The sequence below is a fragment of the Marinomonas primoryensis genome (assembly GCF_013372285.1).
GTDB classification, from domain to species: Bacteria; Pseudomonadota; Gammaproteobacteria; order Pseudomonadales; family Marinomonadaceae; genus Marinomonas; species Marinomonas primoryensis.
This window is the reverse complement of record NZ_CP054301.1, coordinates 2,892,501-3,007,843: the sequence shown is the minus strand read 5'-3', so window position 1 is coordinate 3,007,843 and position 115,343 is coordinate 2,892,501. Positions and strand designations below refer to the sequence as shown.

The 115,343-nt window shown below is 42.9% G+C and carries 109 protein-coding genes and 1 pseudogene (2 of these 110 cut by a window edge); 79 read left to right on the top strand and 31 right to left on the bottom strand.

Features of this window, described 5'->3' with window-relative positions:
• The 7 genes from MP3633_RS13940 to MP3633_RS13910 all read left to right on the top strand — a co-directional run.
• Nucleotides 1-186, top strand: the 3' portion of a protein-coding gene (locus MP3633_RS13940; RefSeq protein ID WP_176335991.1) for a type VI secretion system PAAR protein. The gene continues 102 nt to the left of window position 1, outside the view; the window shows 186 of its 288 coding nt (coding positions 103-288); its start codon lies off the left edge, out of view; it ends in the stop codon at nucleotides 184-186.
• A gap of 240 nt (nucleotides 187-426) precedes the next feature.
• A complete protein-coding gene (locus MP3633_RS13935) occupies nucleotides 427-945 on the top strand; it encodes an Hcp family type VI secretion system effector (RefSeq protein WP_176334764.1) in 519 nt (172 codons plus the stop codon).
• A 124-nt stretch (nucleotides 946-1,069) separates the two neighbouring features.
• A complete protein-coding gene (gene tssI, locus MP3633_RS13930) occupies nucleotides 1,070-4,258 on the top strand; it encodes a type VI secretion system tip protein TssI/VgrG (RefSeq protein WP_176335990.1) in 3,189 nt (1,062 codons plus the stop codon).
• Nucleotides 4,255-4,602, top strand: coding sequence for a hypothetical protein (locus MP3633_RS13925; protein ID WP_176335989.1), 348 nt, complete (start codon nucleotides 4,255-4,257; stop codon nucleotides 4,600-4,602). Before tssI ends, MP3633_RS13925 begins: the two co-directional genes overlap by 4 nt.
• A gap of 87 nt (nucleotides 4,603-4,689) precedes the next feature.
• Nucleotides 4,690-5,220, top strand: coding sequence for a hypothetical protein (locus MP3633_RS13920; protein WP_176335988.1), 531 nt, complete (start codon nucleotides 4,690-4,692; stop codon nucleotides 5,218-5,220).
• Nucleotides 5,221-5,449: 229 nt separating this feature from the next.
• On the top strand, nucleotides 5,450-6,868 hold the full coding sequence (locus tag MP3633_RS13915) for an esterase-like activity of phytase family protein (protein ID WP_176335987.1): 1,419 nt from the start codon (nucleotides 5,450-5,452) through the stop codon (nucleotides 6,866-6,868).
• Nucleotides 6,869-7,072: 204 nt separating this feature from the next.
• A complete protein-coding gene (locus MP3633_RS13910; protein ID WP_112137182.1) occupies nucleotides 7,073-7,552 on the top strand; it encodes an MgtC/SapB family protein in 480 nt (159 codons plus the stop codon).
• Between the two features lie 203 nt (nucleotides 7,553-7,755).
• Here MP3633_RS13910 and MP3633_RS13905 read toward each other — a convergent pair whose 3' ends face one another.
• A complete protein-coding gene (locus MP3633_RS13905) occupies nucleotides 7,756-8,793 on the bottom strand; it encodes a GGDEF domain-containing protein (RefSeq protein WP_176335986.1) in 1,038 nt (345 codons plus the stop codon).
• A gap of 273 nt (nucleotides 8,794-9,066) precedes the next feature.
• Between MP3633_RS13905 and MP3633_RS13900 the strand changes: the two genes are divergently transcribed.
• Nucleotides 9,067-9,786 carry a YccT family protein gene (locus MP3633_RS13900; RefSeq protein WP_244959656.1) on the top strand — a complete coding sequence of 240 codons (720 nt, stop codon included), beginning with the start codon at nucleotides 9,067-9,069 and terminating at the stop codon, nucleotides 9,784-9,786.
• An 82-nt stretch (nucleotides 9,787-9,868) separates the two neighbouring features.
• Here the strand turns inward: MP3633_RS13900 and MP3633_RS13895 are convergent, their stop codons facing one another.
• The gene (locus MP3633_RS13895; RefSeq protein ID WP_176335985.1) at nucleotides 9,869-10,750 is read right to left on the bottom strand and encodes a carboxylate/amino acid/amine transporter; all 882 of its coding nucleotides are present in this window, start codon (nucleotides 10,748-10,750) and stop codon (nucleotides 9,869-9,871) included.
• 288 nt (nucleotides 10,751-11,038) lie between these two features.
• On the opposite strand from MP3633_RS13895, the gene MP3633_RS13890 reads away from it, so the two are divergent.
• Both MP3633_RS13890 and MP3633_RS13885 read left to right on the top strand, forming a co-directional pair.
• Nucleotides 11,039-11,650: an OmpW family outer membrane protein gene (locus MP3633_RS13890; protein ID WP_176335984.1), complete on the top strand. Its 612-nt coding sequence runs from the start codon at nucleotides 11,039-11,041 to the stop codon at nucleotides 11,648-11,650.
• A 167-nt stretch (nucleotides 11,651-11,817) separates the two neighbouring features.
• Nucleotides 11,818-12,459, top strand: coding sequence for an HD domain-containing protein (locus MP3633_RS13885; protein WP_244959654.1), 642 nt, complete (start codon nucleotides 11,818-11,820; stop codon nucleotides 12,457-12,459).
• A gap of 3 nt (nucleotides 12,460-12,462) precedes the next feature.
• Here the strand turns inward: MP3633_RS13885 and MP3633_RS13880 are convergent, their stop codons facing one another.
• Complete coding sequence (locus MP3633_RS13880) at nucleotides 12,463-12,918, bottom strand: MarR family winged helix-turn-helix transcriptional regulator (RefSeq protein ID WP_176335983.1); 456 nt, start codon at nucleotides 12,916-12,918, stop codon at nucleotides 12,463-12,465.
• Nucleotides 12,919-13,024: 106 nt separating this feature from the next.
• On the opposite strand from MP3633_RS13880, the gene MP3633_RS13875 reads away from it, so the two are divergent.
• Entirely contained in the window at nucleotides 13,025-13,477 is a 453-nt protein-coding gene (locus MP3633_RS13875; RefSeq protein WP_176335982.1) for a DUF2798 domain-containing protein, read from the top strand.
• 21 nt (nucleotides 13,478-13,498) lie between these two features.
• Here MP3633_RS13875 and modC read toward each other — a convergent pair whose 3' ends face one another.
• The 4 genes from modC to MP3633_RS13855 are packed head-to-tail and all read right to left on the bottom strand — an operon-like array spanning nucleotide 13,499 to nucleotide 16,475.
• Entirely contained in the window at nucleotides 13,499-14,602 is a 1,104-nt protein-coding gene (gene modC / locus MP3633_RS13870; RefSeq protein ID WP_176335981.1) for a molybdenum ABC transporter ATP-binding protein, read from the bottom strand.
• Complete coding sequence (modB, locus tag MP3633_RS13865) at nucleotides 14,599-15,297, bottom strand: molybdate ABC transporter permease subunit (protein ID WP_112137194.1); 699 nt, start codon at nucleotides 15,295-15,297, stop codon at nucleotides 14,599-14,601. The genes modC and modB overlap by 4 nt, the downstream gene beginning before the upstream one ends.
• Nucleotides 15,298-15,320: 23 nt before the next feature.
• Nucleotides 15,321-16,109: a molybdate ABC transporter substrate-binding protein gene (gene modA, locus MP3633_RS13860; protein ID WP_176335980.1), complete on the bottom strand. Its 789-nt coding sequence runs from the start codon at nucleotides 16,107-16,109 to the stop codon at nucleotides 15,321-15,323.
• Nucleotides 16,110-16,145: 36 nt separating this feature from the next.
• Nucleotides 16,146-16,475: a Rieske (2Fe-2S) protein gene (locus MP3633_RS13855; RefSeq protein WP_176335979.1), complete on the bottom strand. Its 330-nt coding sequence runs from the start codon at nucleotides 16,473-16,475 to the stop codon at nucleotides 16,146-16,148.
• Nucleotides 16,476-16,762: 287 nt separating this feature from the next.
• On the opposite strand from MP3633_RS13855, the gene MP3633_RS13850 reads away from it, so the two are divergent.
• Nucleotides 16,763-19,063: a transglycosylase domain-containing protein gene (locus MP3633_RS13850; RefSeq protein WP_176335978.1), complete on the top strand. Its 2,301-nt coding sequence runs from the start codon at nucleotides 16,763-16,765 to the stop codon at nucleotides 19,061-19,063.
• Between the two features lie 254 nt (nucleotides 19,064-19,317).
• On the top strand, nucleotides 19,318-20,154 hold the full coding sequence (locus tag MP3633_RS13845) for a substrate-binding periplasmic protein (protein WP_176335977.1): 837 nt from the start codon (nucleotides 19,318-19,320) through the stop codon (nucleotides 20,152-20,154).
• 59 nt (nucleotides 20,155-20,213) lie between these two features.
• Here MP3633_RS13845 and glgA read toward each other — a convergent pair whose 3' ends face one another.
• Nucleotides 20,214-21,677 (bottom strand): glycogen synthase GlgA, encoded by a 1,464-nt coding sequence (gene glgA / locus MP3633_RS13840; protein ID WP_176335976.1) that lies wholly within the window; start codon nucleotides 21,675-21,677, stop codon nucleotides 20,214-20,216.
• A gap of 91 nt (nucleotides 21,678-21,768) precedes the next feature.
• On the opposite strand from glgA, the gene glgC reads away from it, so the two are divergent.
• The 8 genes from glgC (at nucleotide 21,769) to acpS (ending at nucleotide 29,706) form a co-directional block, all read left to right on the top strand.
• Nucleotides 21,769-23,022 (top strand): glucose-1-phosphate adenylyltransferase, encoded by a 1,254-nt coding sequence (glgC, locus tag MP3633_RS13835; RefSeq protein ID WP_176335975.1) that lies wholly within the window; start codon nucleotides 21,769-21,771, stop codon nucleotides 23,020-23,022.
• A gap of 361 nt (nucleotides 23,023-23,383) precedes the next feature.
• The gene (locus MP3633_RS13830) at nucleotides 23,384-24,016 is read left to right on the top strand and encodes a riboflavin synthase subunit alpha (RefSeq protein ID WP_176335974.1); all 633 of its coding nucleotides are present in this window, start codon (nucleotides 23,384-23,386) and stop codon (nucleotides 24,014-24,016) included.
• Nucleotides 24,017-24,263: 247 nt separating this feature from the next.
• On the top strand, nucleotides 24,264-26,069 hold the full coding sequence (gene lepA / locus MP3633_RS13825; protein ID WP_176335973.1) for a translation elongation factor 4: 1,806 nt from the start codon (nucleotides 24,264-24,266) through the stop codon (nucleotides 26,067-26,069).
• A 50-nt stretch (nucleotides 26,070-26,119) separates the two neighbouring features.
• A complete protein-coding gene (gene lepB, locus MP3633_RS13820; RefSeq protein ID WP_176335972.1) occupies nucleotides 26,120-26,944 on the top strand; it encodes a signal peptidase I in 825 nt (274 codons plus the stop codon).
• 18 nt (nucleotides 26,945-26,962) lie between these two features.
• Nucleotides 26,963-27,646 (top strand): ribonuclease III, encoded by a 684-nt coding sequence (gene rnc / locus MP3633_RS13815; RefSeq protein ID WP_176335971.1) that lies wholly within the window; start codon nucleotides 26,963-26,965, stop codon nucleotides 27,644-27,646.
• Nucleotides 27,639-28,547, top strand: coding sequence for a GTPase Era (gene era / locus MP3633_RS13810; protein ID WP_112137215.1), 909 nt, complete (start codon nucleotides 27,639-27,641; stop codon nucleotides 28,545-28,547). Before rnc ends, era begins: the two co-directional genes overlap by 8 nt.
• Nucleotides 28,548-28,553: 6 nt before the next feature.
• Entirely contained in the window at nucleotides 28,554-29,291 is a 738-nt protein-coding gene (gene recO, locus MP3633_RS13805; protein ID WP_176335970.1) for a DNA repair protein RecO, read from the top strand.
• A gap of 28 nt (nucleotides 29,292-29,319) precedes the next feature.
• On the top strand, nucleotides 29,320-29,706 hold the full coding sequence (gene acpS / locus MP3633_RS13800) for a holo-ACP synthase (protein WP_112137219.1): 387 nt from the start codon (nucleotides 29,320-29,322) through the stop codon (nucleotides 29,704-29,706).
• Here acpS and MP3633_RS13795 read toward each other — a convergent pair.
• Nucleotides 29,673-32,453: a response regulator gene (locus tag MP3633_RS13795; RefSeq protein WP_244959652.1), complete on the bottom strand. Its 2,781-nt coding sequence runs from the start codon at nucleotides 32,451-32,453 to the stop codon at nucleotides 29,673-29,675. The two genes, acpS and MP3633_RS13795, sit on opposite strands and share 34 nt — an antisense overlap.
• A 415-nt stretch (nucleotides 32,454-32,868) precedes the next feature.
• Between MP3633_RS13795 and cysM the strand changes: the two genes are divergently transcribed.
• The 9 genes from cysM (at nucleotide 32,869) to MP3633_RS13750 (ending at nucleotide 44,350) form a co-directional block, all read left to right on the top strand.
• Nucleotides 32,869-33,762 carry a cysteine synthase CysM gene (cysM, locus tag MP3633_RS13790; protein WP_112137223.1) on the top strand — a complete coding sequence of 298 codons (894 nt, stop codon included), beginning with the start codon at nucleotides 32,869-32,871 and terminating at the stop codon, nucleotides 33,760-33,762.
• A 106-nt stretch (nucleotides 33,763-33,868) separates the two neighbouring features.
• Nucleotides 33,869-35,185: a 23S rRNA (uracil(1939)-C(5))-methyltransferase RlmD gene (gene rlmD, locus MP3633_RS13785; RefSeq protein ID WP_176335968.1), complete on the top strand. Its 1,317-nt coding sequence runs from the start codon at nucleotides 33,869-33,871 to the stop codon at nucleotides 35,183-35,185.
• A 16-nt stretch (nucleotides 35,186-35,201) separates the two neighbouring features.
• Nucleotides 35,202-37,451, top strand: a complete 2,250-nt coding sequence (gene relA / locus MP3633_RS13780; RefSeq protein ID WP_112137227.1) for a GTP diphosphokinase — start codon at nucleotides 35,202-35,204, stop codon at nucleotides 37,449-37,451.
• Nucleotides 37,448-38,251 (top strand): nucleoside triphosphate pyrophosphohydrolase, encoded by an 804-nt coding sequence (gene mazG, locus MP3633_RS13775; protein ID WP_176335967.1) that lies wholly within the window; start codon nucleotides 37,448-37,450, stop codon nucleotides 38,249-38,251. Before relA ends, mazG begins: the two co-directional genes overlap by 4 nt.
• Nucleotides 38,252-38,322: 71 nt before the next feature.
• Nucleotides 38,323-40,953 (top strand): phosphoenolpyruvate carboxylase, encoded by a 2,631-nt coding sequence (gene ppc / locus MP3633_RS13770; protein ID WP_112137231.1) that lies wholly within the window; start codon nucleotides 38,323-38,325, stop codon nucleotides 40,951-40,953.
• 226 nt (nucleotides 40,954-41,179) lie between these two features.
• Nucleotides 41,180-41,836 carry an adenylate kinase gene (adk, locus tag MP3633_RS13765; RefSeq protein WP_112137233.1) on the top strand — a complete coding sequence of 219 codons (657 nt, stop codon included), beginning with the start codon at nucleotides 41,180-41,182 and terminating at the stop codon, nucleotides 41,834-41,836.
• A 7-nt stretch (nucleotides 41,837-41,843) separates the two neighbouring features.
• Nucleotides 41,844-42,551, top strand: coding sequence for a tRNA (adenosine(37)-N6)-threonylcarbamoyltransferase complex dimerization subunit type 1 TsaB (tsaB, locus tag MP3633_RS13760; RefSeq protein WP_112137235.1), 708 nt, complete (start codon nucleotides 41,844-41,846; stop codon nucleotides 42,549-42,551).
• Nucleotides 42,552-42,555: 4 nt separating this feature from the next.
• On the top strand, nucleotides 42,556-43,356 hold the full coding sequence (locus MP3633_RS13755; protein ID WP_176335966.1) for an undecaprenyl-diphosphate phosphatase: 801 nt from the start codon (nucleotides 42,556-42,558) through the stop codon (nucleotides 43,354-43,356).
• A 199-nt stretch (nucleotides 43,357-43,555) separates the two neighbouring features.
• The gene (locus tag MP3633_RS13750) at nucleotides 43,556-44,350 is read left to right on the top strand and encodes a class I SAM-dependent methyltransferase (protein ID WP_176335965.1); all 795 of its coding nucleotides are present in this window, start codon (nucleotides 43,556-43,558) and stop codon (nucleotides 44,348-44,350) included.
• A gap of 8 nt (nucleotides 44,351-44,358) precedes the next feature.
• On the opposite strand, the gene MP3633_RS13745 is transcribed toward MP3633_RS13750, so the two are convergent.
• A complete protein-coding gene (locus MP3633_RS13745; protein ID WP_112137239.1) occupies nucleotides 44,359-44,571 on the bottom strand; it encodes a SlyX family protein in 213 nt (70 codons plus the stop codon).
• Between the two features lie 288 nt (nucleotides 44,572-44,859).
• Here MP3633_RS13745 and MP3633_RS19040 point away from each other — a divergent pair, with 288 nt between their 5' ends.
• Entirely contained in the window at nucleotides 44,860-45,330 is a 471-nt protein-coding gene (locus MP3633_RS19040; protein WP_112137241.1) for a cold-shock protein, read from the top strand.
• A gap of 29 nt (nucleotides 45,331-45,359) precedes the next feature.
• Entirely contained in the window at nucleotides 45,360-45,857 is a 498-nt protein-coding gene (tpx, locus tag MP3633_RS13735) for a thiol peroxidase (protein ID WP_112137243.1), read from the top strand.
• Nucleotides 45,858-45,931: 74 nt separating this feature from the next.
• On the opposite strand, the gene panD is transcribed toward tpx, so the two are convergent.
• From panD to dapE, 3 genes are all read right to left on the bottom strand, one after another.
• Nucleotides 45,932-46,312, bottom strand: coding sequence for an aspartate 1-decarboxylase (gene panD, locus MP3633_RS13730; RefSeq protein ID WP_176335964.1), 381 nt, complete (start codon nucleotides 46,310-46,312; stop codon nucleotides 45,932-45,934).
• Nucleotides 46,313-46,363: 51 nt separating this feature from the next.
• On the bottom strand, nucleotides 46,364-46,738 hold the full coding sequence (locus tag MP3633_RS13725) for a hypothetical protein (RefSeq protein WP_176335963.1): 375 nt from the start codon (nucleotides 46,736-46,738) through the stop codon (nucleotides 46,364-46,366).
• A gap of 284 nt (nucleotides 46,739-47,022) precedes the next feature.
• Nucleotides 47,023-48,168: a succinyl-diaminopimelate desuccinylase gene (gene dapE / locus MP3633_RS13720; RefSeq protein ID WP_176335962.1), complete on the bottom strand. Its 1,146-nt coding sequence runs from the start codon at nucleotides 48,166-48,168 to the stop codon at nucleotides 47,023-47,025.
• Between the two features lie 79 nt (nucleotides 48,169-48,247).
• On the opposite strand from dapE, the gene MP3633_RS13715 reads away from it, so the two are divergent.
• Nucleotides 48,248-48,442, top strand: coding sequence for a hypothetical protein (locus tag MP3633_RS13715; protein ID WP_176335961.1), 195 nt, complete (start codon nucleotides 48,248-48,250; stop codon nucleotides 48,440-48,442).
• Here the strand turns inward: MP3633_RS13715 and MP3633_RS13710 are convergent.
• The 5 genes from MP3633_RS13710 to map all read right to left on the bottom strand — a co-directional run bounded on the left by MP3633_RS13710 (nucleotide 48,439) and on the right by map (nucleotide 54,773).
• The gene (locus tag MP3633_RS13710) at nucleotides 48,439-48,783 is read right to left on the bottom strand and encodes an ArsC family reductase (RefSeq protein WP_176335960.1); all 345 of its coding nucleotides are present in this window, start codon (nucleotides 48,781-48,783) and stop codon (nucleotides 48,439-48,441) included. The genes MP3633_RS13715 and MP3633_RS13710 overlap by 4 nt on opposite strands.
• 72 nt (nucleotides 48,784-48,855) lie before the next feature.
• Nucleotides 48,856-49,893, bottom strand: coding sequence for a 2,3,4,5-tetrahydropyridine-2,6-dicarboxylate N-succinyltransferase (gene dapD / locus MP3633_RS13705; RefSeq protein WP_176335959.1), 1,038 nt, complete (start codon nucleotides 49,891-49,893; stop codon nucleotides 48,856-48,858).
• A gap of 48 nt (nucleotides 49,894-49,941) precedes the next feature.
• Entirely contained in the window at nucleotides 49,942-51,129 is a 1,188-nt protein-coding gene (gene dapC / locus MP3633_RS13700; protein ID WP_176335958.1) for a succinyldiaminopimelate transaminase, read from the bottom strand.
• Nucleotides 51,130-51,135: 6 nt separating this feature from the next.
• Complete coding sequence (gene glnD, locus MP3633_RS13695) at nucleotides 51,136-53,829, bottom strand: [protein-PII] uridylyltransferase (protein WP_112137261.1); 2,694 nt, start codon at nucleotides 53,827-53,829, stop codon at nucleotides 51,136-51,138.
• 86 nt (nucleotides 53,830-53,915) lie between these two features.
• Nucleotides 53,916-54,773 (bottom strand): type I methionyl aminopeptidase, encoded by an 858-nt coding sequence (map, locus tag MP3633_RS13690; RefSeq protein WP_176335957.1) that lies wholly within the window; start codon nucleotides 54,771-54,773, stop codon nucleotides 53,916-53,918.
• A gap of 334 nt (nucleotides 54,774-55,107) precedes the next feature.
• Here map and rpsB point away from each other — a divergent pair, with 334 nt between their 5' ends.
• The 21 genes from rpsB to MP3633_RS13585 all read left to right on the top strand — a co-directional run bounded on the left by rpsB (nucleotide 55,108) and on the right by MP3633_RS13585 (nucleotide 78,423).
• The gene (gene rpsB / locus MP3633_RS13685; protein WP_112137267.1) at nucleotides 55,108-55,845 is read left to right on the top strand and encodes a 30S ribosomal protein S2; all 738 of its coding nucleotides are present in this window, start codon (nucleotides 55,108-55,110) and stop codon (nucleotides 55,843-55,845) included.
• Between the two features lie 85 nt (nucleotides 55,846-55,930).
• Nucleotides 55,931-56,791 carry a translation elongation factor Ts gene (tsf, locus tag MP3633_RS13680; protein WP_176335956.1) on the top strand — a complete coding sequence of 287 codons (861 nt, stop codon included), beginning with the start codon at nucleotides 55,931-55,933 and terminating at the stop codon, nucleotides 56,789-56,791.
• Between the two features lie 128 nt (nucleotides 56,792-56,919).
• Nucleotides 56,920-57,642 (top strand): UMP kinase, encoded by a 723-nt coding sequence (pyrH, locus tag MP3633_RS13675; protein ID WP_112137271.1) that lies wholly within the window; start codon nucleotides 56,920-56,922, stop codon nucleotides 57,640-57,642.
• 7 nt (nucleotides 57,643-57,649) lie between these two features.
• Nucleotides 57,650-58,207 carry a ribosome recycling factor gene (frr, locus tag MP3633_RS13670; protein WP_112137273.1) on the top strand — a complete coding sequence of 186 codons (558 nt, stop codon included), beginning with the start codon at nucleotides 57,650-57,652 and terminating at the stop codon, nucleotides 58,205-58,207.
• A 49-nt stretch (nucleotides 58,208-58,256) separates the two neighbouring features.
• A complete protein-coding gene (gene uppS / locus MP3633_RS13665) occupies nucleotides 58,257-58,988 on the top strand; it encodes a polyprenyl diphosphate synthase (protein WP_176335955.1) in 732 nt (243 codons plus the stop codon).
• A 2-nt stretch (nucleotides 58,989-58,990) separates the two neighbouring features.
• Nucleotides 58,991-59,794, top strand: coding sequence for a phosphatidate cytidylyltransferase (locus MP3633_RS13660; RefSeq protein WP_176335954.1), 804 nt, complete (start codon nucleotides 58,991-58,993; stop codon nucleotides 59,792-59,794).
• The gene (gene ispC / locus MP3633_RS13655) at nucleotides 59,794-60,969 is read left to right on the top strand and encodes a 1-deoxy-D-xylulose-5-phosphate reductoisomerase (RefSeq protein WP_176335953.1); all 1,176 of its coding nucleotides are present in this window, start codon (nucleotides 59,794-59,796) and stop codon (nucleotides 60,967-60,969) included. The genes MP3633_RS13660 and ispC overlap by 1 nt, the downstream gene beginning before the upstream one ends.
• Complete coding sequence (rseP, locus tag MP3633_RS13650) at nucleotides 60,966-62,312, top strand: RIP metalloprotease RseP (protein WP_176335952.1); 1,347 nt, start codon at nucleotides 60,966-60,968, stop codon at nucleotides 62,310-62,312. Before ispC ends, rseP begins: the two co-directional genes overlap by 4 nt.
• Nucleotides 62,313-62,322: 10 nt before the next feature.
• Nucleotides 62,323-64,638: an outer membrane protein assembly factor BamA gene (bamA, locus tag MP3633_RS13645; protein ID WP_244959651.1), complete on the top strand. Its 2,316-nt coding sequence runs from the start codon at nucleotides 62,323-62,325 to the stop codon at nucleotides 64,636-64,638.
• Between the two features lie 30 nt (nucleotides 64,639-64,668).
• Nucleotides 64,669-65,163, top strand: coding sequence for an OmpH/Skp family outer membrane protein (locus MP3633_RS13640; RefSeq protein ID WP_176335950.1), 495 nt, complete (start codon nucleotides 64,669-64,671; stop codon nucleotides 65,161-65,163).
• Nucleotides 65,164-65,166: 3 nt separating this feature from the next.
• Nucleotides 65,167-66,207, top strand: coding sequence for a UDP-3-O-(3-hydroxymyristoyl)glucosamine N-acyltransferase (lpxD, locus tag MP3633_RS13635; RefSeq protein WP_176335949.1), 1,041 nt, complete (start codon nucleotides 65,167-65,169; stop codon nucleotides 66,205-66,207).
• Nucleotides 66,204-66,641: a 3-hydroxyacyl-ACP dehydratase FabZ gene (gene fabZ, locus MP3633_RS13630; protein WP_176335948.1), complete on the top strand. Its 438-nt coding sequence runs from the start codon at nucleotides 66,204-66,206 to the stop codon at nucleotides 66,639-66,641. The genes lpxD and fabZ overlap by 4 nt, the downstream gene beginning before the upstream one ends.
• Complete coding sequence (gene lpxA / locus MP3633_RS13625; RefSeq protein ID WP_176335947.1) at nucleotides 66,641-67,417, top strand: acyl-ACP--UDP-N-acetylglucosamine O-acyltransferase; 777 nt, start codon at nucleotides 66,641-66,643, stop codon at nucleotides 67,415-67,417. The genes fabZ and lpxA overlap by 1 nt, the downstream gene beginning before the upstream one ends.
• A 63-nt stretch (nucleotides 67,418-67,480) precedes the next feature.
• Nucleotides 67,481-68,638: a lipid-A-disaccharide synthase gene (lpxB, locus tag MP3633_RS13620; RefSeq protein WP_176335946.1), complete on the top strand. Its 1,158-nt coding sequence runs from the start codon at nucleotides 67,481-67,483 to the stop codon at nucleotides 68,636-68,638.
• Nucleotides 68,638-69,237 (top strand): ribonuclease HII, encoded by a 600-nt coding sequence (gene rnhB / locus MP3633_RS13615; protein WP_112137292.1) that lies wholly within the window; start codon nucleotides 68,638-68,640, stop codon nucleotides 69,235-69,237. Before lpxB ends, rnhB begins: the two co-directional genes overlap by 1 nt.
• A 4-nt stretch (nucleotides 69,238-69,241) precedes the next feature.
• Nucleotides 69,242-72,718 carry a DNA polymerase III subunit alpha gene (gene dnaE / locus MP3633_RS13610; protein WP_176335945.1) on the top strand — a complete coding sequence of 1,159 codons (3,477 nt, stop codon included), beginning with the start codon at nucleotides 69,242-69,244 and terminating at the stop codon, nucleotides 72,716-72,718.
• Between the two features lie 84 nt (nucleotides 72,719-72,802).
• Nucleotides 72,803-73,750: an acetyl-CoA carboxylase carboxyl transferase subunit alpha gene (gene accA, locus MP3633_RS13605; RefSeq protein ID WP_112137296.1), complete on the top strand. Its 948-nt coding sequence runs from the start codon at nucleotides 72,803-72,805 to the stop codon at nucleotides 73,748-73,750.
• 85 nt (nucleotides 73,751-73,835) lie between these two features.
• Nucleotides 73,836-75,140 (top strand): tRNA lysidine(34) synthetase TilS, encoded by a 1,305-nt coding sequence (gene tilS, locus MP3633_RS13600; protein ID WP_176335944.1) that lies wholly within the window; start codon nucleotides 73,836-73,838, stop codon nucleotides 75,138-75,140.
• 155 nt (nucleotides 75,141-75,295) lie between these two features.
• Nucleotides 75,296-75,502 carry a DUF1656 domain-containing protein gene (locus MP3633_RS13595; RefSeq protein ID WP_239495710.1) on the top strand — a complete coding sequence of 69 codons (207 nt, stop codon included), beginning with the start codon at nucleotides 75,296-75,298 and terminating at the stop codon, nucleotides 75,500-75,502.
• 4 nt (nucleotides 75,503-75,506) lie between these two features.
• On the top strand, nucleotides 75,507-76,367 hold the full coding sequence (locus MP3633_RS13590) for an efflux RND transporter periplasmic adaptor subunit (protein WP_176335943.1): 861 nt from the start codon (nucleotides 75,507-75,509) through the stop codon (nucleotides 76,365-76,367).
• Nucleotides 76,368-76,377: 10 nt separating this feature from the next.
• Entirely contained in the window at nucleotides 76,378-78,423 is a 2,046-nt protein-coding gene (locus tag MP3633_RS13585) for an FUSC family protein (RefSeq protein ID WP_176335942.1), read from the top strand.
• Between the two features lie 20 nt (nucleotides 78,424-78,443).
• Here MP3633_RS13585 and MP3633_RS13580 read toward each other — a convergent pair whose 3' ends face one another.
• Entirely contained in the window at nucleotides 78,444-79,124 is a 681-nt protein-coding gene (locus MP3633_RS13580) for a nucleoside/nucleotide kinase family protein (RefSeq protein WP_176335941.1), read from the bottom strand.
• 74 nt (nucleotides 79,125-79,198) lie between these two features.
• A complete protein-coding gene (locus MP3633_RS13575) occupies nucleotides 79,199-79,912 on the bottom strand; it encodes a GntR family transcriptional regulator (protein WP_176335940.1) in 714 nt (237 codons plus the stop codon).
• Between the two features lie 238 nt (nucleotides 79,913-80,150).
• Here MP3633_RS13575 and MP3633_RS13570 point away from each other — a divergent pair, with 238 nt between their 5' ends.
• The 13 genes from MP3633_RS13570 (at nucleotide 80,151) to rpoS (ending at nucleotide 92,387) form a co-directional block, all read left to right on the top strand.
• Entirely contained in the window at nucleotides 80,151-81,257 is a 1,107-nt protein-coding gene (locus MP3633_RS13570; RefSeq protein ID WP_176335939.1) for an aromatic ring-hydroxylating oxygenase subunit alpha, read from the top strand.
• A 73-nt stretch (nucleotides 81,258-81,330) separates the two neighbouring features.
• Nucleotides 81,331-82,287 (top strand): PDR/VanB family oxidoreductase, encoded by a 957-nt coding sequence (locus tag MP3633_RS13565; protein ID WP_176335938.1) that lies wholly within the window; start codon nucleotides 81,331-81,333, stop codon nucleotides 82,285-82,287.
• Between the two features lie 176 nt (nucleotides 82,288-82,463).
• Nucleotides 82,464-84,098 (top strand): CTP synthase, encoded by a 1,635-nt coding sequence (locus tag MP3633_RS13560; protein WP_176335937.1) that lies wholly within the window; start codon nucleotides 82,464-82,466, stop codon nucleotides 84,096-84,098.
• Nucleotides 84,099-84,149: 51 nt separating this feature from the next.
• Complete coding sequence (gene eno / locus MP3633_RS13555) at nucleotides 84,150-85,451, top strand: phosphopyruvate hydratase (protein ID WP_176335936.1); 1,302 nt, start codon at nucleotides 84,150-84,152, stop codon at nucleotides 85,449-85,451.
• Between the two features lie 122 nt (nucleotides 85,452-85,573).
• Nucleotides 85,574-85,852 (top strand): septum formation initiator family protein, encoded by a 279-nt coding sequence (locus MP3633_RS13550; protein WP_112137310.1) that lies wholly within the window; start codon nucleotides 85,574-85,576, stop codon nucleotides 85,850-85,852.
• Nucleotides 85,849-86,583 (top strand): 2-C-methyl-D-erythritol 4-phosphate cytidylyltransferase, encoded by a 735-nt coding sequence (gene ispD / locus MP3633_RS13545; protein ID WP_176335935.1) that lies wholly within the window; start codon nucleotides 85,849-85,851, stop codon nucleotides 86,581-86,583. Before MP3633_RS13550 ends, ispD begins: the two co-directional genes overlap by 4 nt.
• Nucleotides 86,584-86,599: 16 nt before the next feature.
• Nucleotides 86,600-87,106 (top strand): 2-C-methyl-D-erythritol 2,4-cyclodiphosphate synthase, encoded by a 507-nt coding sequence (gene ispF / locus MP3633_RS13540; RefSeq protein WP_112137314.1) that lies wholly within the window; start codon nucleotides 86,600-86,602, stop codon nucleotides 87,104-87,106.
• Nucleotides 87,103-88,197 (top strand): tRNA pseudouridine(13) synthase TruD, encoded by a 1,095-nt coding sequence (truD, locus tag MP3633_RS13535; RefSeq protein ID WP_176335934.1) that lies wholly within the window; start codon nucleotides 87,103-87,105, stop codon nucleotides 88,195-88,197. Before ispF ends, truD begins: the two co-directional genes overlap by 4 nt.
• A complete protein-coding gene (gene surE / locus MP3633_RS13530; RefSeq protein WP_176335933.1) occupies nucleotides 88,175-88,921 on the top strand; it encodes a 5'/3'-nucleotidase SurE in 747 nt (248 codons plus the stop codon). Before truD ends, surE begins: the two co-directional genes overlap by 23 nt.
• A complete protein-coding gene (locus tag MP3633_RS13525; protein ID WP_176335932.1) occupies nucleotides 88,918-89,583 on the top strand; it encodes a protein-L-isoaspartate(D-aspartate) O-methyltransferase in 666 nt (221 codons plus the stop codon). Before surE ends, MP3633_RS13525 begins: the two co-directional genes overlap by 4 nt.
• Complete coding sequence (locus MP3633_RS13520; protein WP_176335931.1) at nucleotides 89,576-90,505, top strand: DUF368 domain-containing protein; 930 nt, start codon at nucleotides 89,576-89,578, stop codon at nucleotides 90,503-90,505. The genes MP3633_RS13525 and MP3633_RS13520 overlap by 8 nt, the downstream gene beginning before the upstream one ends.
• 130 nt (nucleotides 90,506-90,635) lie before the next feature.
• Nucleotides 90,636-91,370, top strand: a complete 735-nt coding sequence (locus tag MP3633_RS13515; protein ID WP_239495712.1) for a peptidoglycan DD-metalloendopeptidase family protein — start codon at nucleotides 90,636-90,638, stop codon at nucleotides 91,368-91,370.
• A 27-nt stretch (nucleotides 91,371-91,397) separates the two neighbouring features.
• Nucleotides 91,398-92,387, top strand: a complete 990-nt coding sequence (rpoS, locus tag MP3633_RS13510; RefSeq protein WP_112137326.1) for an RNA polymerase sigma factor RpoS — start codon at nucleotides 91,398-91,400, stop codon at nucleotides 92,385-92,387.
• Nucleotides 92,388-92,496: 109 nt separating this feature from the next.
• On the opposite strand, the gene MP3633_RS13505 is transcribed toward rpoS, so the two are convergent.
• Nucleotides 92,497-93,942, bottom strand: coding sequence for a YtjB family periplasmic protein (locus MP3633_RS13505; RefSeq protein ID WP_176335930.1), 1,446 nt, complete (start codon nucleotides 93,940-93,942; stop codon nucleotides 92,497-92,499).
• A 145-nt stretch (nucleotides 93,943-94,087) separates the two neighbouring features.
• On the opposite strand from MP3633_RS13505, the gene serB reads away from it, so the two are divergent.
• Entirely contained in the window at nucleotides 94,088-94,999 is a 912-nt protein-coding gene (gene serB / locus MP3633_RS13500) for a phosphoserine phosphatase SerB (protein WP_176335929.1), read from the top strand.
• A gap of 141 nt (nucleotides 95,000-95,140) precedes the next feature.
• Complete coding sequence (locus MP3633_RS13495) at nucleotides 95,141-96,061, top strand: LysR family transcriptional regulator (protein ID WP_244959649.1); 921 nt, start codon at nucleotides 95,141-95,143, stop codon at nucleotides 96,059-96,061.
• A 19-nt stretch (nucleotides 96,062-96,080) separates the two neighbouring features.
• On the opposite strand, the gene MP3633_RS13490 is transcribed toward MP3633_RS13495, so the two are convergent.
• From MP3633_RS13490 to moaA, 4 genes are all read right to left on the bottom strand, one after another.
• The gene (locus MP3633_RS13490; protein WP_176335927.1) at nucleotides 96,081-96,506 is read right to left on the bottom strand and encodes a hypothetical protein; all 426 of its coding nucleotides are present in this window, start codon (nucleotides 96,504-96,506) and stop codon (nucleotides 96,081-96,083) included.
• A gap of 89 nt (nucleotides 96,507-96,595) precedes the next feature.
• Entirely contained in the window at nucleotides 96,596-97,789 is a 1,194-nt protein-coding gene (locus tag MP3633_RS13485) for a molybdopterin molybdotransferase MoeA (RefSeq protein ID WP_176335926.1), read from the bottom strand.
• Between the two features lie 5 nt (nucleotides 97,790-97,794).
• Entirely contained in the window at nucleotides 97,795-98,334 is a 540-nt protein-coding gene (gene moaB, locus MP3633_RS13480; protein ID WP_176335925.1) for a molybdenum cofactor biosynthesis protein B, read from the bottom strand.
• An 11-nt stretch (nucleotides 98,335-98,345) separates the two neighbouring features.
• Complete coding sequence (gene moaA, locus MP3633_RS13475) at nucleotides 98,346-99,341, bottom strand: GTP 3',8-cyclase MoaA (RefSeq protein WP_112137340.1); 996 nt, start codon at nucleotides 99,339-99,341, stop codon at nucleotides 98,346-98,348.
• A 176-nt stretch (nucleotides 99,342-99,517) separates the two neighbouring features.
• On the opposite strand from moaA, the gene MP3633_RS13470 reads away from it, so the two are divergent.
• A complete protein-coding gene (locus MP3633_RS13470) occupies nucleotides 99,518-100,378 on the top strand; it encodes an acyl-CoA thioesterase (RefSeq protein WP_176336817.1) in 861 nt (286 codons plus the stop codon).
• Between the two features lie 24 nt (nucleotides 100,379-100,402).
• On the opposite strand, the gene queG is transcribed toward MP3633_RS13470, so the two are convergent.
• Both queG and MP3633_RS13460 read right to left on the bottom strand, forming a co-directional pair.
• Nucleotides 100,403-101,476 carry a tRNA epoxyqueuosine(34) reductase QueG gene (queG, locus tag MP3633_RS13465; RefSeq protein ID WP_176335924.1) on the bottom strand — a complete coding sequence of 358 codons (1,074 nt, stop codon included), beginning with the start codon at nucleotides 101,474-101,476 and terminating at the stop codon, nucleotides 100,403-100,405.
• Between the two features lie 61 nt (nucleotides 101,477-101,537).
• Nucleotides 101,538-101,798: a hypothetical protein gene (locus MP3633_RS13460; protein WP_112137344.1), complete on the bottom strand. Its 261-nt coding sequence runs from the start codon at nucleotides 101,796-101,798 to the stop codon at nucleotides 101,538-101,540.
• Between the two features lie 446 nt (nucleotides 101,799-102,244).
• Here MP3633_RS13460 and MP3633_RS13455 point away from each other — a divergent pair, with 446 nt between their 5' ends.
• From MP3633_RS13455 to MP3633_RS13445, 3 genes are all read left to right on the top strand, one after another.
• Entirely contained in the window at nucleotides 102,245-103,957 is a 1,713-nt protein-coding gene (locus MP3633_RS13455; RefSeq protein ID WP_112137345.1) for an acetolactate synthase 3 large subunit, read from the top strand.
• A gap of 2 nt (nucleotides 103,958-103,959) precedes the next feature.
• Nucleotides 103,960-104,451, top strand: coding sequence for an acetolactate synthase small subunit (gene ilvN, locus MP3633_RS13450; protein WP_112137347.1), 492 nt, complete (start codon nucleotides 103,960-103,962; stop codon nucleotides 104,449-104,451).
• A gap of 78 nt (nucleotides 104,452-104,529) precedes the next feature.
• Entirely contained in the window at nucleotides 104,530-104,991 is a 462-nt protein-coding gene (locus MP3633_RS13445) for an Lrp/AsnC family transcriptional regulator (RefSeq protein WP_176335923.1), read from the top strand.
• Between the two features lie 7 nt (nucleotides 104,992-104,998).
• Here MP3633_RS13445 and MP3633_RS13440 read toward each other — a convergent pair whose 3' ends face one another.
• Nucleotides 104,999-105,871, bottom strand: a complete 873-nt coding sequence (locus MP3633_RS13440; protein ID WP_176335922.1) for a DMT family transporter — start codon at nucleotides 105,869-105,871, stop codon at nucleotides 104,999-105,001.
• Between the two features lie 329 nt (nucleotides 105,872-106,200).
• Here MP3633_RS13440 and MP3633_RS13435 point away from each other — a divergent pair, with 329 nt between their 5' ends.
• Nucleotides 106,201-106,833 carry a LysE family translocator gene (locus MP3633_RS13435; RefSeq protein WP_176335921.1) on the top strand — a complete coding sequence of 211 codons (633 nt, stop codon included), beginning with the start codon at nucleotides 106,201-106,203 and terminating at the stop codon, nucleotides 106,831-106,833.
• Between the two features lie 49 nt (nucleotides 106,834-106,882).
• Here the strand turns inward: MP3633_RS13435 and MP3633_RS13430 are convergent.
• The 3 genes and pseudogenes from MP3633_RS13430 to yjeH form a co-directional block, all read right to left on the bottom strand.
• A pseudogene (locus tag MP3633_RS13430) lies at nucleotides 106,883-108,209 on the bottom strand (IS4 family transposase).
• A 127-nt stretch (nucleotides 108,210-108,336) separates the two neighbouring features.
• Nucleotides 108,337-108,849, bottom strand: a complete 513-nt coding sequence (gene luxS, locus MP3633_RS13425; protein WP_176335920.1) for an S-ribosylhomocysteine lyase — start codon at nucleotides 108,847-108,849, stop codon at nucleotides 108,337-108,339.
• A gap of 72 nt (nucleotides 108,850-108,921) precedes the next feature.
• Nucleotides 108,922-110,199, bottom strand: a complete 1,278-nt coding sequence (gene yjeH, locus MP3633_RS13420) for an L-methionine/branched-chain amino acid transporter (RefSeq protein ID WP_176335919.1) — start codon at nucleotides 110,197-110,199, stop codon at nucleotides 108,922-108,924.
• A gap of 147 nt (nucleotides 110,200-110,346) precedes the next feature.
• On the opposite strand from yjeH, the gene MP3633_RS13415 reads away from it, so the two are divergent.
• The 5 genes from MP3633_RS13415 to msrP form a co-directional block, all read left to right on the top strand.
• Nucleotides 110,347-110,775: an Lrp/AsnC family transcriptional regulator gene (locus MP3633_RS13415; RefSeq protein WP_112137358.1), complete on the top strand. Its 429-nt coding sequence runs from the start codon at nucleotides 110,347-110,349 to the stop codon at nucleotides 110,773-110,775.
• A gap of 158 nt (nucleotides 110,776-110,933) precedes the next feature.
• Entirely contained in the window at nucleotides 110,934-112,595 is a 1,662-nt protein-coding gene (locus MP3633_RS13410; RefSeq protein WP_244959647.1) for a chloride channel protein, read from the top strand.
• Nucleotides 112,596-112,738: 143 nt separating this feature from the next.
• Complete coding sequence (hemL, locus tag MP3633_RS13405; RefSeq protein ID WP_176335918.1) at nucleotides 112,739-114,022, top strand: glutamate-1-semialdehyde 2,1-aminomutase; 1,284 nt, start codon at nucleotides 112,739-112,741, stop codon at nucleotides 114,020-114,022.
• 30 nt (nucleotides 114,023-114,052) lie between these two features.
• Nucleotides 114,053-114,814 carry a CDP-diacylglycerol--serine O-phosphatidyltransferase gene (gene pssA, locus MP3633_RS13400; protein ID WP_112137364.1) on the top strand — a complete coding sequence of 254 codons (762 nt, stop codon included), beginning with the start codon at nucleotides 114,053-114,055 and terminating at the stop codon, nucleotides 114,812-114,814.
• A gap of 101 nt (nucleotides 114,815-114,915) precedes the next feature.
• Nucleotides 114,916-115,343: the 5' portion of a protein-methionine-sulfoxide reductase catalytic subunit MsrP gene (gene msrP / locus MP3633_RS13395; RefSeq protein WP_176335917.1), read on the top strand. The gene runs 565 nt beyond the window's last position; the window shows 428 of its 993 coding nt (coding positions 1-428); its start codon is at nucleotides 114,916-114,918; the stop codon falls past the right edge of the window.

Below are 115,343 nucleotides of genomic sequence, written 5' to 3'. Positions count from 1 at the left end.
CCTGCCGCTCGTGTAGGAGACCCATTAGAACCTCACGATAAACCAAAACACCCACCTCATCCAAGAGCCATCGCAGCAGGCTCTTCTTCTGTGTTTATTAACGGCAAGCCAGCGGCTTTGACAGGGGGAGCTATTGATTGCGGTGGCGTGACGCAAGGCACTGCTTCGGTCAATATCGGAAGCTAATCTAATGTCGTTTCACTTTTTATATTTCCTTTTATTAGTATTGCCTACCGAGCGGATTATTGCTCGCTGGGCAACTTTCCGCTCGATCTCAGGCGGATTGTTGCTCGATGATAGAATTATTATTTTCTAACTAATTGAAATCATTGATATTTTGTAGTTGGCACTCTTGTTGCTATTACCTTGGTTGTGTTTTATGAAAAACATCATCCATTTACAATGCGACGAATAAGGAATGTTACTATGCCAACACCATGTTATATCTCTCTCGAAGGAGAATCTCAGGGTTTGATCACCGCAGGCGCGATGTCGGTCGACTCTATCGGAGATGTGGGCTTGGAAGGCCACGATGATGAGATGCTTGTACAGCAATTTGATCACGTTGTGACCGTACCTACGAACCCTCAGTCAGGTAACCCATCAGGCCAGCGTGTTCATAAGCCGTTTGTGTTCACGGTGGCACTGAACAAAGCCGTTCCTCTTCTGTACAACGCTTTATCTTCTGGTGAGAAGTTGTCTAAAGTGGAACTAAAATGGTACCGCACCTCGTCAGAAGGCAAGCAAGAAAACTTCTTCGTGACGGCACTGGAAGGCGCGGTGATTGTTGACATCAAATGTGAAATGCCCCATTGCCAAGATCCGGCAAACGGCAACTTCACACAAAACATTGCGGTGTCACTTGCGTACCGCAAAATCACGTGGGACCACGTCAGCTCTGGCACGTCGGGTTCGGACGATTGGAGTAAACCCATCGAAGCGTAAGCGTCGATGGTAGAGGCTCTGATTGATAAAACCGCCTGTGTTCACAGGCGGTTTTTGTGTGTGTTAATATGCCTTCGTGTTTACGGAGAAAACAGAACACCCAGTCATCACAAAGGAAGGTAGTATGACGACATTGACGTTTACATTGGTCCTCGACGGAATCGAAGAAGACACCTTGGTCGTACGAGAGTACCAAGGGCATGAATCTTTATCGGACACCCTTCTACAAGATGGCTCTCCCTGTTATGGTTTTCGGTATCAACTGACGCTTGCCAGTCGACGCTCAGACCTCAGTGCCGATCAGATTGTCGATAAGCATGCCGAATTGCGTATTGTTCGTAATGGTCTGTTAGTACAGCGAGTTCATGGCATTGTCCGCCACTTTGAAAAAGGCGACACAGGTCACCACCATACTTACTATGCCTTAAGTCTTGTTCCTGCCCTTGAACGTCTTGCTTTGCGTCACAACAGTCGTATTTTCCAAAAGAAAAGCGCGCAAGAAATCATCGTCCAACTGCTCGAAGAAATGGGCATCACCGATTACCTTTTCACCCTACAGCGCCCACCACAGCAACGTGAATTCTGTGTGCAATACCGTGAAACGGATTTACATTTTTTACACCGCTTAGCCTCTGAAGAAGGTTGGGTCTATTACTTCACCAATGAAACCATGGCACTGTCCGAAGAAGGTACCTACCTCAAGGGAAAACATACCCTTAACGTCGTCGACAAAAGCCAGTCCATGTCCCTGCATGATCGTGCCATTCCCTACAACGTGTTGTCCGGTGGTGTAGACAATAGCCCTTATATCTCCACCTTGACCGAACACACCCAATCCTTTCCAAGCCAAAGTGTGCTCAAGGATTACAGCTTTAAAAAGCCCGATTACCGCTTCTTGCATCAACAAGAAGGCCACGACATGGATTACCAGCATCAAGCGTATGAATACTTTGATTCGCCAGGGCGGTTCAAAGACGACGAAACAGGCAAAGCCTTTGCGCGCATACGATTGGAATATCTACGTCGAACCGCTCACACCGTCGTCGGTAAAAGCAACGACGCCGCGATTCAGGCGGGGGCGAGAATCACCGTCACCGATCACATCGACGATAAAATGAACCAAGTGTGGGTGCCAGTGCAAGTGACCCATCAAGGCAATCAGCCTCAGGCACTAGAAGAAGAAGGTCACACCGGCGCAACGACCTACCACAACACCTTTACCCTGATTCCCACAGCCACCAACTGGCAGGCCACCCCACAGCCCAAACCCAACGTGGATGGCCCAATGATGGCCACCGTTGTCGGCCCCCAAGACGAAGAAATCTACTGCGACGACCATGGACGAGTCAAAATCCACTTTCCATGGGACCGATACAGCGCTGCCAACGACCAAAGTTCGTGCTGGATACGCGTCTCCCAAGGTTGGGCTGGGAACCAACATGGCATGATGGCGATCCCCCGTATTGGCAGTGAAGTGATCGTCAGCTTTTTAAACGGTGACCCAGATCAGCCCATCGTGACAGGAAGAACCTACCACGCCAAAAACACGCCCCCGTACGTCTTACCAGAACACAAAACCAAAACCGTCTGGCGAAGTGACACCCACCAAGGCAAAGGCTTCAACGAAATCAGTTTTGAAGACCAAGTTGATCATGAAAAAGTGTACCTACACGCACAAAAAGACCAACAAGAAGACATACTCAACGACCAACTCACCCAGATCGGTCACGACCAGCATGTCAACATCGGCAATGACCGTTTTACCGAGATCAAAAAAGACAGCCACTTAACCATCGAGGGCGAATGCCGCCTTAACGTCGTCAAAGACAAAACCGACATCATCGACGGTAACCTACAACAAAAAGTGGGTTCGAAAGCGATACTCGACGCCGCGCAAGAAATTCATCTTAAAAGCGGCAGCAAAGCAGTCCTCGAAGCCGCCTCAGAAATGACCATCAAAGTGGGCGGTAGCTTCATCAAAATAGACGCGGCCGGCGTTCACATCGTTGGCTTAGCGATTAACCTAAACACGGGCGGTAGCGCAGGATCCGGCAGTGGCTTTAGCGGGACATTGCCGGCGTTGCCATTGGGGGCTGAGTCTCCAGAGTACGATGCGGACCTTGAAGCGATTGAAGGCAATGACGCCCCTGATTCTCCATTGGCAGGTATGGCTGCTTCAGCCGTTCCTATTACTGTATTAGACAAGAAAAGCGATGAAGCAGAGGCAACGGAAGAAACCACCACAACGGTTTCCGACCCCACTCTTCAATCCTCCGTATTAAAGGCTTCCACTGCATTAGAACAACTGGCGAAGAATTCAGGACCAAGCTATCAAAAAGGTAGTACAGAAGCGGAAGACGTTAAACGCATACAACAAGCCCTGCTCAAAATGGACTTTAATTTAGGCCCAGCCAAAGACGACGGTGACTTCGGTTCAAAAACTGAAACAGCGGTTAAACTGTTTCAAGAAAACTACCAAGCCACCAATAATACTCACGCCGCTTATAGCCTAGACAACCAAAATGGCGTCATAGATCAATACACTTTATTGGGCTTGGATGAAGCGTTAATGGAGGGATGGAAGTATGTTGATGATGAAATGGACGAGAAATGGCTCACTGTTCCTAAAGGGTCATTGACGTTTGATTCGGAAGGAGATGATGACGAAGGAGGTAACTATTTTTCACGTATAGCGCATATCCCCAACCGTAATGGGGAGGTGATTGGTAACTCAGGGATTACGATAGGCCGTGGCTTGGATATTGGCAGTCGAACGGCGAGTGAAGTAGCTTCTATTTTTGATAGCGCGGCTCAGTACGCTAGACCAATATCAGATGCTTTATTAACTTGGCTAAAAGAAGGTGCTGGTAAGAAAAAACAGGCCGCGTATGAGCATTGGAAAACGCTGAATGCTCAAGTTCCAGCAGATGATCAGACAATTACTCGTAAAATGCAGCACTTTTTGTTTTTAGAAATATATGGCTTTTATGTGAAAGAAGCGAAACGACTTACAATAAAGGATGATGTGAGGACTGCCTATTTAGGTGGTGCAGTGCTTGATTGGGGTGCTTTGCCGCAGAACGTTATAGACGTATTAACTGACTTAACTTATCGAGGCGATTACACCGGTTCTAATGACGCACGAGGTAATACTAGGAAACTAATTGTACCAGCGGTTTATAAGGATTTGAGTGAGGGAATATTTGGTAAAACATCTAACCTATATAAAGTCATGTTTCGTCAAATAGAATGGAGAGAAATTTATGGAGTTGATGCTAATAGATTTAAAAGAAGATATGAGGAAATAAAATGAAAATCATATTTTTAATTTTTTTATCATTCCCATTTTTAATTTATGCAGATGATATTAGTGAATATGAATATTATGCTAAGAGTGGTTCATATGTTGCTTACATTAAAAGTGATGATCATTGTATATATGGTGGTGATATAGAAGAGAATGATATTAAAAAATATTGCGATATGGGTAGTAGCGGTATTAATTTAACCAGAGACCATCCATCAGTATATGCGGTTGAGCTTCATTTATCTGTAAGAGCTGTCTTATCGTTTATTGTTGCTGCTCCATGGAATGAGCAAAAGTGTAAAGCAGATCTTTATGAAAACTCGATAACTTGCGAACCTACAGGTAGGTAATTTTTTAAAGACGAGTATCCCCCTGTGTCAGGATAGTTGTCGCCTAAATTAATTTACAAATAAACAGGGAGCGGTAAGTTAAAGCAAGTGAACTATCAAAGGCATTCAGGTCAATTTAAAGAAGCAATATTAAACAAGTTTAGTGGTAGCTTCATCAAAATAGACGCAGCCGGCGTTCACATCGTTGGTTCTGCTATTAACCTAAATACGGGCGGTAGCGCAGGATCTGGCAGTGGGTTCAGTGGCCTCTCAGCAGCACGGCCACTGGGCGCCACATCACCAGAGTACGATGCGGACCTTGAAACGATTGAAGGCATTGAAGGCATTGAAGGCATTGAAGCCCCTGATTCGCCATTGGCAGATATGACTACTTCAGCCGTTCCTATTACTGTATCAGACAAGAAAAGCGATGAAGCAGAGGCAACGGAAGAAACCACGACAACGGTTTCCGACCCCATTCTTCAATCCTCAGTCTTAAAGGTTTCCGCCGCATTAGAACAACTGGCGAAGAATGCAGGACCAAGCTATCAAAAAGGTAGTACAGAAGCGGAAGACGTTAAACGCATACAACAACCCCTACTCAATATGGACTTTAATTTAGGCCCAGCCAAAGTGTGAATTTCACCATTCCGAGAATGAAAATTACTTGTTAACGCACTGGTAAATAATACCTTTATAGTTTTTTATCTATTAATTTTTTCATAGGTCAGCCGTTTTACGGCTGACCTTTTTTATTATTTGGGTTGTATGTTTTATTAAGAGGTCATCAAACCGTCATGGCCAGTCTTTATCTTATGGTGAAAATAATCAAAGCACGGCAGTGCTATCACATTAACAGGGGTAGAAAATGACGGGTAAGATTTGGTTGGTTAGTTTGTTTTCAATCAGTGTTCTATCGGGTTGCGCAAACAATGGAATGATACAAGCGGTAACTAGTTTTGTGGATAACGTTCCGAAGCAGGGGAGTGAATTGCCTTACTCTGTATTGCGTGGAGACCTTATTGATAGGAAAACCAATCAGCCCTTTGAAATTCGTAATGGTGGTTTTGGCTCTGCGATGACGGCGAATCCGAACCAAGCGAATCAGTTTTACGCATTAACCGATCGTGGTCCAAACGCGAATTACACGGGCGAATACGGTAAAGGGAAAAGCTTTCCTGTGGCTTCTTATACGCCACGTATTGGTTTGTTCGAAGTAGAATCTGATGGCTCGATTTCTATGGTAAAAAGCATTTTACTCAAACGTCCAGAAGGCAGTTTGATCTCTGGTTTGCCGAATACGTCTGCATTAGGTGGCACAGGTGAAACGCCGTATCATTCCAATGGACAACCCGTTTTAATGAATGACAGTAAGCCTTATAACAAGGACACGAATCCTATTAAATTGGATGATTACGGTTTAGATGGTGAAGGTTTAGTCGCGCTAAAAGATGGTACATTTTGGGTGAGTGATGAGTATGGCCCCCATATTGTTCACTTTGATAGAAATGGCGTAGAAATTGGCCGAATTAATGCGTTTAAAAATGATACTCGCAATATGTTCTATTTACCTGCCGTATTCCAACATCGTCGGGCGAATCGAGGAATGGAAGGCTTGGCCATTTCGCCAGATGAGACCACTTTGGTCGGTATTATGCAATCAACCATGCAGAACCCAGATAAAGCGGCTCAAAAGGGCAACTTGACTCGCATCGTCACGGTGAACTTAACGGATGGTAATACTGAGCAATACTTATACCGCCAAGAAAAAGCCGAAAATGCAAACTCTGAGATTTCTACGTTGACCGCTAATCAGTTTTTGGTGATTGAACGCGATGGCAGCTTCTTATTAGGTGGGCCAAATGGTGAGTCTAAAGCCAACCCGAATGCTCAGAAGCATGTGTATCGTATTGACTTAAGCACCGGTACACCGCTTTCTAGTGTTGCTTTGTCGAGTTCTATCACGCGAGATGCGAGTCATGGATTGATGATTGATGGCTTGACCTTAGAGCAATTCGCCAACACATATGGCTGGGACGCATTGGCAGAAAAAGGCATCAAACCGGTCAATAAAGCACTGGTGATCGACATGGTGAAAGCCGTTTCTTATCCACATGATAAAATGGAAGGCTTGTGGGTGATTGATGGTCATCATCTTGGTGTATTAAACGATGACGATTTCGCGACTTGGTCGACGAAAGGTAAGCTAGAGCAAAAGCATCTTGATAATCATACGATTGATTCGAATCGACTTTATATTATTAACGCCGACCTGATGGGCAATTAGTAACTTTAGATTGCGCTTTATTAAGTTGAGTAAAGTAAAAAGGAATGCCGCAGTGCATTCCTTTTTTTATGATGTGTAGTTTCTATTAATTTGATTTAGCTCATCACTCGACTCTGTACTAAGATTAAAAATTCAGTACAGTATCCGCCATGGTATTGTTCCTTTCATTCACCTTGTTGCGGCGTTTGCCCTAAGAAAGATAGTATGAGTTTAGATTCGTTATTTTCTATTGCTCCCTATAGTTGGGGGGCGATTTTTACCTCTGTTTTTTGTGGTGTTATTGTTGGTTTAGAACGGCAGCTGAGAGGTAAGCCAGTGGGTATTCGAACCTCGGCTTTAATCGTCTTGGGAACCTATGTATTTATTGCATCGTCAATGTTTGTTGCTGCTGACATTACAGATCCATCTAGGATAATAGGGCAGGTGATTACGGGGATTGGTTTCCTTGGTGCTGGGGTGATGCTTTCAAAAGACGGAGCCGTCATCGGAGTGACTTCTGCTGCGACTATTTGGTCGCTTGCTTCCGTCGGTGTGTGTATTGCCATTGTCGATTCTTATGTGGCTATCAAACTGTCTCTCATCTTGGTTGCTATTTTATATGGAGTGGATCTTTTGGAAGAATATTCGTCTGCTTTTACTCGAGGAGTGCATTCAAAGTACAGTAGCTGGCGTAAAAGAAACTAAGACGCACTATTGCTCTATCCTATTAGAAATAGAGGCCTAAGTGATGTCGTGATATGAGTCAGTGGTAATCAAGATAAAATGAATTTTGATGAGACTAATGCCAATTGGCCCAGCATTTATTGCGTGTTTGACCCTCCGATCAAAAGCACCCTTGTTTATATATTTATAACTATTAGGTTGTTCTTTTTTGGTTGAATTATGCTCTATTCGGACAGCTCTACGCAATTTCGTCCTTTGTCTTTGCCTCTATAAAGTGCTTTGTCCGCTCGTTTTATCATTTTAAGTGCATTGTCATGTTGGCCACGGCTATCGGTTACACCTAATGTGATGGTGATAGGAAGATTGAAATCACTGAATTTTTGTTTAGAGATCACATTTTTAAGATCATCAGCGATGAGTGCAGCCTGATTCTTTGTGGTATTTGGGAGAATGACAATAAACTCTTCACCACCAAACCGAGCAATGATGTCGCGCTTTCTCAGTGTGCTTGAAAGAACATTGGCGACTTCAATCAAACATATATCTCCAACGTCATGTCCGTATCTATCATTTATTTTTTTAAAGTAGTCAATATCAATTAGGATAAGACTTAAAGGTGAAGAGGTAATCTCTGTCTCTTCTAGCTCTTTGCTAAAGTGGGTGTTTAAGCCGCGTCTGTTAAGTAATCCAGTCAGTGGGTCTAGCGTGTTTTCTTCTTTGAGTTGCTTGGTTACTTCAGTGTAGCGTTGAAGAAAGAAGTGCCCAAAAAAAGCACTTAAAATAATGGAAATAGTAAGCCAAAAGCCACGAGCCGTGGACATCTCTTTGGAATAGACACCGCCAGTTAAGTCTACAATATACTCACTAAATATGGTCGCCAAAATAGTGCCTGCCACGAGGGTAACTGTAAGAGCTAAAGATTCTCGATGCCCACCGAGAAGCGCTGCCAAAATTGGATAAAGTGGCAAAAAGTAGACCATTTGGCTATTAACACCGCCGGAAATTGCAAGGGTAGGAAGAATGATAATAAGGGCGATCAGTAAGGAGAGCGTAATTTCCCATTTTGGTAATAAATTAAGCCGCACGATAAAATAAAACCCTGTCATTAAGAACAAATCTGCAATGCCAATCAACAAGAAGTAGATAGGTAAATCAATAAAGAAGGGCCTAAAAATTAGAGATAATACGATGGTAGTAAAGACGATTTCTATGATTCGCAGAGTGAACTTATGGCTGAGTTCGGCTTGGATGTTGTTAGGCATGATAGTGTGAAGTCGTTCCTGATACAGTTAATAGTAATGGTTATTATTTTTTCTATTTGATTGTTTAGTAAACATATTATTGATTGATCATACCCTAGATTCAAAAGCGTATTCGTATTTTTCTATTATTTCCGGCTCCTAATACAGGTGTTGTGACAGACGAAAGAAGACAACATTCAGCAAGCTCTTTGAAAGCAGAGAAGACTCAGTAAATTAGATAGAACAATATGCTAGATTTACCAACTACACTGTTTTTGTTGTAAGGAGTATATTGTGGGATTGAAAAATCGAATTGTCGCGAGTAGTTTTCTGTCTGTTTGTGTGATGGCATTACCAGCTCAGGCGGCGACGTTTGAAGTACCTAGATCGTTTGAAATTATGTACGTTGACCTTGAAGGCGCAAGGCAGTTCGGTAATGACTTTAAGGTCGAGGTTGATGAAGGTCAGCACCAAATTGTCGTACGATTTAATAAATTGTTGCACAGTGGTGGCGATACTCAAGCGTATCAATCTGAGCCTATTGTGCTGGACTTACAATTTGAAAAGAATGATTACTTCACGGTGAAAGCGCCTTATATTTCGACTCAAAAACAGGCAGAAGCTTACTCTAAGGCGCCTACGTTTACCCTTTTTGATGATCGCAGTGGCAAAGAAGTAGATTATCAACATCAAATACTACCGGTGAAGTCGGGGTTTCAAAATACGCGTGATTACGTTACCGAAATTGAACGTTTCACGGCAAAAAACCAACCAATTATAGATGATGCTCCTGTCTTAGCTCCGGTCATTTTGACTCAAAATGTTGCGCTAGAAATGATGCAGTTTTGGTATAACCGATCCGATGATGCGACTCGAAAAGAGATGCGTATCTGGGTTGCTGACGACTTATATAAGCCGTCAGTGTCTAATATCCAGCTGGAAATGTCGCAGTTTTGGTTTAATAAAGCCGATAGAGAGGCGAAAAAAGCATTTCAAGCTTGGCTGGTAGAATAATGTTTTTCTAGGCATCGTATTATAGAAACGCCCAGCCAATGCTGGGCGTTTCCATTTGGCTTAGATTTACCTAAGTTATCAATTAGCTTGCGTTAGCAGCTTTGGCCGCAGCGAGTCGTTGGTTGAATTTATCATTCAGCCAAAGTGCCAATAAGATAATACTGCCACCAATGGCCAGTCGAACGATGTCAGCATCGCGGTTCCAGAAAACCACGTTAACAATAATGCCAGCGGGAATCAGTAAATTATTTGCAACCGCTAATGTTCCTACGTTAACCATGGTTGCTCCTCTGTTCCAAGCAAAGTAACCAAGGCCCGAAGCCACAATACCTAGGTAAGTTAAAATACCCCATTGAAGAGTAGTGGTCGGTAATTTATCAGGGTTACCTAGCGCAAGGTAACAAGGAATAACCACCGCCAATGCACCTATGAAAAACCAGCCGAAAACCGTGCGTTGAGATAGGTCTGGGCGCTCTTTTGCAATGATGCGTTTATAACCTACTTGCCCTGCTGCGAAACAAATGTTGGCACCTTGAACAATCAGTAAGCCTTTAATGAAGCCTTCATCGATACCTTGGTAGCGAATGGCAACAGCGCCAAGAATAGCCACGAGCGCACTGACGGCAAAGCCAATATTGAAGCGTTTGTCTAACATGTCATTAATCAAAGTGACGTAAAGTGGTGTCATCACCGTGAATAGCAAGACTTCAGGAACTGACAGGTATAGGAAGGATTGATAATAAAAACCATACATGATGCCAAGCTGTAAAGCCCCGCATATCATAAGTTTGAGCGCTATTTTGGCTTCAATTTCACGAAGCTTTAAAAAAGGTAAAAATACGACAGTAGCCAGAGCGACTCGCATTAATACAGAGAACCAGGCATCGACTTGGCCGGCGAGATAAACGCCAATCAAGCTGAAGGAAAACGCCCATAAAAGGGTGACGGCAATAAGAATTGGCATGAGAATGGATTCCATTTGGATGATTTTGTCGTAAGTCTAACGATTTCCATACAGTAGGTAAATTAGTTTACTTTTTAAAATAATAAAGTTTACTGATTTTTTCAAAATGAGACTTTATATATGGCATGAGCCACGGTATGAATCGCTCTAAAATCAGACCTATGTCAATGGATTTGGTGGCTTGTTCGAAAGGGCAATAAAACCTTGATCTATATTAATAGTTTGATTCCTTATCCTGCTATTTTTTGTTCACAGACATGTTGTTTGATTAAAAAGAAGGATTTGATTATGAAAGCTTTACTTCCTATTGCCCTTATTTCAACACTTTGCTCTTCTGTGGTTTTGGCTCATGACGCCGGCGATTTATTCGTCCGAGCTGGCTTTGCAACGGTTATGCCGAATGAAAGCAGTGATAACGTATTGAACACCGGTGAATTGGAGTTGGATAATGACACTCAAGTCGGCGTAACACTCACGTATATGCTAACAGAGCAGTTTGGTGTGGAGTTGCTAGCCGCGACACCTTTTACTCATAAAGTTTCTACTAAAGGGCTTGGCGAAGTCGCTGAGGTATCGCACTTGCCACCTTCGGTAATGGCGCAGTATTACTTTGGCCAAGCCAATAGCCAAATTCGCTCTTATGTTGGTGCAGGTTTGAATTACACGGTTTTCTTTGATGAAAAAGGCAAAGGCACATTGGCGGGAACCGATGTGAGTTTGGATGATTCATTTGGCTTGGCCGCTCAATTGGGTGTGGATGTGAACTTCGCCGAAAACTGGTTTGCCAATGCGTCTATTTGGTACATGGATATTAATACCGACGTTCACACGACAGTCGGAACGATTGACGCCGATATTGATCCAATCACCTTTATGGCCAGTGTGGGTTATACCTTCTAATGAGACGATGGATTAAGTAGGTAGGAAAGCGTCTAAAGGGAAAAGGCTTTGATGATTGAATCAAAGCCTTTTTTGTTTTTACACACTTTTATTAATGTCACCATGGTGTGTTTTCATCATGGTATTTGATATAGGCTTGTCCGAATTATTCAATATGAATTGGAAACATGATGTTGTCAGCGTTAGAAAGCGAATTTGAAAACCATTGCCGAACGTTTTTAGAAGCACAAGGCGCTGCGGATGTGGCGCACGACGTGAGCCACATTTATCGAGTGGTAAAAGTGGCACAGCAATTGGCGCTGGATGAAGGTGCGGATATGTCAGTGGTAATGCCTGCGGCGTGGTTACACGACTGTGTTTCGTTACCAAAAAATCATCCGGACCGGCATCTTGCTTCGACGTTGGCCGCTGACAAAGCCATTGGTTTTTTACATTCTATTAAATATCCGGCCGATTATTTCCCCGCTATTCATCATGCTATTCGAGCTCACAGTTTTAGCGCCAATGTGCCACTTGAAAGCCTGGAGGCTAAAATTGTACAAGACGCCGATCGTTTGGATGCACTGGGGGCGATCGGTATTGCGCGTTGTATGCAAGTCAGCGGTACGTTAAATAGGGCGCTTTATTCACTCGATGATCCATTTTGTGAGGATCGTGAGCCGGATGATGCACAGTATTCTATCGACCATTTTTATAACAAGTTATTCCGTATAGCCGATAGCTTAAATACGGTATCTGCTCAAGCCGAAGGCAAGCGCCGCGAATCGGTTATGCGTGCTTTTTTGGCGCAATTGGCACTGGAGATCTAATGATTATCCGCGCTCTTTTTTGTGGTTGATGGCGTTTAGTTTTGTTAGCATTTTTGCGCCTACGGACAAAAATTGCTGTAATTCTTCATCGCTCACTTCTGATCTCATTTCTTTTAATACCGCCTTGTCGGCGTTTTCAAGCGCCATATAACAGGCCAGTCCGTTGTCTGTTAATTGCAAAAACTGGCTGCGTTTATCGTTTGGATTGGGACGTTTTATGACCAATCCTTCGGCAATCACTTCTTTGACCAATCTCGTAATTTGTCCTTTGTCCTTTTCTGTCACATCCGCAAGAAAGTTTGCCGTGCAATTTTCGGTGTTGTGAATGCGTTTCAGAATCATAAAGTACAAAGGCGATAAGGGAATGCCTTGTTCCTTCATGATGCTTTTCATGGATATTTTTAACCCATTGATTGTGCTGATTAATAGCGTTTGTAACTCAGATTCATGGTTATTCATTATTTTTTTATCCAATATAGTTGACCTTGTCAACATAATTTAATATAGTTGATCTTGTCAATTTGTTTTGCGTATTTTATCCAAACTATTCCTAGAGGGAAGACGTATGTCATTAAAAGTTCAGAAAATATCTATTGTTGCCAGTTTAGTGATTGCTATGGGAGGAACCTTAACCTTTTTAATGACGTGGCGAAATATTGGTTTTGCCGATCATTTTATGGGGGCGTGGTTATCTTCTTTTGCTTTGTGTGTACTGTGTATTGCGCCGATTGGTGGCATTCTTTCGTATTTGGTCCATCACCTTGTTAATGCTATTTTGTCTAGATTATCTTCCATGCAGCGTAATATTGTTTTTGGTTTGATTATGGCCATTATAATGGAATCTGTTATGGCGGTGGTTACGACGATAAACTTGCATGGCTTTTTAGAGCGAGGTGCTTTCCTGAATTCATGGACCACTACGCTGATGTCGGCTTTGCCTGCTGGTATTGTGTTTTCAATATTGATGTCGATTGTCATAAAACCAAAATTGACCGCTTTTTGGGCCAAAACCGCTTAGTTTGATGTGGTGGGTGGGGCTTTAGGATAAAACGGCAACCGATTTTATTTGAGCAATGATGGTTAGTCCTCGTTTTATAGACAATTTATGCGCTGATAAGGTGGTGATTCTCGCTAATATTGGTGTGCTGCCCGCGAGTAATCTGACCATCACCATGCTTGGGTCTTTTGAGTCGGTGATCATGTCATCAATGGTCACGGTTAAGCGATTCAATATGCTTGAATCGTCGTGATTACTGAGGGATAGACTCACGTCTTTCGATTGAATTCTTAGACGCAGAGTATCTCCTGTTTTTTCATTTCCTTGCTTAACGGCAATAACGTGGTTTTCAAAACTGATCCATGAAAGCCCCCATTCTGTTTCTTGTCGTGTGACTACACCTGATATCACAACACTGGCGTCATGGTACCGAGAAAATGAGGTACCGAGCTTGCCCAGTAACGTTTGTGTTTTCCCTTCTTCTATTACTCTACCTTTTTCTAAGACAACCATATAATCCGCTAACCGAATGACTTCATCTAATGAGTGACTGACGTAAATAATAGGGATTTTTGCACGCTGACAGAGTTGTTCTAGATAAGGGAGGATTTCTTGTTTTAAGGCATCGTCTAACGCGGCTAACGGCTCGTCCATCAGCAGCAGTTTAGGTTGAATGAGTAGCGCTCTGGCGATGGCGATTCGTTGGCGCTCACCACCGGAGAGTTGCGATGGGTATTGTGAAAGCACAGACTCAATATCCATTAGCTGAATGATCTCTGAATAGGATATAACGGATTGATTTTTATCGGCCCGTTTCATGGCAAATTGTAGGTTCTCTTGCGCGGTAAGGTGAGGAAATAAATTCGCGTCTTGGAATACGTAGCCTATTGGTCGCTTATGAGAAGGCAGTGACGATTTACTAGTTTGCCATGCTTCACCATTGAGGCTTATCTGGCCTTTTGAACTTTTTTCTAGTCCCGAAATACAGCGCAATAACGTCGTTTTACCTGATCCAGATGGGCCAAATAATGCGGTTACACCAACGCTTGGGATTTGTAAGTCGACATCCAGTATAAAACTAGACGTGCCTTCTCGCTGTTGTTTAATACGAAGGTGTAAAGTGTTAGCAGATGGGTCAAGCGTCATAATAAACCACCGGACATTGTGCTACTTTTCTGGCGTTTTTGGATGCTGTATAAAAAAACGAGGACAGTAAAAGCAAAGGCGATCATTAATAACGAAAGTGAGTGAGCTTGTCCGTATTCTAAGGCTTCAACATGATCGTAAATCTGTACTGAAATGACTCTGGTTTCATTGGGAATATTACCGCCAATCATCAACACGACACCAAACTCTCCAACAGTATGAGCAAAGCCTAAAATAGCAGCACTGATGTAACCGGGTTTTGCTAATGGAATGACGACATGAACAAACCTGTCCCATGGTGAGGCTCTTAATGTCGCTGCCGCTTCTAGCGGGCCTTCTCCAATAGATGCAAATGCGTTTTGAATAGGTTGAACGACGAATGGCAGTGAATACACCATGGAGGCAACAACCAGCCCAGTAAAGCTAAAGGGGAGTGGCGTGATCCCAAGTTGACCGAGCAGTTTTCCTATGGTGCCTTGCGGTCCTAATAAGAGTAACAGGTAAAATCCTAACACCGTTGGGGGCAATACAAGAGGCATAGCGACAATCGCGTTGATAGGACCTTTTAGCCAAGACTGAGTTCGAGTTAACCACCAAGCAATGGGGGTGCTGATTAAGATAAGCAGTAAAGTCACTAGGCTAGCAAGTTTTAGCGTTAACCATATTGCCCCGATATCTTCTGGACTTAATAGCATTCAGCGTTTACCCATGATTAGTTTTACTCTGTGGAATAACCAAACTGGAGGATTTCCTCTTGGACGTCGGCACGCATTATAAATGCCATAAAAGTCTTCGCTAATTCGGTATTATGTGTACGAGTCAGAATAACTGCAGCTTGATTAATTTTACCATGGAGCTCATTAGGGACGCTTATAAAATGGCCTTTTTTTTGCCCTGCAAATACCTGTGATAAAGCAACAAAACCTATTTCAGCATTTTGCGAATACACAAACTGATACGTCTGCCCTATATTTTCGCCTTGTACTATTTTGTTTTTAACGTCGTCCCAGATAGATAAATTACGTAGGCTTTCTTTCGCTGCTTTGCCATAAGGTGCCAATTTTGGGTTGGCGATGGCAATACGTTTTGCTCTTAAAATAGCGTCTTTCAAGGGGATTTCAGGAAGGGGATTTATTGACCAAAGTGCTAATTGTCCTTTAGCATAAATGATCAAGCTGTCTGGTAGCGCGAGTTGCTCTTTGATGAGGATTTGTGGTTTGGTTAAATCTGCAGAAAGAAAAATATCGTATGGTGCATTGTTTTTAATTTGTGCGAAAAATTTTCCTGAAGAACCGAACGACAATTGTAACGAATGTCCTGTTTCTCGCTCGAACTTTGTTGCAAGCTGCTTTATTGGTGAGATGAAGTTAGACGCAACGGCTAAGCGTAAGGTGTCTGCAAGAGAGTGAGAAGGGCTAAGTAATATACAAAAAAACATGGCAGATAGAACAATTTTCTTAGCATACATTTGAGTATATTGAGCAACTAAAAGCGTTTTGTCCGTCATGCTTTTTTATGTGATCCAAGTTGAAAGGCGATACTACTAAGCCAGTAATAAATAACAATTCCCTTGCTCTATACCGACCGTAGCCTTTTTCAAATGGCTGCCTATGCAAGGGCCAATAATGCAAGTGCCGTCTAGTGGAGAAAAAAGGGCGCCATGGTGATGGCATTTTAAATAATCTCCTTCTTCATCTAGCACAGAGTTAGAAGAACAATTTAAAGGTTTCTTTTGGTGCGGGCAAAGGTTTTCATAAACAATAATTTGCCCTTTTTGCTTCGTGACTAAGAAGTTATATTTTTCTACTGTGATATTCAGCGCTTTGCCTTCAGGAAGGCTTTGCGTATTAGGTATAAGATGCTTATTAAACACGTGATTACCGCACTTTTTTTATAATTAATGTTGTTTATTTCAACAGAATTGACGCTTTCCATAATGATGCGAGTTAGGGTGGTTTTTATAGTAACCGCGTTCTCGTGGTGTTTTCTTTCAATTCTAATGCCGACTTAATGAATATAATTAAGGAAAATGTCAGTTAAATAAACTTTCCGTGAGCAAAGACTCTAAAGCGCCGCGATAGATGAGTCAATATGTAAGAATTAAGTTAGTTCGTTTTTGATCGTTGCCTGCGTGCAACAAGCTCCCTATACTAGCCCGCTATGCCTAGAAAAACTCCAGTAAAATCTTCACGTAAGTCATTGACTCAAGCGAAAAAAACACCTAAATCTTCTTTTTTGAAGAGGATATTTCGTATCCTTTTTAAATGGGGGGTTATTTTTAGTTTGGTGGCCAGTATTCCTTTTGCTGGTTGGGTGTGGTGGTTAAACGGTCAGGTTGTTAGTCGTTTCGAAGGACAAAAATGGCAAGTTCCATCAGAAGTTTACAGTGCGCCTATCATTTTGATAAGCGGTGCACCTTGGAAAAAGCAGGACCTCGAAAACCTTTTGGAAGAAACTGGCTATCGATTTGGCCGAAACAGCCAGAAAGTAGGATGGGCCGCTCGCAGTCGGACAAAAGTCAGTGCGCATTTGCGTTCCTATGTTGACCACCTTGGCTTTCATGAAAGTGAAAGACGTATTTTTTCTTTTCAAGATGGACGTTTAGTCATTCAAGCCTTAAACGGTGATGAAATAGATGAGGCGCGAATTGAACCTCAGCGCATCGGCTTCTTGTACGGCGGCAACACCGAAAGCCGTCAAATCTTAACGTACGATGAAATCCCCAAGCCTTTAATAGCTATTTTGATCGCGGTAGAAGATCAGGAGTTTTACCATCATTGGGGGATTTCGTTGACGGGTATTGCTCGTGCGGTGGTGGTCAACTTTACACATGGTTCTCGTCGTCAAGGTGGCTCAACGCTGACCCAGCAACTCGTTAAAAATATGTATTTGAGTTCAGAGCGAACTTACACTCGAAAGCTGACCGAAGTCGTGATGAGTCTATTACTTGAATATCATTATTCGAAAGAAGCCATTATTACCGCTTATATGAACGAAGTGTATTTGGCTCAATTAGGCAGCAGTGCTTTGCACGGGTTTGCAGCGGCTAGCCAGCATTTCTTTGGCCGTCCAGTGAATGAGCTTAACCTTGATGAATTTGCTCTTTTAGTGGGCATGGTAAAAGGTCCATCTTTGTATAACCCTGAACGCTCTCCAAACCGAGCAAAAGCTCGGCGTAATACGGTATTGGCGGTATTAAAAGATCAAGGGCGCTTATCTGATTCAGACTACAAACGCTTAATAGAGCAACCTATTCGTCTTGCCAGTAAGCAAAAAGAGCGCTCTGTTTATGGTGATTATTTGGATTTGGTGGCGATGCAATTGTCACGAGATTTTGATGAAGCCACGTTGGCGACAAAAAATTTACGCATTTATACCGGTGTCGATATACGTGCTCAACGAGCGGCGAGTATTGCCATGCGACGTCAAGTGGCTGCGTTAGAGCAGCGGGACCCTAAGTTGAAGGGACTGCAAGGCGCTATGGTGGTTACCGACAGATTGTCAGGTCAAGTGCGTGCCGTTGTAGGGTCTAGTGGTCAGCACTATACAGGGTTTAACCGTGCTCTAGGGGCGGTCAGACCGATTGGTTCATTGGTTAAACCTCCGCTTTATTTATCTGCTTTAGCAACAGGACGCTACACTTGGTGGACAAAAATCGAAGACAAACGTCTACGTTTTAATGTTGGTGGTCAGATTTGGGAGCCAGAAAACTACGATAGAAAGACCCATGGTGTTGTGCACCTTTATGAGGCTATGGCGAAATCTTATAACTTGGCGACTGTTTCATTAGCACAACAAATTGGCTTTGATCGCGTGGGAGATACCTTACGTCAGTTAGGAGTAAAGCGTTCCTTTACGATGCATCCAGCGATGGCGTTAGGCGCGTTGGAGTTATCCCCATTTGAGGTGTCGCGCTTATATCAACCTATTGCTTCTCAGGGAAGGAGCAGTGAACTTGGTGTCGTGCTTGCCGTGATGGATCAAAATGATCAGTTGTTGAAACGCTTTGATCGTAAAAATGATGTGCCTTTTACGGATGCTTTATTGGCGGTAACGCTGGACGGTATGACAAAAACACCGAAAATTGGTACCGCCCGAGCGGCTCAAGCGGCTTTTCCAAATTTGAATTTCGCAGCGAAAACAGGCACGACTAATGAGCAAAAAGACAGTTGGTATGTAGGGATTACGGGTGATTATTCTTCTATAGTCTGGCTTGGTGACGATGATAACGTACCATTAAGTATTACTGGCAGTAGTGGCGCTCAGAAAGTATGGATTGATTTCACTAAAAATGTAAATCCTAGATCATTACCTGATGGCTTGCCCAATGGTGCAGCAAGATTCAATGTATTAGACAATAAGTTTGAGATGGCGGCTGATCGCTGTGAGAATAAGGTCTCGCTCGCTTTTATTTTAGGTACGGAACCAAAAGAAAGCAGCTCTTGCTTCTGGCCTTTTTAAATTTAGTCAGATGGAAAGCAAAAAGTTGATTGGTAATTGATTTTTCTTACATTGCCTCTTAGGTTATTGAAAATTAACAATTTAGTGGTTTTTATTTCCCTCATGCCTTTACGAGCATAGAGTTTAAGGTTACTTTGTAAAAGGTTGCAGTAAAGAGTTGGTCAGGTGCTCGTTGGAATCTAGCATTATTTTTATTTGCAAAAGAAAAAGTGTCACTTGTTGTTTTAATTTTACTTGTAAGGAAGTAGTGCTATATGCGACTGCATACATACATGATTAGCTGTTTGATGACGGTAACTTTTTTCTATACAGGCGTTGCTTCTGGGCAAGGGGTTCCATCTCAACCTTCGTCGTGTACCTCTCTTACCGCGTCGGGAAACTCAGAATACCCTCCTTTTTTGTGGCGGGAGAGCCCAACATCCATTGAGTTAAACGGCGTTAATCGTTTTATTATTGATGAGCTAAGTCAGCGTATTGATATTCCTATTAAACTTATCCATGCTGGTCCTTGGTCTCGCGCCCAAACCGAAGTAAAAAATGGTCGAATTGATTTAATGGCAGGCGCTTTTTATACCAATGAGCGTGCGGATTATATGGATTACTTTACGCCAGTGATGTTGCATACGACGAGTGTGGTTTGGCAGCGTAAAGATAAGATGTTTCTATTTAATAAAAAAGAAGATTTAGAAGGAAAATGGGGTGTCACCGTTATTAATAATAGCTTTGGTCAAGAGTTCGACCAGTATGCTCAGCGTAAACTTAATATATTAGCGGTAGCGAGTTTGTCGCAAGCTTTACGCATGCTAGAAGCGGATCGAGTAGATTATGTTTTGTATGAAAAAAACCCCGCTTACGCTTATGCCACTATGATGAATTTGTCGGAAACGATTGTTCCTGTGATGCCTAACATTAGCAGCGAAGGTTTGTATTTGACTATGTCTAAGAAGTCATCTTGTAATGACAGTAGTGTTAAGCGTCGTATTGCGATTGCTTTGCAGGAAATGAAGCAAGATGGTTTTACTGAAAAGGCGCTGGTTGATGGAGTGCAAACGTGGGAAGCTCGTAGCCGCGTAGATTTATCGTTAAAGTAGAATGGTAGAGAGGGCGTCGCCGCGGCCTCCCTACTTGTACTATTACTATATTGAGCAAGTTATTTATTGAGCAGGGATTGATATAGATTGATCCATTGATCTGTCACTACGTCCCAGCTGTAATCGTATCTCATCGCGTTTTTCTGCTTTTCCTGCCACTTCTCAGTGTCATTGAAGCATTCCATACAGCGTTCCATTGCTGATTTTAAAGACTCTGCATTGGCTTCTTTAAAGACGAAACCATTGGCGCGCTTTTCATTCCCAGGTACAGCATCCCCAAGTACCGCATCCTCAAATACAGTATCTGCTAATCCGCCAGTGTGTCTTACAACCGGTAATGTTCCGTATTTTAGAGCATAAAGCTGAGTTAATCCGCAGGGCTCGAATCGAGATGGAATGAGAAGGGCGTCGATACCGGCTTGAATTCGATGAGAGTAGTCTTCGAAGTATCCGATGCGAACCGCTACTTGTTCAGGGTAGGTTTTTTGTAGTGCTAAATACCCAGATTCTAAATGTTTATCTCCTGATCCAAGAACCACAAGCCGTGCGCCTTTATCCAATAGTGCTGGCATAACCTCTAAAACTAGGTCTAGCCCTTTTTGTTCTGTTAGTCGGCTTACGACACCAAAAACAGGTTTGCTGGTGTCTTCTGATAAGCCGTTCTCTTGTAATAAAGCGAGTTTGTTTGCTTGCTTTTGATCGAGGCTTTCTACGTCATAGTTATGTGGAATCAGCGTGTCTTTTTCTGGAGACCATTGGTCGTAATCGACACCATTTAAAATACCAGAGAGCTTCTCTTGCATCGCTCGTAGTGTGCCATCTAAACCATCGCCATATTCAGGTGTTAATATTTCTTGTGCGTAGGTTGGGCTCACTGTAGTGATGGCGTCGGCATACACTAGTCCTGCCTTTAGCCCAGAGAAGCGACCATAAAATTCCATTCCGTGGATACTGAGTAATTCAGGTGATAAATGTGTGTCGACAAATTTATCCATATCAAAGCTGCCGTTATAACGTAAATTATGAACGGTCGTGACAATGGGAAGGTGTTCTGTTTTCCACTCCTTTAAATAAGCCGCCGCAAAGCCTGTTTGCCAATCGTTTAGGTGGAGTATGTCGGCTTGCCAGTCCATTAGGTCGCCATGTAAGGCTAATGTAGCGGTGGCCCATGATAGCGCGGCAAAACGTATATGATTATCCGTAAAGTCTATGCCATGTTTATCGACATATGGGCCATCTTCTCTTTCGTAAAGCGCTTGGCATTGTAGCAGCCAGATAGGTGTATCGTTTTCTGGTATATGAGTCTCAAGAAGGAGCAAATCACCGACTCCAAAAGGATTTCCTAGGTTGATACTCTTTTGAATAGGCGCTACCTTTTCAAGTATGCCTCGGTAAGCTGGCATGATGAGTTTGACATCGTGACCTTTGTTTCTTAAAGCAACAGGGAGCGCGCCAGCAACATCGGCCAGTCCACCGGTTTTTATTAAGGGGTAAATTTCAGAGGCTGCAAATAGTATTTTCATTGTTGGGCATCTTATTGATTTGGAATAACGATCAGAGTATACCTAAATGAAACTTAATAGAGTGTGTTGATAAAAATTTTAAGGGCATCACATGGATTTAAATACGGCGCGTATGAAAACTTTGTCCATTATTTTAGCCGGTGGACGTGGCTCAAGATTAAAACAATTGACGGATAATCGTTCTAAACCCGCAGTGCCTATTGCTGGTAAGTATAAGATTATTGATTTTCCACTTTCTAACTGTATCAATTCAGGGATGCGGCGCATTGCTGTTCTGACTCAATATCGATCTCATACTCTGAATCAGCATGTGCAAAGAGGTTGGAACTTCTTACGTTCAGATTTTAATGAGTTCATTGAGCTTTGGCCTGCTCAGCAGCAAACAGGTAGTGATTGGTATCGAGGGACTGCGGACGCTGTTTATCAAAACTTGAGTATGATAGACGGGTTGGAAAGCGAATATATTTTGATCCTAGCGGGAGATCATGTTTATAAACAAGACTATAGTCTCATGTTACAGGATCATATTGAAAGTGGTGCGGATGTTACGGTTGCTTGTATAGAGGTGCCTCTGAAGGAAGCGGATCAATTTGGTATTATGCATGTCGATGAAAACGATAATATTATTGCTTTTGAAGAGAAACCTTCCAATCCCCCAACTATGCCAGGCAACCCCGATGTGTCTCTTGCTAGCATGGGGATTTATATTTTTAATACCAAATTTTTGTCGGAAAACCTGCGGTCCGACGCCCGTGATGAGGACTCCAGTCATGATTTTGGTAAAGATCTGATTCCGTTGTTTGTTGGGCGTAGTAAGATTAAAGCGCATCACTTTTCTCAGAGTGTCATCGATAACAAAAGCTATCCTGACACCCCTTATTGGCGTGACGTTGGTACCTTGACGGCGTACTGGGAAGCCAATATGGATTTGACCCGTTTGGTTCCTGAGTTGGATTTATACGATGAAGATTGGCCTATTCGAACCGCTCAATACCAACGACCAGCGGCCAAGTTCAACTACAATTACGAAGAACGTATTGGCACGGCGCTGAACTCGGTGGTGTCGGCGGGTTGTATTGTTTCAGGTTCAACGGTTGAACAATCCATTTTATTTAACAATGTGAGAGTAAATTCTTTTTCTCATGTGAATAAGTCTGTCGTGCTTCCTCGTTGTGACATAGGCCGCTATTGTCGTTTGACGAAAGTGGTCGTTGATTCGGATTGTTGCATTCCTGAAGGGACGGTTATCGGTGAAGATCCTATTGCTGATGCTGCTCGTTTTTATCGTAACTCCGATGGTATTACGTTAGTCACACAAGGCATGATTGAAGCCATGTCTAAGTGACTTAGGATTAGGTTTTATTCTTATTGAAAACCGCTCTTTTGAGCGGTTTTTTTGTTTCTGAGTTAACCTTGGAGGGGTAACTTTCGATGAGGTTGGACGACCTATATTAAGCTATTGTCTTGGTGCGGCTTGAAAAATCATAAATGAGTCGCATTAGTAGGGTTTGGTTTTATCATAGATTCACCAAGAGGGTTATCCCCGTAACCTGTGGATAACCCTCTTGGTGAATCTATGATAACTCACGTAAAGCCACTCGTTATGCCGCTTTCATCATAGGTGTTCATTTCTTCTTCAGTCTTTGATTTAGCGTACGTTATTTAGCTAGAATAGCTCATATATTACTTACCAATGAGGAGATTTCATGTTTACGGGTATTGTTCAGGGCACCGCGACGGTTCAAGCAGCCAGTCAAATTGGACGTAATAAGCGTCTAGACGTGGTATTTCCTACTGGGGTTATGTTGGGGCAGCAGCTTGGTGCAAGTGTTGCGATCAATGGTGTTTGTCTTACTGTGGCAGAAATTGGTCATGATGTGCTGACATTCGATGTGATTGATACCACGTTAGCGTTGACAAATATTGGTCTATTGCAAATTGGCGATATCGTGAATTTTGAGCGCGCGGCAAAAATGGGGGATGAAGTGGGTGGGCATATTATGTCTGGCCATATCATGACGTCCGTGTCTGTGTCGCGGATCGAAAAAATAGAAGAAAGTGTTCATATTCGCTTCACCACAGACCGTCAAAACGAGGTAGACGCAAGACGTTACTTATTTAATAAAGGCTACATCGGATTAAATGGTTCTAGTTTGACGATCAGCGACATTGGTAATGATTGGTTGGAAGTTTCTTTGATCCCAGAGACACTCAGATTGACGACGTTTGGTTCCTTGACGCTCGGCGATAGAGTGAACCTAGAAATCGATGCTCATACTCAGGCAACCGTGGATACTGTCGAGCGTATTCTAAAAGAGAGAGGCATTGTTTTACCGTAAAGATCGCGCTTGTATCAATGGTATCGACTCTAACGCGGTTGATCTTTGAAATAAATGGAGTCCTTGCTCGATTTTCGGTAGAATGCACGCCAATTTCTATCCTGAAAACGTGTTGATAACTCTTTTAATTAGGTCGATATCATGATGCGAACTAGTTTATGTCACATTTACATTGAAAAATGTGCATATCCGACCGATTTATCAACAGGTTATCATTCAAGTATCGCTTTTAAAGTGTGAGTAAATAGTGTCCTCTAATAATCTTAAGCACATACGTAACTTCAGTATCATCGCGCACATCGACCACGGAAAATCGACCTTAGCAGACCGTTTTATTCAAATCTGTGAAGGTTTGAGTGAGCGAGAAATGTCCGCTCAAGTTCTTGACTCAATGGATATTGAGCGTGAACGTGGTATTACCATTAAAGCCCAAAGTGTGACGTTAGACTACCATGCGAAAGACGGGAAAACGTATCTGCTGAACTTCATCGATACGCCTGGGCACGTGGATTTTTCCTATGAAGTTTCTCGGTCCCTTGCCGCCTGCGAAGGGGCTTTACTTGTGGTTGATGCCGCTCAAGGTGTAGAGGCTCAATCGGTTGCTAACTGCTACACCGCAATAGAGCAGGGCCTTGAAGTAATGCCTGTTCTGAATAAAATTGACTTGCCTCAAGCCGAGCCCGAACGTGTCTGTGCCGAAATCGAAGAGATTATTGGTATCGATGCTATGAATGCGGTGACTTGTTCCGCAAAAACAGGTGTGGGTGTAGACGATGTTCTAGAGCGCTTGATTGCGACAATTCCACCACCAGAAGGTGATGTAGATGCGCCGCTGCAAGCGTTGATTATTGACTCTTGGTTCGATAACTACTTAGGCGTTGTTTCCCTTGTTCGTATCAAGCAAGGTACGTTACGGAAAAAAGATAAGATTTTCATCAAATCGACCAAACAAGCTCACCCAGTTGACATGGCGGGTATTTTCACACCGAAACGCAAAGAAACGGGCGTCCTAAGAGCGGGTGAAGTGGGTTATGTTGTGGCCGGTATTAAAGACATTCACGGTGCTCCCGTTGGTGATACCATCACGCATGCTTCTACTCCAGATGTTGCCCAATTAAAAGGTTTTCAAAAAGTGAAGCCGCAGGTTTATGCGGGTGTTTTCCCGGTTAGCTCTGATGATTTTGAAGACTTCCGAGTTGCATTGAATAAACTGACATTGAACGATGCATCTTTATTTTTCGAACCAGAAAGTTCTGATGCCCTTGGGTTTGGTTTCCGTTGTGGTTTCTTAGGTATGCTACACATGGAGATCATCCAAGAGCGCCTAGAGCGTGAATACAATTTGGATTTGATCACCACAGCACCGACGGTAGTGTATGAAGTCGAATTGAATAATGGTGAGATTGTCAATGTAGATAGCCCATCAAAAATGCCTGATCCTGGCACTATCAAAGAAATGCGCGAACCAATAGTGGAAGCCAATATATTGGTACCACAAGAATACTTAGGCAATGTGATTACCTTGTGTATAGAGAAACGTGGCGTTCAGAAAGATATGTTATATGTTGGCCGACAAGTGCAACTGCGTTATGAATTGCCGATGAACGAAGTGGTGATGGATTTCTTTGATAAATTGAAATCTTGTAGCCGTGGTTTTGCGTCTTTGGATTACAGCTTTTCTCACTTTAATGCTGCTCCATTATGCCGTTTGGACATCATGATCAATGGCGAGCGAGTTGATGCATTGGCGCTCATTATGCACAAAGACAACGTGCAATATAAAGGGCGTGCTCTGTGTGAAAAAATGAAAGAACTGATTCCTCGTCAAATGTTTGATGTGGCGATTCAGGGTGCAGTCGGTGCAAAAATCATTTCTCGAACAACGGTTAAAGCATTGCGTAAAAACGTTATCGCCAAGTGTTACGGCGGTGATGTAAGTCGTAAGAAGAAACTCTTACAGAAACAAAAAGACGGCAAAAAGCGCATGAAGCAAGTGGGGAATGTGGAAGTACCTCAATCGGCTTTCCTTGCGGTTTTGCAACTGGATAGCTAGCCAGACAATCAACAGGTGTGCTAATGCGCACCTTGATGGAGAAATGAAGTATGGGTTTTGATTTCGAATTGATACTGGCCATAGCGTTTTTGGTGACTGGTGTCTTCTGGGTTTACGATCGCATTGTGTATTTTCCTAAACGAAAAGCAGTATTGGCTAATATGGCGCCGGAAACTCGAAGCGCTATCAACAAGGATGCGCAACAACGATTAGCAGAAACACCTAAATTTGTAGTGGAAGTGAAGTCTTACTTCATCATCATTGCGGTAATTTTTGGTCTTCGTTCACTCGTTGTAGAGCCTTTTCAAATTCCATCTGGCTCTATGTTGCCTACCTTGAAAATAGGCGACTTTATTCTCGTCAATAAGTTTGACTATGGCCTTCGTTTGCCTGTTTTGAATACCACTATTATTCCGACTACAGTGCCTGAACGTGGTGATGTGGTTGTTTTTAAGTATCCACGAGATCCTAGTCTAAACTACATTAAGCGCTTAGTTGGTCTTCCCGGTGACAAAGTGAGTTATCACGATAAAATATTGACGGTGAATGGGCAAAAAATCAGCAAAGAGTTTTTGGCTAAGTTACCGGTTTCTTTGAATCCAGATCAAGAGCCTGTTGAGCTGTTTAAAGAAAATCTAAGTGGTGTACAGCACAACATTTATAATAGTTTTCGATTTACGCCTCATGAAGGAGACTGGGTTGTTCCTGAAGGACATTACTTTGTGATGGGGGACAATCGAGACAATAGCGCAGATAGCCGATTTTGGGGTTTTGTGCCAGATGAAAATATGAAAGGCCGTGCTTTTTATGTGTGGCTGCATTGGGATGATTTTTTTAGTATCCCGAGCATTAAAAATAACGGTTTGATTGAATAAATATTTTTTGGAGAAATTTTGAGTTCATCGTATCAGAAGCTGAGTCGGCGAATTGGTTACTTTTTTGCTGACCTTGGACTGCTTGAGCTGGCGCTAACGCACCGTAGTTTTGGTGGGAAAAATAATGAGCGCCTTGAGTTTTTGGGCGATTCTATCCTTAACTACGTGATTGCTGAGGATCTTTTTCATCGTTTTCCAAAAGCCAAAGAGGGCGAATTAAGTCGTTTACGAGCATCACTGGTCAAGGGGGATACACTGGCTGAATTAGCACGTGAGTTCCAATTAGGTGACTATCTTAAATTGGGTGCAGGTGAATTAAAAAGCGGTGGTTTTAGGCGCGATTCTATTTTAGCAGACACCGTTGAAGGTATTATTGGCGCTATGTATTTGGATGCTGGTATGGACGTGTGTCGCCAGCATGTTCTGGAATGGTATAAGTCACGTTTGGATGCTATTTCCTTAAAGGGAGTGACTAAAGACTCGAAAACGCTCTTACAAGAGTATTTACAAGCGCGTAAGCACGCGCTGCCGCAATATGATGTGGTGAATATTGTGGGTGAACCACACGATCAGACTTTCTATGTACATTGTTTTATAGAACTCTGTGAAGAAGCCATTGAAGGTAAGGGCAATAGCCGCCGAATCGCAGAGCAAATTGCCGCTGCGAAAGCATTGAAAAAATTGGAAAAGAAAAATGTCTGACGTTGAAGTTGAAGTTACGCACTGTGGTTATATCGCCATTGTTGGTCGCCCAAATGTGGGTAAATCGACTTTGCTTAATCACATACTAGGTCAAAAACTATCCATTACTTCACGTAAACCGCAAACAACACGCGATCAGATTCTTGGTGTAAAAACCGAAGGTCATGTTCAGGCGATTTATGTTGATACCCCAGGTTTGCATTTGGGTGAGACAAAAGCTATTAACCGCATTATGAATAAAACGGCCTCGGCCGCATTAAAAGATGTCGATGTGGTGTTGTTTGTGATTGATGCAGATCGTTGGACTGAGGAAGATGAAGCGGTTCTTCAGAAGGTAAAACACGCACGCTGCCCAGTTATTTTGGTGGTGAATAAAGTAGACCAGCTTGATCAGAAAGAAGATTTATTACCACGCCTAGCGAATTTGTCTGATCGTATGAACTTTGCGCAGATTGTCCCTATTTCTGCACTGCGCAATAAAAATCTGGACCGGTTAGAGCGTTTAGTAGAAAGTTATATCCCAGAAGGGGTGCAATTTTATCCTGAAGATCAGATTACCAATCGCAGCTCTCGTTTTTTGGCCGCTGAAATTGTGCGTGAAAAAATCACTCGCCAACTGGGTCAAGAAGTGCCTTATGAAGTCGCGGTGCAGATTGAGGAGTTTGTTTACGAAGAGTCGGCAATTCACATCAGTGCGCTGATTTTAGTTGAACGTAATGGCCAAAAGCGGATCATTATCGGCGAACGTGGTGATAAGATTAAGCTTATTGGCAAAGAAGCACGTATTGATATGGAGAACTTGTTTCAACATAAAGTAATGTTGAATCTCTGGATTAAAGTCCGTTCTGGTTGGTCTGATGATGAGCGTGCGTTAGCCAGTTTAGGCTATCAGGAAGAGTAATTTCTAATGCGCGTTTCTGCGTATGTCATCCATACACGCCCTTTTCAGGACAGTAAGATTTTGCTCGATATGTTGACGCTCGAGCAAGGTTTGATTAGGGGGGTGTGGCGATTACCAAAAAAAGAGGCCCGGGTCATACCTGGGCCTTTTTTATGTTACGAGATGGAGTTTTCTGGTCGTAGTGACTTAAAAACAGTAAAGAGCTTGGAGTCGGTCAAGTCCGCTTCTTCATTAGAAGGGCTGCCTTTGTATGCGGCGTTCTATGCCCATGAATTACTTGAAAAACTGCTGCCAGCCAATTTACCGTTACCTGATGTTTACGTGCTGTATAAGTGGCTAATTGAAAGCTTATATTCAGGTGCGCCGATTGCGCCTCTGTTACGACGGTTTGAAGTGGGGCTATTTTCGGAATTAGGTGTGGGCATTAATATGGTGTCTACTGGTCGCGGTGACTCTATTGAGGCTCGTCAGCTTTATCAGTTTCACTACAAGTTTGGGCTGCGACCTTATTATGGTGAAATACCAAAGCAAATGCCGATGTTATTTGTTGAAGGGCAAGTTGCATTGAATTACCACAGTGGTAAATGGATGGACAAGCAGGTATTGAGTCTGGCTAAAGAGTTGCATCGTCACTGGTTGGACAGTTTATTGAGCGGTAAGCCAGTTGTGTCTAGACGACTATTGCCAAAACAACCTTTTCAAGGCGAGCGTCACTTGGGTGTGCCTATTTTTCGAGTCTTGTAATGGAATGATTGTATAAAGGAGAGAGCGTTTGATTATTGGTGTTGGAACGGACTTGGTAGATATTGCTCGTATTGCTCAGTCGATTGATCGTCTAGGAGAGCGTTTTATTGATCGTATTCTAACGGCGGACGAGAAGCAACGTTGGTCTGAAATTGGTAATTTAGATCAGGCAAACGCTTATGTTGCTAAACGTTTTGCGGCGAAAGAAGCTGCTGTAAAAGCGCTGGGTACAGGAATTGGTTTAGGTGTGAGTTTTCAGCACTTTAGTGTGAGTAACTTATCGACTGGACAGCCAGTGCTAACTGTCGATGCCAGCATATTGGCGCGTTATGATTTTCCATTAGCATGGCATTTAAGTTTGACGGATGAAAAGGCCTACGCTCAGGCTTTTGTTGTACTTGAATCAAAGGAATGAGGCCAAGGAATAAGCTGGCGGTGGCTGAGTAGCTCCTCTATGGCATCAATAAAGTCTTTCGCTACGCCGTCGACATCTTCGAATCCTAATTCCTTTAAATGTGTTTCTAAAAAGCCAGCATGGCGAGCAATATTGATTGTGCCTGTGTATTTTGAGGCACCATGTATTCTGTGTACGACTTCAATCATTTTTTCAGTGTCTTGATTTTCTAGGTGATGCTGAATCAACTTTTTCTCTGCATCCAACGAGTTTGCCAACATATCAAACATTTCTTTTGCTATGTCGGTTTTTCCATCGACGATGGCTAAGGCTTTTTCTAGGTCAAAAATTCCGATTAACTTGGCGTCAACTTGATCCTGAAATGTTTCTGTATTAGCGCGCCACGTCTCGATAGTACTCAGTAAAAGGTCTTCATCAATCGGTTTGGTTAAGTAAGCATTCATCCCACTGGCTAGAATTTGTTGTTGTTCTGTCCCCAAGGCGTGAGCGGTTAATGCAATAATAGGCGTATTCCTATAGAACTCCATTTGACGCAGCTGTCGAGTGGTTTCCATGCCATCCATTTCAGGCATTTGGATGTCCATAAAAATAAGGTCAAATTTATCATGATTTGCCATGTCAATGGCTTGCTGTCCACTGTAGGCCAAAGACACGTCTAAACCAATCGGTGTCAGCCAATGGTTTAATAGCTGCAAGTTGATTGGAGAGTCATCGACTGCCAGAATTTTGAGACCTTTTATTTTTTCGTTCAATGCACTTTTACCCACTTCCAGCTGTTGGCTAATGAGCGGCGTGGCGCTTTTATTAAGGTTTTGCAGGGCACTGTACAAGCGATCATGACTGATTGGCTTGAGAAGAATGTCGCTGCATAGGTTTTTTAAATCTGGGTAATGTGTGATTTGACCTGGTGGCTGAACCATAAGAATGCAAGGGATAGTAAACTGCTGTGCAGAGTAGGTAATCAGTTCACAGGCTTCGGCGACACTTTGGTCGTCGGGCATGACACTTAATAAAATAGCATCAATGCTACTGTGTTGTTTGTTCAAAATAGCGATCATTTGCTCTAAGTCGGAACACGCTATGCAGCTGACCCCAATACTCTTTAGATAGCTCTTTAGATAGCTCTTATAGGTGGTACTTGGTTCTAGTAAAATAACATGGCAATTAAGGTCGGGGTGGCTATTGTTCAGCTTCTGAGATGCTTTAAGGCTCAATGTGAAGCGGAAGGTAGAGCCAATACTAGGATCGCTGCTGACTTCAATTTTTCCATTCATCTGCTCAACAAGTTTTTTGGTGATAACCAATCCCAGACCGGTTCCGCCAAATTGTCTGGTAGTGCTGGTATCCACTTGAGAAAAAGGCTTAAACAAGCGATGGATTTTGTGTTCCGCTATGCCAATGCCGGTGTCTATAACCTGAAAAGATAAGGTGATTACTTGGGGGCTTTGAGAGTGAAGAGAGACTTTGGTGCGAACGGAGCCTTGGTGTGTGAACTTAATGGCGTTCCCAATAAGATTGGTTAAAATTTGGCGTACTCGTGTGCTGTCACCAATAAACCATTCAGGCACGTCTTGGCTAAACTCAGGAACCAAATCGATTTGCTTTTCTTTACTTAATAAGTTGATGCTCAGCGTTTGGTATACATCGTCGATAAGAGCTTTAAGGTTGAAGTGATTACTTTCCAGGCTTAATTTCCCAGCTTCGATTTTTGAAAAGTCTAAGATATCACCAATAATGGCAAGCAGGCTATTGGTGGATTGCTCGATGGTATCAACGTAAAAGCGGTGTTGGGTATCAGTAATGTCCTTTTGCAGGGTTTTTGTATAACCCAGAATAGCATTGAGAGGAGTGCGAACCTCATGACTGATATTGGCAAGAAACTGTGATTTTAAGCGGTTTGACTCCATGGCTTCACGGTTTGCTATATGTAGTTGGGCGCTTTTCTCTTCCATACTATCCATACTACGGCGGATATCTTCGGTAGACTGCTCAATGCCAGAATTCAGTTCTTCATTATGGTGTTCTAATCTTTCTGTCAGATCGAGTAGGTCTTTTTGGAGAGAAGCGTATTCGGGCGGTAACTTCATCAGCTTTACTGTTGAAAACTGACCTTTAACCAGTTTATTTAAGGAGCCTGCAAGCCTGTTTATAGGTTGTGTTAGGGCTTTGGAAATGTGGAATGCACCTATAATAGTTAACACATTAAAAATAATAAGTATGAAAGTGACTAGACCTGCATATTGATATTTATCTATCCGGATGGCTGATTTATTGGCTTCAATTTTTACCCAGCCTATGAGGTTGCGTTGGTCAAGTGGGATAAATAAGTCGGTTTGAGTGTTAAAAACACCGTCGAGTGAATTGCTTGAGTAGTGAATGGCGTTGATAGATTCTAGATAGTCATCGTATTCTTTTAGGTATATGTTATCAGGAAAAGGAGTGTCTACCGATGTCGGTGTTTTCCCTAATTCAGCAATGATTTTTTGCTCGCTGTTAAATAGTTGAACACCACTTATGTCTTTATTATTGAGTGCGTTTTGGAGTATTCGATACATCATGTTTTGATCAGAAAATACAATAGCATATTCACTTGTGGTAGCGACTTGTTCCGTTATATTTGATGTACGTTCGTAAAGGTTTTGGTTTAAATCGTTAAAGCGAGTAGATACTAGAAACACACTTGCGAGCAGAGAAACAGCAAAAACAGGAGCGAACAATGCCCAAAATAGTTTGTTGCTTAGGCTCATGGTAGGAAGGTTCTGGAATATTTTTTTTATCATGCTAGGGCTATATTTCACGAGTTAATAGCAGGCTAAGTTGCCGTTGTTTTTACGCTTTTCACATTCTATTTCATAGTGACTGCACATCTTTTTTTTAGTGTTGGATGGTGTCTGAATGTAGGCGCATTCACGCCATTTCGTTCTGAGTTCTATATTGTTTAGTTTAGTGATTTTTGTAGTGGGTTTTTCACAGCTACTCATCATTAGGGCTAAAAAAAATAGAGTGAAAAAACGTATTACTAACATACTATTTACCAAGAATGCGAAAATGAAACTAAGTTTATAACGCTTTCTTATTGTACTGTTTAGGGTAAGTGTTCTTAAATAGTCACAGAGCGTTAAGTTTCATTCCCTATGCCACCAATGTCAATGAAGTTTTTTTATGATCCAGTACCCTAGTATTGAGTCCTTAATCGGACAAACTCCCTTGGTTCGCTTACAGCGTATCAACCCAAATCTAAGCAATACTATTTTGCTAAAACTAGAAGGACAAAATCCGGCGGGATCTGTAAAAGATCGCCCAGCTTTAAATATGATATTGCAGGCTGAACGCCGTGGTGATATCAAACCTGGTGACAGCTTGATTGAAGCCACCAGTGGTAACACTGGGATTGCCTTGGCGATGGTTGCGGCTATTAAGGGCTACAAAATGCATTTGATTATGCCTGATAATATGAGCCAAGAGCGCAAATCTGCGATGGCCGCATATGGCGCCATTCTGCATTTGGTAACGCAAGCAGAAGGTGGCATGGAGAGAGCACGAGATCTTGCTCAAGAAATGCAAGAACAGGGTGTCGGTATTGTGCTTAACCAATTTTCTAATCAAGACAATCCTAATGCACATTACCTGACAACAGGTCCAGAAATTTGGCAGCAAACTCAAGGAACTGTAACGCATTTTGTTAGCTCAATGGGGACAACTGGAACCATTATGGGGGTTTCCCATTATCTGAAAGAGCAAAATACAGACATTCAAATAATTGGCCTTCAACCACAAGATGGGGCGAGTATTCCAGGGATTCGCCGTTGGTCAAAAGAGTATTTGCCTTCTATTTTTGATGAGACTCGTGTTGATACCGTTATGGATGTCTCGCAAGAGGCGGCGGAAGTGACCATGCGTCGTCTTGCAAAAGAAGAAGGTATTTTTTGTGGAGTATCTTCTGGTGGTTCTGTTGCGACGGCTTTGTCTTTATCAGAGCAGCTAAATAATGCCGTTATTGTGGCCATTGTGTGTGATAGGGGTGACCGTTATTTATCAACGGGCGTGTTTGATTGATGAGTGATCAATAGGGTATTAAGGTTCGCTAACGGGTGCAGATCCGCTGATAGATGCGATAGAATGCCCTTACGTTATCCTAGATTCAGGAACAAGAGAGCCACCTTTGAGAAAAAGAACCCCCATACGTCGACAATCTAAGCCTCAACCGATAGGTCCAGTGCAGACTTTTACAGTAGATGGGCTGACGCACGAAGCGAAAGGCGTTGCCCGTTTACAGGGTAAAGTAACCTTTATTGGTGGCGCTTTACCTGGTGAAACGGTCGCAGCACAAATCATCAAATCAGGTCGTCGTTTTGATGAAGCGGTCTTGAACTCGATTATTGAGCCAAGTGCTTATCGGGTCGAACCCTCTTGCCAACATTTTAACGTGTGCGGTGGCTGTAGTTTTCAGCATTTAGCGGATGAAAAGCAACTCTCTTCAAAAGCGGATTGGTTACAAGGACAATTGCGTAATCTAATCACCACTCAAGAGCTTGAATTGTTGTCTGATAACTTCACGCATTACCGTCGGCGAGCACGTATTGCCATTGATCGAAAAAAAGGCACATTGTTATTGGGCTTTCGTGGCAAAGCTTCTAGCGACATCGTCTCCATTGATCACTGTGTTGTTCTTACTGGTAATCTACAAAAAATATTTTCTTCTTTAAAGCTTGAACTATCAATAAATGGTTTGGCAGATTCGTTGGGCCATATCGAATTGTTAGAAGACACAAAAGGGGTTTCAGTATTGTTCCGATTGACCTCTTTTATATCTGATGAACTTAAAAGGGCATGGGAAAGCTGGGCGAAAAAAGAGCTAATATCGTTGTATTGGCAAGCACCAAATACGAGCAAGGCCGAGGTTTCGTCTGAAAATATGCGTCATTATGATCTGGGTGAATTGAGGTTGGAATATCACCCTCAAGATTTTATTCAGGTGAACGCCATTATGAATCAAAAAATGGTGGCTCAGGCGATGGACTGGCTAAGTCCAAACAAGCAAGATGTTATATTGGATTTATTCTGTGGCGTCGGGAATTTTTCTTTGCCACTCGCACAACATGCACAGTCGGTTATTGGTGTAGAAGTGCAGGAAAGCATGGTTGAGGCAGCGAGAAAAAACGCTAGCCTTAACGGCTTTGATAATCTTTCATTTGTAGCTTCTGATTTGACTCAACCCGTTGCAAATGAGTTTATGAAGCAGAAAATTACAAAGGTACTGCTTGATCCTCCACGTGCAGGCGCGTTTGAGTTTCTTGATACCATAATAAAAATTGGACCTAAGCAAATATTGTACGTTTCTTGCAATGCCTCTACGTTAGCAAGGGATGCCGAATATTTGGTCGCAAAGGGATATCGTGTATTGCGCGTGGGGCTGATGGATATGTTCCCTCAAACCTCTCATGTCGAAACGATGATGTTATTGCAAAAAAAGAAGTAAATTGAAGGGCGGATAGATGGTAACGGTAAGAAAAGATCACCCTGTGTTGGACGATGGTAGTGTCGATATTGATGGTTGGATGGGGCATTTTTCCCATTTAATTGATGACAGTGCGCGAGTACCTCTGCGTATGGCTTGTGAATTGGCTCGCCAAGCTGAATTACAGTGCGCCCGACCGTCCTATTGGGGTGCGCAAGCGAGTACTTTTCGTGCTGGACTGGAAATGGTTGAAATTTTGTCTGGTTTTCGAGCGGATCAAGACTCATTGGTTGCCGCCGCCTTATACCGTGCTGTTCGAGAAGATCAATTGCCTATTTCTCGAGTGACGGACATGTTTGGTCGTAAAGTGGCCTCTCTTATTGAGGGTGTCATTAGGATGGGTGAGGTGTCCAAAAATTTAACACCAGATAACGCCTCTGAAGTGCTTGGCAGCAGTGAAAACCAGCTTGAGTCTTTACGAAAGATGCTGGTGTCTATCATTGATGATGTGCGTGTTGTGCTAATTAAGTTAGCGGAACGAGCTTGTGCCATTAAAGAAGCCAAACATCAAGATGAAGAGCGTCGCATTACCGTAGCGTTAGAAGTGCAGAGTGTTTATGCACCATTAGCTCACCGTTTGGGCATCGGCCATATCAAATGGGAATTAGAAGACCTTTCTTTTCGCTATCTTTATCCTTCTGATTATAAACGTATTGCCACTTGGCTGGATGAGAAACGACTTGACCGTCAGCAATTTATTGACGATGTGATTGCCTTGTTAGATGAGCGTTTAAAAAGCATTAACATTCACGCGGATTTAATGGGAAGAGCAAAGCACATCTATAGTATTTGGCGCAAAATGAAGCGTAAGAATATTGGCTTTGATGAAGTCTACGATGTGCGTGCGGTACGTATTCTGGTTGATGAGTCGATGGAATGCTATGGCGTCCTCGGCGTCGTACACAATTTATGGCGTCCAATACCTCAAGAGTTTGATGATTACATCAGTAACCCAAAGTCGAATGGCTATCAATCATTGCACACGGCGGTCATTGGCCCTCAAGGCCGCGTGCTTGAAATCCAAATTCGAACTCATAAAATGCATGAAGATGCAGAACTCGGTGTTTGCGCGCACTGGAAATACAAGGGAACGGATTTAAGTTCGAATAGCACTAGCTATGAAGAGAAACTGCAGTGGTTAAGAACCATTTTAGATTTTCATGAAGTTCAAGGTGATTTGGAATCCTTATCTGAACAAGTACGTAGTGATATAGAACAAGATCGTATTTACGTATTCACGCCGGAGGGGCATGTCGTCGATTTACCGATCAATGCAACGCCGGTTGATTTTGCTTATCGTGTGCATACAGAAATTGGGCATCGCTGCCGTGGCGCGAAGGTCAATGGCAAAATCATCTCTCTTGTGACACACCTAAAAACCGGTGATAAAGTTGAAATATTAACGACTAAAGAAGGTGGGCCAAGTCGTGACTGGTTGCACCCTACGTTAGGTTATGTGCAAACCAGTCGTGCCCGTGCAAACATACAGAACTGGTTCAGAAAAGAAGATCGTGAGAAAAATCTAGACGCGGGTAAGCATTTATTAGATAAACAATTAAAACGTTTGGGTATTGAAGACAGTCGTATTGATTTCCAAAAAATTGCCTCTCGTTTTAGTTTCTCTAATGCGAGTGACGTGTTTGTTGCGTTAGGCGCTGGTGATATTCAGTTATCACGAGTACTACGTGTTATTGATGATTTATACAATATAGATGGCGACATAGCGCCGCCTCGCCCGATCCGCTTGAAAAAAAGTCGGCATAAATCGTCTGATAATGATATCCATATCATGGGTGTGGGTAAGTTACTGACTCAAATGGCTAAGTGTTGTACACCTATACCGGGTGACGATATCGTCGGTTTCATAACTCAGGGGCGAGGTGTGTCAGTACATCGTCAGGATTGTATTAATATCGTACAGCTGGGTTTGGATGAACCAGAACGGATTGTAGATGTAAATTGGGGTGAGGAGCTTGATAATCAATACCCAGTAAATATACAAGTTGAAGCTTATGATCGAACTGGCTTACTGAACGATATCACCGGGCTATTGGCCAATGAAAAAGTAAACTTGTTGTCTATGAATACGTTATCAGCAAAAGAAAATCATATGGCAACGATCCGTTTTACGATTGAAGTAGGTGAGTTAAGTATATTGAGTAAGTTGTTACATCGTATCAATCAGCTGCCTAATGTATCGAATGTATTTAGAGAGAGAGATTTTTGAGTAGCCCTATAGAGCAACTGCAATATCTAATGACGTGTCTAAGGGATGAGTCATTTGGTTGCGTTTGGGATAAAAAACAAACCTATAAAAGCATTGCGCCATACACTCTTGAAGAAGCGTATGAAGTAGTAGACGCAATTGAGCGTGAAGACTTTGACCATCTAAAAGAAGAGTTAGGAGATTTGCTTTTCCAAGTGATTTTTTACGCTCAAATGGCTGAGGAAGAACAGCATTTTAATTTTGATGATATTGCGAGGGGTATTGTTGAAAAAATGCTACGTCGTCACCCTCATGTTTTTCCGGATGGTGACATTGCTCGCTTTGGTGAGCCAAGCTTACTTACTGAAGAGCAAATAGCAGAGCAATGGCAACAAATTAAGGCTCAAGAAAAAGGTCAATCGAAGGAAGGGGTTTTATCTGATGTCCCTGTTTCTATGCCGGCTTTAATGCAGGCGGTAAAAATCCAGAAAAAAGTTTCTAAGGTCGGATTTGATTGGCCAGACGTCGCCCCAGTTTTTGATAAAATAAGAGAAGAACTAGACGAACTTGAAGAGGCAATGAAGGAAAAAAATGACCTTCATGTTGAAGAAGAAATGGGGGATGTGTTGTTCGCCGTCAGTAATTTGGCTCGTCATCTTGATGTTTCACCCGATGTGGCATTGAATAAAACAAATATAAAGTTTCGCCGTCGCTTTTCTAGAATAGAAAGCCTAGTGTCGGCACAGAATAAAAATCTAACTGATTGTTCTTTAGAGGAATTAGACCGTTATTGGGAGCAAGCTAAACGCGAAGGTTTATAGGCTTGATTATCGTAAAATGGGTTAAAAACGCTTTAATTAAGGGCGTTATTGGAACTGTTTAGGAGGGTGAAGTGAGTGATAGTCAGGCGTCATTACGCGAAAATGTTAGGTTGCTGGGAGATTGTCTCGGTGAAAGCATGAGTAACCACTTAGGGGAAGGTTTTCTTGAGAAAGTAGAAAACATCCGATTACTTTCAAAAGACGGACGCCAATCAGGCGATTCCGCAGCTCTTATTCAAGCGTTAGAGGCATTAGACGACAAAGAAATTGTGCCTGTCGCTAGAGCGTTTAACCAGTTTTTGAACCTGTCTAACATTGCTGAGCAATATCACCGAGTACACCGTCGACGAACCAACGAGAGTTTAGGTGTGTATCACAATCCGATTGGGGATTTATTAACTCGTCTCTCTAAGCAAAAATTCACATCTGAGCAAATGATTGAATCTTTGAAATCACAATCGATTGAATTGGTTCTTACGGCTCACCCAACAGAAGTTGTGCGCCGTTCGCTGATACGAAAATACGATAATATTTCCAGTGAGTTAGAAGCATTAGACAAAGATAATATCTTACCATTAGAAGAAACTAAGCACATTCGCCGCTTAAAAGAAATCATCACTCAAGCTTGGCATACGGATGAAATTCGAGAAGACCGCCCAACACCAGTGGATGAAGCGAAATGGGGTTTTGCGGTTATTGAGCAATCATTATGGCAAGCGGTTCCACGTTTTTTTCGTCAACTGGATGAGCAATTTACTCAATTTTCTAAAGAAGATCGCTTACCACTTGATTTGGCTCCTATCCGTTTTGCAACGTGGATGGGTGGGGACCGAGATGGTAATCCGAATGTGACTCACAAGGTCACAAAAGAGGTGACTTTACTGGCACGGTGGATGGCCGCAGATCTTTACATAAAAGACTTAAATGTATTGCGTTCTGAATTCTCTATGACGCAATGTAATGCTGCACTGCGTGCACGGGTGGGTGACAGTTCTCAACCATACCGTGAAGTATTGCGTTACTTAGAAAACAAAATGCTAGCGACCAAAAATTGGGCGAAAGCATGTTTAGACGGCAAGCCGACTTCTGATGAGGCTATTTTTCTTGATATTCAAGAGCTCACCGATGATCTTATTTTGTGTTATCAGTCTTTATTAGATTGTGGCATGAAAGTGATTGCTAATGGCTCGTTGCTTGATCTTATTCGTTGTGCCGCAACGTTTGGTTCTACCTTAGTTCGTTTAGATGTCCGTCAGGATGCATCTCGTCACATTGATGCCTTGTCTGCAATCACTCGTTTTTATGGACTGGGCGATTATGCTGAGTGGGACGAAGCGTCTCGACAAGCGTTCTTGCTTACGGAGTTGAATTCTAAACGGCCGTTATTGCCTATGGAATGGACGCCAACCGAAGAAGTAAAAGAAGTTCTCGATACGTTTACTATGATCTCGAATGGTCAGCAAAACTCGTTTGGGTCATACGTTATTTCAATGGCCAGTGCGCCATCAGATGTTTTGGCTGTCGCTCTTATGCTGAAAGAGTCTGGTGTTAGCTTTCCTATGCGAATTGTACCGTTATTCGAAACCTTAGCGGATTTGGATAATGCAGAACCTATTATAGAACAGTTGTTTTCTTTGCCTTGGTATAAGGCCTATATCAATGGTCGTCAAGAGGTGATGATTGGCTACTCAGATTCGGCTAAAGATGCAGGGCAAATAGCCGCGACGTGGGGGCAGTATCGAGCGCAAGAAGCATTAACTCGTCTTTGTAAAAAACATGGTATTCACCTTACGTTATTTCATGGTCGTGGCGGCACTGTTGGACGTGGCGGCGGCCCTGCTCATGTGGCGATCCTGTCACAGCCACCGGGTTCGGTGAATGGGTCGATTCGAGTGACTGAACAAGGTGAAATGATTCGTTTTAAATTTGGTATTCCTGATATAGCGGTGCGTTCACTTGAGCTCTATTGTTCGGCGGTTATGGAGGCGTCTTTGATTCCTGCTGAACCTCCAAAAGAAGAGTGGCGCGCCATTATGGATGAAATGGCGGAAGTGGGGATGAATCAGTATCGTTCTATTATTCGAGGTCATGAAGATTTCGTTCCTTATTTTAGAGCGACGACACCGGAGCAAGAGCTGGCGAAATTACCATTGGGCTCTCGGCCTGCTCGCCGACGTTCTGACGGCGGAGTAGAAAGTTTACGAGCGATCCCTTGGATCTTTGCTTGGATGCAGATTCGCCTTATGTTACCTGCTTGGCTGGGTGCTGAAAGTGCCCTGCAACAAGCGATTGAATCTGGTAATTTAGAAAAATTACGAGAAATGCATAAAAAATGGCCTTTCTTCGGTTCCTATTTGGACATGCTTGACATGGTTTTAGCGAAAGCAGAACCTGAAATCGCCGAGTACTACGAAAAACGCCTAGTGAGTGAAGATTTACAGGGATTAGGTCGTTTGCTACGTAGTAAATTAAAGCAAGTTAGTGAACTTGTCAGAACGCTGAAAAAACAAGAAAGGCTGATTGAGGATAACAAAACCATACGCCAATCTATTGATGTGCGAAATCCGTATATTGATCCATTGCATTATCTGCAAGCCGAACTTTTATATCGTAGCCGTAAGGATGAGGAGAACGCAGAAGTGAATAAAGCCTTGATGATTACCATGGCGGGTATTGCCAGCGGTATGCAAAATACAGGCTAACTTGTGTATATGACTAATAAATGCTCACTATTAGTAAGAAAATGACAAAAAAAGACACGTAAATTTGCATATAGAAGGGCTGCTTGGGTATGCTTGGCGGCCATTCAATTTTTTAGTATGCAAAAGGTCTGCTTGTACACTTGTTATTGAGCTTAGATAAGTATCAATAGTGCATTGTGTCGGCCACCCTTGCGAATCAGTTAACGCTGTCTTTTGGAGTTTTTTTATGCGAGTAATATTATTAGGTGCGCCAGGCGCTGGTAAAGGTACTCAGGCTCAATTCATCACGGAAGAGTTTGGCATCCCGCAAATTTCTACTGGGGATATGTTGCGTGCCGCAGTAAAAGCAGGAAGCGAGATGGGCTTAAAAGCCAAAGCGGTAATGGATGCTGGTCAGCTTGTTTCTGATGACATAATAATCGGGTTGGTTAAAGAGCGTTTGACGCAAGACGATTGCACTAACGGTGCTTTATTTGATGGTTTTCCTCGTACGATTCCTCAAGCGGATGCATTAAAAGACGCTGGCGTTAAAATCGACTATGTTGTTGAAATTGACGTGGCGGATGAAGAAATTGTAAAACGCATGAGTGGTCGTCGTGTTCATGAAGCTTCAGGTCGCACATATCACCTTGTGTATAATCCACCTAAAGTAGAAGGTAAAGACGACGAGACAGGGGATGACCTTGTTCAACGTGTTGATGATATAGAAGAAACCGTTCGTAAGCGTTTAGGTGTTTATCATGATCAAACGGCACCGCTGATCGGGTATTACCAAGATTGGTTAAAGGCAGAAGCGTCAACTGCGCCTAAGTTTGTGAAAGTGAATGGCGTTGGTGATTTGAATGAAATTAAACAAAGTTTATTAGCATCGTTAAAGGCTTAATGATTTCATGACCGTCATTTTAGCATTAGATACATCGACGCCTGCTTGTTCAGTAGCATTGAATATTGATGGTGTTGTGTTGGAAGATTTTCGCATTGCGCCTCGTCTCCATAATGATTTGATCCTGCCTATGGTGGATCAAATTCTGAGTCAAGCAGGATTGACGTTATCAAACCTTGATGCCATTGCATTTGGGCGAGGGCCAGGGTCTTTTACTGGTCTACGTATTAGTGCTGGTGTGGTTCAAGGACTGGCTTATGGTGCTGATTTACCCGTTATTCCTGTGTCTACACTTGCGGCCTTGTCTTTAGAAGGTTTTCAAAAAACGGGTAAAAACGACTGGTTGGCAGCGCTTGATGCCCGCATGGGTGAAATTTATCTAGGCGGCTACCATGTCAATAAAGTGAATGGTCTTTATGAGATTGCGTCATTACTTGATGAGCGAGTGATAAAGCCATCGGTTTTGGTGCCATTTACACACTGTTTTGAAGGTGTCGGGTCTGGTTGGTGTTATGAGGAGGAATTGACCTCTTTTCTTCCTAAGCCGCCAGAGTATGTTTTGACAGACTTAGCGCCTCGCGCAGCATGCGTTGCAGAGTTGGCATTATTACACTTCATTAAAGGCGAGACGGTGGCTTCTTATGAAGCAATGCCAACGTATTTAAGGGATGAAATCACCTGGGAAAAACAGGCTCCTCGCATAGGGAAACGTTAGTTACATGCTGTGGTATCAAATTGTATTTTTGGCCTTAATTCAAGGGCTGACCGAATTCTTACCTATTTCAAGTTCTGCTCATTTAATTCTTCCGGCTCAACTGTTTAATTGGCAGGATCAGGGATTGGCGTTTGATGTCGCCGTTCATGTTGGTACCTTAGTGGCTATTGTTGGTTACTTTAGAAAAGACATCGCGAACATTATTTTAGCATGGTGTGTTTCTTTAAAAGACAAAAAAGCGACGCCAGATAGTCGTCTGGCTTGGTGGATTTGCCTTGCGACCATACCGGCTTGTATTGCAGGTTTGTTGTTTGACGACTTTATTAGCACTCATTTACGCTCTGTAGAAGTCATTGCTTATACTACGATTGGTTTTGGTGTTTTGCTTTGGCTATCTGACCGTTTTGGTGCATCGGATAAAACGGAACAGGATTTTGGCTTTAAAAGTGTGCTTTATATTGGTTTTGCTCAAGCGCTTGCTTTGATTCCTGGAACGTCTCGTTCTGGTATTACGATGACGGCAGCACGATTTTTGGGCTTTGGTCGAGAAAGTGCAGCACGGTTTTCTTTCCTTTTATCAATCCCTCTTATCTTAGCTGCTGGTGGATTAAAGCTCGTTGAGCTTGTGTCGTCAAATGTTGCTGTTGATTGGATTAGTATCTTAGTCGGTGTTATTTTGTCAGCGCTGAGTGCTTATTTTTGTATTTATTTATTTTTAAAATGGCTTAATACCATTGGCTTCTTTCCTTTTTTTGTTTATAGATTAATTTTAGGATTGGCCCTCTTGCTCATAGTGTATATTTAAAGGGTTATCTTGAGGGCCTTGTAGACTGAAGTGAGCCTTGCTCAATGGTTAATTTTTTGGGTTCAGATAAAAAGCCTCTAGTTTTAGAGGCTTTTTTCTATTTTGACGTTGAGTAATTTGTTTGCGAAAACTTAATAAGTCGATGTTTACCTTAACTCTTTTGGGCTTTGTTTGATGATGTATTTTGGAGAAGATGCTTTTGCTTAATTCTATTGCTGTTGCAACTGCAGATAGGTTTTTGGAATCAGAATCTCGTTTATTGGCTCAGTCTCTAAATCTTGCTTTTATTTCACTGCGTGAGCCAATTAAATTTGTATCGCAATATGATTACCTTTTGTTAAAAACGCCAGATGGTGTCGCTATTGCCAAAACAGGAAAAGGGGCTCCTAAACCTGTGTATGTAGATTTTACATCAGGGGCAGTGGATCATAGGCGACGATTTGGTGGCGGAAAAGGACAGGATATTGCAAAGGCGGTTGGTTTAAATAAGCGTTCAAATTTATCGGTTCTAGACGCTACGGCAGGTTTGGGGAGAGATGCTTTTGTCTTGGCTTGTTTGGGGTGTTCAGTCTCGCTTTGTGAACGTGTTGGTTTTGTTAGAGCGATGTTGCAAGATGGATTATACCGCGCTTCCTTTCATCATGAAGTTGCGGAAATTGTGGCGAAAATGCCTTTGCTCGATACTGATATAACAGGCATAGACCCCAGTGTGACATTTGATGTGGTGTATTTAGATCCAATGTATCCACACACGGATAAGTCGTCAGCGGCGGCTAAAAAAGAAATGGCTTTTTTTAGGGATTTAGTGGGTAAAGATTTAGATGCTGATGATCTTTTGCATCAGGCTATGCAACTAGCGGAATATCGAGTGGTCGTGAAGCGCCCTAAAGGCGCTCCATTTTTAAATGATTCTGAGCCAACGTATCAACTGGAAGGTAAATCGGGAAGATTTGATATTTATGTTTTAAAGTCACTCGATTCACTTTCAGCCTAGTCTTCTTATTAATAATGCGGTGGCCTGTCGCTATCGTTAGTAGGTTGTTGTTGGCGATAAGAGTCGAGTTGTTTTCCTAGCATGACGAACTTTTCTTTCATTAAAAGCATGTCTTTTTGTTGGCTGATTAGGACCTGATTTAAACTATCAATCGTATCTTCTTGAAATTGTAGTTTGAATTCTAATTCGTCTATACGTTGGTTGATTTGTGAGGTGTTCATAGATACCTTCTGTGTGTTAACCTTACTAAGTTAAACTCGTATTTTATGAGCTGTTCTATACGAATATATGGCGCCAGTATTGGTCATGTAAAATGTAAGAGTGGCGTGAAAATTGCTCTCATAAAGACGTTAAGTATTTTACTACTATCTTCTTTAGCTTCACATGGTAATTTCAAAAAGAGTTTAGTAAAAATATTTATTTATTCACTTTTGTACTAACACGGAGTCTATTTTTAAAAATGGGCCTCGCTTCACAATAATATTTAATTTGATAAGAGATATACTTTTATGAATGATCATCAGGATAGTGTTTCGCATAATAAAGAGTCTTCTGCTGGTTCCGCTTTTTTTTCGTTACGCACGTTTATAGTTAGCCTTGTTATTGCTTTGATTGTACCTCTGCTAATTGCAGGGGTTTTGAAAGAGGAAGTAGGCGCGAATTTCCTAATATACTTTGGCTTTGTTCTAGTATCTGTTTATGTCGGTGCTATGGTTAGCAAGGTTAGTTCTGTCGGTTTCGACTCCGAGTCTGATGAAGATGAAGATGATGACCGTGAGCAGGGAACAGTAAAATGGTTTAATTCTTCAAAGGGGTTCGGCTTTTTAACAATGGAAAATGGCGATGACGTATTTGTTCATTACCGTGCTATACGAGGTCGTGGTCGCCGCTTTCTTGTTGAAGGTCAGTTAGTCCGTTTTTATGTCACTGAAGGTGAAAAAGGCAAGCAAGCTGAAAACGTTTCTATTATTCGCGGTTAATTTTCACTATTTTATTTTAGAGGTCTTGTATGACAACTGTGACACTTAAAGGTAATCCTTTTGAAACTGTTGGTACTCTTCCTGCTGTAGGCTCTGTGGCCCCAGCATTTGAATTGGTTAAAACGGATTTATCCGTTGCTACTTTAGCAGATTATCAAGGTGCCAAATTGGTGCTGAATATCTTTCCTTCAGTTGATACGCCAACGTGTGCAACATCGGTTCGTAAATTTAATGAATCGGCGTCGGCATTAAAAGGTGTAAACGTAGTGTGTGTGTCAGCGGATTTACCTTTTGCTGCCGCCCGTTTTTGCGGCGCGGAAGGTATTGATAATGTTGATACGGGATCTAGCTTCCGTTCAACGTTTGGTGCGGATTACGGTCTCACTTTTTCAACAGGCCCACTTACTGGTCTTTTGTCTCGTGCTGTTGTGGTATTGGATGAGAAAGGTTCTGTGATTTATACAGAGCAAGTAGCAGAAACGGCAGATGAGCCTAATTACGAAGCGGCTTTGGCTGTACTAGCGTAACGTTCATTAAAAAAGCTCGCTCTATCAATATATAGAGCGAGCTTTTTTTTGTCTTTTTACTGGGTTTTATGTCTCTAATTTTTTTGTACTGGAATTGTGTTGGTGGTTCGCTCAACACTGTTGTCTTTATTTAAATACACCAGCTTAGGTTTGAATTGATCGGCCTCTGCTTCGCCCATTTGTCCATAAGCGGCTATGATAACGCGATCACCTACCTGTACTTTTCTTGCAGCTGCACCATTCATTGAAATAGTACCTGAACCGGATTCTGCTAATATCACGTAGGTGTGAAAACGTTCGCCGTTATCCACATTGTATATGTCAATTTGTTCAAATTCTCTGAATCCAGCGAGCTCTACAAGGTCTTTATCGATGGCGCAGGAACCGTCATACCATAACTCAGCTTGCGTTACGCTGGCCATGTGAAGCTTGCCTTTAAGAAGTGTGATTTGCATGTATAAAGTCTCTATTAATATTTCTGTACCGCGTATTTTGTTACGGATAACCTAGTTCCAAATAAACGGACCTTCACCGTATGCGTTTATTTGCCACCATTGATCAGGGTCTTGGTCTCCTTCTTCTTCCCATGCTTCGAAATTACAGCGTACTTCGCAATTAAGAGACTTAAAAGCCTGTCTGGCGCAGTCGATGTCATTTTCCCAAGGGGTTTTATCCGAATCAAAAGAAATAGAGGTAAAGCGTTTACCTGCCGCTTGCTTCAAAATTGTCACGTCAATGTCGTTGCCATTCGAATTGATGGTGATTTTTGAACACAATTTTGATGGTTCGCTTTTATTGACTATAGTGAATGTTTCTTCAAGCCAAGCAATGATCTTTTCTGTTGGGCAGGATAATGTGTATATTTCGATGTCAGTTTGCATCCTATTAATCCTTCTTTTTAATCATGTGATAAATTCTGAGAATACTCATTGATAGGTAGCCAACGAGAGTCCATAGCACTCCGCATCCCGCAAGTATTAGTCCAAATAAGGCCATAATTTCTTGAGCAAGAGATTCTGCAATGACGCGATCTGCGACCATAAGTATGAGCACTCCAAAGACGAAAATTAACCCGCCTTGAATCATTTTTATAAGCGCTACTCTAGGGTTGTTTCCTAGCTTCATCGCTAATTTATGGATAGAGTCTCTCATTTGGATACTTGTTTTATACTTTGTCTGTAAATAAATTTTTGAGTATGCGAGTGTAGATTTCAGAGAGCTTATTTAGGCTGTCGGCATCGACGCATTCGTTAATCTGGTGAATGGTGGCATTGATTGGACCTAGCTCCACGACCTGTGTGCCCATTTTGGCAATGAATCGGCCATCAGAGGTACCACCAGAAGTGGATAGTTCAGGGGTGATATTGACCGTCGCTTGAACCGCGTCAACCATGGCATCAACGAGCTCTCCTGGTCGAGTTAGAAAAGGCAATCCGTTGTATGTCCATTCGATATCGTAGCGTAGTTCATGCCTGTCTAGGATGTCTATAACGCGGACTTTAAGTGCATCGAAGTCGAGTTCCGAAGAAAAGCGGAAATTAAACTGAGCATTGAGTTTGCCAGGAACAACATTAGTCGCTCCCGTTCCCGCTTGTATATTTGATATTTGGAAGCTGGTTGGTGGGAAAAAATCGTTACCGTCATCCCAATGCGCGCGCGCCATCTCATCAAGTGCGGGAGCTGCTAGGTGAATCGGGTTTTGCGCTAAATGTGGATAAGCAACGTGGCCTTGCTTCCCGTGCACAGTTAAATTACCACTAAATGAACCACGTCGACCATTTTTGATAATGTCGCCAAGCGTTTTAGTGCTTGACGGTTCACCTACAATACACCAATCGATCTTTTCATTGCGTGCCATAAGTGCATCCACGACACGTGTTGTACCATCGACAAATGGACCTTCTTCATCACTGGTGATCAAGAACGATATTTGGCCTTGATGATCAGGGTGCTCTCCAATAAAGCTTTCGACTGCTGTGATCATGGCGGCAAGACTACCTTTCATGTCAGCCGCGCCGCGTCCGTAGAGCATACCGTCGATAATGGCAGGAGAAAAAGGGGGAACTTTCCATTCAGCCTCTGGACCTGTTGGCACAACGTCAGTGTGTCCGGCAAAGCAAAGGTTTGGGCCGGTAGTACCGCGTTTTGCATAAAAGTTTTTTACTTCTCCAAAAGGCATGTATTCAATGTTAAACCCCACGTTTTTTAATCGTTCGATCATGAGGTCTTGGCAGCCTGCGTCTTCTGGGGTTACAGAAGGGCGAGAAATAAGATCTACGGCAAGTTTTAGTGTAGGTGACAAGTCAGACATTCTTTACCTTTGTGTTAGTTTTCGCTACCTTATGAATGATTCTGTTACTATAACAGGAGATTCATACAAAGGTGGGATTATGAAATTAGGTGTTGTTGTATTCTTAGGTTTGATTTCTGCTAGTTGTAGCCTTTTTCAGCAGCCAGTTATTCAGGAATCGTATTTCGTCCCGGTGATCCGTTCTGATAATCCATCTTCTGGTTATACGCCATCGGTGACGCCTATGTCGCAGAGAAAAGCAAACCCTCGTATTTATACTCCAGTCTTACGCTAACGTAACCTTTGGGTGTATTCATCAATACTGAAGCCTAAAATAATCGAATCATCGATTTTTAATAGGGGGCGTTTAATAATAGAGGATTGAGAAACCATGATGTGGACGGCGTTTTCATTGTCCATGGTGTTTTTCGTTTCTTCCTCAAGTTTTCGCCAAGTAGTTCCGCGTTTATTGATTATATTTTCCCAGCCGAGCTTGTCTACCCACGCTTTTGCAGTAGCTTCATCTAAGCCTTCTTTCTTATAGTCATGAAAGGTGTATGCAATGTTGTTTGCATCTAACCAGCGAAAGGCTTTTTTCATGGTATCGCAATTTTTGATGCCAAATACTTCAATCATTTATTTGTTCCGCAATGCGCCATTTAAAGTGCTCTCAAAATGGCGCTTCTTGGTTATTAGAGTTTTCTATTTTTAGTTATGAGCGTGAAGCGCTTCGTTTAGTGCGATGGCTGTCTTATTGGTTTTGCATTCAATCGCACCAGTTTCTGAGTTGCGACGAAATAAAAGATCCGATTGGCCCGATAATTCGCGTGCTTTGACAGTAGAAACGACTTGATTGTTTTCATCCAGAACGGCCACTTTAGAGCCAGCTGTGATATACAAACCAGACTCTACGATACAGCGATCACCAAGACCAATGCCAATGCCTGCATTAGCACCAATCAAGCATTTTTCGCCAACGCCAATGACAATGTTGCCACCGCCAGACAGTGTGCCCATTGTGGAGCAGCCACCACCTAGATCAGAACCATTACCGACGACCACGCCAGCAGAAATACGGCCTTCCACCATGCTAGAGCCAAGAGTACCAGCATTGAAGTTAACAAAACCTTCATGCATAACGGTTGTGCCTTCGGCTAGGTGGGCGCCTAAACGAACACGTGCAGCATCACCGACACGGATGCCAGTAGGAACAATGAAGTTCAGCATTTTAGGGAACTTATCAACGCTAAACACTTCAATAGTGCGGCCTTCCATGCGTGCGCTTAGTTGACGATCTGCTAGCTCTCGTACATCGATAGGGCCTTCGTTTGTCCATGCGGTATTGATCAGTAGGCCAAACATACCATCTAATATTGTATTGTGAGGTTTGACTAAGCGGTGCGAAATTAGTTGAAGTTTTAGGTACGCTTCTGCTGGGTTACTTGGTGCTTCATCAGCGGCTAATACGCACAAAATAATGGGCTTAGTAGACGCTTTTAAACGGGAAGCTAACTCTGCCTGTTCTATGTTTCCCGCTTTTAAAAGGTTCATGTGTAAGCGGTTTAGATCGCCTTCTTCCAGTACAAGTGTCGCGTTTCCACCTTCATAATTGGTGCTTTCTAAAAGTGCATCCAGCGTACTTTTTTCTGGATTCAGGCTTGGTGCTGAATAGAAAACTTCTAGCCAATTGCCTTCTTTGTTTTGTGTGCCGATACCGAGACCGAACGCGAAGATTGTGTTGCTCATGTGTGGTTTCTCCAACTGAGTTATCTTTATAAACAGATTGCTATGGTGTTATCTGCGACTGAGGAAGTCTTTAATTCTCTTTGCTGCCTCAACGCATTCAGATTCTTCGGCAACTAACGCCATACGAATGTGGCGGTCGCCAGGGTTTATACCATCCACTTCTCGACCTAAATAGCTTCCGGGTAAGACGACAACGGACTCTTCTTGATACAGTAAAGTGCAAAAATCTTCGTCTTTCATGTTCAGCTCAGGCCATAAGTAAAAGCCTGCTTCAGGTTTAGAGACGGACATAATAGGCGATAATATATCTAAAACAGAATCAAACTTACGGGTGTATATCTCGCGATTTTTAATGACATGTTCTTCATCATTCCAAGCGGCGATAGACGCGTCTTGGTGGTGAATTGGCATGGCGCATCCTTGGTAGGTTCTATAAAGTAAAAAGGGTTTCAATATAGATGCGTCGCCAGCAACAAAACCAGAGCGCAGTCCCGGTAGATTGGAGCGTTTTGAAAGAGACTGGAAAATCAAACAGTGATTATAATCTGTGTGTCCTAATATTTGGCATGCTTCAAGCAGTCCTAGAGGAGCTTGATCACCAAAGTATATTTCTGAATAACATTCATCGGCGACGATAGTAAAGTTGAAGGTATTGGCTTTCTCTATGAGATAAGCGTATTCGTCTAATGTGGTAATGGTGCCACTTGGGTTGTTGGGTGAGCAAACGAACAACACTTCGCAACGCTGCCAGATACTATCGTCAACGAGCTGGTAATCAACCTTGTAGTTCGTTTCGGCGCCACAAGGTAGAAAATGAAGTTCTGCTCCAGCTAGAATGCCAGCACCTTCATAAATTTGGTAAAAAGGATTTGGACTGACAACAAGCGAGTTCTGTTTTTCACCAACCAGTGTTTGAGTGATGGCGAAAAGCGCTTCCCGAGTCCCAGTTACTGGCAAGATCTCTGTGTCTGGATCGAGGTTATCAAGTTTAAAGCGACGTATTGTCCATTCGCTCATGGCATTTCTTAATGGTAGCTCACCTTTGGTGCTTGGGTATTTGCTAACACCACTTAAGCTTTTGGCAAGCGTATCGAGCACAATGGCTGGTGCTTCGTGTTGTGGCTCGCCAATGGTTAATTTGATAAGGGGCTTTTCGGGGTTTGGCGATAGCCCTTCTAGAAGCTCTGCAAGCTTTTGGAAAGGATATGGGTGCAAAGAGTGTATAAGAGGGTTCATTGGTTTTTAGTCCATCGCTTGAGAAAAACGGTCTATTTTCTCTTTTAAAAGAGTGCAAATTCTATTCATGTTTTCTGTATCGGTAATAAGGTCGCCATTTTCTTCTGTGATATAAAAAGTATCTTCTACACGTTCACCGAGTGTGGCAATTTTTGCTTTATGAAGCATGATGTTGTTGTTCATGAAAAACTGTCCTACTAGAGCCAGTAACCCAGGTCTATCTGGCGCGGTTATTTCTAGTGCAGACCACACTTCTTCGGGTTGGCTGACAAAATGTGCGGTCGCCGGAGAGTTGAATATTTTTAAAATTCTTGGTGTGTGGCGCTGAACGACGCTTTCATACATTGATGGTGTTTCAAGTTGTTCCATCAGTGTTTTACGAATAAGAGTGATACGCTCTTTGTCTAGATATAGATTGGTGTCGTTGTCATTACTGTCCATAACAACAAAACTGTCTAAAGTGAAGTTGTCTGTCGTGTGGCTTATTTTAGCGTCCAAAATGGTAAGGCCAAGCTGTTCAAAGGTTGCTGCAGTAACGGCAAAAAGGTGTTTGCTGATGGGCATGTAGATGAATATTTTGCTGGCGCCAGAAAAATTGCGTCCACCTAAAGGTGTAATTGCTATCAGAGGCTTTTCACTTGGGCGATGGCGTAAGATGGCTTCTGTATTCCAGGCTATTTCGTCACCATTTGAGCGAATAAAATACTCGTCTTCAATCGATCCCCAAATTTTTTCTGCTTCCATAATATCGACATTACGTTCGATAATAATTTCCAGTGCGCGTTGTTTATGTTCGTCGCTTATCATATCGGCATCGATAGGGAAGTCTAAGCCTCGACGCAGTGCGCGCTTTGTTTCTAAATATAGCTGACGCATAAGCGATGCTCGCCAACTGTTCCACATGGTCGGATTGGTCGCATTAATATCAGCCACGGTGAGAATAAATAGATAGTCTAAATGCTCTTGGTCTTTGACGTAGCTGGCGAATTCCCAAATTACTTCCGGATCTGAAATGTCTTTGCGCTGTGCTGTAACAGACATGTATAGGTGGTTTCTGACCAGCCAAACAACAAGTTCAGTGTCTTGCTTTGATAGTCCGTGACGTTCACAGAAGGCTTGGGCATCGATGCAACCTAATTCAGAATGGTCTCCACCACGGCCTTTTGCAATGTCATGATACAGGCCTGCAATGTACACTAATTCTACTTTTTGGATATGGCGTATGGCTTGGCTCGAGATAGGGAATTTTTGTTTGTACTCTGGCAGCCATAAGCGACGTAAATTTTCAACTACCTGTAGTGTGTGTGCATCAACCGTATAAATATGAAAAAGATCGTGTTGCATTTGACCGATGATTGCGCCAAATTCTGGTAAATATCGACCAAGCAAGCCTAGGTGTTTCATCGATCTTAAGATACTTGTGAGGTTGTGGCGACTTGATATGATGTCTAAAAAAAGATCGGTGTTTGTTTTATTGTTTCTGAAATTGTCGTCGACTAGTTCTAGGTTGTCACGCAGCTGTCTCATCGTGTTGGCGCGAATGCCTTTTATATTCTCATGAGTGCCCAGTAAAACATAAATTTCAAGCATGCTAGACGGATGATCTTGGAATAGTGTGGTGGAGCGAGCTTCCAATTGTCCGTTAGCAACCTGGAAATGATTGTTGATGATTTCTACAGGGGCGACAGCGTCTTTGGTCAAAAAGGATTCTTCAAAGTGCTGCAGGAGTAAGTCGTTAAGCTGTTGGATGGCGGCAACACTTTGGTAATAGCCTTGCATGAAGCGCTCAACATTGCGCTTCAGGTCGTCGTCGTCAAATCCAAACAGTTTTGCAAGTGTGCGCTGATGGTCAAAAAGGAGTCTGTCTTCTTTACGTCCTGCTACTATGTGCAAAGCCCAGCGTATTCTCCATAAATGGCTTACCGCACCTTTGAGTTGAATGTATTCATCTTCTGATAAGAAGTGTTTTTCTATGAGGGCGCTTAGTCTGTTTGTGTGTAAGTGGCGCTTCGCAACCCAGTCGATGACTTGCATGTCTCTTAGCCCACCTGGGCACTCTTTCAGATTGGGCTCTAAGTTGTAGGCTGTATTTTGGTATTTTGCGTGGCGTTGCTTTTGCTCTGCTAATTTAGCCTGATAAAAAGAGTGGCCATCCCACATTTGAGAAATATCGACGTGTAACTTTAATGTGGCTAGCAAGTCAGATGGGCCTGTTAGGGTTCTAGACTCAATCAAATTGGTAATAATGGTGATGTCTTTGGCTGCCATTTCGGTGCATTCGTCGATAGTCCGAACACTATGGCCAATGTCTAAATTGATGTCCCAAAGAAAGGTGATAAAGGCTTCGATTTTGTTTTTGGGCGCCGACGTTTCATTTTCAATAAGAATTAAAAGATCGATGTCAGATTTCGGGTGAAGTTCACCACGTCCATATCCACCAACGGCGACGAGGCTGACATGATTCTCATTGTTAAGCCCTTTTGCAATCCAGGCGGCTTGTAGTACTTCGTCATAAAACGAAGATAGCCCTTTGACGAGTTTTTCTATTGGGTAGAGGGAATGAAAAAGGTCGTTATATATTGCTGTTTTTTCTTCAATGATGGCTTTGTAGTGAGAAATAGAACAGCTAGGTTGAGCTAGTTCATTTTTTTCTTTCTCAGTAAGTAATGGCGGAGCGTCTGGAAAAGCAGGGAAGTCCATACAAGAGCCTCGAAGAATGAGTGATATTTTCTAAAATGATGAATCTGTAAGTTTTGTATCTTAGTGCTAATAAAGTAGCGCCTCTCTTATGAGAAGCGTGTTTCTTCTGGTCGACGAGTTAGTACTTCTACACCATCTGCGGTGACGAGCAAAGTGTGCTCGTATTGTGCGGATAGACGGCCGTCTTTAGTTTTAGCAATCCAGTTGTCTGGGCCTGTGTGTTTCACTTGTTTTTTTCCGGCATTGATCATTGGTTCGATGGTCAGAGTCATGCCTTCTTCTAGCATCACGCCTGTGCCTGCTACACCATAATGTGCAACTTGCGGTTCACCATGAAAAGTGGTGCCGACGCCATGGCCGCAATACTCTTCTACGACAGAGCAGTGGTTTTTGTGAGCATGAGCTGAAATAGCGGCACCGATATCACCAAGACGAATACCAGGTTTAACAAGATCAATCGCAAGATAAAGGCATTCTTGGGTGACTTTGGCGAGGCGTTCTGCATGAGGTAATGCCGGCCCCGCGAAAAACATTCTGCTGGTGTCGCCGTAATAGCCATCTTTGATGATAGTGATGTCGATATTAACTGTATCACCTTTTTTTAAGGCTTTATCATTTGGAATACCATGACAAATCACATCATTGACTGATGTACAACAAGACTTAGGGAAGCCGTGGTAGTTTAATGGAGCAGGAATGGCACCTTGCTCTTTTATGATGTAGTTATGAGCGATGATGTCTATTTGTTCTGTTGATACGCCTGGTACTACAAATTCTTCGAGCATGATTAAAACGTCTGCAGCCAGTTTTCCAGCCACTCTCATTCCTTCAATGTCGCTGATATCTGTGAAGCGAGTGGATGCTGGTCGAGGCGTCCAGCTAGGAGCGTCTACACGGCCATCTTTTGTTAGTTCTTCAACTTTTTGTAGGATTTCGTTGCTCATAATTAGCACATCTTTAAATAGTTTATGTCTATATTGACAGTATGTTGCGGGATATTCTACATGACTTGAGCGATAGAATCGCCTCTCAAATTGAAAAAAACACGCCCCAGAGTACGCGTAAAAAAAACCTTCAAGTCTTTTTGTTTTATGTCAAATGTGGTATAAAACGCCCGCCTGCCGTACTTTGGTTCGAAATAGGCGAAAAACTCAAAAAAACTAACGATCTTGCCGCAATAAAATAAAGTGTCTGGGGTGTCATTGGTTGCCTTAAACCTTGTTTGACTGACGCTTTTAGCTGGTAAGCATAAATAACCCAAATATAAAGGATAGTAAAATGCCTACAGTTTCTATGCGCGACCTTCTACAGGTTGGTTCACACTTTGGTCACCAAACTCGTTACTGGAACCCAAAAATGAAGCCTTTCATTTTTGGTGCTCGTAACAAGATTCATATCATTAACCTTGAGCATACAGTTCCTGCTCTTAATGACGCTCTTGAGCTTGTTAAGAAAATGGCTGAGAACAAAAACAAGGTTTTGTTTGTTGGTACTAAGCGTGCTGCATCTAAAACGATTAAAGAGCAAGCTGCTCGCTCTGGTATGCCATACGTTAACCACCGTTGGTTAGGTGGTATGTTGACTAACTACAAAACCATTCGTGCCTCTATCAAGCGTCTTCGTGAGCTTGAAGGTCAGGTGTCTGATGGTACTTTCGAAAAGCTGACTAAAAAAGAAGCTTTGATGCGTACTCGTGAGCTTGAAAAACTTGAGCTTTCTATGGGTGGTATTAAAGACATGGGCGGCCTTCCGGATGTTTTGTTTGTTGTAGACGTTGATCACGAACGTATTGCTATTAAAGAAGCAAACAAATTGGGCATTCCTGTTATTGGTATCGTTGATACTAACAGTAACCCAGATGGTGTTGATTACATTATTCCTGCTAACGATGACGCAATTCGCGCTGTTCAGCTTTATGTTGGCGCTTTTGCTGATGCTGTTCTAGAGGGTCGTTCTGCGACTGCTGGTACTGCTGATGAATTCGTTGAAGTAAGCGAAGCTACTACTGAAGCGTAAGCAAACTTTCTAGTTTGTTCTGGTTTCTAAAGGGAGGTTTCTTACCTCCTTTTTTAAATTTGAATTGGTAAAAAGAGGATTTAACATGGCCGCAGTATCTGCAGCATTGGTAAAAGAGCTACGTGAACGTACTGGCCTAGGCATGATGGAGTGTAAGAAAGCACTTGTCGCTGCTAACGCTGACGTTGAAGTAGCTATCGAAGAGCTACGTAAATCAAGTGGCATGAAGGCAGCTAAAAAAGCGGGCCGTACTGCAGCTGAAGGAACAATTGTTATGCGTGTCGCTGACGATTCTTCTTACGCTATCTTGGTTGAAGTAAACTCTGAAACTGATTTCGCGACTCGTGACGAAGGCTTTATTGCTTTCGCAAACAAAGTTGCTGACGTTGTTTTTGCAACGAAAGAAACGGATGTGGCGGTTTTGCTTGCGGGTGAAATTGGTCAGGCGCGCGAAGCATTGGTACAAAAAATCGGTGAGAATATTTCTCCTCGTCGTGCTGTCATTATCGAAGGCGGATTAGTGGGTGCTTACCTTCACGGTAACGGCCAAATCGCTGTGTTGACTCAGTTGGAAGGCGGTTCTGCTGAACTGGCTAAAGACGTGTCTATGCATATTGCTGCTGTTGCTCCTCGCGTAGTTCGCGGCGACGACATGCCAGCAGAAGTTCTAGCAAAAGAAGAAGAGATTGTTCGTGCTCAGCCAGACATGGCTGGCAAGCCTGCAGAAATCGTTGATAAAATGATTGTGGGTCGTATGAAGAAATTCTTGGCTGAAAACAGCTTGACTGAACAGCCTTTTGTTAAGAACCCAGAAATTAAAGTTGGCCAGCTTGTTAAAGACGCTGGTGCAACAGTAACTTCTTTCATTCGCCTTGAAGTTGGTGAAGGTATTGAAGTTGCTGAAGTAGACTTTGCAGCAGAAGTAGCAGCACAGCTTAGAGGTTAACTCTTAGTTGCGGTGTCTTCAACAAAAAGGGGCAGCTTGACTGCCCCTTTTTATGAAAGACAAATGCGAGAGTGTCGGATAAATAGACCTCAGTTATTAAAGAAATGAAACCATTGCCGGAGGTTGATATGCCAAAAGAAAAGAGTCCAAAATACAAACGAATTTTGCTTAAATTAAGTGGCGAAGCCCTAATGGGGGATGAGTCCTTTGGTATCGACCCTAAAGTGTTAAATCGTATTGCGCTTGAGATTGGCCAGCTACGAGGCATTGGTGTTGAAGTTGGTATCGTTATTGGTGGTGGTAACTTGTTTCGTGGTCAGGCGTTGAGTAAAGCCGGCATGGATCGCGTTACTGGTGACCATATGGGGATGCTGGCAACGGTGATGAACGCGTTGGCAATGCGAGATGCATTGGAACGTGCGAATATTGCGACCCGAGTGATGTCAGCCATCACAATGACGGGCATTGTTGAGCCTTACGATAGACGTCGTGCTATGCGATTGATGAAAGAGGGTGACGTGCTGATTTTCTCAGCGGGAACGGGTAATCCTTTCTTTACAACTGACTCTGCTGCTTGTTTACGCGGCATCGAGATTGATGCAGATGTTGTATTGAAAGCAACGAAGGTTGACGGCGTGTATTCTGCTGATCCTATGAAGGATCCGGCTGCCGTGAAATATGATACATTGGGCTACGATGAAGTCCTTGAAAAACAATTAGGGGTCATGGATTTAACTGCGATATGTTTGACCCGTGATCATGGCATGCCAATACGTGTGTTTAATATGAATAAGCCCGGAGCCTTGATAAATATCATGGTTGGTGGCAGTGAAGGTACACTGATTAAGTGAGGAAGTTATGATTAACGAAATTCTTAAAGATGCAGAAGATCGTATGAATAAAGCGGTTGCTTCTGTTGAATCTGCGTTTAAAAAAATTCGTACAGGTCGTGCGCACCCTAGTATATTGGACTCGGTTAAAGTGAACTATTATGGCACTGAAACGCCACTAAGTCAGATTGCTAATATAACGGTTGAAGATGCGCGTACCTTGGGTATTTCTCCTTGGGAAAATAACTTAGTACCTGAAATTGAAAAAGCCATTATGAAATCTGATCTTGGCTTGAACCCAGCAACAAACGGGAATTTGATTCGAATTCCTATGCCAGCTTTGACGGAAGAAACTCGTAAGAACTATTTTAAGCAGGCAAAGAGCGAAGCTGAAAACGGTCGTATTGCTATTCGTAATATTCGTCGTGATGCAAACAGTAGTCTTAAAGACCTAGTGAAAGAAAAAGAAATTTCTGAAGATGATGATCGTCGTGGTCAGGATCAAGTTCAAAAAATAACAGACAAGAGCGTGGCTTTGGTTGAAGAGCGTCTTGCTGCAAAAGAAAAAGACTTGATGCAAATCTAATAAAAAGGGCGAGCTTTGGCTCGCCCTTTTTATTGACTAGGGTAAAGTTATGTCTGAATTGGATGGCGCTGATTTTGATTCAGTGGTCGGACCAGCTCATGTTGCCATCATAATGGATGGTAATAATCGCTGGGCAAAGAAAAAACATCTTCCAAGCATTGCGGGCCATACGGCAGGTGCTACTGCTGTTCGCCGAGTGGTTGAGGCCGCGGCCAGATCTGGTGTTGAGGTATTAACGCTATTCGCCTTTTCTAGTGAGAACTGGAAACGACCTAAGTTAGAGGTTGATGGTTTGATGGCGCTGTTTATGCGCTCTCTCAAAAAAGAGCTAAAACGATTGAATGAGCATAAAATCCGGCTTCGGGTTATTGGCGATCTTTCGGGGTTTAGTTCTGGTTTGCAGAAACAAATCCAGAGTGTTGAAGACGCCACAAAAGATAATAACCAAATGACATTAGTGATTGCGGCGAATTATGGTGGTCGTTGGGATATTGCGCAGGCTGCGAAAAAAATAGCCGAGCTCGTTATGTCAGGAGCGTTGTCGCCAGAAGATGTCGATGAAGCGTTATTAGGGCAACATGTAGCCTTGGCTGACTTACCTCCGCCTGATTTGTTAATTAGAACATCTGGGGAAGAGCGTATTAGTAATTTCTTACTTTGGCAAACCGCTTATTCTGAGTTTGTGTTCCTTCCGGTGTTGTGGCCGGATTTTGATCAACAGCATTTTGATGACGCGATTCAGGTGTATCAAAATCGTCAACGTCGTTATGGTGGTCGATAGCCATGTTACTTCCTCGAATTTTAAGTGCCATAGTCATGGCTGTTTTGTTTATTTGTGCGGTTTTTGTGCTCGAAGAGTCACATTTTATTGTCGCCATGGCGGGTGTTGTGTTGCTGGCTGGCTGGGAATGGGCTCGTTTATCGGGCGTACGTAGTCAAATAGGCCGCATTGGATTTTCTGTTCTTATTGGTGTTGTGTGCTTTTGGGTTTTCAATTTCAATTTACAGAAAGCGTCACTTTATATTAGTCCTTTGTTATGGGGCTTAGCGCTTTATTGGGTGGTGCGTTATCCAGCGCCTTTATTGTGGCGTCATGTTGTTAGTCGCTTGTTATTTGGCATTTTTGTGTTGCTTACAACTTGGACTGCCTTGGTTGTTTTAAAGCAGTCAGATGATTTCGTCGTCTGGGTTTTGCTGTTGATGGGATTGATCTGGGGTGCTGACTCTGGTGCTTATTTTGCGGGTCGAGCTTTCGGGAAAAGAAAGTTAGCAAAATTTGTCAGTCCGGGTAAATCATGGGAAGGCGTTATCGGTGGTTTAGTGTTGACTCAGGTGGGTGTGGTTATATTTGCCATATTAAGTGGGTTCACGTTAACCCAGTGGAGTATTCTCACGGTTATTGCGTTATTAACTTCCTCGGTCTCGGTGTTGGGTGATTTAACGGAAAGTTTGTTTAAGCGACATGAGAAGCTAAAGGATTCGAGTCATTTGATTCCTGGACACGGCGGTGTAATGGATCGTGTCGATAGCTTAACGGCGGCAGCGCCTATTTACGTTTTATTGCTAAGTTTGGCTGGATGGCTTTGATGCAAGGTATTTGTTTATTGGGTGCAACAGGGTCAATTGGCCAAAGTACGCTAGATATTATTGCACAGCATCCGGACAAATTTGTTTTGATCAATGCATCAGCGAACGAAAGTGTGGACAAAATGGCAGAAATTTGTCGCCGTTTTAAGCCGCAGCGTGCGGTGATGGGATCCGAAAAAGCGTGTAATGAATTGGCTCAGCAGTGCCAAGGTTTGGCAACGTCATTTGAGTGGGGAGAGGCTGCTTTAGAAAGTATTGCTTCTGATTCTGCTGTTGATCAGGTGATGGCGGCCATTATGGGGTTCGCTGGCCTTAAGCCTACGTTAGCGGGCGTTCGTGCTGGCAAGCGTACATTGCTGGCGAATAAAGAATCTTTGGTCACGGCGGGAAGACTGTTCATGGATGAAGTGGCGCGTCATGATGTTACGCTTCTTCCAATAGACAGTGAGCACAATGCGATTTATCAAAGTTTGCCGCAGACTTCTTCCGGCGCTCATAAGCAGGATGTGTCAAAGATTATTCTGACTGCATCCGGCGGGCCCTTTAGGACGTGGTCTTTAGATGATATGAGCTCGGTGACACCAGCGCAGGCGTGTAAACATCCAAACTGGTCAATGGGGCAAAAGATATCTATTGACTCCGCTTCCTTGATGAATAAAGGGTTGGAGTTGATCGAAGCCTGTTGGTTATTTGATGTAACACCAAATGAGGTGGATGTGGTTGTTCACCCGGAAAGTATTATTCATTCTATGGTGTCATATCGCGATGGGTCGGTGATTGCTCAGATGGGAAACCCTGATATGAAGATCCCGATTGCGTATGGTATGAGTTGGCCAGACAGAGTCGAGACAAACGTGGCTCCGTTGAATTTAATTGATGTCGCGCGTTTGAATTTTGAGTCTCCTGATTTGTTGCGTTTCCCCAATTTGAAGTTGGCTGCTGATGCCTGGTTTATGGGAGGGACGGCCATGGCGGTATTGAATGCAGCGAATGAGATTGCCGTGGCAGCTTTTTTGAACCACCAGATTGGCTTTCTTGATATTGCAAAATTGAATGAACAGGTTTTGACTGTCGCAAATATTGTGGCGGTGAATACGCTTGATGATGTTTTTGAAGCGGATAGATATTCTCGCCACTTGGCACTGGATATGATTTCTCGCGGTAAGTTTTCATGATACTAAATATCCTTTCTATTGTTGTCGCCTTAGGTCTTCTGATTACCTTTCATGAATTTGGTCACTTTTTTGTGGCTCGACGTTGTGGTGTTAAAGTACTGCGTTTTTCGGTCGGTTTTGGGAAGCCTATCTATCGCTATGTAGGTAAGACCGGCACAGAATTTACATTAGCCATGATTCCGCTTGGCGGGTATGTGCGAATGCTGGATGAACGTGAAGGGAATGTTCCTGAGTCATTGAGAAGCCAAGCTTTTAATACAAAAACGGTTTGGCAGCGCATTGCTATTGTGGCGGCCGGTCCGATTGCTAATTTTATTTTGGCGGTTTTTATATATGCGTTGGTGGCGATACTGGGTGTTCAGTCTATTGCGCCAAAAGTGGGTCAGATTGAACAAGATACCCCGATGTCTCAAACGCAAATCCAAGCCGGAGATGAGCTTATTTCAATCGCTGGTGAATCGGTAGCATCGTGGGAAGATGTAAATTTAGTGTTAGCAGGCTTGATTGGTAAAACAGGAACCATTATCGTTCGGTACCAACCTGATGGATTGAGTTCGTTACAAGAAGATAGTGTGCGTCTTAATCGATGGCTTGTTGGTGATGAACCTAATAATTTGATTAAAGCGTTTGGTTTGGCACCATGGCAGCCGCTTATTTTACCCATTATCGCTCAGGTAGTGGAGGGCGGTGCGGCGGCTGAGGCAGGTTTTCTTACTGGAGATAAAGTTTTAACGGTAAATGATCAACCTGTGGCAAACTGGCAGCAGTTTGTTGGGTTAGTGCAGGCAAGTCCAAGCAAGGCGTTGGCCGTTGAAGTGCAGCGTGTACAAGGCTTGACTAAATTATCATTATTACCTAATTCTACCGAGCAAAATGGTAAAGTGATAGGGTATGCTGGGCTGGCTGTAGTTCCCCCTAAATGGGACGAAAGTCTTATCCGGGAGCAATATTATGGCCCATTTGATGCACTTTTTTATGGTGTTGCACAAACGTCTAAAATGGTATCTTTAACGGTTTCCTCTATCGGAAAAATGTTACAAGGACTGATTTCGGTCGATAATTTATCTGGACCGATAACGATTGCAAAAGTGGCGAGCGCATCAGCCGACTCTGGATTGCAATCTTTTTTAAAATTCATGGCTTACCTGAGTGTCAGTTTAGGGGTGCTTAATTTGTTGCCTATTCCAATGTTAGATGGTGGGCATTTGTTGTTTTTTGGCATTGAAGCTATTCGTCGTAAGCCTGTCTCTGAGAAAATTCAGAGTATGGCGTACCGTGTTGGTGCTTCTCTTTTATTTGCTCTAATGGCCATCGCCATTTTTAATGATATTGCCCGCTTGTAGAGAGGTATATGTGAAATTCGTTCCAGCGGTGTTGTTGGCTTTAATAAGCGTGCAAAGTTTTGCAAAAACAGTAGAAGATGTTCGAATCGATGGTTTAGTACAAATGCCATCAGCACGAGCGTTTGATGTCATAGGGTTCGATAAGAGTGAGTCCTATGATTCAGATAAAGTATATCAAGCTATTAGTTCTCTTTTTAACACCGGTTACTTTAGTGACATTGATGTGTATGAAGAAAGCAATGTCTTGATTTTTGATGTGGCTGAGCGACCTTCTATCGGTAATTTAACCATAGAAGGTAATGAGCTCATTAAAACAGAAGACTTAGAGAGAGGCTTGAAATTATCAGGCCTTGAAATTGGTGAAATTTACAAACCTGAAACCTTAAATCAGATCGTGCAGGAGCTTCAGCGCCAATATTACGCTCTTGGTCGTTATAGTGCCAAAGTGGATATAACTGTGGAGGATATGCCTCGTAACCGGACTGGTATTGTTATCAATATCGATGAAGGTGATACAGCGAAAATAGTCCATATAAACATTGTTGGTAATAAGGATTTCGACCAAGAAACGCTTACGAAAAACTTTGAGGCGGAAGAGACAGGGTCTTGGAATCCCTTTAGCTCTGCAGATGAATACGCAAAAGCGAAGATAGAGGGTGACATAAATACTTTAAAAAGCTTTTATTTAGACAAAGGCTATTTAGATTTTAGTGTCGTTTCTAGCCAGGTGAGTTTGTCTGCGGATAAACGTGACGTTTATATTGTTATTAATGTTGATGAGGGTAAACCTTATAATATTAATAAAGTGTCGTTAAGTGGCAGTTTACCGATTGCAGAAGATCGTGTGTGGAAGCAAATCTCTCAGAAACGTGGTGATGTTTTTTCTCGTAGTGAAGTAACTAAAATCATTGAGAAAATATCAACTGAATTGGGTGATGATGGTTATTTGTTTACTAACGTGAATGTGATTCCAGAAAAACTAGAGAACCATACCGTTAACCTTAGTTATCAAATTACTCCTGGTCCCAAAGTCTATGTTCGCCGCATCACGTTTAGTGGTAATAGTGAAACACAAGATGAAGTATTACGCCGTGAAATGACGCAATTTGAAGGGGCTTTGGCAACGCACTCTAAAATACAATCTTCCAAACGTCGTATCGAGCGCCTTGGTTTTTTCGGAAGTGTTGATTTAAGAACACGTCCTGTTGCTGGCACCTCTGATCAGGTTGATCTTGATGTCGTTGTACAAGAGCAAGCCTCCGGTAGTATCCAGGCGAGCATTGGCTATTCGCAAGAAGATGGTACTGTGCTTGGATTTGGTGTCTCTAAGCGTAACTTTTTAGGGACAGGGAATAAACTGTCTTTTAATGCAACACGTACAAATCAAACGCAAGATTACTCTATTAATTACGATAACCCATATTTTACTGTAGATGGTGTGAGTCGTGGTTTCCAAATTTTTTATCAAACCAGTGATCATGCTGATGATGATGTGGAAGATTATGACCTTGATGAAATTGGTGCTGGAGTAAGCTACGGTTATCCGATTTCTGATACACAGCGCCTGTCTTTTGGCATGACGGTGAAAGAAAGTACGGTAAAATTAGGGTATGACCCATCCAATGAAACTCAAGATTATGTCAATACGCATGGCGACAATTACGACGATTTAATTGGCAGCTTAACGTGGAGTGACAGCGATTTAGTGGGTGGTGTATTACCAACGGATGGTTACTCAACCAAAGCTTCTTTGGAAGTTGCGTTGCCTGTGGGCGATCAGCAATATGCCAAGCTTGGACTCACGTCGCAAAAATACTGGAATTTAAACAGTTCTGATCTGTGGTTGTTCCGGCTAAAAGGCCGTTTAGGTTATGGTACTGGCTACGGAGATACAGATAGTTTACCTTTCTTTGAAAACTATTTTGCTGGTGGGTCTTATTCTGTTCGTGGTTATGGGGCTTCTTCTTTAGGGCCAAAGAATTCGTATTCTAGTACTTCTACTAATACTAGTTCCGCCTTGGGTGGTAATATTTTGATGACAGGTACGGCGGAACTTATTTTTCCTTTACCGATGGTCGAAGATCATAAGTCTGTTAGAACGGCTTTCTTTTTAGATGGCGGTAATGTTTTTACTGACGCATGTTATTCCGGCAATACAGAGTGTAACGAAGGTATTGATCTATCAGAAATACGTTACAGTGTTGGTTTGAGTTGGACTTGGATCACACCCATTGCACCCTTGTCATTTAATTTTGCCAGGCCTTTAAATGCAAAAGATGGCGATAAAACAGACTTTTTCCAATTTCAGTTAGGAACCACTTTTTAACTTAGAGCATATCATTTAAGAGGATCGACAATGAAAAAAATCATAACTGCAATTTTTACTCTATGCTTCATGAGTAGTGTACAAGCAACAGAGGTGGCTGTTATCGATTTTAGAGCGGCGCTTCTCGCGAGTAATATCGGTCAAGAAGCCGCTAAAGAGCCTAAACAAAAAGTCGCAGAGATGGATGCTCGTTTAAAAAAAGAACAGGCTGATCTTGAGTTATTGGCTAAAGATTTGAAACGAGATGAGTTAACGCTTTCGGAAGGTGAATTTAAAAAACGTCGTCAAGCACTGGCAGAGCATGATAATAAGGTGCGAGCAATGGCGGCTAATATGCAACGCCAAGCGAAAGCGTTAGAGCAAAAGCTAATACAGTCTTTAACGCCTCAAGGCGAAGCTGCGTTGAAATCTTTAATCGAAGAGCGCAAGTTAGATTTAGTTTTGAACAGACAATTAAGTTTATACGCTGATGCTGACGCGGATCTTACCGATGAATTGGTGAAACGTATTAATAAGGACAACTAATCTATGAGCCACACGCTAGGGCAATTGGCTGCTAAGGTGCAAGGTGTTGTTAAGGGAGACAGTGATCTTCTGATTAAAAAATTAGGCACACTGAAAGACGCAACAGAATGCGAGCTCAGTTTTTTAGCAAATTCTAAGTACCAAAATCAGCTTGCCTCTTCGTCCGCAGGTGCTGTTCTGGTGAAGACTGAGGCGCTGGCTCAACTGGTTGAAAATGCCATTGTTGTATCAAACCCTTACCTAGCGTTTGCTCAGTTATCTCATTTGTTTGTGCCGCCCGTTCAATGCTGGTCAGGTGTTCATCCAAGCGCTGTTATTTCCCCTAAGGCGACCATTGCCGATGGTGTGGTTGTCGGCCCTAACGTTGTTATTGATGATGACGTAAATATCGCCGAAGGTTGTGCTATAGGTGCAGGGTGTGTCATTGGTCGTGGTGTTAAAATAGGTAAGGGCACACGTTTATACCCTAATGTCACCTTCTACCACGATGTCGTTGTCGGTGAAGCGTGTATTTTTCATAGCAGCGCGGTTATCGGAGCGGACGGTTTTGGTTTTGCTCCAAAAGAAGGGGGCTGGGAAAAAATTGATCAGCTAGGGTCGGTTGTCATTGGTGACAATGTTGAGATAGGGGCTAGTACAACAATTGACCGTGGTGCAATCGAGAATACCCTAATTGGGCACGGTGTAAAAATTGATAATCAAGTTCAAATTGCTCATAACGTGGTAATTGGTGATAATACAGCGATTGCCGCGAGTACCGCGATAGCCGGCAGTACAAAAATTGGTTCTTTTTGTACTGTTTCAGGAGGTGTTTGCATTGCAGGGCATTTAACGCTTGCTGATAACGTTCATATTACTGGTATGAGTATGATAAGTAATTCTATTGCAGAAGCTGGTTCTTACTCTTCTGGAATGGGAATGGAACCAACCGCAAAATGGCGTCGAACGGTTGCTAGAGTCAGAAGAATAGACGATATGGCAAAGCAGTTTTTACAATTGAAACAACAGGTTAATAAGTTTTTAGAGAAGGTTGATAATAAATGATGGACGTAAATGAAATTCGCCAATACTTACCTCATAGGTATCCGTTTCTATTGGTGGATCGTGTTATTGAACTGAACTTAAACGAGTCCATTATAGCGTATAAAAATGTCACCATTAATGAACCATTCTTTAATGGGCATTTTCCAAATCATCCAGTCATGCCTGGTGTTTTGATTATTGAGGCAATGGCTCAAGCGGCTGGTATTCTTGGTTTTAAAACCATGGATAAAAAACCAGAAGATGGTTCGATCTATTACTTTGTTGGCTCTGATAAAGCACGTTTTAAGCGTCCAGTTGTACCTGGTGATCGATTACAACTAGAAGCAAAAATTGTTACAGAAAAACGTGGTATTTGGAAATTTGAGTGTAGAGCAACGGTTGATGGTGAATTAGCGTGCTCTGCAACTATTCTGTGTGCAGACAGGAAGATATAGTGGCGATACATCCAACAACTTTAATCGATTCGAAAGCAGAGATTGACTCCGATGTGGAGATTGGTCCCTTTTGTGTGATTGGACCGAATGTAAAAATTGGTGCTGGTAGTATTATTAAATCGCATGTTGTCATCAATGGTCATACGACAATTGGATATAATAATGAAATTTATCAGTTTGCTTCTGTTGGAGAGGCGAACCAAGACAAAAAGTATAAAGGTGAACCAACACAGCTGGTTATTGGCGACAGTAATGTGATTCGTGAAAATGCGACGATTCACCGTGGTACTGTTCAAGATACTGGTATTACTGTGGTCGGTAATCACAACTTATTTATGGCTAGTACGCACATTGGTCACGATTGTATTGTTGGTGACCATAATATAATGGCTAACTTTGCAGCTTTGGCTGGTCATGTCAAAGTGGGTGATCATGTTATTCTTGGTGGTTATACTGGGATTCATCAGTTTTGTCAGGTGAACTCATTTAGTATGTGCGGTATGGGATCAATGGTTGCTAAAGATGTCCCTAGGTACATTATGGTTTCTGGAAACCCAGCCAAGGCTCATGGGATGAATTTTGAAGGAATGCGTCGAAGAGGTGTGGCTTCTGATGTTATCCGAGCTTTGCGTTCAGCCTACAAGAGAATATATCTCAAAGGATTAACGCTAAATTCCGCGCTAGAAGAATTGGAGAAGGGAGATATGTTTCATATTCCTGAGGTGGCTGAGTTCATCTTATCCATTCGGCAGTCTAAACGTGGAATAATACGATAGGCACTATGTTTAAAAGAAAACCCCGGACAGTTTCGGGGTTTTTTATTATTAGAGGTTGTATAAATGAAAGTGATGTCTCCGATACGTTATGTTGTAGTCGCAGGTGAGGCTTCAGGTGACATTTTAGGCGCTAATCTGATTGCTCATTTAAAAATATTGCAACCCAATGCTATTTTTGAAGGAATTGGTGGGCCGTTAATGGAGGCTCAAGGCTTCAAGACGGTTGTGCCAATGGATCGATTATCCGTAATGGGGCTGGTTGAAGTGTTGGCGCGTTTAATAGAGCTTCTTGGTATACGTAAACGTTTGTATCAGTCCTGCTTAGATAACCCACCAACGGCCTTTATAGGCATAGATTCCCCTGATTTTAATATGCCTTTAGCAAGGAAATTAAAAAAATCTGGTATTCCAACCGTGCACTATGTCAGTCCTTCTGTCTGGGCATGGCGTCAAAAACGCATTTTTAACATCAAAAAATCGGTTGATTTGATGTTGGCGCTATTCCCGTTCGAGCTGCCTATCTATCATGAACACAATATTCCTATTGTTTGTGTTGGTCATACGTTGGCCGATGAAATACCCCTAGATAGTGATGCTCTTGAAGCAAGAGATACGCTTAACTTAGGCCCAATTAATGGACCTGTGTTTGGTATTTTGCCTGGTTCTCGCGAAGGTGAAGTGTCTCGTTTAGCACCTCTTTTCGTAGAAACAATGAAGCGGATTAAGCAAAAAGAACCCGATGCTGTTTTCTTGATGCCAGCGGCTAATGCGGCAAGACGAGTGCAAATAGAGTCGATACTTGAGGGAGCTAATGCAGAAGCCATTCTTATTGACGGTCAATCGCGTACTGTTATGGCCGCATCTGACGCTATTTTATTGGCATCAGGGACGGCGGCTCTTGAAGCCATGCTGGTGAAACGTCCTATGGTCGTGTCTTATCGGGTCAATAAAGTGACTTATGCCATCATGTCTCGAATGATTAAGGTGCCTTATGTTTCTTTGCCTAATTTATTGGCGAATGAGGCCTTAGTTCCTGAGCTACTTCAAGATGCCGCGACGCCAGATAATTTAGCTACACGATTGCTGCAAACTTGGCGATCTTTTAATGGTGATAAAACCATTCAAGCTAAGTATCTTAATTTGCATAAAATGTTACGAAAAAATGCTGGAGAAACGGCGGCGAAAGCGATTATTTCTATGCTTGAAGAGAAAGCGAAATGATGGAGCCTTTTGTAAGTCAGGTATATTTTGGTGATTTATTGGCCGGGACTGACGAAGCTGGAAGAGGTCCTTTAGCGGGTGAGGTAGTTGCCGCTGCGGTGATTCTAGACCCAAACCGTCCAATTGCAGGTTTGGCTGATTCCAAAAAATTAAGTGAAAAAAAACGCGAAGCGTTGTTTGTTGAAATACAAGAAAAAGCCGTAGCCTATGGTGTTGCCAGTGCGACGATAGAAGAAATTGACGAGATAAATATTTTACACGCCAGTATGCTGGCAATGTCTCGAGCTGTCGCTTTATTGTCGGTTGCACCTGAACATGTATTGATAGACGGTAATCGTATTCCTCCCAACCTTCCTTGTCCCGCTGAGGCAGTGGTTAAAGGGGATGCTCGGCACGCGGCTATTTCTGCCGCGTCTATTTTAGCCAAAGTGACCCGTGATAGAGATATTGTGCAGGCGGCTAAAATTTATCCTCAGTATGGATTTGAAAAACATAAAGGGTACCCTACTGCCTTGCACCTTAAAGCCATTCAAGTGCATGGCATCACGCCGATTCATCGACGCAGTTTCGGCCCAGTTAAAAAGATTTTAGAGAGATAATATTTTGTCCGCATCGTTTATACACTTACGAGTACATACTGAGTTTTCCTTGGTTGATGGCTTGGTAAAAATTAAAGGGCTGCTTGGTACTGCCGAGTTATTATCCATGCCAGCCGTCGCCATTACTGACGAAAATAATCTGTGTGGTTTCGTGCGTTTTTATAAGGGTGCGATGGATAAAGGCATTAAGCCTATCTGTGGTGTTGATGTTGTTGTCGACGAAGATGATGAGATGGATTCTCGATACCGTCTTACCTTGTTAGCAACGTCAAATAAAGGCTACAAAAATATCATCGAAATTATTTCGAAAGGGTATCAACTTGGTCAAGTGGACGGTCGTCCAATTGTTCAGCGCGAGTGGATTGAAGCTTGTTGCGATGATGTTATTGCTTTATCTGGAGCGGGTTTTGGCGATATTGGTTTGTTGCTGCAAAAAGGTCGACAGGATCAGGCAAAAAGTCGTTTGGCTTATTGGATGTCGATATTTCCTGAGCGTTTTTATATTGAGTTACAGCGAACTAGCCGTCTTGGGGAAGAGGAGTATATACATGCTGTTGTTCCTCTTGCTAGCGAACTTGGATGTCCAGTCGTTGCGACGAATGATGTTCGTTTTTTAAAGCGTGAGAACTATGAAGCCCACGAAGCTCGTGTTTGTATACACGATGGTGTGACTTTGGATGATCCACGTCGTAAACGCCGTTATTCAGAAGAGCAGTATTTTAAGACGCCAGAAGAAATGGCTGCACTTTTTGAAGATATTCCTGAGGCGCTTGAAAATACCGTAGAGATTGCCAAACGCTGTAGTGTGGATGTGTTGCTGGGCAAATATTTTCTGCCTGACTATCCTGTGCCAGAAGGGATGACGATGGAGGCGTTTTTTAGTGAGTTGTCTTACGATGGCTTAACTGAACGCTTTAATTTTTTGACTAAAAAGTATGGTGAGCGAATTGAAAAACGACGTCAAGAATACTGGGACCGTTTGGACTTTGAATTAAACATTATCAATCAGATGGGGTTCCCTGGTTATTTCTTGATAGTAATGGACTTTATCCAGTGGGCAAAAGATAACGACATTCCCGTTGGCCCAGGACGAGGATCTGGTGCCGGCTCCTTAGTGGCTTATGCTCTGAAGATTACCGATCTTGATCCACTCGAGTATGATTTGCTATTCGAACGGTTTTTGAATCCTGAGCGGGTTTCCATGCCCGATTTCGATATCGACTTTTGCATGGAAAATCGTGACCGAGTAATCGACTATGTCTCGCGTACTTATGGTCGTGATGCGGTTTCTCAGATCATCACCTTTGGGGCGATGGCAGCTAAAGCGGTAGTGCGAGACGTGGCACGAGTGCAAGGTAAGCCCTACAGTCTTGGTGATAAGCTTTCTAAGTTGATTCCTTTTGAAATCGGTATGACCTTGAAAAAGGCCTTAGAAGAAGAGCCTGCATTACCTGAGTTTTTGGCTGGGGACGAAGACGCCGCTGAAGTCATGGAAATGGCTATTTCACTAGAAGGCGTGGTTCGTAACTTTGGTAAACATGCCGGCGGTGTGGTTATTGCCCCGACAAAATTAATAGATTTTGCGCCGTTATATTGTGAAGAAGATGGTTCAGGATTAGTTACTCAGTATGACAAAAATGACGTGGAAGAAGCGGGACTGGTGAAGTTTGACTTCCTCGGCTTGAAGACGCTTACCGTCGTAGATTGGGCGGTTAAAAACATTGACGCTATTAACGAGTTGGAAGGTAAGCCGCCGTTAGATATTGCACTGATTGATTTGGAAGACAAGTCCACCTATGACTTATTAAAGCGAGCCGAAACGACGGCGGTATTCCAGCTGGAATCTCGCGGTATGAAAGAGTTGATAAAGAAACTTTTGCCATCGCGCTTTGAAGATATTATCGCCTTGGTGGCCTTGTATCGACCTGGGCCACTAGGCTCCGGCATGGTAGATGACTTTATTAACCGTAAGCACGGGCGTGCCGAGCTGGCGTTCCCTCATTCTGATTATCAACATAACGATCTTATTCCTGTTCTAGAGCCAACGTACGGCATTATTTTGTACCAAGAACAAGTAATGCAGATTGCCCAGGTGCTGGCAAAATTCTCTCTAGGTGGTGCAGATTTACTTCGTCGTGCCATGGGTAAGAAGAAAGCAGAGGTAATGGCTGAGCAGCGTTTAATCTTCATGGAAGGTGCGCTAAAAAACAATGTTGATAAAGACCTGTCAGGTAATATTTTTGATCTGATGGAAAAGTTCGCAGGTTATGGTTTTAACAAATCTCACTCCGCGGCTTACGCATTGGTTTCTTACCAAACGGCTTGGTTAAAAAACCATTATCCTGCGCCATTTATGGCTGCAGTTTTGTCTGCCGATATGCAAAATACGGATAAGATTGTTATCTTCATTGAAGAATGCCGCTCAATGAAGTTGGTGTTAGAGCTGCCCAATGTGAATGAGTCTGTTTTCAAATTCACCGTCAATCCGAAAGGCGCTATTGTCTATGGTCTGGGAGCGATTAAAGGTGTGGGTGAAGGCCCAATCGAAGCCATTGTTGAAGCGCGAAAAGAAGGCACTTTTGAGCACATTTTTGATTTTTGCCAGCGTGTCGGGCGTAAAGTTAATAAGCGCGTTATGGAAGCGTTGGTTCGCTCGGGTGCTTTTGATACGATTGGACCGAATCGTGCCACGCTATTTGCTTGTATCGATGAAGCGCTGAAGCGGGCCGTGCAGGACGCGAAAAACCACGACGCTGGTATGACGGATTTGTTTGGCATTGCGGTAGAAGAAAATACGGAGGATGCTTATAAGGAAATAGGTACTCAGCATGAATGGCCGCCGCGTCAGCGACTTGATGGCGAGAAAGACACATTGGGTCTGTATGTGACAGGTCACCCGATTGATGAATATGAAAAAGAGATTCGTCGCTTTGTTCGTTCAAAAATTGTAGATCTCCAGCCTAAGCGTGGTGATACGCAAATTATGGCTGGCCTGATCGTGGACTTGCGGATTACCAAGAGCAAAAAAGGTGGTAATATTGCTTTTGTCACTCTAGATGACCGCTCTGCTCGTATTGAAGTAACGGTTTTCCCAGATAGCTACGAAACCTTTAAAAACGTTATTATTAAAGATGAAGTCGTGGTTGTTGAAGGCGAAATCTCGGTGGATGAGTTTCGTGGTGGACAAAAAGTTATTGCTCGAAATATCCTTGATATTGCTCAGGCTCGAGTTCGCTATGTTGAGGCTTTGCGTATTACTTGGACTTCAGAGACGGTAACACCAGCTGAAATCAAAACATTGGCAGGGTACATGGAGTCATATCGTGGGGACGGCTGTGATGTGGTGATCGGTTTTGATACCGCTGAAGCATGTGGTGATATCCGTTTGGGAACAAGTTGGAAAGTTCGTCCAGATGACGAATTAATTCATCAACTTCAGAAACAATACGGTAAACAAAATGTTCAGTTAGTGTATACTTAGTCTCATTTAATAGAGCTATAGGATAAAAGCTATTTGCTTTTTTTCCTTAAATTTTATGGCAACCAAACAGTAGTGTAATTAAATATGAATTTAGATTATCTCCCTTTTGAGCAGCCGATTGCTGAACTTGAACAAAAAATTGAAGAGTTACGTTTAGTCGGTAACGATGATGAAATCAACATAGGCGATGAAATTAGTCGTCTTGAAGATAAAAAAATAGCGCTGACCAAAAGCCTATTTAGTAATTTAGGGGCATGGGAAGTTTCTCAGTTAGCGCGTCACCCAAAGCGCCCATATACACTTGATTATATAAAACACGTTTTTACTGACTTTGAAGAAATGCATGGAGACCGTCATTATGCGGATGACCGTGCGATTGTTGGTGGTATTGCTCGTCTAGATGGCCGTCCGGTGATGGTAATTGGTCATCAAAAAGGTCGTGAAGTAAAAGAAAAAGTACTTCGTAACTTTGGTATGCCTCGTCCAGAAGGTTACCGCAAAGCGTTACGTTTAATGGAAACCGCTGAACGTTTTAAATTGCCAATTATTACCCTTATCGATACACCTGGAGCGTATCCAGGAATTGGTGCTGAAGAGCGTGGTCAAAGTGAAGCGATCGCTTTTAACTTGGCTGTTATGTCTCGCCTTAAAACACCAATTATCTCTACTGTGATCGGTGAAGGTGGTTCTGGTGGTGCGTTAGCAATTGGTGTTTGTGATGAGCTAATGATGCTGCAATACGGTACTTACTCTGTTATTTCTCCTGAAGGTTGTGCGTCTATTTTGTGGAAAAGCGCAGACCGTGCTTCTGATGCTGCTAAAGCGATGGGGATTACGGCTCAACGACTTCAAGAGCTGGGCTTTGTGGATACTATTATCCAAGAGCCGTTAGGTGGTGCGCATATTGCTCATGAGCAAATAGCAGAAAATTTGAAACAAAATGTTATTGCGGCCTTAGATCGAATGGAAGCATTAACGACAGATGAGCTATTGGCTCGTCGTTATAATCGTTTGATGTCATACGGCTTGTAATTATTTAGCTATGCTAAAAAGCCTCCTATATTAGGGGGCTTTTTTGTTTGTGTTCACTCTTAAGCGCTTTGCCGCTGAGGCTAGGATGAAGTATTCAACTCTAAAGCCAATGACGTTGTCGTCACCTCTTCGTTTCAGCCCTGAGTGGGTTGATGAGCTATTCATGCAGGCGAAAACAGTGTGGGTTGGTTTTAGTGGCGGAGTGGATTCTCACGTATTGCTTCACTCGTTGGTGAGTCAGCTCACGTCTGAGCAAAAGCAAAAACTGGTGGCGATTCATATCCATCATGGGCTGAGTACGAATGCGGACAATTGGCTTAAACATTGTGAATCCATCTGCAACGACCTTGGTGTAAATTTTGTTGTTGAACACGTACAGCTAGAAGTTCAAGCCTCTCTTGAAGACGCGGCTCGTAATGCCCGTTATCACGCTTTTCAAAAAAACATTGGTAATCATGGGGTTATATTGTTGGCCCATCACGCTGGGGATCAAGCCGAGACGGTTTTGTTTCGACTCCTTAGAGGTACTGGCGGAAAAGGATTAGTTGGTATCCCCGAAGAAAGATCTTTAGGTGAAGAGGGGGCTAAATTAATTCGACCCTTATTGTATGTATCCAAAGCAGAGATTGAGAGTTACGCTCAACACCAGCAACTTGATTGGATTCAAGATGAATCTAATTCAGATGAGCGTTTTACACGAAACTTCCTGCGCCAAAGAGTTGTCCCTATTCTTAAAGAACGATTCCCTAAAATGGAGCAAAATATCGCTTCCAGTGCGCAACGTATCGCCACTGATTACAGCATGCTAGCGCAATTCGCTAGCCAGCAATTAGACGTTTGGTGTAATGAGTTTGGTGGCTTAAAGTTATCTTTTATTGCGGATAAAGAACGAGAGGAACGACTGTTTTGGCTACGTCAATTTCTGCAACGAAAAGACACATCATTGACTCATTCTCAGCTAGAAAGTATTAATGATATGTTTGCAAGTGGAGAAGATAAGCAGCCTGAGTTTGTGTTTTCTACTGGGCGTCTTATGCGCCATCAAAATGTTATTTATCTATTACCCCTTGATCAAGTCGTCGTGCTAGCACCGCTTGCATCAGGTGAGGTACTTAAGCGTCCTTTTGATGAAATTCGTGTTCGCGGAAGTAATAACTGCGTACTGAAAGCGCGCCCCGAAGGCGCAACGCTTATCATGTCGAACGGCAAAACGCGAAAACTTAAAAAATGGCTTAATGATCAACAAGTACCAAACTGGTGGCGAGAGCATCTTCCGTATTTATATGAAAATGATACGCTGATCGCCATTGGAGGCCTTTGGTGTCATCCCGATCATTCTCATCTCGATATCGAGTGGCGGATCAATCTAAGTTTACCGCTGCCTAAATAGGGTTGGTACAGTAAATGCCTGTTATTGTATTTTTATTTGGCGGTTAAGTGCGCATTTCTTTGGTGTTATCTCTTTATAATTCTATCCTTTATTAGATGTGCGTTTTTTTTAATGCTTAGCGACACTGTCTAACGTCTTAATATGACAGGATACTCATGATGCTTCAGGCTGTTGTTTTTGGTGGGATGGAATTTAGTCCGCTGGTTGTTTATTTCCCGATTGCTTTTTTACTAGCCGCGTTAACGCGTTTTGCACTGCATCGTTTGAACTGGCATGACCGTATTTGGAAGGTGGCTTGGTTTGAAGTGTCTTTGTTCGTTTGTTACTTAGCGCTGACTGTTTATTTATTAGGTGGAAGATAAAACAATGGCTAACTATCTACGCATTTTTGTCACTGTATTCATTGTTGTGGCGGCTGTATTTGCCGGAAGGTGGGTGTGGAATGACTACATGCATTCACCTTGGACACGCGATGGGCGTGTTCGTGCAGATATCATTACTGTCGCTCCTGATGTGTCTGGTTGGGTGACGAACTTAAATATAGGCAATGATCAGCTTGTTGAAGAGGGTGAGTTGCTTTTCAGTGTTGACTCAAAGCGTTATCAGGCGGCATTAAATCAAAGTAAAGCGAATACAGAAAATGCTTTGTATTCTTGGCAATTGGCGAAGCACAAATATGAACTTCGTGTTGAGTTACGACATCAAAAAGCGATAAGCGCTGAAGACTTAGAGTCTGCTCGTATCAGTACCGCTATAGCAAAAGCCAATTATGATTTAGCGCAAGCACAGCAAGCAACAGCGCAGCTGAATTTGGATCGTACTCAGGTGTATGCGCCGGCGACAGGTCATATCATTAACTTGAATTTGCGTCAGGGTAACTATGTTGGACAAGGTGTATCTGTTTTGGCTATTGTTCGATCAGACTCGTTTTACGTGACAGGGTATTTTGAAGAAACAAAAATACCGCTGATTCATTTAAATCAAAAAGCCAAAATGCTCTTGTTGAGCGGGGGTAAGCCATTAACGGGTCATGTCGTGAGTGTTGGTAAAGCCATTGCCAATACGAATACACAAAGTAATGGTCAACTTTTGCCACAAATTCAGCAAAGTTTTAACTGGGTACGTTTATCACAGCGTATTCCAGTGGACATCAAATTTGACCCGCTCCCAGGGAATATGCAACTTAGCGCTGGCATGACCGCCACTGTTCATCTTACTAAGCAGTAAGGAGACTCTGTTGGGGATTGTATTTCGTAATCTGTTTTTTCCCGAAAAACAGGCCGTTATTTTTGCTCTAAAAGGCGTCATTGCCATGGCGATGTCGCTGGCAGTCGCTTTGTTTTTAAATCTTGATCGACCTTATTGGGCCTTAGTTTCCGCCATTTTTCTACAAATGCGCCCTGAAAGTGGCTTAGTGGTTGAAAAAGCTATTTGCCAAATCGTTGGTACGGTTGTTGGCGGTTTGTTTGGCATATTTTTACTAACTCAGTTTGTGTCTTACCCTTATGTAGCGTTGGGGGTATTGGCGTTATGGCTGGGGTTGAACTCCGCCTTGTCAGCGATGGTTCGTCAGGCCAATTTTGTTTATGCATTTGCAATGGCCGCAGTCACTGCGGTAATAATTGTGTTGCTAGTGATGGCAAGTCCCTCTACAGCTAGCAGTCAAGCCGTATTTGATGTTGCTCAGGCGCGAGTGAGCGAAATCATCATTGGCTCTATTTGTGCGGGCATTGTGAGTCATTTATTTTGGCCGGTAAAAGTAAAAGACAGCCTGCAAAAACAAGCGCAATCGGTAATTAATCAAACATTACAGTATCTGGTGACTGAGTTAGACACTGAAGGTTCCCACGAAGCACGTCATAAACAGCTTGACGGTATTATGACGACGTTAGGGGTGGTGAGTGAAGATTCCAGTGCAGTGAGTTATGAAGGGCCAAAGGGGCCGGGGCGCTCGCGTGCCGCGAATCAATTGGGTCAAAAAGTACTGTCTTTATTAGCGTTGGTGCAAATATTTGGTCGTTTACAGCGTCGCCATACCGAGCTGATGACGCCTGCCTTGACTCAATTACTCGATCAATTACGCGAGGCGTTTACTCGTATTGCCGAATCCAATGATTTCGATTATTGCTTAGAGCAGGTTAAAGTATTGCGTCGAGATCTTGCTGATTATCGAGCGAACAATGACACTGATGTTCCTTTTGAATCGCATATGCTGAACGTTGGTGCAGACATCACTGCAGACTTGACTGTTCTATTGCGTGCCTACAAAGCGTTAGAGGAGCGCGATAGCACCTTATTAAATGCGCCTAGTATGGTGACGTATCGAGATCCGTTGGCCGGATTGGCGATTGGACTACGTACCACTGTGGTGTTCTTAATCGGTGCGTGTATTTGGGTTAGCACAGGTTCTACGTCCGCGTTGATGATTATGATTTTACCCGTGATTTTTTCGATCATGTTAGCCAGGCTGCCTTTAGTGATGTTGAGAGTGGTGCTGAAACGTCTGTTAATTGGTGTAGTTGTTGCGACGTTCGTCGCCATTTTTTTCGCCTTAAATTTATTATCTCAAAGTACAGGGCAATTAGAGATTTTACTGCTTGTGTTAGTGGGGCCTTATTTTATCGGGTTGTTGCTGCTTTTCGACCGTCAAACGTTGCCCTATGGTTTGGGTTTTTGCATTCCATTTTCAATTCTCGTTAGCCCAAGTCGAGACATGAGCCGAGCTTTTTCTATTGACTACACACTGAGTACTGCCATGGCTATTTTTGCTGGAGTGTGTATTTTATTTTGGGTATTCCATTTAATTACGGGGCCAAGTGTTCAGTTATTGGTGCATCGAATTTTTAAAACGACGCATCAAGACTTATTGGATATTAATCAACAAGTAAGCCCTGCAGCTTGGTATAACCGCCGCATGGCCGACAGGCTACTACGCTTAACCAATTACGATCAAGGCTCTAAATCGCGAGCTATTACAGACCTTGCCTTAACTGCGTTGAATCTCGGTCATGTGTCTATTCGAGTGCGTTCAATTTGTGAAAGTTTGGCGGGAAAACAGCTCGCATCGTTGGCGATTTGGCAGACCGCGCTGGCGGACGCTTTTTTATTGGCGACAAAGGGTAAATATAACGATCACTTTGAACGCGCCAGCGATCAGCTTTACGATGAATTACAGGCGTTGGTCGAAGAGGCTAATCAACTTGAGGCGATTCAAGGTATGTTTTTGCGTATTAACCTAACGTTTGAAAGAAGTGCTGAGTCAATTTTTGATCAGAGGCGCTAGAGAATGAGTTTAGAAAAGCGCTAGACCTTTATTAGCCAATCGGCCTGATTTCTATAGCGTGCGACCAGTTCTGCATTCAATCCGTCGCTCTGATTAATTCTCTGCATAGCTTGTTCATGGCTGAAGCCCCATGCGTTCATGTGGCGTTGTGCTAAACGTTCAATAGCAACGTTTAAAGGGATATCCAAAAACCAATGCTCATTAAACAGTGACTGGGATGCTTGCCAGCCATCTTGTTGATGCAGCAAATACAAACCTTCCACTAATACGACTTTTACCTCTTTTTTTATTTTCAAATCGTCTTCAATTGGATCGCCGAGTGCATGATCAAAACTGGGCCATAGAATCTCTTCATGAAGATAACCTTGTTGAATCCTGATAACTCGTTCAACAAAGGCGGCGCTGTCAAATGTCCATGGTGCACCTCGTCTTGCCAGCGCTTCTTCTGCATTAGGTAATACCAGAAGTTGGGCCTTTGAAAGATGGAATCCGTCCATTGAAAGGCAAGTGACTTGTTCAGCTAATGGGGCTGAAAAATGCGATATTAAATGATTGGCTAGGGTGCTTTTCCCAGATCCGGGTCCGCCTGTTAAGCCAATAAGTGTGCGCTCGGGTTTGTCGAGAGCGGTTCGGATTTTGAGTAAAGCGTCTTTTACATCGGAAGAATAAGCGTAGAAATGATCAATCTGGGAAGCGGTCATAAGTTGTCCAGAGTTTGGTTGATGGGCCGAAAAATGTATTGAATGCTAATGGGCGAATGATGAGCGCTTTGGATTCATTTTGATTGAATAATATGCATTTTGTCACCACTTTTTTCCATCTGCGAAAACGTTTTAGCATAACCTAGCGTGGCGTTGGCGTGTTCGCGCATAATCGCTTCGGCACGACTGCCTTGACCTTTGCTAATGGCATCAAAAACGGCATGGTGTTGCATGTGAGCAAAATTAAAACGCCGATACTCTTGCTTCAAATTATTACGATCAAATGCCAATGCGCTAACGGAAGCAAAAGGCAAATGTTCATTGCGACTTAACGCTTCGACAATCGCTGGGTTTTGGCTGGCGGTGATTATGATTTGATGAAAGCGCTGGTTAATATCGTGGTATTTGGTTAGATCATTTTCGTTAATAGTGCCAATTTCAAATAGCGCATCACCTTGCTTTAATAGTTGAATCAGCTCTTCTGTTTCCGCCGCCGACAACGCATTTTCAGCGGCTTGTCTTGCTGCTAGACCTTCTAATACGCCTCGTACTTCAATGGAACCACTTATTTCGAGCTGAGTAACTTGGCGGACGATGTAGCCACGTCCTGATAATTTGGTCAGTAAGCCTTCTTGCTCTAGGTTTCGAAAGGCAATGCGTACTGGTGTACGGGAAACGCCAAGTTGTTCCGAGGTTGGGATTTCAGCTAGGCGCTGTCCTGATTCTAGCTCGCCAGACAAAATCATTTGTCGTAATCGACTGATTACTTGTTGTCCTGGTTTACTCATTGGGAAACGCCCATCGTTTTGCCTCAGCCTTGTTTGTAAAAAAATAATCATAACGTAAACATGGAGAAATGTAACAATTGGATCCAATAGGGGAAACTTTTATTTATCAACTATTTAGTTTGATGGCTATTATTCATTATGCGTCTATTGGATCCAATAAATGCACAGATATATTGTTTTATGATTTTTTTACTCTATATTGGATCCAATATATAAAAATAAAAGCAGGAGAACTCCAATGAGTCAACAAACTTACCCTAAAAATACTTGGTATGTCGCAGCCATGTCAGAGGAGGTTGCGGGTAGCCAACCTCTTGGTCGTAAAATCTGTGGTGAAAACATCGCTTTTTACCGTTCCCATGACAATGAAATTGCTGCGATATTGGATTTTTGTCCCCACCGTGGAGCGGCGTTGTCATTGGGTTATGTGGAAGAAGGGCTTTTGGTGTGTGGTTACCATGGTTTAAAAATGGGCGCAGATGGTAAGACCAAAGAAATGCCTCTGCAGCGTATAAAAGGCTTTCCCTGCATGAAATCCTACGCGGTTGAAGAACGCTATGGTTTTATTTGGGTGTGGCCGGGCGATCAATCTCAAGCTGATAAAGCCTTGATTCCTCACTTAGCATGGGCGGTAAGTCCTGAGTGGGCTTATGGCGGCGGCTTGTATCATATCAACTGCGATTATCGTTTGATGGTTGATAACCTGATGGATTTGACCCATGAGACTTATGTGCATGCTAGCAGTATTGGTCAAAAAGAAATTGATGAGTCGCCCGTTTCCACCACAGTGGAAGGTGATATGGTTTTGACCAGTCGATTTATGGAAAATATTATGGCACCGCCGTTCTGGCAGGCAGCGCTTCGCGGCAATGGATTGGCTGATGATGTGCTGGTTGATCGTTGGCAGATTTGTCGTTTTACTCCGCCTTCTCATGTGATGATTGATGTTGGTGTCGCACATGCTGGAAATGGCGGTTTTGATGCACCAGCGGATAAAAAAGCCAGCAGTACAGTGGTTGATTTCATTACACCAGAAACAGAAACCTCTATTTGGTATTTCTGGGGTATGGCGCGTAATTTCAAACCAGAAGACCAAACGTTAACGGACGCTATTCGTGAAGGACAGGGCAAAATCTTTTCTGAAGATTTAGAAGTACTGGAGCGTCAACAGCAAAACTTATTGGCTTTTCCAGACTATGATTTATTAAAACTGGATATTGATGCGGGTGGCGTACAGTCAAGACGAGTGATTGATCGACTTATTACTAAAGAACAGGAGGTCAAAGAAAAGTTGAAGGTGCCAGCACCTCAGGCGAGTGCACCGCTTCAGACCGCATCATTTTAACTTAATCTATGCCAGCTAGGGAGTGACATAAGTTACTTCCTAGCTTTAAAAAATAATAGGTCAGGAGAGCTAGATGATCCCGGTAGTGGTAAGAAATATTGTGACTGAAGCACAAGGTGTGGTGCGAGTTGTTTTAGGCAGTACGGATGGGGCAGCGTTGCCGGATTTTGAGGCGGGCGCCCATATAGATGTGCATTTGCCTGGCGGTTTGATTCGTCAGTATTCCTTATGTCGAATGCAAGCTGAGGCCCAGTATTACGAAATTGCCGTTTTAAAAGATCCGCAATCAAGAGGTGGTTCTGCAGCGATTCATCAATTAGCGATTGGTCATAGTTTGTTCATAAGCCCGCCGAAAAATCATTTTTCTTTGGTAAAAACCAAGCGCAATAGTTTGTTGGTTGCTGGTGGTATTGGCGTAACGCCTATGTTGCCGATGGCGCAGCAATTAGAGAAGATGGGTTTGCCCTTTGAGTTTCATTATTGTGCGAAATTGCCCGAAACGGCGGCGTTTTCAGCGGCACTGGAAAAAAGTTCATTTGCTACAAAAATGCATTTCCATTACAGCCAAGTGGCTGGTTCTGGTCGCATGGATGTGGTGAATGTATTGTCGTGCCATTCGAATGACTCTGAACTGTATGTTTGTGGTCCTGCTGAGTTTATTAATTATGTTTTGCTGCAGGCAAAAATGCTTGGTTGGCCAGAAGAGCGTTTACATCGTGAGTTTTTTTCGGCACCGATCGTAGACGAAGCAATGAGTGAAAACACAGCCTTTAAAGTCAAAATTCACAGCACGGGTGAGATGTTTGATGTCGAGGCCGATCAGAGTATTTTTGAGGTCTTGGATAATAATGGTGTTTTCCTTGCCGTTTCTTGTGAATCTGGCGTTTGCGGTAGCTGTCAAACGGGTGTGATCGATGGTATTCCAGATCATAGAGATGTTTTTTTAACAGATACAGAACATGCTCAAGGCAAGTTAGTGATGCCTTGCTGTTCTCGTTCTAGAACACCTGTCTTGGAGTTAGACTTATAATCTTATTTCAACGGGCATTATTTTTGTTGGTGTGAATCCTTCACTCAATGTAAAACAGCTGTGTTTTACATTGAGTGAAGGGGCTCACGATGTTATTATTTTCACCCGTCCTGAAGGCGCATTTATATGTGTCATCAAATCTCATTTTTTCACATTTTAAGGCGGGTTAAACACTCATGGCGACACGATATATTTTCGTTACAGGCGGTGTAGTTTCATCTCTTGGTAAAGGCTTGGCAGCAGCCTCTTTGGCGGCCATCCTTGAATCTCGTGGTCTAAAAGTCACCATGCTAAAGCTAGATCCTTACATCAATGTGGATCCTGGCACGATGAGTCCTTTCCAGCACGGCGAAGTGTATGTCACAGAAGACGGCGCTGAAACTGACCTAGATCTTGGCCATTACGAGCGTTTTATTTCCACTAAAATGGGCAAGCGCAATAACTTCACCAGTGGTCGTGTTTATCAACATGTTCTTAAAAAAGAACGCCGTGGTGAATACCTTGGTGGAACCGTTCAGGTTATTCCTCACATTACTGATGAAATCAAACGACGTATTATTTCTGGTGCTGAAGGCGCAGACGTAGCGTTAGTTGAAATTGGCGGTACTGTTGGTGATATCGAATCACAACCTTTCTTAGAAGCCATTCGTCAGTTAAGAGTAGAATTAGGGGCGCGTCGTGCATTGTTTATGCATTTGACATTGGTTCCTTACATTCGTACGGCGGGTGAAACAAAAACCAAGCCAACTCAGCATTCCGTGAAAGAGCTTCGTTCTATCGGTATTCAACCTGATATTCTTATTTGTCGTTCTGAGGTGTCTATTGAAGCGCCAGAGCGTAAGAAAATTGCGTTGTTTACTAGTGTTGAAGAGCGTGCGGTTATTTCTCTTCCAGATGCTGATACCATTTACCGTATTCCTCAAATGTTGAATGACCAAGGCTTGGATAGCTTGATTGTTGAATATTTTAATCTAGATTGCGATATGCCGAATCTGGATATTTGGAACAAGGTTACTCAAGCGAAACTGAACCCAGAGAAGCAAGTCAATATCGCCATGGTGGGAAAATACATGGAGTTGTTGGATGCTTATAAATCTTTGATTGAAGCCATGGATCATGCTGGTATTCATGCTCGTACCAAAGTCAAACTTCACTACATTGATTCTGAAAGCATCGAAGAAAAAGGTACAGAGTGCCTAAAAGGAATGGACGCAATTCTTGTTCCTGGTGGTTTTGGTGAGCGTGGTGTAGAAGGTAAGATATTGACAGCTCAGTATGCTCGTGAAAACAAAGTGCCTTACTTAGGTATTTGTTTGGGTATGCAAGTGGCGGTTATCGAATTTGCTCGTAATGTGGCAAATTTAGCCGGTGCTCACAGCACCGAGTTTAATTTAAAAGCAGAGAACCCAGTCGTTGGTCTGATTACAGAATGGACGAATGCAGAGGGTTCCAAAGAAATCCGGTCAGAGGAATCCGATCTAGGCGGTACGATGCGTCTTGGTGCGCAGAACTGTAATTTGACAGAGGGCACAAAAGCCTTTGATGCTTACGGTAAAGCAGTGATTAAAGAGCGCCATCGTCATCGTTATGAAGTGAATAACTTTTATGTAGCTGGGTTAGAGAAAGCAGGTCTGACGATTTCAGGTCGTTCAGAAGACAACTCTTTGGTTGAGATGATAGAAATTGCAGATCATCCTTGGTTTGTCGCTTGTCAGTTCCACCCAGAATTCACTTCTACGCCTAGATATGGACACGGCCTGTTCAGTGCCTTTGTACATGCGGCATTGAAATATGCAGGAAAAGAAAAATAAGTAGAGCAAACAAGCAGTTTGTGATTCTTCATTTATTTTAAGAGGTTTGTTATGAGTCAAATCGTTGATATCAAAGCCAGAGAAGTTTTAGATTCTCGTGGTAATCCTACCGTTGAAGCTGATGTTATTTTGGCAGACGGCTCCGTAGGTTCAGCGTGTGCACCGTCTGGTGCCTCTACCGGTTCTCGTGAAGCTTTGGAATTACGTGATGGCGACAAAAGCCGTTACTTAGGTAAAGGTGTATTAAAAGCGGTTGCCGCGGTAAACGGTCCAATCCGTGGAGCTTTGATCGGCAAAGATGCGCTTGCTCAAGCCGAACTTGATCAAGTCATGATTGATCTTGATGGCACTGAAAACAAATCCACTTTTGGTGCGAATGCTATTTTGGCGGTTTCTTTGGCAGCGGCGAAAGCTGCGGCGATTTCTAAGAAAGTACCATTGTATGCTCACATTGCAGATATTAACGGAACGCCAGGTGTTTACTCTATGCCTGTGCCAATGATGAACATCATCAATGGCGGCGAGCACGCAGACAACAACGTTGATATCCAAGAATTTATGATTCAGCCTGTTGGCGCGCCAAACTTCCGTGAAGCATTGCGTTACGGCGCTGAAATCTTTCATGCGCTGAAAAAAGTATTGAGCGATCGTGGTCTAAGCACAGCCGTTGGTGATGAAGGCGGTTTCGCGCCAAACCTTTCTTCTAATGCGGAAGCATTGGCTGTTATCAAAGAAGCGGTAGGCGTTGCTGGTTATGAGCTTGGTAAAGACATCACTTTAGCAATGGATTGTGCTGCGTCTGAGTTTTATGACAAAGAAGAAAATATTTATAATCTTAAGGGTGAAGGAAAAAAATTCACTTCTGAAGAATTTAATTTTTTCTTACAAGACCTTACTAAACAGTATCCAATTGTTTCTATCGAAGATGGTCTTGACGAATCTGACTGGGATGGTTTTGCGCATCAAACTAAACTAATGGGTGATAAAATCCAATTAGTAGGTGATGATCTGTTTGTAACAAACACTAAGATTCTAAAGCGTGGTATCGACAACGGTATTGCCAACTCAATCTTAATTAAGTTTAACCAAATCGGTAGTTTAACAGAGACGTTAGCAGCCATAAAAATGGCTAAAGACGCTGGTTTCACGGTTGTTATTTCTCACCGTTCTGGTGAAACAGAAGATGCGACAATCGCCGATTTGGCCGTCGGTACAGCCGCAGGTCAAATTAAGACTGGCTCACTATGCCGCTCTGATCGTGTTGCTAAGTACAACCAATTGTTGCGAATTGAAGAGCAACTGGGTGGTAAAGCGCCTTATAAAGGTCTTTCTGAGATCAAAGGTCAGGCGTAATCACGCTTTGATCTAAAAGGGGAGAACCAAGTTCTCCCCTTTTTTTATATTTTTTTGGTTCAATTCCTTTGCTTTTAATTTTATGGTAAGGGTAATGTTTTTCTTAGGTCGTAGAGGATGTTATGGCGCGTTTGTTACTTGTCTTTTTTGTCTGTGCCATCGGCTATCAATCCTACCATTTGTATTTTGGTGAGCAGGGCGTTAAGCGTCAAGAGGAGTTAGCAAAGCAAATTGCCTATCAAGAGCGCATTAACCTACGCCTGAAACATCGAAATCAAGCGCTTAGAGCACAAGTTCATGATCTGCGACTTGGAGAAGAGGCGGTAGAAGAGCATGTTCGCAGTGAACTTCAATATATAAAAGATGGCGAAGTCTTTTATCGCATGGTGAATAAAAAATGATGCCGCCATTGTGGGTTATCATTCCCGCCGCCGGCGTAGGTCAGCGTATGCAGGCCAACTGCCCGAAACAATATTTATTACTTGCTGGCCAAACCATTCTAGATCGCACTATCAATATTTTTATGTCACACCCTCGTATTGCCGGCGTGATTGTTGGTGTTAGCGCAGATGATGCTTATTGGTCAGACTCTAAATGGCATAATCATGATTTTGTGCACACGTTTGTAGGGGGAAGTGAGCGTAGCGATACTGTGCAAAAAGGCTTGCGTTACATGATGGATGTCACGGGTATCCAGCAACAAGATGTCTTGGTTCACGATGCGGCGCGACCTTTGTTAACGTATGCGGCACTGGATCGAATTATTGATCATTCCTCCAGACAGGGTGCGATCTTGGCTATGCCAGTTAAAGATACCGTGAAGCTTCAAGTTTCTGGTCAAGTGTCGGTTGAAACAACGCTTGACCGGAGTAATATCTGGTTGGCCCAAACGCCACAGAAATTCCCCTCCCAAGCACTCTCAAATGCCTTAGAAAAAGCACACATTGAAGGCGTGTCCGTAACCGATGAGTGCTCTGCGATGGAGTTTGTTGGTTGGCATCCAGATCTTGTGGTGGGAGAGAGTAGTAATATCAAAGTGACATTACCTGAAGACCTTCAGATTGCAGAGGCGCTTTTTGCTTACCTTTCAAAGACAAGTCTTTCAAATTTAAATATAGAGTGCAGTCCATAGCAAAGGAGTAATTATCATGATGCCGTTTCGTATTGGTCATGGTTTTGATGTTCATAAATTTGGTGAAGGTGATCACATTGTGTTGGGTGGTGTGTCTATTCCCTACTCCCAAGGGCTGATTGCCCATTCCGATGGTGATGTCGCTCTACATGCATTGACAGATGCCCTGCTTGGCGCAGCAGCGCTTGGCGACATAGGTAAGCACTTTCCAGATACTGATGCCGATTTTGCTGGCGCCGACAGTCGTCTTTTATTGAAACGCGCTTATCAACAAATACAGTCACTTGGCTTTGAGGTTGGTAATGTCGATATCACGATTATTGCAGAGGCACCAAAAATGCGTCCTTATATTGATGTCATGCGCGCGAATATAGCGGCAGACTTAGCGGTGAATATCGATGCTATCAATGTGAAGGCAACGACAACGGAAAAGCTGGGCTTTACGGGTCGTAAAGAAGGTATTGCGGTTGAGGCCGTCGCGCTTATTTTTAAACAGGCTCATTTTAATCAAGGTAATGTATGAATACCGAATGGCGATACGCTTGGTCTAAGCCAACAGTCTTAGGGGATTTAAAAACCCATATACAAGACTTTTATGTTGAAGAGCAGTTAGGGTTTGAGCCTGATGACAAAGGCGAATTTTGTTATGTTTTCATTGAAAAACAAGGCGTGAACACAGATTTCCTTGCGAAACGCTTGGCCGAAATAACAGGTATTGCACCCAATAAAGTGACTTACAGCGGTGTTAAAGATCGACATGCTTGTACTCGCCAATGGTTTTGTTTGCATGTTTTGAATCAAGAGGCGGATTTTTCGGCTATTCAGGACGCTTTTAGGGAGCCTGAAAGTGTTCGTGTGATTGCGCAACTACGCCATTCTAAAAAGCTGCGCACGGGAGCGCATTTGTCGAACCGCTTTGTTATTCGTTTACGTGAAGTGGTTGGTGATTTAGATGAGCTTGAAGGGCGTTTGAATCTGATTAAACAAGGTGGCGTGCCTAATTATTATGGCCCGCAACGCTTCGGCATAAACGGTAATAATTTGCACCACGGCAAGGGGTTTGTTCTGAAAGGGCGGCAAAGTCGCCGTAAATTGCCGAAGACAGAATCCTTTTGGTTATCGGCTATTCGCTCTTGGTGTTTTAATGAGGCATTAAGCGATCAAGTTGAAAACGGCATGTGGTCACGTCTATGCGATGGTGATATTGCTCAGTTTCAGCATAAACATGAACAGTTCCGAGTCAAAGAGATTGGTGCGTTGATGCATCTTAATGTGATGCGTGGTGAGATAAGCCCCGTATTGCCACTTATCAGCGAAGGTTGGGAGGCTGGCACGGGGCCCCAACGTGAAGCGGCCATTAAGAAATCTTTAACGGAAAGTATGGATTTGGTCAATGCACTCATCGCGTTTGATCTTTCAAGGGACAGCCGCTTGGCGCGTCTTGTGCCGATGAATATGGCGTGGGAATTGCTAAGAGATAATGAAGGGAGTGCGCAGTTGATCGTGGAATTCTCGTTACCAAAAGGGTGTTTTGCGACCAGCGTTTTGCGCGAAATGATCGATTTTACAGATAAGTCAGCAGAGAAACATCATGAGAGTATTGATCGCCAATGATGATGGGTTTGACGCGGTTGGTATACAAATACTTGCTCAACGTTTACAGCAAGAGTATGACATTTTAGTCGTAGCACCGGATCGTAATCGTAGTGGTGCGAGTAACTCTTTGACTTTGACTCGTCCAGTACAGCCTATTAAGGTTGAAAAAAATAGATATCGAGTCGATGGCACTCCGACGGATTGTGTTAATTTGGCGTTGTCAGGAATGATTGATGGTGATGTGGACTTGGTGATTTCGGGCATTAATCACGGCGCCAACTTGGGTGACGATGTGATTTACTCGGGCACTGTCGCGGCGGCGATGGAAGCTCGTCACTTAGGTCGTCCTGCGTTGGCGGTGTCCTTAGTTGGCTATAAGTATTTTGAGACGGCTGCAGAGGTCGTAGTACGGCTGATGAAGGACTCTCATACACTTGCCTTGCCTGCTGGTATTCTATTGAATATCAATGTACCAGACGTTCCTTATAATGAGTTAAAAGGCATTCAGGTTACGCGTCTCGGCTACCGCCATAAAGCGCAAGCGCCGGTCTGTGCTAAGCATCCACGAGGGTTGCCCAGTTTTTGGATTGGGGCATTGTCTGATCCACATGATGCATCAGAAGGAACCGATTTTTGTGCCGTGGAAAATGGCTATGTCTCTATCACTCCCATTCATACGGATATGACCTGCTACGAAGCAAAATTACCGCTGGAAAAATGGACTGACACTGTAACTTTATGAGCCAACATGATCTTAATTGGTTAGTCACACACACTGAACCAAAAGCCTCCAAAATGATTCATCAGCTTAGAGAGCAAGGTGTTACTCACGAAGAGCTGTTGGCCTTGATGGGTACCCTTCCTCGTCATGAGTTTGTTGAGCCGGCATTTTCGCATTTAGCGTATTCCGCTACGCCGCTCCCTATTGGTCGAAATCAGACCATCAGTCAACCACTTACCGTAGCAAGGATGACCGAGTGGCTTTTGGCGTATTCTCGGCTGGGGCGTGTGTTGGAAATTGGCACTGGATCAGGTTATCAAACTCGAATATTGGCGCACTTTTTTAATAAAGTTCACACGGTTGAGCGGCAACAATCTCTGCATTTACAAGCTAAGCATCGTTTGTTCTCGATGGGCGTCAATAATGTTGAGTGCTTATTTGGTGACGGACAGGCTGGTTGGCCTAATAAAGTGGAAATGGACGCGGTTATTATTACCGCCATGGCGAGTAAAATTCCATTGGCATTAACCCATTGCCTTAAGCAGCAAGGCATTTTAATTATGCCAATTGATCACCCTAGTCCTCAGATAGGCTGCTGGCGGAAAGAGGGTGATCGTTGGAAATGTTTAGGGACAGAAGCTGCGTCTTTTGTGCCTTTATTAGAAGGAATTGAACATGCCTAAATGGCTGAAAGTGTATTTGAGTGGCGTATTAATGGGAGCAGCAGATGTTGTCCCCGGTGTTTCTGGTGGGACGATTGCTTTTATTTTAGGCGTTTATGACCGTTTGATTAGTGCGTTAAGCGGGGTTAATAAAGACAGTTTAGGTATGTTGGTAAAAGGGGATGTAAAAGCCTTGTGGCGCCATTTTGATGGGGCTTTTTTACTGTCATTAGGCGCGGGTATTATCACGAGTATCTTTTTGATCGCCGGAGTGATTACACATCTTTTGGCGGTTTATCCAATTTATTTGTGGAGCTTCTTTTTTGGTCTTATTTTGGCATCCGCCTATTTTTTGATTAATCAAATTGTAGGTTTTTCATGGCGTCATTTTGGAAGCCTTATGGTAGGAGTGATACTCGGGACCAGCCTATCATTACTTGTTCCTACCCAATTTAATACATCATTGGTGATGGTTTTTTTCTCTGGCATGATCGCTATTTGTGCCATGATATTACCAGGCATTTCTGGCAGTTTTTTATTGCTTATAATGGGCATGTACGGATTTATTTTATCAGCGATTAAAAGTTTTGATATTACTGTTATCCTGATTTTCTCAGCCGGCGCTTTGATTGGTCTATTAAGCTTCTCTAAAGTTCTACATTATTTACTGGGTCATGCCCGCGCAATGACGTTGTCATTCCTTACAGGGACTATGTTAGGAGCTTTAGTAAAGGTCTGGCCATGGAAAATTACCGATACCTGGAGTGTGATTGGTAATAAAAAGCTACCACTAGAAGAGCATCTTATTCTACCTTGGGACTTACCAAATTTTTACTGGTTGACGGATTTTTTACTTCCATCGGTGTTTATTTTTATTGGTTTTTTGAGTGTGGTTCTTATTTCTTACATATTTTTACGAAACTCGACAAATAGTAATAATTAACTTGAATTGAATCCTGAGGAAAAGAATTATCTTTAGCAGTGTCTTTAAAAATCACGATTTTTTATCGCTAACTTGGTCAACAAGTCTGCTCATTTTTTTGTGTCTTTTATTGACTGGATGCTCTTATGAAGTGCTTCATTATTCTGCAAAAAGCAATCGAACTTATGCATCAAATAATGCTAGTGTTTCTTCTGTTCCATCATCAGGTGTTCATCGTGTTCAAAGTGGTGAAACCTTGTTTTCTATCGCTTTTCGATATGGATTGGATTATAGAGAGTTGGCTCAATCCAATCGTATCGATGCGCCTTATACTATCTATCCTAAACAAAAAATCCGCCTAAGTGGTGCGAAAAAAACGACTTCAGCGATTGCTAATAATTCAACAAAAACGTCACCGCCGATTGTTGAGAATGTGAAAAATACCTCATCAGTACCTACTGCCGTTGTTTCTACAAAAAGACCCACTAAGTTGCCAAAAAGCGACATAATATCTGGTGATTGGGCTTGGCCTGTTGATGGTGAAGTCTCAAGGGGGTTTTCAAATGCTGGCGTTAGTAGTAAAGGTATAGATATAAAAGCTAAGCAAGGAGCATTGGTAAAAGCGGCTGCAGATGGAACCGTTGTTTATGCGGGCAGTGGTCTTATTGGGTATGGAAACCTTGTTATCGTGAAGCATAATGATGTATATCTAAGTGCTTATGCGTACAACGAAAGAATTTTAGTTAAAGAAAAACAAAATGTTCGAGCTGGCGATTCACTTGCTGTTATTGGCGGTAAGGGAAATGATAGACCGTTACTTCACTTTGAGGTTCGTCGTGATGGTCAGCCGATCGATCCGCTAGATGTTTTACCCAAAATAAATTAAGCGAAGTTGGCGTTTTAAGGAGGGGACATGAAGTTGGCAAATATGGATAAAGAAGCAGCTAAAGTTTCGAACACGACAGATTTTGATCTTGATGATTATGCGGATGAAGAGCTTGCTGAGCAAGCGTTTGAGTCGGCAGTAAATGCTCGCTATGCTGAGGCAGATACGAGTCGGAATCTCGATGTTACTCAGCTTTATTTGAGTGAGATCGGTTTCTCTCCACTGCTCACAGCGGAAGAGGAGGTGTATTTTTCTAGACTTGCTCTTAAAGGCGATGAAAAGGCGCGTAAGCGCATGATAGTAAGCAACCTGCGTTTGGTTGTGAAGATCTCTCGTCGTTACTTAAATCGAGGCTTATCGTTGCTGGATCTTATTGAAGAGGGAAACCTTGGATTGATTCGAGCGGTAGAAAAGTTTGATCCTGAACGTGGCTTTCGTTTTTCAACGTACGCTACATGGTGGATACGACAAACGATTGAACGTGCCATCATGAATCAGACTCGAACCATTCGTTTGCCGATTCATGTCGTCAAAGAGCTTAATGTGTATTTACGAGCCGCTCGAGAGTTGACACAAAAACTGGATCACGAACCGAGTTCAGAAGAAATTGCAGAAATGCTTGATTGCCCTGTTGAAGATGTACAAAAGATGCTTGGCCTCAACGAAAAGGTAAGTTCTATTGATGCGACCTTTGGTGGGGAGAATAACGACAAAAGTTTGGTGGAAATTCTGGCAGACACGCTTCATCAAGGTCCAGAAGCGGACCGCCAAGACGGAGATGTACTACACAGTATTGAGCTTTGGCTGGATGAATTGAGTGAAAAACAGTGCGAAGTCATTACGCGTAGGTTTGGATTACGTGGTCATGAGGCCAGTACGCTTGAGCATGTGGGTGCCGAAATTGGTTTAACGCGAGAGCGTGTTCGACAAATTCAAGTTGAGGCACTTCGTAAACTGCGCCTGATTATGGATAAGGAAGGTTTGTCGTTAGATGACGTGATACGTTTTGATAACTGATTAGACCGTCACTTCCAAATAAAAAGGCCCGCTTTATACGGGTCTTTTTTTTGCCTGTACTTTTTCCGCCTGTAATTTTTTTTTGCTTGTAATGTATTTCTCATGAATTCTATAGCATGTCTTTTTGTAGATTTGGCTCAGTAATTTCAACAATATGTTGCTGGATTTGTTTTTTATATTTGTCAGACATGCCTTTCACTTCATAGGCTAAGACCTCCTTTCCATCATTTTCAATAATCTCTGGAAGGCCTGTAAAAACACGGTTTTGTATGTGGGATAAGGTGAAAATATCATCACTAATGACCAGTTTATTAATACTTTCCGATTGTTTTAATTGATGGACATTATTTAAAAGTATGTCGACTTTATCTGGCTCGAAATGGTTTTCCTTCACCATATTAGTAAGCTGAGCATTACCTTGATGGAGCCCTAAGTGAAAGTTAAGTTTTGAGGTGTCTTTATAGAGTTCATTTTCCAATAATTTATCAACTAAGCCTAAGAAAAGTTGAGCGGTACTCACGGCGTTAAGGTAAAGCTTATCTTCACAATTGTGGGCACTGAAAAGTATGACAGCCGAATCGTTTTTGTACTGATGCACTTGTCCCAAGTAGATTTCGCTGGCTTGAAAAATGGCTCGATAAATGGGTGTTAATAAATTTGCCACTTGCAGAGGTGTCATGTCTTCATGCCATTTTTCTATGTTCAGAATGTCAAAATAAAGAAGACAACTGCGCTGTTTGGATTCTTCGAATATGGCATCGAAATTGATCTCAAACTGAGCTTTTTTTACGGCGGCAATAATGTCTATGTCTGCTACCGGTTTTGTTGATTTTTCTACGACTTCTTTAGGTGGTTTTAAGGCTTGTATCGCTTCAACCGCGTTATGGAGTTCTCTTGCTTCTTTATAAATCGGCGTCACTAGCGGGTTTTTATGCAGGCCTTTGCTATAAGTAATAAGCGCAGAAGAGGCTTCATTGATTGGCGTAAAAAGCCACCTTGTTATTAAAATGATGAACAATAGCGAAATGGTGCTGATGAAAATAGCAACGCCAATTAATAGATTATTAAGGTGCTGTAACGTGGCCTGAGCGGGGGTCTTGTCCAGTGTAATCAATACATGACCGACAATTTCATCTCTAAACTTTATGCTCGAACTGTAAACTCGGCGTTTATCGTTTGGCCGAAAATCGCCTTCTGATTGCCGTCCTGAGTTATCACTGTCTGCTTCAGCAAGTAATTCGTCTTTTTTATTGTAAACTCGAGCGCTTAAAATATTGTCATCGACAACCAAACGATTGAGCAATACATTTAAACTTAGTAAGTCATTGGTGAGTATGGATTGTGTGGCATTAAAGGCAGCTTGAGTTGCTAAGCTACTGCCTAGTACTTCGGTTTGTTGAGATAAATAGTTTCCCAATGCGTGGGTCATGGTATACCAAAAAATGCACACGGTGAGCACCATAAGCGCAATAAAGGTGGCAACGGTGACAACGGAGGCACTCAGTTTTTTGCGTATAAAAGCGGTGAGGGGCTTAGTTTTAGGTTGGGTGTCCATTCACTTCCTTTGGGTAACTCGTAAAACAATGACTAAAGTATACACATCATAACGGCCGTTTTCTGAATTCTTTAAAGTAGAACAGGTGCTTAGCGAAAAGAAAACGATTTGCTATAGTAGGCGTCTTATTGAATTTGGAGTGTTTATGTCTGCCAGTATTACTCTTATGGGGTCTTTGAGCCCTGAATACCTTGATCAATTTAGCGTCTGGTTAGACAAATGCGGACTAAAGGGCGCACCACGTCGATTGACGGATAATCAAGATTTGGTTTCTGTTGTACAAGTGGTACTAGAAAGCGAGGCTGTGAACAGTGCATCAATTCGAACTGAACTTTTAGCCTTGTCTGATAGCACGGGAGTTGACCATATATATCAGTCGACTATGTTAGACATCCACACAGTTGGTGTGGCGGTTTTTGATATGGATTCAACACTGATTAAAGCGGAAGTTATGGATGAATTAGCCGTAGAGGCCGGTATTGGAGAGCAGATCTCTGCGGTGACGGCGAGTGCAATGCGAGGAGAGATTGATTTTGTAGAAAGTTTCGTACAGCGGTTGGCACTTTTAAAAGGTTTGAGTAGTGAGGTCATGGACGGTGTGTATCACAGAATTCAGCACATGGATGGTATTGGAACCTTGATGTCCGCTTTACATCATTATGGGTGGCACACGGCTATTTTATCTGGCGGCTTTACCTATTTTGCGGATCGAGTCCAAGTGGAATATGGTATGACGGAAGTGCATGCTAATGTTTTAGAAATCCAAGATGGTGAGTTAACCGGTAAGCATTTAGGCGCGATTGTTGATGGTGAGCGCAAGAAACTTTTATTGACGAACATCGTTGAAGAGCAAGGTGTTGATTGGAAGCAATCCATAGCGTGTGGAGATGGTGCCAATGATTTGTTGATGTTGAATCATGCCGCTTTAGGCGTGGCTTTGCATGCGAAACCTTTGGTTCGAGAGCAGGCTCCATGCCCAATGAATAATCTTGGCTTAGAAGGTATTTTGTATTTGTTAGGCATGACGTCTGCACAGATTCGTGCGCTGTCTGTTTAGTAATGACGATGAAAGAAAATGCGTTGTTGTTATCGTTTGGTGGTGATTTTTTACGCTCAAGATAGAGACTGCTATTGTCATCTCTAAAAGCTTGTTATGATTCTCTGTTATAACTATAACAAGCTTGGGCGAGGTGTTGTTTTGTCAGAAATAAGATTGTCTGATATCGATTTGAATTTACTGTATGTCTTTCAGGTTTTAATCGAAGAACTTAATGTGACAAAAGCCGCGACGCGACTCAGTGTTTCCCAGCCTGCTGTTAGCCGGTCATTATCGCGGTTACGGGATGTGTTCGACGACCCATTGTTTATCCGAACCTCTCATGGTCTTTCCGCTACCGCTAAGACTCAGAACCTAGCGCCGCTTTTAGCAGATACGCTAAAAGGGCTTGAAAGCCTGATTCAACCCAGTGAATTCACTCCACAAACCAGTAAGCGTCGTTTTATTCTGTCGACCACTGACTTTGGTACTTTGACTGTTTTACCTAAAATCCTCGATCAATTTCGTCAAGAAGCGCCAGGCGCTATTTTAGACGTTAAATCCTGGAATGAAGATATGGTGACAGAGTTGGATCAAACCAGTATCGATGTTGCGGTCGCTGTTTTATCGAAAGAGCCGCCTGCGGCGATTCGTGCAATGCGTTTGAAAAGCGATTCTATGGTGTGTTTGGCTCGTAAAAATCACCCAGATATTCAAGATGCTTTAACATTGGATAGCTATTTGAAGGCCAATCATGTGCAAGTTGTATTAGGTCGAAGAGAGTATTTTGCAGTTGATCGCGAACTAGACAAAATGGGGTATAAACGGCAGGTTTCTGTTCATTTACCGAATTTTGTCCCAGCGGCAAGAGTTGTTATGGACAGCGATTTATTATTGACCGTACCGAGGCTTTTTGCAGAGGATATGGTGGAAACGGTATCTGAAATAGTGTTGCATGAACTGCCATTTATTACTCGAGAGTTTGATTATTCGATGATTTGGCATGAACGTTTCCAACATGACGCAGCTCATGTCTGGTTTCGAGGGTTATTGAGAAAAGCTTTTGTCGACGCTTCAGCCTGATATGTATTGTTAACGCTTATCAAGTAGGACTTGATAAGCGTGTTATCCATTCTTTGGTTAATACTTCCACTAGGCTATATCGTCTAAGTGTCATTGCTTCTTCTAAATTTACAAAGCTTTCCTCTAAATAGTCGTGGAGTATCTTGTCTCGCAATACGACCAGAAACTTAATTTGTTCTGCTTGCTCATAGGTCACATCCTTATTCAAAATAAGCGCATGAAGGACTTCTTTTCGTGAAGAAATATCTGTTTTGTAATGATGCTTCAAAACATACCGAGCAAGGTCTAGCATAGAAGCGACAAGCAATTGAAATGAATGCTCGATCACCATTATTTCGTCTTTAGAATATGCCACTGAAGCAGATCTTTTTCTAAAGGCATCAAGGCGCTTTATCATTGCGTGCTGATGTTCATAAAGGGAGGTTTCCCACTCTACGTCTCTCATTATTATTGCCTTCTAGTGATAGGAAAGTAGCGCGCGGATTGTTTAGCACGCTACTTGTAGTCTAGGTGAGATATTTGAAAAGGGCGACGCTAGAAACCAGAGAAAGGATAAAAAGAATAAGAACAGCCGTATTCAATCTGAGTATTCGCTTTTACATGCAAGTAACCTTGGCTTTCACAAGCTGCTAATAACGCGCCAGAGCTTTGTTGTGGGTGAGCATAAGCCAAGCCGTCTTGCCCAATAAAAACGCGTAAGAACTCATCTCGTTGAATGGGGTTCGTACGATTAAACCCCGCATCCACTAAGTAAGAGGGAGGAAGTTCTGCTTTTTGGCCAGAGCAAATCGACAATAACAACCGAGCAAACCAATGGTAAGTGACTAAGGTTGAGCTGGGGTTTCCTGGTAAGCCTAAGAATGGAATGCCTTCAAGTGTCGCATGAACAAGCGGCTTGCCAGGTTTGATGGCGATTTTCCAGAGGTGTACTGTGCCAAGCTTTTCTAGAACGCCTTTTACATGATCTTCTTCACCGACAGAAACGCCACCAGAGGAAAGAATAACATCACAAGATTGCAGTAATGTTTTTAGTGCGGCTTCAGTGTCTTCTGGTGAGTCCGCGGCGTGAAGGCATTGCTCAACCTGGTGACCCGCTTGCGTAACCAGAGCTTTAAGCATTGGGCCATTAGAATTATAAATTTGCCCAGCTTTTAAAGTCTCACCCGCTGGAATGAGTTCGTCTCCGGTGGTGAGTATTCCTACTCGTAATAGCTTATAAACAGTAATGTTTGTAATGCCAAGACTAGAGAGTAAACCAATATGCATTGGTGAGATCTTCTCACCTGCTTTTATCACGGTTTGGCCTGCTTGCATGTCTTGTCCCTTGGGACGAATGTTGTCGCCTTTTTTTGGGGGGTGTGCAAAGGCAATATGATCATCAACACATTTGGCATCTTCTTGCATGATGACAGTGTCCGCGCCGCTCGGGATATTGGCGCCGGTAAAAATACGAGCGCATGTCCCTGGAACTAAAGGTTGCGCTGACTGCCCTGCAGGAACACGTTGGCTGATGGTAAAGGCTTTATCGGCTTGCCAGTCGCCACTAGCGAGCGCGTAACCATCCATTGCACTGTTGTCGTAGGGCGGTACAAAAATATCTGCGACAATGTCTTTTGCAAGAATTCTTCCTGCTGCATTCGACAGAGCGATCGTTTGGGGTACAACGCGCAATGTGGCGCTTTGTTTTATTTCTTGCAATGCGTCTTCAAACGTAAGCATGGTCGACATGGTACTTAAGCCTCGTGCTGAGTTGGTGCAAGTGGCCCAATTAACATACTGACAAAGTTGCAGGGTCTGTGTGAAGCGTTAAGTTGCTCTTCTAAAATACCATTCCATGCGGTTTTGCATGCGCCCGTTGAACCAGGTAAACAAAAAATCAGTGTTTGGTTGGCTAGGCCTGCAATCGCACGGGACTGAATAGTGGAAGTGCCAATTTCGTCGTATGATATTTGTCGAAATAATTCACCAAATCCTTCGATGGTTTTATCGAAAAGCGGTGTCATTGCTTCTGGCGTACTGTCTCGGTTGTAAAGCCCCGTTCCGCCAGTGATCAGTACAACATGAATTCCTTTATCGGCGATCCAGTTCGAAACTACCGCGCGCATTTGGTAAACGTCGTCTTTTACGATTTCTCGACTGCTGAGCGTATGGCCAGCGTTGCTTAATAATTCAACGAGAGCGTCGCCAGAGGTATCTTCAGCGAGTGATCGTGTATCCGAAACCGTTAATACGCTGATTTTTAGTGGTCGAAATGGGGAAGGTGTTTTAGCCATGAGATTCCTTGTTAGCCTCCTGTTGCGCTCATAAAACGTAAAATTTGTGGGGCTTCATCGAGGTTGAAATGATGTTGAAGTGGTTTAAGTGCTAACGCGTCGATAATAGCGCTTTCTAATGTTATTGAATCGGCTGATGTATTTCGAATCACACCTTTTAAGTCTTTTGAGTGTTCATTGCCTAAGCAAAGTAATAATCGACCCTCAGCGGTAAGTCTGACTCGATTACAGGTATCACAAAAATTATGACTGTGAGGTGAAATAACACCAATTTTATGATCGTAACCTGCTACCTGATAGTAGCTTGTCGGCCCGCTAGTTGTCATTGAACTGGGGGTAAGTTCGTAGTGTTCACTGAGCGTTTCAATAACATCATCACTGGATAAATAAGTTGCGGCGCGATCGTGGTCGCTAATAACGCCCAACGGCATTTCTTCAATAAAACTGATGTCCATTTTACGCTCTAACGCAAAGCGTGCAAGATCGAATAATTCATCATCATTATGGTTCTTGAGCATAACGCTGTTGATTTTTAATCTTTTGAAAGGCAGTTCGCTGACAGCTTCTATGCCATTGATAACTTGCTGGAATTTATCTCTACGCGTTAGCGCGTAAAATCGATCGGCTTTTAATGTATCGAGACTGATATTAATACGAGATACGCCAGCATTAAGTAAGTTTTGAGCCATCTTATATAGCTGTGAGCCATTGGTGGTAATAGTTAGTTCTTCTAAACCGTTAGTGTTGGCGATTTGTTCTATTGCCCATAATATATTTTTGCGGACTAAAGGCTCACCACCAGTAATCCGAATACGCTTGGTTCCCATTGAAATAAAGGTTTTTGCTACATGAACAATTTCCTCTAAAGACAAAATATGTTCTCTAGCCAAAAAAGAGACGTCTTCATCCATACAATAGGTGCAGCGAAAATCGCATCTGTCAGTAACAGAAATACGTAAGTAATCTATTTTTCGACCAAATGGATCGATTAAAGCGGATGTAGCCAAGAAAAATACCCCAAAAGATAGCGGTCCATCAAAGCAAAAAAACGCCTATTTAGCAAAGCGGTAAAAAGATTTAGACGGTATTTGGGTATTATTTTCAAATTATGCCGATTTCCTGTTAAAAACGTCACGTAAAAAGCGGCATAATACAGATATTTATAATTTGCAGGAGAGTAATGGTGAGTCAAGTCGTTAACCATTTAATAGGTCTACTGAAGTTAGAGCGAATATCAGCTACTCAGTTTATTGGGCGGAGCCAAGACATAGGCTTCCCGAAATTATTTGGCGGTCAAGTTATTGGCCAAGGATTGAGTGCAGCAACACAAACAGTAGAAGGGCGCTTTCCGCATTCACTCCATTGCTACTTTTTACGCCCTGGTGATTCTGCGCATCCCATTGAATACGATGTTGAAGTGGTTCGCGACGGTGGCAGTTTTAGTGTGAGGCGAGTAATTGCCTCACAATTTGGAAAAAGCATTTTAGCAATGACGGTGTCTTTTCATATTAAAGAAGTGGGGCTAGATCATCAAGATGCGATGCCAAATGTGCCGGGACCAGAATCGTTCAAATCTGAATTGTCGCTTTTCAGAGCTCACTCAGACGAAATACCCGAAAAAGTAAGAGATTTATTTACGGCGGATCGCCCGATTGAGTATCGAATTGTAGAAAATCAGAACCCATTTCGACCGCGCCCAGGCATCGCCAAGCGACATATGTGGATTCGCAGTGTGGCGGCGTTGCCTGACGATGCGCTAGTTCATCAGTCTATGTTGGCTTATACAACGGATTACGGCTTTATTGAAACCGCCTTAATGCCTCATGGATTGTCTATTGGTAATCCGTATTTAACCATTGCCAGTCTGGATCATGCGATTTGGTTTCATCGTCCTTTTCGGTTAGATGAGTGGTTGCTTTATGTGGCAGATTCTCCGTCTGCCAGCTCGGCAAGAGGGTTTGTACGCGGACAAATTTTTAATCAAAAAGGTGAGTTGGTTGCATCGACGGCACAAGAAGGGTTGTTGCGGTATTCGCGACAATAGAAAATGCAGTTTATCTAGATAAAATTATTCTTTGTGTTGCTGCAATGCCCAAATAACGTGTTCTTTCACTAAGTCTGATGAACTGATGAGCGCACGTTTAAGCGATTCGGTCGTTTCTTTATTGGTTGGAGCATTGCCTAGTGCAACGGCAATGTTTCTACGCCAGTTTTCATAACCTGTGCGTCGAATAGGGGAGCCTTCGGTGTTCTTTAAAAAGGTTTCTTCATCCCATTCAAATAACTCAATCAGACCTGCAGAGTCTAAATTGTGCCTAGGCTGAAAGTCGTCTTCTTCTGTGTATTTTGCAAATTTTGTCCAAGGACAAACCAGTTGGCAATCGTCACAGCCAAAGATTCGATTGCCCATTTTACTGCGTAGTTCCTCGGGAATCGGGCCTTTATGTTCAATGGTTAGGTAGGAAATGCATTTGCCTGCATCGAGTACCCAAGGTTCGACGAATGCATCGGTTGGGCATTGAGTGAGGCACGCTGTACAGCTGCCACAATGTTTGGTCTGAGTGGGGGCGTCGACAGGAAGCGGAAGGTTGGTGAATATCTCGCCGAGCAAAAACCAGCTACCTGCTTTGGGTGTGAGTAATAAAGTGTTTTTACCAATCCACCCCATTCCGGCTTGCTCGGCGATTTGTCTTTCTAAAATAGGGGCGCTGTCGACAAAAGCACGGTAGCCATGATCACCGACGCGTTGCTCAATTTTTTTTGCCAGTTGAGTTAGACGTTTACGTATTAATTTATGGTAATCACGTCCCAGGGCATAGCGTGCGATGTAAGCTTTGTTTTTTGTTTTTAAACGCCCAACTGTTTCGACCGATTGCGGTAAGTAGTTCATCCGCAAGGAAATGACTCGGCGAGTACCTGGGTGTAACTGTTCTGGGTAAAATCGCATGTCACCGTGGTTGGCGAGATAGTCCATGCCAGCGTGATATTGGTTATTAAGCCACTCGTTAAATTCATCTTTGTATTGTGCTAGGTCAGGCTCGACAATACGGGCCTCAGCGAAGCCGAAGTCAATTGCCCATGACTTAATGTCATCAGCAAGTAGATTTAAGTCGTCTGAACTGGATAAAAACGAAGGAAGCAAATGAGTACCGAAATATCTGGCGCTAGGCCGGAACGTTCAGCCTAGCGAAAAGAGCGAAAAACTAGTAAAGCAGAGAGTCACCTTTAACAACATCCATCAAAAGCTTGATGAACATGCGGTCTGCTTCGGTATGGTCTTCTTGGATTTTCAATGTTGTTTGATTCGACACTTCTTCTGCAATACGTTGGTAAGCATTGGGCTCGTTGATATTTTCTTTCGCGATGCGGACTAATTCTCCCGCCAGTTCTGGATCAATCAACATTTTACGAAAACAGCGTAAAAATTCATCAATAACGCGTTGTTTGTTGAGCTCATTGGCCATGGTAAAACTCCTAATCAAATTATGTCGCTATAACATCATGAAGCGTAGGTTAGAGCAAGTTTTTATGCGTGCTTTGTGTTGACAAAAGTTAGGAGTGAAGACAGAATGAAAGGCTATATAATTCGACGACACCCTGTCGATGACTCCTTTTTATGGGCCACTAGCCCATCTCAGTCAGATTTATTCTGATAAGCACAAGTATGTTGTGGCGTAATATCGTTACTTTATGCTTTTCCTCGCGAAAAGACGCGGGCAGTGTAACAACTGCGATTTATTGCGTTTGAGTGTTTCTTACTTTTATGTAAATGTTCTTCATTTTTAAAAGTTACCTCAGTTAGTTTTGCAAACATCGTTCTATCAACTTTAATCTACCTGTCTTATGCGGTTACAATAGCCGTAGTTTGAAATTTTTAAAGACAGATGAATACTTAATAGAGGGTAACAAGGTGGAGTTATTATCCGGTGGTGAAATGATCGCCCGCTTCCTCAAAGATGAGGGAGTTGAATATATCTATGGTTACCCAGGTGGTGCCGCACTTCATATATACGATGCCTTGCATCGTCAGTCTGATGTAAAGCACATTCTGGTTAGGCATGAACAAGCGGCAACGCACATGGCGGATGGCTATGCTCGTGCAACAGGTAAGGCGGGCACGGTTCTCGTTACCTCTGGTCCAGGTGCGACAAATACGGTGACAGGCATTGCGACGGCTTACATGGATTCCATTCCCATGGTCATTATTTGTGGCCAGGTTATGAGTTACCTGATTGGTGAAGATGCGTTCCAAGAAACCGATATGATTGGTGTGTCACGTCCAATTGTGAAGCACAGCTTTACGGTTAAGCACCCTTCTGAAATTCCTATGATCCTGAAAAAGGCGTATTACATTGCCAATACCGGTCGTCCTGGTCCTGTTGTCATTGATGTGCCAAAAGACATGACCATGCCAGGTGATAAATACGAATATAAATACCCTGAGTCTGTTTCTATTCGTTCTTATACGCCACCAACAAAAGGTCACAGTGGTCAGATCAAAAAAGCCGTTGAGCTATTATTGGCGGCCAAGCGTCCAATTATCTATGCTGGTGGTGGCGTCATTATGGGCGGTGCATCTGATTTGCTTCTGAATCTAGCCAAATCCTTGAATGTTCCTGTGACCAATACTTTGATGGGCTTGGGTGGATACCCAGGCACAGACAAACAGTTTGTTGGTATGTTGGGAATGCACGGCGCATATGAAGCGAATATGACCATGCATCACAGTGATGTGATTCTTGCTGTTGGTGCTCGTTTTGATGATCGCGTGACCAATGATCCTGACAAGTTTTGTCCTGGCGCTAAAATCATTCACATTGATATTGATCCTGCTGCTATTTCTAAAACGATTCGCTCGGATGTGCCTATTGTTGGCCCTGTTCGTCAGGTTTTAGAAGAAATGTTGTCCTTGGTCGAGGGTGGAACTTCTAATACTGAAGCGCTCGTTAGCTGGTGGAAGCAAATCAATGAATGGCGTTTGGTGCACGGTGGTCGTTATGATACGAGCAGCGATAAGATCAAACCTCAAGCTGCGATTGAAGCGTGCTGGCGTGCCACTAAAGGTGATGCCTTTGTCGCGTCTGATGTCGGTCAGCACCAAATGTTTGCTGCGCAGTATTATAAATTTGATAAGCCAAATCGTTGGGTGAACTCTGGTGGTCTGGGTACAATGGGTTTTGGTCTTCCAGCTGCCATGGGTGTGAAGTTGAGTTTCCCTGAAGAAACCGTTGTTTGTGTCACAGGCGAAGGCAGTATTCAGATGAATATTCAAGAGCTTTCTACCTGTTTGCAGTACGGTTTACCGGTTAAAATTTTGTGTTTGAATAATGGTTACTTAGGCATGGTTCGCCAATGGCAAGACATGAATTATGAAGGGCGTTACTCGAATTCATTCATGGATTCTTTGCCAGACTTTAAAATATTGATGGACGCTTATCGCCATAAATACGTTGAAATCAGAACCAAAGAAGAACTTGATAGTAAAATGGAAGAAGCGTTTGCCATGACAGACCGATTGGTCTTCATCAACTGTTACGTGGATCCAGAAGAACATGTATATCCAATGCTAGTGCCTCGTGGTGCGATGCGCGATATGTTCTTGAGCAAGACGGAGCGAACCTAATTATGCGACATATTATTTCTGTATTGATGGAAAACGAGCCAGGTGCTTTGTCGCGAGTTGTTGGTTTGTTTTCTCAGCGTAACTTTAACATCGAATCTTTGAACGTAGCCGCAACGGATGATTCAACATTATCTCGTTTGACATTGACAACCTACGGTTCTGACCAAGTAGTAGAGCAAATCACTAAGCAACTGAATAAGCTTATTGATGTGATCAAGCTGGTGGACTTAACCGAAGGTCAGCACATTGAACGTGAATTGATGTTGGTGAAAGTTCGTGCAACGGGAGCGCAACGTGCAGAAGTAAAACGCACGGTTGATATTTTCCGCGGTAACATTGTTGATATGACACCGTCTATCTACACGATTCAAATCGTTGGCGAATCGGATAAATTAGATGGGTTTATACAAGCGTTGGGCGGCGCTCATTTACTTGAAGTCGTTCGAACGGGTGTCTCTGGCATCGCACGTGGTGAGAAGACACTGTCTTTGTAATCGCGTTGTAGGTAGCTAAACTTAAAAAGCCGCGATTGTTCGCGGCTTTTTTATGTGTGAAGAATAAAAGGTTTTTTAATGGATAAAACGAATTGGAAATTGATTAAGTTATTGGAAAGAAATGGCCGTTTAACCTATGCCGAGCTTGGTAAGCTAGTACACCTCTCTGCTCCAGCGATTGCTGAGCGAGTCCGAAAGCTAGAAGAGACTGGTGTTATTACGGGCTATGGTGCAAAAATCAATCTGGAAAAAATCGGCATTCCAATAACTGCACTAGTCGAATGCCAAGTGTACCGGGCTAAAGAGCGTGAATTTAAAGCGTTAGTGCTTAGTTTGGACGAGGTGATTTCGTGCCATAACGTGACGGGTCCTTATGCTTTTGTACTTAGAGTGGCAGTACGTTCTATGTCTTTATTGGACGCGCTATTAGAGCGCTTAATTGATTTAAGTGACACTAATACCATGATGGTACTTTCAACCCCAGTGTCACGAGAGATGCCTGAAAATATAGAAAAAGGGGCTGAAATGGAGCTTGATTAAGTTGTGCTTACACTAGCTCTGCGGCGGTTTTTGCTTTGCGCGGCCACTGGCTAATGATCATTCCAGTCATGATGAAACCGCAGCCGATAAGAGCCCGAGTTGAAAGGGTTTCCTGCATGAATATCCAGCCGCCAATAACCGCAAATACTGCTTCAGACGATAAAATGAGTGCGCTAATGCTTGGTGAGACATTTTTTTGTCCCAATGTTTGTAATGTGAATGCAATGCCAGAAGAAGCGACGCCCGCGTAAACTAGTGGCCACCAAGCCATCTTAATATTTTCTAATGTGGGTGTTTCTAATGCAAATGCCATAATAGAGGCGAGTACCGTGGCGATGGAGAATTGCACGATAGAAAGTGGTAAAGCGGACACTGAGCGAGACAGATAGGCAATAAGCAAAACATGGCAAGTCCAAAATAGTGTACCCAATAGCTCGATAGCATCGCCTTTGTTGATGGATAAATTGGGCCCTACCGTCAGGCTATATAATCCGACTAAGGCCAACCCAACACCAACCCAAGTGTGTCTTTCTGTTTTATGACCTAGCATAAGTCCCAAAATTGGCACAAACACAATGTACATGCTGGTGATAAAGCCAGCATTTCCTGCCGTCGTGTACTGCAGACCTATTTGTTGGCAAGTAAAACCTAAGAATAGACACCCTCCAGCGGTGAGGCCTCCTAGCCACAGCTTACGATTATTTTGCGATTTTTTTGGTTTGAAGATTAATAATAAAGGTAGGAGCGACAATGTTGCTAATAAGAAGCGCATGGCATTGAAGCTGTGTGGCCCGAGGTTCTCCATACCAACGCTTTGGGCGACAAAGGCAAATCCCCAAATAGCGGCCGTGGCCCATAATAAAAGGTGTGCAATAGACATAGTGAATCTCTGGTCATTGATAAAGGAGTCGCTATTTTACGGAGAGCTGTTCTGTTTCCACAGCCGAAATGAAAGGTTATTCATGCGCTAAGCTTTGGATGCCAAAGTAAATTGATGGTTTTGCTTTATGAATCTAAATACATCATCGTTTTGTGTTTTATACACCTTATTGGGTGCGCTATAACATCGATACCATGATTTAAAAAAGTTAAACTTTATGGAGATGAATACTCAAATCCAGCTTAGGTAGACAATTGCATTTTTAAGCATGCTTCTTTAGTGTCTGATAATTGAATGATGGTCGTTTTTAACAAAGTGAGGAAAATACAATGGACTGGCAGATATGGTTTGTTACCGCGCCTTTTTTACTATTATTGGCTCTGTCTCCAGGGCCTAACAATTTTACGGCTATGTATAACGGCATGCAGGTTGGACCTCAAAAAGCCATTATTGCGGTATTAGGGCGTAATGTTGCTTTCGTTATTTTAATGACGGTGTCAGCACTAGGGCTTGGTGCGGTCATTGTCACCTCTGCGTTTTGGTTCAATATTGTAAAATGGTTGGGAGTCATTTATTTACTTTATATAGGTATTAAAACATGGCGTAGTGCGGCAGTTGCACTGGATCAGCATGAGTTGGAGAACGGTGTGATCTCCCGAGGGCATTTTTCTAGAATACGACAAGAGTTTTTGATCGCGATCAGTAACCCAAAAGCGATTTTGATTTTTACTGCCATTTTCCCTCAGCTTCTGGATTTGAGTTTACCCGTTGCACCACAGTTTTTTATGATTGGCGTGACTTTTATCATTTGTGAATTTATTTCTGGGTATGTTTACGCTGTCAGCGGCAAACAAATTCGTCGATTGATTAAGAGTCAAAAAGGGATGATCAAGTTAAATAAAAGTATGGGAAGTGTATTTATGTTTGCGAGTATATTATTGGCGTCTTCAAGCAGAAGCTAAAGCAAACTGACTTAAGTAAAAAGGTGGCATATAGCCTAATGCTGTTCACTTAAGCGGAATTGTTATCATGAGATACCGGATATCTCGCCTTTGATTGTTTTCACCACGCGAGGCCGATTAGGCCTCGCTTTCTTTCTCTCCAAAAACAAATTACACACCCCAGACCTTAGCTCCTTAAGGCGCATTCCTGTCTTCGATTCTGGCTTAGCCGCTGCCATCACGATCAAGTTGGAAGCAATAAAAGTAAACGCCATTTTAAAACGCACATCGCTCGCTCGTTGACCATGTGATGCCGCCGCATGACTCGCCTCTCGACGCACGATGTTGTATGCCAGTAGCATCCCCCACATTTCTTGATAGATTAAATCGACTTTCTTACTGCGCAACGTAATGGCGTTGTTAAGCATGGAAGATTTGATGTCACGAAATCCCAGTTCAATTTCCCATCGCTGATGATACAACTGAGCAATCTTGTCAGCAGGATAGTTACTGATAGGAAGTGATGTCAGTACCGTCTTAGCTTTACCTTGAACGTCATAGGTTATGGCTCGTGCATCCCAGTATTCAGGCAGACTGGGGTTCTTTTTGCGTGCTTGTGGGGAGACTTTCATACGCCATAACGCATCACCGTCTCCGTATTCTTCAATGACCTCATACACAGTATTGCTGCGTTTTGGGATTAACCAGTGTCGTTTATTCCCTCCGTTCATCAAGGTATGCATGAGATTAGCACTCCAAAAATTTCGATCTAGGAGTGTGATACTGCGATCAGGAATTTTATCTAACATAGCTTCAGCTAATGGCGTTTCAGCTTTTCGATAACGTCCAATCTGAGTATCTAGAATAATGTGAGAATGCGTATTCATCAGAGCGACACAACGCAATAACGGATAGGCGCTTTGCTTGACGGTTGTATTGCTAGCGCTACCGAAGTGTTCTCGTAACTCTGGTGTGTCCGGGGTGCGAAAAACGACACCATCTATTGCGAATACTTGCAGCCCTTGCCAATCATCCTGAGCAAATCGCTCATTGGCCCAATGTTCACCTGTACGCTGAAAAAGCCACTGCATAGGATCAGAACCAAGGCGCTGCCTCGCTTGAGATACGCCACTTTTGGCAAGGAGCTGCTCCGACGCTAATCCTTCCGAACAAATATTTAAGCGTCTCGCCACTTCTTCGATCGCTTCATCCCGAAAAAGAGCCATACCTAACACTAGCCAAAGAACTTGATCTTCAGGTAGACGTCGTCGTCTGATGCTCGCTTTTGAAGAAAGGGTTAATGCAGACTCGATCCATTCAACAGGAATATTCTGGGTGAAGGTCGAGTGATCTGAGAATGAATGAAGTTCATCGATGCTAAGAAGTAACTGCTGAATAGACACAAAAAAATCCGATTAAGAAAGCCTAATCGGATTTTCTGAGACTGTTCAATTAAATTCAACCCTTAAGTGAACAGTATTAGGCATATAGCCACCTTTTTTATTCTTTCTACAGCAAAAATTATTAGCTGTGTTCTTTTAAGAATTCTTCGCTCAAGTACAGCTCTTCATTGCTGTTTACTTTTACACCACGGTCTAGAATCATTTTTGCAATTTCTTGTGCTTCTTCTAGGGAGTGCATTTCGTAAGTACCGCACTGATATTCGTTTAGTTCTGGAATATCGCTTTTTGCTTTTACTTTAAGAACATCTTCCATGGCAGACTTCCAAGACGTTGCTACTTTGTCTTCGGAAGGTGTGCCGATTAAGCTCATGTAAAAACCAGTGCGGCAGCCCATTGGAGAGATATCAATGATCTCTACGCCATCACCGTTTAGGTGGTTTCGCATAAAACCAGCAAACAAATGCTCAAGAGTATGAATGCCTCGCTCTGAAAGAATTTCTTCATTTGGTACGCAGAAACGTAAATCAAAAACTGTGATGTCGTCACCGCTTGGTGTGGACATGGATTTTGCTATGCGGACGGCTGGTGCGTCCATACGTGTGTGGTCGACACGAAAGCTGTCTAATAATGGCATAAAACTCTCCTACTTGTGCGTTGTATGCAACGTGAAGTGCGTTGCTCTGTATAAGGTCAATAACAATGGCGACTATTGTACAGGAAGTTTTGAGTCTTTGATGGGGCTTTTTGGTGCTTTCATGTATTCATAACTCAATGCTAGACAGAAAACGATTAAGGCGAACATCATGCTTTGTCCAATAAAAAGCACCATGAAGCTGCAACTGACTAAGGCAATAATCGCGACAGGGCGAATGGTTCGACTCACCAATTTTAGCGCCGCGATGCAGGTTAATGTGTATATGATCAAAAAGCTGCCATTTGTCATTTCAATAAACCACGCCATTTTCCAGCCTGATAATTCGGAAAAAACAATGGAGAGTAGTGTAATTGAACCAACTAGTAATACCGCTTTTGCTGGTGCGCCATTTTTATTCAGACTGATAAAGGTTTTTGGTAATGCGCCTTGTTGTGCCATAGATTGCACCATGCGAGAAAAGCCTAAAATATAAATAGCGACGTTGGCGAACGCGATGGCATAAGCCCCAACCGCGAAGAGTCGACTGCTGGTTTCGCCCATTAATTTACTTACCAGTAAGGCGAGAGATTGGCTGTTAGTAACTTCGTCGCCGTAAGTGTGGTGCCAGGCAATTAACAGTACCAAGCTTAAGTAGGCGAGTATAACAATGACGATGCCACCTAGTAATGCAATTGGAAAGTCACGTGTTGGGTTTTTAAACTCTGCGCCCATGTGTGCCATGACTTCGATGCCTAAAAAACACCAGAATATGACGCCCGTGGCGTATAAAGTTTGTTGCCATTCAAAGGCGTTTGAAGGGGCTTTAATGACTTGGCGGCTGTCTTGAATGTCTCCAATAAAACAGAGCCAAATGATGGTGCCAATCATCACAATGACAATACCGGTTTGAAAACGAGCGGACGTTTGCATGCCTATTATGGCAAAGATGAGCATGCCGACTAATGTTAAAAGACTAAAGATAAGAATCCATTCGTCTGATGTTTTGAATATGATGGTTAAATACGCCGCCGCCACTTTAATGGCGACCGCTGGACCGACTAATAGAATACTCAGAAACAACCAGCCTACAGCTTTTTCGTAGCGTGAGCCGAATGCGCGTCCGATATAATGAGAAGCGCCGCCAGCAGAAGGGTACTTCGAACCGAGTGCTGCAAAAATAAATGCAATGGGGATAATCATGACGGCGGTGATTAACCAAGCGTAAAAGGCAAATGACCCAGCCTGTGACACAGACATGGCGGGTAAGATCATCAATCCGGTGCCAATAAAAGTGGTCACCGTCATCGCCATACCTTGTAGTGGTCCGAGCGTTTTTTTGTAATGGGTCATTTGTTTGCCTTTATCCAGCTGTTATTTTGTATAGCTAAGGATAAAATAATGCGATAAACAATACGCCATACAAGTTGACCCCATTAAGGCGCACTTTGTCTGAGTGGCCGTCAATTTGGATTACACATAATAAGAGAGGAGCGTTGGGTGGCAGATCACTATGATCAAAAAATATTAGCCTTGCTTGTGGATGATGCTCGACTTTCTGTTTCGGATATCAGTCGACAAGTTAATTTGTCTCGTTCAGCAGTGACTGAACGAATTCGACGTATGGAAGATAATCGTACTATTACCGGATATCATGCCCATACTTCAATTTCAAAAGAAGACGGTGTAACTGCGTACTTGGCGTTAACATTTCGTCCATTATCGTGTGATCTTGTGCAACCATTGATTGACGCGATACCTGAAGTAAAGCTGGCGCATTCTATTAGCGGAGATTTAGATTTACTACTTTTGGTTCAGGCAAATTCAATGACTCGACTAAATGTCATCCGTAGTGAAATGGACAGTTGGCCAAATTTGAACAAAATAGTGACACACATGTGCTTAGCAAATCGTCTTGATCGATGGTAGATGTCTATTATTTATGCCTATATTGAGACGATTACGAATTTTTAATATAACGGATTGAATGGTTTGGTTTTTTTCTTGCATTATTTGAGTGGAGCCGTGATCTGAAAAAGTTAAATCTAAAGGAAAAATGGTCTAGTGGAGCAAGGTCATACGACGATTTGCTTATACTGGCACTACTGGGCGCTTTGTGTGGTTTGTTAAGTGGGCTCTTGATGGCATTTTTTTATGCTGCGATCTATTTGCCTGCGCGATATATTATTGGAACAGATTTTGATACGTTCGAATCCTTACCTGTGGAATGGCGTGTTGGGCTTTCTTTGCTTGCCTGTATTGTGTTGGCATTGGTGTTTACTCTATTGCCTTCTCGACTTCATAAGGTTGGTGTTCCCTATGTTGTAGAAAGGCTTAATTATCATAACGGTAATTTGCCCTTATGGAATGGAGTCGTTCAATTTTTTACTGCGGCAATTGGTTTGATTGGAGGACTCTCTATTGGTAAAGAGGGGCCAGCCGTTCATCTTGGCGCCACTTTAGGAGGTTATTTAGCAGAAAAAGCGAAATTGCCCCAATATGGTGTTGAAACCCTTTTGGCTTGTGGCGTTGCTGGCGCTATTTCTGCAATATTTCAAACGCCACTTGCGGGTGTTTTGTTTGCTTTTGAGGTGATTTTTTTAGAATACCGACAGCGTTACGTATTGCCGGTATTACTGTCTTCGGTGGTTGCGACGTTGGTGAGTCACTATCTAATAGGGCCTTTGGATATTTTTAGTATCGGCGATTTATCGTTGGTGGTTTTCTCGATGGATTTATTTTTTGCTTGTTTTGCCTTAGTGGTTCTAATTGTTTTGTTGTCGGCGTTGTTTCTGCATACGCAAAAAGCCTTATGGCGTTTAAGTGGGTTGTCTGTTTGGGTGCGATTTATGTCAGTCGCCATCGCAACGTCTTTGGCCGCGGTTTATTTGCCGGAAGCGTTAGGGAGTGGCTATAGCTCGCTTACGCATTTGTTATCTGGCGATGTAATTCTATATTCTCTTTTTTTGTTGATAGTGGTTAAAACGGCATTAACGGCATTTACTATTGGGCTAGGCATTCCTGGTGGGATGATAGGGCCAACTTTCATTATTGGCGGGTTGGCTGGTGTTCAGATCGCTTTGATATTTGATAATGATGTTGCTTTGTTTGCATTGCTTGGAATGGCGGCAATGATGGCAGCTTGTTTCCAGGCACCGTTAACGGCCTTGGTTGCTATTATTGAGATGACTCACTCCTCTGAGGCTATCATCCCTGCTTTGTTTGTTGTCGTATTGGCTTGTTTGTTAATGAGAGTGTTTTTTCATCAAGAGTCGGTATTTGTTGAGCGATTGAGCTATATAGGAATGTCTTCGACTATTAGCCCTTTTCAGCGCTACCTTCGACACCATACTGTCAAGCCCGTTTCGGAAGATATTGTATTGTTGCCTGCACGTGTTCCTCTTGAGCAGGCAAAAAATTTAGCGTCAAGTATGGTAGACTATATCGCATTTGAGAGTGATGGTGATTGGCATTTGGTGCATCGAATCTCTGTATTAGATTCTTTGCAGACTCTGGATTTGGGGCCTCAATTGTGGCTTGTTTTTATAGATGATATTGCGGTGATGGATTTGTCGCTGACTTTGGAGTCGAATATTGTGCCATTGATTGATGAGCCGTCATCATTAGAGTCTATGTGGCATTGGTTTCAAAAAACCGACTCAGTAGAGGTATTGGTGGCATTATCGGATTCCTCTTTTCGTCGTGTTTCTCGACATCGTCTTGATCAGTTTTTATTAAAAAGTGACTAGTTCGTGTTGTACTTTTCAACACAGATTTAGTCATTGGTATTCAGTTATAGAGTCTAGTAAATGAGCTTTAACCGCACAGTGGGTAAACTGCTTATTTTGCTTTAGAGCGAATTAAATTATTAGTTATAGGATTTGAAAAAAATATGAGTCGGTCAGAAGATTTATACACACGAGCTCAGCATCGTATTCCCGGAGGCGTTAACTCTCCAGTACGAGCATTCAATGGTGTGGGTGGAACGCCTATCTTTTTTCAGCGAGGCGAAGGTGCTTATGTTTATGATGAAGATAAACAGCGTTATGTAGATTATGTAGGTTCTTGGGGTCCAATGATTCTAGGTCATTCTCACCCAGATGTATTGGATGCGGTTAGGAAGCAGCTTGATTACGGTTTAAGCTTTGGGGCACCGACAGAAGTCGAGATCACTATGGCTGAGAAAGTCTGTGAGCTTGTGCCCTCTATGGATATGGTGCGCATGGTGAACTCAGGTACCGAAGCCACTATGAGTGCGATTCGCTTGGCTCGAGGTTATACAGGACGTGATAAAATCGTCAAGTTTGAAGGGTGTTATCACGGACATTCAGACTCATTATTGGTTAAAGCGGGTTCAGGTGCTTTGACACTGGGTATGCCTAGTTCTCCAGGTGTTCCAGCTGACTTGGCTAAGCATACGATTACTTTGCAATATAATGATATTGAAGAAGTGAAACGCTGCTTTTCTGAGATAGGCGATCAGATTGCCTGCATTATAGTGGAGCCTGTAGCCGGCAATATGAATTGCATTTTGCCAATAGATGGTTTTTTACAAACCTTGCGTCAAGTATGTGATGAGTCTGGTGCTGTTTTGATTTTTGATGAAGTGATGACTGGTTTTCGTGTCGCTTTAGGAGGCGCTCAGGAATATTTTGATATCGTTCCAGATTTAACGACGTTGGGTAAAGTTATAGGTGCCGGAATGCCCGTTGGTGCTTTTGGTGGAAAACGAGCGATTATGGAGTGTATCTCACCATTAGGGCCGGTCTATCAGGCGGGTACTTTGTCTGGTAATCCTGTTGCGATGGTCGCTGGCTTGGCGGTTCTAAATAAAATTAGTGAAGCAGGTTTTCATCAGACATTAGGCGCTAAAGCGACTCGCCTTGTTGCTGGATTGAAAAAAGCTGCAGACGACGTAGGTGTGCCTTTTTGTGTGGTGAGCGTTGGAGGAATGTTTGGTTTTTTCTTCACGGATGCTGAATCTGTGCAGGGTTTTGCAGACGTGCAGCGTTGTAATTTAGAGTATTTCAAGGCGTTTTTTCATTATATGCTTGAAGAGGGTGTGTATTTTGCTCCGGCTGCTTTTGAGGCTGGATTTATATCCCAAGCACACACAGAAGAAGATATTGATTTTACGATAGAAGCGGCTAAGCGTTCTTTTGCTAAGCTTGTATAAACAATTCGCGAGTATATAAAGGTTTTTGATATGTCTATAGATGATGTGAAAAAAACACCGGTCGAAGATGTCGATGTTGGTGATGATAAAAAGCAACCCCATAAAGGGGTGTATTTATTGCCGAATTTATTCACGACTGCCGCATTGTTTTCTGGTTTTTATTCTATTATAGCGGCTATGAACGGTGATTTTACCCACGCTGCTGTCGCTATATTTATCTCGATGGTTCTTGATGGTTTGGATGGTCGTGTGGCTCGCATGACAAGAACTCAAAGCGCGTTTGGTGCTGAGTACGACTCCCTTGCTGATATGGTGTCTTTTGGTATCGCTCCAGCTCTAGTTGTTTTTACTTGGTCCTTAGCGCCGCTTGGTAAAGCGGGTTGGATTGCCGCTTTTGTTTATGCTGTTGGTGCCGCGCTTCGACTTGCTCGCTTTAATACGATGCTGGCGGTAGAGGAAAAACGCTATTTCACAGGTTTACCCAGTCCAGCGGCTGCCGCAATTGTGGCAGGGGTTATTTGGGCGGCTAATGATAAGGGCGTTTCTGGAGAGAGTTTAGCGACTCTTATGGCATTGTTAGTTCCCATTGTCGGTTTGTTAATGGTCAGTAATGTAAAGTACCGCAGTTTTAAAGATCTTAATGTGAAAGGGCGCGTTCCTTTTGTGGTGTTCTTGATAGCGGTGCTTGTTCTAGTGTTTATTGCGCTTGAGCCTGCATTAGTGCTGATGAGTGTTTTTTGCCTTTATGGTCTATGGGGCCCGCTTGGGATTGTTTTTAAGCGATTGCGCTAGTCTGTGTAAAAAATGATGATTTAGTTGTCTTATACAGAACTATTTTGAACTAGCTGCGTGAGCCCCTGTCAATATCTAAAATATTAAGAGGGGACACGCACATGCTTATTCGTAACAAAAAAGCTTCAGATTGCTCGGAATCTCAAATAACAGATGAGTCTGTTTACTTAAATCGTCGTCAATTCATGAAAGTAACCGGTGGTGTTGTTTTAGGTGTTGGCAACATAGGTCATGTCGCTGCTGCTTTACAGGAGGGGAATCCTTTGTCTCCTTCACCCTCGCTCAAATCCTCATTCCAAAATATAGTAGAAGCAGCTTATGGTCGAAGTGAAAAAGTGTCGCCATATGATGTTGCGACCTCGTACAATAATTTCTATGAGTTTGGCTACGGTAAAAGTGATCCCAAAGAAAAATCTTCTCAACTCCAAACAAGACCTTGGACTATTACCGTAGAAGGTGAGGCTGGTAAAACAGGCGTTTTTGATCTGGACGATATTATTAAAGAATCGTTACTTGAGGAGCGCATCTA

What these genes read in the sequence shown, in the direction of transcription:
- MP3633_RS13935 (WP_176334764.1), top strand. Translation starts at nt 427, where the DNA reads ATGCCAACACCATGTTATATCTCTCTCGAAGGAGAATCTCAGGGTTTG.
- tssI (WP_176335990.1), top strand. Translation starts at nt 1,070, where the DNA reads ATGACGACATTGACGTTTACATTGGTCCTCGACGGAATCGAAGAAGAC.
- MP3633_RS13925 (WP_176335989.1), top strand. Translation starts at nt 4,255, where the DNA reads ATGAAAATCATATTTTTAATTTTTTTATCATTCCCATTTTTAATTTAT.
- MP3633_RS13915 (WP_176335987.1), top strand. Translation starts at nt 5,450, where the DNA reads ATGACGGGTAAGATTTGGTTGGTTAGTTTGTTTTCAATCAGTGTTCTA.
- MP3633_RS13910 (WP_112137182.1), top strand. Translation starts at nt 7,073, where the DNA reads ATGAGTTTAGATTCGTTATTTTCTATTGCTCCCTATAGTTGGGGGGCG.
- MP3633_RS13905 (WP_176335986.1), bottom strand. Translation starts at nt 8,793, where the DNA reads ATGCCTAACAACATCCAAGCCGAACTCAGCCATAAGTTCACTCTGCGA.
- MP3633_RS13895 (WP_176335985.1), bottom strand. Translation starts at nt 10,750, where the DNA reads ATGCCAATTCTTATTGCCGTCACCCTTTTATGGGCGTTTTCCTTCAGC.
- MP3633_RS13890 (WP_176335984.1), top strand. Translation starts at nt 11,039, where the DNA reads ATGAAAGCTTTACTTCCTATTGCCCTTATTTCAACACTTTGCTCTTCT.
- MP3633_RS13885 (WP_244959654.1), top strand. Translation starts at nt 11,818, where the DNA reads ATGATGTTGTCAGCGTTAGAAAGCGAATTTGAAAACCATTGCCGAACG.
- MP3633_RS13880 (WP_176335983.1), bottom strand. Translation starts at nt 12,918, where the DNA reads ATGAATAACCATGAATCTGAGTTACAAACGCTATTAATCAGCACAATC.
- MP3633_RS13875 (WP_176335982.1), top strand. Translation starts at nt 13,025, where the DNA reads ATGTCATTAAAAGTTCAGAAAATATCTATTGTTGCCAGTTTAGTGATT.
- modC (WP_176335981.1), bottom strand. Translation starts at nt 14,602, where the DNA reads ATGACGCTTGACCCATCTGCTAACACTTTACACCTTCGTATTAAACAA.
- modB (WP_112137194.1), bottom strand. Translation starts at nt 15,297, where the DNA reads ATGCTATTAAGTCCAGAAGATATCGGGGCAATATGGTTAACGCTAAAA.
- modA (WP_176335980.1), bottom strand. Translation starts at nt 16,109, where the DNA reads ATGACGGACAAAACGCTTTTAGTTGCTCAATATACTCAAATGTATGCT.
- MP3633_RS13850 (WP_176335978.1), top strand. Translation starts at nt 16,763, where the DNA reads ATGCCTAGAAAAACTCCAGTAAAATCTTCACGTAAGTCATTGACTCAA.
- MP3633_RS13845 (WP_176335977.1), top strand. Translation starts at nt 19,318, where the DNA reads ATGCGACTGCATACATACATGATTAGCTGTTTGATGACGGTAACTTTT.
- glgA (WP_176335976.1), bottom strand. Translation starts at nt 21,677, where the DNA reads ATGAAAATACTATTTGCAGCCTCTGAAATTTACCCCTTAATAAAAACC.
- glgC (WP_176335975.1), top strand. Translation starts at nt 21,769, where the DNA reads ATGGATTTAAATACGGCGCGTATGAAAACTTTGTCCATTATTTTAGCC.
- MP3633_RS13830 (WP_176335974.1), top strand. Translation starts at nt 23,384, where the DNA reads ATGTTTACGGGTATTGTTCAGGGCACCGCGACGGTTCAAGCAGCCAGT.
- lepB (WP_176335972.1), top strand. Translation starts at nt 26,120, where the DNA reads ATGGGTTTTGATTTCGAATTGATACTGGCCATAGCGTTTTTGGTGACT.
- era (WP_112137215.1), top strand. Translation starts at nt 27,639, where the DNA reads ATGTCTGACGTTGAAGTTGAAGTTACGCACTGTGGTTATATCGCCATT.
- recO (WP_176335970.1), top strand. Translation starts at nt 28,554, where the DNA reads ATGCGCGTTTCTGCGTATGTCATCCATACACGCCCTTTTCAGGACAGT.
- MP3633_RS13795 (WP_244959652.1), bottom strand. Translation starts at nt 32,453, where the DNA reads ATGAGCCTAAGCAACAAACTATTTTGGGCATTGTTCGCTCCTGTTTTT.
- cysM (WP_112137223.1), top strand. Translation starts at nt 32,869, where the DNA reads ATGATCCAGTACCCTAGTATTGAGTCCTTAATCGGACAAACTCCCTTG.
- relA (WP_112137227.1), top strand. Translation starts at nt 35,202, where the DNA reads ATGGTAACGGTAAGAAAAGATCACCCTGTGTTGGACGATGGTAGTGTC.
- adk (WP_112137233.1), top strand. Translation starts at nt 41,180, where the DNA reads ATGCGAGTAATATTATTAGGTGCGCCAGGCGCTGGTAAAGGTACTCAG.
- tsaB (WP_112137235.1), top strand. Translation starts at nt 41,844, where the DNA reads ATGACCGTCATTTTAGCATTAGATACATCGACGCCTGCTTGTTCAGTA.
- MP3633_RS13755 (WP_176335966.1), top strand. Translation starts at nt 42,556, where the DNA reads ATGCTGTGGTATCAAATTGTATTTTTGGCCTTAATTCAAGGGCTGACC.
- MP3633_RS13745 (WP_112137239.1), bottom strand. Translation starts at nt 44,571, where the DNA reads ATGAACACCTCACAAATCAACCAACGTATAGACGAATTAGAATTCAAA.
- MP3633_RS19040 (WP_112137241.1), top strand. Translation starts at nt 44,860, where the DNA reads ATGAATGATCATCAGGATAGTGTTTCGCATAATAAAGAGTCTTCTGCT.
- tpx (WP_112137243.1), top strand. Translation starts at nt 45,360, where the DNA reads ATGACAACTGTGACACTTAAAGGTAATCCTTTTGAAACTGTTGGTACT.
- panD (WP_176335964.1), bottom strand. Translation starts at nt 46,312, where the DNA reads ATGCAAATCACACTTCTTAAAGGCAAGCTTCACATGGCCAGCGTAACG.
- MP3633_RS13725 (WP_176335963.1), bottom strand. Translation starts at nt 46,738, where the DNA reads ATGCAAACTGACATCGAAATATACACATTATCCTGCCCAACAGAAAAG.
- dapE (WP_176335962.1), bottom strand. Translation starts at nt 48,168, where the DNA reads ATGTCTGACTTGTCACCTACACTAAAACTTGCCGTAGATCTTATTTCT.
- MP3633_RS13715 (WP_176335961.1), top strand. Translation starts at nt 48,248, where the DNA reads ATGAAATTAGGTGTTGTTGTATTCTTAGGTTTGATTTCTGCTAGTTGT.
- MP3633_RS13710 (WP_176335960.1), bottom strand. Translation starts at nt 48,783, where the DNA reads ATGATTGAAGTATTTGGCATCAAAAATTGCGATACCATGAAAAAAGCC.
- dapD (WP_176335959.1), bottom strand. Translation starts at nt 49,893, where the DNA reads ATGAGCAACACAATCTTCGCGTTCGGTCTCGGTATCGGCACACAAAAC.
- dapC (WP_176335958.1), bottom strand. Translation starts at nt 51,129, where the DNA reads ATGAACCCTCTTATACACTCTTTGCACCCATATCCTTTCCAAAAGCTT.
- glnD (WP_112137261.1), bottom strand. Translation starts at nt 53,829, where the DNA reads ATGGACTTCCCTGCTTTTCCAGACGCTCCGCCATTACTTACTGAGAAA.
- map (WP_176335957.1), bottom strand. Translation starts at nt 54,773, where the DNA reads ATGAGCAACGAAATCCTACAAAAAGTTGAAGAACTAACAAAAGATGGC.
- rpsB (WP_112137267.1), top strand. Translation starts at nt 55,108, where the DNA reads ATGCCTACAGTTTCTATGCGCGACCTTCTACAGGTTGGTTCACACTTT.
- tsf (WP_176335956.1), top strand. Translation starts at nt 55,931, where the DNA reads ATGGCCGCAGTATCTGCAGCATTGGTAAAAGAGCTACGTGAACGTACT.
- pyrH (WP_112137271.1), top strand. Translation starts at nt 56,920, where the DNA reads ATGCCAAAAGAAAAGAGTCCAAAATACAAACGAATTTTGCTTAAATTA.
- frr (WP_112137273.1), top strand. Translation starts at nt 57,650, where the DNA reads ATGATTAACGAAATTCTTAAAGATGCAGAAGATCGTATGAATAAAGCG.
- uppS (WP_176335955.1), top strand. Translation starts at nt 58,257, where the DNA reads ATGTCTGAATTGGATGGCGCTGATTTTGATTCAGTGGTCGGACCAGCT.
- MP3633_RS13660 (WP_176335954.1), top strand. Translation starts at nt 58,991, where the DNA reads ATGTTACTTCCTCGAATTTTAAGTGCCATAGTCATGGCTGTTTTGTTT.
- ispC (WP_176335953.1), top strand. Translation starts at nt 59,794, where the DNA reads ATGCAAGGTATTTGTTTATTGGGTGCAACAGGGTCAATTGGCCAAAGT.
- rseP (WP_176335952.1), top strand. Translation starts at nt 60,966, where the DNA reads ATGATACTAAATATCCTTTCTATTGTTGTCGCCTTAGGTCTTCTGATT.
- MP3633_RS13640 (WP_176335950.1), top strand. Translation starts at nt 64,669, where the DNA reads ATGAAAAAAATCATAACTGCAATTTTTACTCTATGCTTCATGAGTAGT.
- lpxD (WP_176335949.1), top strand. Translation starts at nt 65,167, where the DNA reads ATGAGCCACACGCTAGGGCAATTGGCTGCTAAGGTGCAAGGTGTTGTT.
- fabZ (WP_176335948.1), top strand. Translation starts at nt 66,204, where the DNA reads ATGATGGACGTAAATGAAATTCGCCAATACTTACCTCATAGGTATCCG.
- lpxB (WP_176335946.1), top strand. Translation starts at nt 67,481, where the DNA reads ATGAAAGTGATGTCTCCGATACGTTATGTTGTAGTCGCAGGTGAGGCT.
- rnhB (WP_112137292.1), top strand. Translation starts at nt 68,638, where the DNA reads ATGGAGCCTTTTGTAAGTCAGGTATATTTTGGTGATTTATTGGCCGGG.
- accA (WP_112137296.1), top strand. Translation starts at nt 72,803, where the DNA reads ATGAATTTAGATTATCTCCCTTTTGAGCAGCCGATTGCTGAACTTGAA.
- tilS (WP_176335944.1), top strand. Translation starts at nt 73,836, where the DNA reads ATGAAGTATTCAACTCTAAAGCCAATGACGTTGTCGTCACCTCTTCGT.
- MP3633_RS13595 (WP_239495710.1), top strand. Translation starts at nt 75,296, where the DNA reads ATGATGCTTCAGGCTGTTGTTTTTGGTGGGATGGAATTTAGTCCGCTG.
- MP3633_RS13590 (WP_176335943.1), top strand. Translation starts at nt 75,507, where the DNA reads ATGGCTAACTATCTACGCATTTTTGTCACTGTATTCATTGTTGTGGCG.
- MP3633_RS13580 (WP_176335941.1), bottom strand. Translation starts at nt 79,124, where the DNA reads ATGACCGCTTCCCAGATTGATCATTTCTACGCTTATTCTTCCGATGTA.
- MP3633_RS13575 (WP_176335940.1), bottom strand. Translation starts at nt 79,912, where the DNA reads ATGAGTAAACCAGGACAACAAGTAATCAGTCGATTACGACAAATGATT.
- MP3633_RS13570 (WP_176335939.1), top strand. Translation starts at nt 80,151, where the DNA reads ATGAGTCAACAAACTTACCCTAAAAATACTTGGTATGTCGCAGCCATG.
- MP3633_RS13565 (WP_176335938.1), top strand. Translation starts at nt 81,331, where the DNA reads ATGATCCCGGTAGTGGTAAGAAATATTGTGACTGAAGCACAAGGTGTG.
- MP3633_RS13560 (WP_176335937.1), top strand. Translation starts at nt 82,464, where the DNA reads ATGGCGACACGATATATTTTCGTTACAGGCGGTGTAGTTTCATCTCTT.
- eno (WP_176335936.1), top strand. Translation starts at nt 84,150, where the DNA reads ATGAGTCAAATCGTTGATATCAAAGCCAGAGAAGTTTTAGATTCTCGT.
- MP3633_RS13550 (WP_112137310.1), top strand. Translation starts at nt 85,574, where the DNA reads ATGGCGCGTTTGTTACTTGTCTTTTTTGTCTGTGCCATCGGCTATCAA.
- ispD (WP_176335935.1), top strand. Translation starts at nt 85,849, where the DNA reads ATGATGCCGCCATTGTGGGTTATCATTCCCGCCGCCGGCGTAGGTCAG.
- ispF (WP_112137314.1), top strand. Translation starts at nt 86,600, where the DNA reads ATGATGCCGTTTCGTATTGGTCATGGTTTTGATGTTCATAAATTTGGT.
- truD (WP_176335934.1), top strand. Translation starts at nt 87,103, where the DNA reads ATGAATACCGAATGGCGATACGCTTGGTCTAAGCCAACAGTCTTAGGG.
- surE (WP_176335933.1), top strand. Translation starts at nt 88,175, where the DNA reads ATGAGAGTATTGATCGCCAATGATGATGGGTTTGACGCGGTTGGTATA.
- MP3633_RS13525 (WP_176335932.1), top strand. Translation starts at nt 88,918, where the DNA reads ATGAGCCAACATGATCTTAATTGGTTAGTCACACACACTGAACCAAAA.
- MP3633_RS13520 (WP_176335931.1), top strand. Translation starts at nt 89,576, where the DNA reads ATGCCTAAATGGCTGAAAGTGTATTTGAGTGGCGTATTAATGGGAGCA.
- rpoS (WP_112137326.1), top strand. Translation starts at nt 91,398, where the DNA reads ATGAAGTTGGCAAATATGGATAAAGAAGCAGCTAAAGTTTCGAACACG.
- MP3633_RS13505 (WP_176335930.1), bottom strand. Translation starts at nt 93,942, where the DNA reads ATGGACACCCAACCTAAAACTAAGCCCCTCACCGCTTTTATACGCAAA.
- serB (WP_176335929.1), top strand. Translation starts at nt 94,088, where the DNA reads ATGTCTGCCAGTATTACTCTTATGGGGTCTTTGAGCCCTGAATACCTT.
- MP3633_RS13490 (WP_176335927.1), bottom strand. Translation starts at nt 96,506, where the DNA reads ATGAGAGACGTAGAGTGGGAAACCTCCCTTTATGAACATCAGCACGCA.
- MP3633_RS13485 (WP_176335926.1), bottom strand. Translation starts at nt 97,789, where the DNA reads ATGTCGACCATGCTTACGTTTGAAGACGCATTGCAAGAAATAAAACAA.
- moaB (WP_176335925.1), bottom strand. Translation starts at nt 98,334, where the DNA reads ATGGCTAAAACACCTTCCCCATTTCGACCACTAAAAATCAGCGTATTA.
- MP3633_RS13460 (WP_112137344.1), bottom strand. Translation starts at nt 101,798, where the DNA reads ATGGCCAATGAGCTCAACAAACAACGCGTTATTGATGAATTTTTACGC.
- ilvN (WP_112137347.1), top strand. Translation starts at nt 103,960, where the DNA reads ATGCGACATATTATTTCTGTATTGATGGAAAACGAGCCAGGTGCTTTG.
- MP3633_RS13445 (WP_176335923.1), top strand. Translation starts at nt 104,530, where the DNA reads ATGGATAAAACGAATTGGAAATTGATTAAGTTATTGGAAAGAAATGGC.
- MP3633_RS13440 (WP_176335922.1), bottom strand. Translation starts at nt 105,871, where the DNA reads ATGTCTATTGCACACCTTTTATTATGGGCCACGGCCGCTATTTGGGGA.
- MP3633_RS13435 (WP_176335921.1), top strand. Translation starts at nt 106,201, where the DNA reads ATGGACTGGCAGATATGGTTTGTTACCGCGCCTTTTTTACTATTATTG.
- luxS (WP_176335920.1), bottom strand. Translation starts at nt 108,849, where the DNA reads ATGCCATTATTAGACAGCTTTCGTGTCGACCACACACGTATGGACGCA.
- yjeH (WP_176335919.1), bottom strand. Translation starts at nt 110,199, where the DNA reads ATGACCCATTACAAAAAAACGCTCGGACCACTACAAGGTATGGCGATG.
- hemL (WP_176335918.1), top strand. Translation starts at nt 112,739, where the DNA reads ATGAGTCGGTCAGAAGATTTATACACACGAGCTCAGCATCGTATTCCC.
- pssA (WP_112137364.1), top strand. Translation starts at nt 114,053, where the DNA reads ATGTCTATAGATGATGTGAAAAAAACACCGGTCGAAGATGTCGATGTT.